The sequence below is a fragment of the Streptomyces sp. NBC_00483 genome (assembly GCF_036013745.1).
In the GTDB taxonomy this organism is placed as follows: domain Bacteria; phylum Actinomycetota; class Actinomycetes; order Streptomycetales; family Streptomycetaceae; genus Streptomyces.
The window spans coordinates 7,231,729-7,347,071 of the sequence record NZ_CP107880.1; the positions used below are offsets into that span (position 1 = coordinate 7,231,729).

97 protein-coding genes and 2 pseudogenes (2 of these 99 only partly in view) are annotated in these 115,343 nt (G+C 71.5%); 42 read left to right on the forward strand and 57 right to left on the reverse strand.

The genetic code is table 11. The annotated features are described in order from the left end of the window. Positions 1-343 carry the 3' portion of a DUF1707 and FHA domain-containing protein gene (locus OHA73_RS32455; RefSeq protein ID WP_267068819.1) on the forward strand. Its footprint begins 209 nt before the window's first position, so the window shows 343 of its 552 coding nt (coding positions 210-552); its start codon lies beyond the left edge, outside the window; it ends in the stop codon at positions 341-343. A gap of 15 nt (positions 344-358) precedes the next feature. Here the strand turns inward: OHA73_RS32455 and OHA73_RS32460 are convergent, their stop codons facing one another. Then, positions 359-1,600 (reverse strand): M14 family zinc carboxypeptidase, encoded by a 1,242-nt coding sequence (locus tag OHA73_RS32460; protein ID WP_266715130.1) that lies wholly within the window; start codon positions 1,598-1,600, stop codon positions 359-361. A 335-nt stretch (positions 1,601-1,935) separates the two neighbouring features. On the opposite strand from OHA73_RS32460, the gene OHA73_RS32465 reads away from it, so the two are divergent. Continuing rightward, positions 1,936-3,039 (forward strand): cytochrome P450, encoded by a 1,104-nt coding sequence (locus OHA73_RS32465; protein WP_327656797.1) that lies wholly within the window; start codon positions 1,936-1,938, stop codon positions 3,037-3,039. Here OHA73_RS32465 and treY read toward each other — a convergent pair. Beyond that, on the reverse strand, positions 2,999-5,455 hold the full coding sequence (treY, locus tag OHA73_RS32470; RefSeq protein ID WP_327656798.1) for a malto-oligosyltrehalose synthase: 2,457 nt from the start codon (positions 5,453-5,455) through the stop codon (positions 2,999-3,001). The genes OHA73_RS32465 and treY overlap by 41 nt on opposite strands. A gap of 81 nt (positions 5,456-5,536) precedes the next feature. Between treY and OHA73_RS32475 the strand changes: the two genes are divergently transcribed. Continuing rightward, positions 5,537-6,799, forward strand: coding sequence for an MFS transporter (locus OHA73_RS32475; protein WP_327656799.1), 1,263 nt, complete (start codon positions 5,537-5,539; stop codon positions 6,797-6,799). Here the strand turns inward: OHA73_RS32475 and glgX are convergent. Then, complete coding sequence (gene glgX, locus OHA73_RS32480) at positions 6,774-8,891, reverse strand: glycogen debranching protein GlgX (RefSeq protein ID WP_327656800.1); 2,118 nt, start codon at positions 8,889-8,891, stop codon at positions 6,774-6,776. The two genes, OHA73_RS32475 and glgX, sit on opposite strands and share 26 nt — an antisense overlap. A gap of 196 nt (positions 8,892-9,087) precedes the next feature. On the opposite strand from glgX, the gene OHA73_RS32485 reads away from it, so the two are divergent. The 4 genes from OHA73_RS32485 to OHA73_RS32500 all read left to right on the forward strand — a co-directional run bounded on the left by OHA73_RS32485 (position 9,088) and on the right by OHA73_RS32500 (position 13,505). Beyond that, positions 9,088-9,873, forward strand: a complete 786-nt coding sequence (locus OHA73_RS32485) for a Tat pathway signal sequence domain protein (RefSeq protein WP_327656801.1) — start codon at positions 9,088-9,090, stop codon at positions 9,871-9,873. Positions 9,874-9,913: 40 nt separating this feature from the next. After that, entirely contained in the window at positions 9,914-11,233 is a 1,320-nt protein-coding gene (locus tag OHA73_RS32490) for a copper amine oxidase (RefSeq protein ID WP_327656802.1), read from the forward strand. A 130-nt stretch (positions 11,234-11,363) separates the two neighbouring features. Beyond that, on the forward strand, positions 11,364-12,632 hold the full coding sequence (locus OHA73_RS32495; RefSeq protein ID WP_327658568.1) for an SAV2148 family HEPN domain-containing protein: 1,269 nt from the start codon (positions 11,364-11,366) through the stop codon (positions 12,630-12,632). A gap of 111 nt (positions 12,633-12,743) precedes the next feature. Continuing rightward, complete coding sequence (locus OHA73_RS32500) at positions 12,744-13,505, forward strand: 3'-5' exonuclease (RefSeq protein ID WP_267068812.1); 762 nt, start codon at positions 12,744-12,746, stop codon at positions 13,503-13,505. A gap of 51 nt (positions 13,506-13,556) precedes the next feature. On the opposite strand, the gene OHA73_RS32505 is transcribed toward OHA73_RS32500, so the two are convergent. After that, positions 13,557-14,438: a phosphotransferase enzyme family protein gene (locus OHA73_RS32505; protein WP_327656803.1), complete on the reverse strand. Its 882-nt coding sequence runs from the start codon at positions 14,436-14,438 to the stop codon at positions 13,557-13,559. 149 nt (positions 14,439-14,587) lie between these two features. Between OHA73_RS32505 and OHA73_RS32510 the strand changes: the two are divergent. From OHA73_RS32510 to OHA73_RS32520, 3 genes and pseudogenes are all read left to right on the forward strand, one after another. Continuing rightward, positions 14,588-14,825: pseudogene (locus OHA73_RS32510) on the forward strand (rRNA adenine N-6-methyltransferase family protein); the annotation flags it as partial. Between the two features lie 79 nt (positions 14,826-14,904). Further along, positions 14,905-16,134, forward strand: coding sequence for a macrolide-inactivating glycosyltransferase (gene mgt / locus OHA73_RS32515; RefSeq protein ID WP_327656804.1), 1,230 nt, complete (start codon positions 14,905-14,907; stop codon positions 16,132-16,134). 247 nt (positions 16,135-16,381) lie between these two features. Next, complete coding sequence (locus tag OHA73_RS32520; RefSeq protein WP_267068809.1) at positions 16,382-17,467, forward strand: CDP-alcohol phosphatidyltransferase family protein; 1,086 nt, start codon at positions 16,382-16,384, stop codon at positions 17,465-17,467. Positions 17,468-17,513: 46 nt separating this feature from the next. Here the strand turns inward: OHA73_RS32520 and OHA73_RS32525 are convergent, their stop codons facing one another. Next, positions 17,514-19,805, reverse strand: coding sequence for an MMPL family transporter (locus tag OHA73_RS32525; RefSeq protein ID WP_327656805.1), 2,292 nt, complete (start codon positions 19,803-19,805; stop codon positions 17,514-17,516). A 382-nt stretch (positions 19,806-20,187) separates the two neighbouring features. Between OHA73_RS32525 and OHA73_RS32530 the strand changes: the two genes are divergently transcribed. From OHA73_RS32530 to OHA73_RS32545, 4 genes are all read left to right on the forward strand, one after another. Next, positions 20,188-21,393 (forward strand): S8 family peptidase, encoded by a 1,206-nt coding sequence (locus tag OHA73_RS32530; RefSeq protein WP_266715142.1) that lies wholly within the window; start codon positions 20,188-20,190, stop codon positions 21,391-21,393. Positions 21,394-21,492: 99 nt separating this feature from the next. After that, the gene (locus tag OHA73_RS32535; protein WP_327656806.1) at positions 21,493-22,065 is read left to right on the forward strand and encodes a DUF1697 domain-containing protein; all 573 of its coding nucleotides are present in this window, start codon (positions 21,493-21,495) and stop codon (positions 22,063-22,065) included. A 24-nt stretch (positions 22,066-22,089) separates the two neighbouring features. Then, a complete protein-coding gene (locus OHA73_RS32540; protein ID WP_266715144.1) occupies positions 22,090-23,103 on the forward strand; it encodes a ketopantoate reductase family protein in 1,014 nt (337 codons plus the stop codon). Positions 23,104-23,158: 55 nt separating this feature from the next. Continuing rightward, positions 23,159-23,743 (forward strand): TIGR03086 family metal-binding protein, encoded by a 585-nt coding sequence (locus OHA73_RS32545; protein ID WP_266715145.1) that lies wholly within the window; start codon positions 23,159-23,161, stop codon positions 23,741-23,743. A 12-nt stretch (positions 23,744-23,755) separates the two neighbouring features. Here the strand turns inward: OHA73_RS32545 and OHA73_RS32550 are convergent, their stop codons facing one another. Continuing rightward, entirely contained in the window at positions 23,756-25,015 is a 1,260-nt protein-coding gene (locus tag OHA73_RS32550) for an MFS transporter (RefSeq protein WP_327656807.1), read from the reverse strand. A 121-nt stretch (positions 25,016-25,136) separates the two neighbouring features. On the opposite strand from OHA73_RS32550, the gene OHA73_RS32555 reads away from it, so the two are divergent. After that, positions 25,137-26,123 carry an ArsR/SmtB family transcription factor gene (locus tag OHA73_RS32555; protein ID WP_267068803.1) on the forward strand — a complete coding sequence of 329 codons (987 nt, stop codon included), beginning with the start codon at positions 25,137-25,139 and terminating at the stop codon, positions 26,121-26,123. Positions 26,124-26,130: 7 nt separating this feature from the next. On the opposite strand, the gene OHA73_RS32560 is transcribed toward OHA73_RS32555, so the two are convergent. From OHA73_RS32560 to OHA73_RS32640, 17 genes and pseudogenes are all read right to left on the reverse strand, one after another. Further along, entirely contained in the window at positions 26,131-26,871 is a 741-nt protein-coding gene (locus OHA73_RS32560; protein WP_327656808.1) for a sirohydrochlorin chelatase, read from the reverse strand. Between the two features lie 7 nt (positions 26,872-26,878). Next, a pseudogene (locus OHA73_RS32565) lies at positions 26,879-27,424 on the reverse strand (ABC transporter permease); the annotation flags it as partial. Between the two features lie 22 nt (positions 27,425-27,446). Further along, complete coding sequence (locus OHA73_RS32570; RefSeq protein ID WP_266715149.1) at positions 27,447-28,796, reverse strand: sulfate adenylyltransferase subunit 1; 1,350 nt, start codon at positions 28,794-28,796, stop codon at positions 27,447-27,449. A gap of 2 nt (positions 28,797-28,798) precedes the next feature. Further along, positions 28,799-29,746 (reverse strand): sulfate adenylyltransferase subunit CysD, encoded by a 948-nt coding sequence (gene cysD, locus OHA73_RS32575; protein ID WP_267068801.1) that lies wholly within the window; start codon positions 29,744-29,746, stop codon positions 28,799-28,801. Continuing rightward, positions 29,743-30,309: an adenylyl-sulfate kinase gene (gene cysC, locus OHA73_RS32580; protein ID WP_266715151.1), complete on the reverse strand. Its 567-nt coding sequence runs from the start codon at positions 30,307-30,309 to the stop codon at positions 29,743-29,745. The genes cysD and cysC overlap by 4 nt, the downstream gene beginning before the upstream one ends. Before the next feature lie 14 nt (positions 30,310-30,323). Beyond that, on the reverse strand, positions 30,324-31,049 hold the full coding sequence (locus tag OHA73_RS32585) for a phosphoadenylyl-sulfate reductase (protein WP_267068800.1): 726 nt from the start codon (positions 31,047-31,049) through the stop codon (positions 30,324-30,326). Next, a complete protein-coding gene (locus OHA73_RS32590) occupies positions 31,046-31,225 on the reverse strand; it encodes a hypothetical protein (RefSeq protein WP_266715153.1) in 180 nt (59 codons plus the stop codon). The genes OHA73_RS32585 and OHA73_RS32590 overlap by 4 nt, the downstream gene beginning before the upstream one ends. After that, positions 31,222-32,919 (reverse strand): nitrite/sulfite reductase, encoded by a 1,698-nt coding sequence (locus OHA73_RS32595; protein ID WP_266715154.1) that lies wholly within the window; start codon positions 32,917-32,919, stop codon positions 31,222-31,224. The genes OHA73_RS32590 and OHA73_RS32595 overlap by 4 nt, the downstream gene beginning before the upstream one ends. A gap of 330 nt (positions 32,920-33,249) precedes the next feature. Further along, on the reverse strand, positions 33,250-33,837 hold the full coding sequence (locus OHA73_RS32600) for a GNAT family N-acetyltransferase (protein ID WP_266715155.1): 588 nt from the start codon (positions 33,835-33,837) through the stop codon (positions 33,250-33,252). Positions 33,838-33,934: 97 nt separating this feature from the next. Then, positions 33,935-36,025 carry an MMPL family transporter gene (locus OHA73_RS32605; protein WP_327656809.1) on the reverse strand — a complete coding sequence of 697 codons (2,091 nt, stop codon included), beginning with the start codon at positions 36,023-36,025 and terminating at the stop codon, positions 33,935-33,937. A 170-nt stretch (positions 36,026-36,195) separates the two neighbouring features. Further along, positions 36,196-36,684: a MarR family winged helix-turn-helix transcriptional regulator gene (locus tag OHA73_RS32610; protein ID WP_266715157.1), complete on the reverse strand. Its 489-nt coding sequence runs from the start codon at positions 36,682-36,684 to the stop codon at positions 36,196-36,198. Between the two features lie 79 nt (positions 36,685-36,763). After that, positions 36,764-37,426, reverse strand: a complete 663-nt coding sequence (locus tag OHA73_RS32615) for a DUF1266 domain-containing protein (protein WP_327656810.1) — start codon at positions 37,424-37,426, stop codon at positions 36,764-36,766. A 61-nt stretch (positions 37,427-37,487) separates the two neighbouring features. After that, complete coding sequence (locus OHA73_RS32620; RefSeq protein WP_327656811.1) at positions 37,488-38,462, reverse strand: 4-hydroxythreonine-4-phosphate dehydrogenase PdxA; 975 nt, start codon at positions 38,460-38,462, stop codon at positions 37,488-37,490. Continuing rightward, entirely contained in the window at positions 38,459-39,988 is a 1,530-nt protein-coding gene (locus OHA73_RS32625) for a tripartite tricarboxylate transporter permease (protein WP_327656812.1), read from the reverse strand. The genes OHA73_RS32620 and OHA73_RS32625 overlap by 4 nt, the downstream gene beginning before the upstream one ends. Then, entirely contained in the window at positions 39,985-40,518 is a 534-nt protein-coding gene (locus tag OHA73_RS32630) for a tripartite tricarboxylate transporter TctB family protein (RefSeq protein WP_327656813.1), read from the reverse strand. Before OHA73_RS32630 ends, OHA73_RS32625 begins: the two co-directional genes overlap by 4 nt. Next, entirely contained in the window at positions 40,515-41,489 is a 975-nt protein-coding gene (locus tag OHA73_RS32635) for a tripartite tricarboxylate transporter substrate binding protein (RefSeq protein WP_267068793.1), read from the reverse strand. Before OHA73_RS32635 ends, OHA73_RS32630 begins: the two co-directional genes overlap by 4 nt. A gap of 147 nt (positions 41,490-41,636) precedes the next feature. Next, entirely contained in the window at positions 41,637-42,368 is a 732-nt protein-coding gene (locus OHA73_RS32640) for a GntR family transcriptional regulator (RefSeq protein ID WP_327656814.1), read from the reverse strand. 112 nt (positions 42,369-42,480) lie between these two features. On the opposite strand from OHA73_RS32640, the gene OHA73_RS32645 reads away from it, so the two are divergent. After that, positions 42,481-43,425, forward strand: a complete 945-nt coding sequence (locus tag OHA73_RS32645) for a sugar phosphate isomerase/epimerase family protein (protein WP_327656815.1) — start codon at positions 42,481-42,483, stop codon at positions 43,423-43,425. A gap of 50 nt (positions 43,426-43,475) precedes the next feature. After that, positions 43,476-44,201 (forward strand): triose-phosphate isomerase, encoded by a 726-nt coding sequence (locus OHA73_RS32650; protein ID WP_327656816.1) that lies wholly within the window; start codon positions 43,476-43,478, stop codon positions 44,199-44,201. A gap of 54 nt (positions 44,202-44,255) precedes the next feature. Here the strand turns inward: OHA73_RS32650 and OHA73_RS32655 are convergent, their stop codons facing one another. From OHA73_RS32655 to OHA73_RS32685, 7 genes are all read right to left on the reverse strand, one after another. Further along, complete coding sequence (locus tag OHA73_RS32655; protein WP_267068789.1) at positions 44,256-45,545, reverse strand: helix-turn-helix domain-containing protein; 1,290 nt, start codon at positions 45,543-45,545, stop codon at positions 44,256-44,258. Between the two features lie 267 nt (positions 45,546-45,812). Then, positions 45,813-47,447: an acyl-CoA dehydrogenase family protein gene (locus OHA73_RS32660; RefSeq protein ID WP_327656817.1), complete on the reverse strand. Its 1,635-nt coding sequence runs from the start codon at positions 47,445-47,447 to the stop codon at positions 45,813-45,815. Positions 47,448-47,483: 36 nt separating this feature from the next. Continuing rightward, a complete protein-coding gene (gene sbnA, locus OHA73_RS32665) occupies positions 47,484-48,464 on the reverse strand; it encodes a 2,3-diaminopropionate biosynthesis protein SbnA (protein WP_266715168.1) in 981 nt (326 codons plus the stop codon). A gap of 57 nt (positions 48,465-48,521) precedes the next feature. Continuing rightward, the gene (sbnB, locus tag OHA73_RS32670) at positions 48,522-49,550 is read right to left on the reverse strand and encodes a 2,3-diaminopropionate biosynthesis protein SbnB (RefSeq protein WP_327656818.1); all 1,029 of its coding nucleotides are present in this window, start codon (positions 49,548-49,550) and stop codon (positions 48,522-48,524) included. Then, positions 49,547-50,545 (reverse strand): TauD/TfdA family dioxygenase, encoded by a 999-nt coding sequence (locus OHA73_RS32675; RefSeq protein ID WP_327656819.1) that lies wholly within the window; start codon positions 50,543-50,545, stop codon positions 49,547-49,549. Before OHA73_RS32675 ends, sbnB begins: the two co-directional genes overlap by 4 nt. A gap of 46 nt (positions 50,546-50,591) precedes the next feature. Continuing rightward, positions 50,592-52,628, reverse strand: a complete 2,037-nt coding sequence (locus OHA73_RS32680; protein ID WP_327656820.1) for a non-ribosomal peptide synthetase — start codon at positions 52,626-52,628, stop codon at positions 50,592-50,594. After that, the gene (locus OHA73_RS32685; protein ID WP_327656821.1) at positions 52,625-55,054 is read right to left on the reverse strand and encodes a Pls/PosA family non-ribosomal peptide synthetase; all 2,430 of its coding nucleotides are present in this window, start codon (positions 55,052-55,054) and stop codon (positions 52,625-52,627) included. Before OHA73_RS32685 ends, OHA73_RS32680 begins: the two co-directional genes overlap by 4 nt. A 455-nt stretch (positions 55,055-55,509) precedes the next feature. Here OHA73_RS32685 and OHA73_RS32690 point away from each other — a divergent pair, with 455 nt between their 5' ends. Then, positions 55,510-56,670 (forward strand): YihY/virulence factor BrkB family protein, encoded by a 1,161-nt coding sequence (locus tag OHA73_RS32690; RefSeq protein ID WP_266715172.1) that lies wholly within the window; start codon positions 55,510-55,512, stop codon positions 56,668-56,670. Between the two features lie 23 nt (positions 56,671-56,693). Here the strand turns inward: OHA73_RS32690 and OHA73_RS32695 are convergent, their stop codons facing one another. Beyond that, positions 56,694-57,539: an NmrA family NAD(P)-binding protein gene (locus OHA73_RS32695; protein ID WP_327656822.1), complete on the reverse strand. Its 846-nt coding sequence runs from the start codon at positions 57,537-57,539 to the stop codon at positions 56,694-56,696. 80 nt (positions 57,540-57,619) lie between these two features. On the opposite strand from OHA73_RS32695, the gene OHA73_RS32700 reads away from it, so the two are divergent. Then, a complete protein-coding gene (locus OHA73_RS32700) occupies positions 57,620-58,552 on the forward strand; it encodes an AraC family transcriptional regulator (RefSeq protein WP_327656823.1) in 933 nt (310 codons plus the stop codon). After that, a complete protein-coding gene (locus OHA73_RS32705) occupies positions 58,549-59,253 on the forward strand; it encodes a helix-turn-helix transcriptional regulator (RefSeq protein WP_327656824.1) in 705 nt (234 codons plus the stop codon). The genes OHA73_RS32700 and OHA73_RS32705 overlap by 4 nt, the downstream gene beginning before the upstream one ends. Here OHA73_RS32705 and OHA73_RS32710 read toward each other — a convergent pair. Continuing rightward, positions 59,237-59,623, reverse strand: a complete 387-nt coding sequence (locus OHA73_RS32710) for a VOC family protein (protein ID WP_267072753.1) — start codon at positions 59,621-59,623, stop codon at positions 59,237-59,239. The genes OHA73_RS32705 and OHA73_RS32710 overlap by 17 nt on opposite strands. Positions 59,624-59,722: 99 nt before the next feature. On the opposite strand from OHA73_RS32710, the gene OHA73_RS32715 reads away from it, so the two are divergent. Together OHA73_RS32715 and OHA73_RS32720 are read left to right on the forward strand one after the other, a co-directional pair. Continuing rightward, on the forward strand, positions 59,723-60,376 hold the full coding sequence (locus OHA73_RS32715) for a DUF4389 domain-containing protein (RefSeq protein WP_267068780.1): 654 nt from the start codon (positions 59,723-59,725) through the stop codon (positions 60,374-60,376). 35 nt (positions 60,377-60,411) lie between these two features. Beyond that, positions 60,412-61,071 (forward strand): ThuA domain-containing protein, encoded by a 660-nt coding sequence (locus tag OHA73_RS32720; RefSeq protein WP_327656825.1) that lies wholly within the window; start codon positions 60,412-60,414, stop codon positions 61,069-61,071. A gap of 44 nt (positions 61,072-61,115) precedes the next feature. On the opposite strand, the gene mmuM is transcribed toward OHA73_RS32720, so the two are convergent. Together mmuM and OHA73_RS32730 are read right to left on the reverse strand one after the other, a co-directional pair. Further along, a complete protein-coding gene (gene mmuM / locus OHA73_RS32725) occupies positions 61,116-62,021 on the reverse strand; it encodes a homocysteine S-methyltransferase (RefSeq protein ID WP_327656826.1) in 906 nt (301 codons plus the stop codon). A gap of 95 nt (positions 62,022-62,116) precedes the next feature. Further along, positions 62,117-63,787 (reverse strand): rhamnogalacturonan lyase B N-terminal domain-containing protein, encoded by a 1,671-nt coding sequence (locus tag OHA73_RS32730; RefSeq protein WP_327656827.1) that lies wholly within the window; start codon positions 63,785-63,787, stop codon positions 62,117-62,119. Between the two features lie 282 nt (positions 63,788-64,069). Here OHA73_RS32730 and OHA73_RS32735 point away from each other — a divergent pair, with 282 nt between their 5' ends. Then, the gene (locus OHA73_RS32735; RefSeq protein ID WP_327656828.1) at positions 64,070-65,080 is read left to right on the forward strand and encodes a rhamnogalacturonan acetylesterase; all 1,011 of its coding nucleotides are present in this window, start codon (positions 64,070-64,072) and stop codon (positions 65,078-65,080) included. A 9-nt stretch (positions 65,081-65,089) separates the two neighbouring features. On the opposite strand, the gene OHA73_RS32740 is transcribed toward OHA73_RS32735, so the two are convergent. Next, positions 65,090-66,247, reverse strand: coding sequence for a serine hydrolase domain-containing protein (locus tag OHA73_RS32740; protein ID WP_327656829.1), 1,158 nt, complete (start codon positions 66,245-66,247; stop codon positions 65,090-65,092). A 250-nt stretch (positions 66,248-66,497) separates the two neighbouring features. Between OHA73_RS32740 and OHA73_RS32745 the strand changes: the two genes are divergently transcribed. Then, positions 66,498-67,688, forward strand: a complete 1,191-nt coding sequence (locus OHA73_RS32745; protein WP_327656830.1) for a Cmx/CmrA family chloramphenicol efflux MFS transporter — start codon at positions 66,498-66,500, stop codon at positions 67,686-67,688. A gap of 9 nt (positions 67,689-67,697) precedes the next feature. Continuing rightward, entirely contained in the window at positions 67,698-68,318 is a 621-nt protein-coding gene (locus tag OHA73_RS32750) for a TetR/AcrR family transcriptional regulator (protein WP_327656831.1), read from the forward strand. Here OHA73_RS32750 and OHA73_RS32755 read toward each other — a convergent pair. After that, positions 68,302-69,261, reverse strand: coding sequence for an NADP-dependent oxidoreductase (locus tag OHA73_RS32755; protein WP_327656832.1), 960 nt, complete (start codon positions 69,259-69,261; stop codon positions 68,302-68,304). The two genes, OHA73_RS32750 and OHA73_RS32755, sit on opposite strands and share 17 nt — an antisense overlap. Before the next feature lie 70 nt (positions 69,262-69,331). Between OHA73_RS32755 and OHA73_RS32760 the strand changes: the two genes are divergently transcribed. After that, on the forward strand, positions 69,332-70,333 hold the full coding sequence (locus OHA73_RS32760) for a GlxA family transcriptional regulator (RefSeq protein WP_266715184.1): 1,002 nt from the start codon (positions 69,332-69,334) through the stop codon (positions 70,331-70,333). A gap of 122 nt (positions 70,334-70,455) precedes the next feature. On the opposite strand, the gene OHA73_RS32765 is transcribed toward OHA73_RS32760, so the two are convergent. Beyond that, entirely contained in the window at positions 70,456-72,501 is a 2,046-nt protein-coding gene (locus tag OHA73_RS32765; RefSeq protein WP_266715185.1) for an NAD(+) synthase, read from the reverse strand. Positions 72,502-72,820: 319 nt separating this feature from the next. Between OHA73_RS32765 and OHA73_RS32770 the strand changes: the two genes are divergently transcribed. Together OHA73_RS32770 and OHA73_RS32775 are read left to right on the forward strand one after the other, a co-directional pair. Continuing rightward, positions 72,821-73,234 (forward strand): effector-associated constant component EACC1, encoded by a 414-nt coding sequence (locus OHA73_RS32770; RefSeq protein ID WP_327656833.1) that lies wholly within the window; start codon positions 72,821-72,823, stop codon positions 73,232-73,234. After that, entirely contained in the window at positions 73,231-75,303 is a 2,073-nt protein-coding gene (locus OHA73_RS32775) for a caspase, EACC1-associated type (RefSeq protein ID WP_327656834.1), read from the forward strand. The genes OHA73_RS32770 and OHA73_RS32775 overlap by 4 nt, the downstream gene beginning before the upstream one ends. A 186-nt stretch (positions 75,304-75,489) precedes the next feature. On the opposite strand, the gene OHA73_RS32780 is transcribed toward OHA73_RS32775, so the two are convergent. The 3 genes from OHA73_RS32780 to OHA73_RS32790 all read right to left on the reverse strand — a co-directional run bounded on the left by OHA73_RS32780 (position 75,490) and on the right by OHA73_RS32790 (position 80,918). Further along, positions 75,490-78,342, reverse strand: coding sequence for a glycoside hydrolase family 2 TIM barrel-domain containing protein (locus tag OHA73_RS32780; protein WP_327656835.1), 2,853 nt, complete (start codon positions 78,340-78,342; stop codon positions 75,490-75,492). 36 nt (positions 78,343-78,378) lie between these two features. Next, on the reverse strand, positions 78,379-79,590 hold the full coding sequence (locus tag OHA73_RS32785; protein ID WP_327656836.1) for an ROK family protein: 1,212 nt from the start codon (positions 79,588-79,590) through the stop codon (positions 78,379-78,381). A gap of 80 nt (positions 79,591-79,670) precedes the next feature. Next, positions 79,671-80,918, reverse strand: coding sequence for an FAD-binding protein (locus OHA73_RS32790; protein ID WP_327656837.1), 1,248 nt, complete (start codon positions 80,916-80,918; stop codon positions 79,671-79,673). Between the two features lie 158 nt (positions 80,919-81,076). Between OHA73_RS32790 and OHA73_RS32795 the strand changes: the two genes are divergently transcribed. Both OHA73_RS32795 and OHA73_RS32800 read left to right on the forward strand, forming a co-directional pair. Further along, entirely contained in the window at positions 81,077-81,757 is a 681-nt protein-coding gene (locus tag OHA73_RS32795) for a pyridoxamine 5'-phosphate oxidase family protein (RefSeq protein WP_266715191.1), read from the forward strand. A gap of 65 nt (positions 81,758-81,822) precedes the next feature. Continuing rightward, positions 81,823-83,145 carry a radical SAM protein gene (locus tag OHA73_RS32800; protein WP_266715192.1) on the forward strand — a complete coding sequence of 441 codons (1,323 nt, stop codon included), beginning with the start codon at positions 81,823-81,825 and terminating at the stop codon, positions 83,143-83,145. Between the two features lie 19 nt (positions 83,146-83,164). Here OHA73_RS32800 and OHA73_RS32805 read toward each other — a convergent pair whose 3' ends face one another. After that, the gene (locus OHA73_RS32805) at positions 83,165-84,193 is read right to left on the reverse strand and encodes an asparaginase (protein WP_266715193.1); all 1,029 of its coding nucleotides are present in this window, start codon (positions 84,191-84,193) and stop codon (positions 83,165-83,167) included. Between the two features lie 155 nt (positions 84,194-84,348). Between OHA73_RS32805 and OHA73_RS32810 the strand changes: the two genes are divergently transcribed. After that, positions 84,349-84,798, forward strand: a complete 450-nt coding sequence (locus OHA73_RS32810) for an Lrp/AsnC family transcriptional regulator (RefSeq protein WP_327656838.1) — start codon at positions 84,349-84,351, stop codon at positions 84,796-84,798. Between the two features lie 54 nt (positions 84,799-84,852). On the opposite strand, the gene OHA73_RS32815 is transcribed toward OHA73_RS32810, so the two are convergent. Further along, entirely contained in the window at positions 84,853-86,019 is a 1,167-nt protein-coding gene (locus OHA73_RS32815; RefSeq protein WP_327656839.1) for an alanine--tRNA ligase-related protein, read from the reverse strand. 321 nt (positions 86,020-86,340) lie between these two features. Between OHA73_RS32815 and OHA73_RS32820 the strand changes: the two genes are divergently transcribed. Next, positions 86,341-87,294 (forward strand): helix-turn-helix domain-containing protein, encoded by a 954-nt coding sequence (locus tag OHA73_RS32820; RefSeq protein WP_327656840.1) that lies wholly within the window; start codon positions 86,341-86,343, stop codon positions 87,292-87,294. A gap of 26 nt (positions 87,295-87,320) precedes the next feature. On the opposite strand, the gene OHA73_RS32825 is transcribed toward OHA73_RS32820, so the two are convergent. The 3 genes from OHA73_RS32825 to OHA73_RS32835 all read right to left on the reverse strand — a co-directional run bounded on the left by OHA73_RS32825 (position 87,321) and on the right by OHA73_RS32835 (position 92,076). Beyond that, entirely contained in the window at positions 87,321-91,004 is a 3,684-nt protein-coding gene (locus OHA73_RS32825; protein ID WP_327656841.1) for a S8 family serine peptidase, read from the reverse strand. 91 nt (positions 91,005-91,095) lie between these two features. Beyond that, positions 91,096-91,623, reverse strand: a complete 528-nt coding sequence (locus tag OHA73_RS32830; protein ID WP_266715197.1) for a DUF6069 family protein — start codon at positions 91,621-91,623, stop codon at positions 91,096-91,098. Between the two features lie 63 nt (positions 91,624-91,686). Continuing rightward, entirely contained in the window at positions 91,687-92,076 is a 390-nt protein-coding gene (locus tag OHA73_RS32835) for an SHOCT domain-containing protein (protein ID WP_266715198.1), read from the reverse strand. Between the two features lie 235 nt (positions 92,077-92,311). Here OHA73_RS32835 and OHA73_RS32840 point away from each other — a divergent pair, with 235 nt between their 5' ends. Together OHA73_RS32840 and OHA73_RS32845 are read left to right on the forward strand one after the other, a co-directional pair. Further along, complete coding sequence (locus tag OHA73_RS32840) at positions 92,312-93,637, forward strand: hypothetical protein (RefSeq protein ID WP_267072751.1); 1,326 nt, start codon at positions 92,312-92,314, stop codon at positions 93,635-93,637. 13 nt (positions 93,638-93,650) lie between these two features. Then, positions 93,651-94,673: a TIGR00341 family protein gene (locus OHA73_RS32845; protein WP_327656842.1), complete on the forward strand. Its 1,023-nt coding sequence runs from the start codon at positions 93,651-93,653 to the stop codon at positions 94,671-94,673. Between the two features lie 164 nt (positions 94,674-94,837). Here OHA73_RS32845 and OHA73_RS32850 read toward each other — a convergent pair whose 3' ends face one another. Together OHA73_RS32850 and OHA73_RS32855 are read right to left on the reverse strand one after the other, a co-directional pair. Continuing rightward, positions 94,838-96,475 carry an acyl-CoA dehydrogenase family protein gene (locus OHA73_RS32850; protein WP_327656843.1) on the reverse strand — a complete coding sequence of 546 codons (1,638 nt, stop codon included), beginning with the start codon at positions 96,473-96,475 and terminating at the stop codon, positions 94,838-94,840. Between the two features lie 38 nt (positions 96,476-96,513). Further along, a complete protein-coding gene (locus OHA73_RS32855) occupies positions 96,514-97,125 on the reverse strand; it encodes a TetR/AcrR family transcriptional regulator (protein WP_327656844.1) in 612 nt (203 codons plus the stop codon). 99 nt (positions 97,126-97,224) lie between these two features. Here OHA73_RS32855 and OHA73_RS32860 point away from each other — a divergent pair, with 99 nt between their 5' ends. From OHA73_RS32860 to OHA73_RS32880, 5 genes are all read left to right on the forward strand, one after another. Next, positions 97,225-98,742 (forward strand): class I adenylate-forming enzyme family protein, encoded by a 1,518-nt coding sequence (locus OHA73_RS32860; protein WP_327656845.1) that lies wholly within the window; start codon positions 97,225-97,227, stop codon positions 98,740-98,742. 24 nt (positions 98,743-98,766) lie between these two features. Further along, a complete protein-coding gene (locus tag OHA73_RS32865; protein WP_266715203.1) occupies positions 98,767-99,366 on the forward strand; it encodes a TetR/AcrR family transcriptional regulator in 600 nt (199 codons plus the stop codon). A gap of 209 nt (positions 99,367-99,575) precedes the next feature. After that, entirely contained in the window at positions 99,576-100,511 is a 936-nt protein-coding gene (locus tag OHA73_RS32870) for a TauD/TfdA dioxygenase family protein (protein ID WP_266715204.1), read from the forward strand. Then, positions 100,508-101,797, forward strand: a complete 1,290-nt coding sequence (locus tag OHA73_RS32875; RefSeq protein ID WP_266715205.1) for an MFS transporter — start codon at positions 100,508-100,510, stop codon at positions 101,795-101,797. The genes OHA73_RS32870 and OHA73_RS32875 overlap by 4 nt, the downstream gene beginning before the upstream one ends. Before the next feature lie 100 nt (positions 101,798-101,897). Further along, positions 101,898-103,613, forward strand: a complete 1,716-nt coding sequence (locus OHA73_RS32880; RefSeq protein ID WP_327656846.1) for an aldehyde dehydrogenase family protein — start codon at positions 101,898-101,900, stop codon at positions 103,611-103,613. Positions 103,614-103,716: 103 nt separating this feature from the next. On the opposite strand, the gene OHA73_RS32885 is transcribed toward OHA73_RS32880, so the two are convergent. From OHA73_RS32885 to OHA73_RS32895, 3 genes are all read right to left on the reverse strand, one after another. After that, complete coding sequence (locus OHA73_RS32885; RefSeq protein WP_266715207.1) at positions 103,717-104,016, reverse strand: SHOCT domain-containing protein; 300 nt, start codon at positions 104,014-104,016, stop codon at positions 103,717-103,719. A gap of 44 nt (positions 104,017-104,060) precedes the next feature. After that, positions 104,061-104,501 (reverse strand): DUF6325 family protein, encoded by a 441-nt coding sequence (locus OHA73_RS32890; RefSeq protein WP_266715208.1) that lies wholly within the window; start codon positions 104,499-104,501, stop codon positions 104,061-104,063. Between the two features lie 175 nt (positions 104,502-104,676). Beyond that, complete coding sequence (locus tag OHA73_RS32895) at positions 104,677-106,593, reverse strand: potassium channel family protein (protein WP_327658569.1); 1,917 nt, start codon at positions 106,591-106,593, stop codon at positions 104,677-104,679. Between the two features lie 368 nt (positions 106,594-106,961). Here OHA73_RS32895 and rsgA point away from each other — a divergent pair, with 368 nt between their 5' ends. From rsgA to OHA73_RS32910, 3 genes are all read left to right on the forward strand, one after another. Further along, the gene (gene rsgA / locus OHA73_RS32900; protein ID WP_443063150.1) at positions 106,962-108,116 is read left to right on the forward strand and encodes a ribosome small subunit-dependent GTPase A; all 1,155 of its coding nucleotides are present in this window, start codon (positions 106,962-106,964) and stop codon (positions 108,114-108,116) included. A 196-nt stretch (positions 108,117-108,312) separates the two neighbouring features. After that, a complete protein-coding gene (locus tag OHA73_RS32905) occupies positions 108,313-109,752 on the forward strand; it encodes a DNA-3-methyladenine glycosylase 2 family protein (protein ID WP_266715209.1) in 1,440 nt (479 codons plus the stop codon). Beyond that, complete coding sequence (locus OHA73_RS32910; protein ID WP_327656847.1) at positions 109,749-110,288, forward strand: methylated-DNA--[protein]-cysteine S-methyltransferase; 540 nt, start codon at positions 109,749-109,751, stop codon at positions 110,286-110,288. The genes OHA73_RS32905 and OHA73_RS32910 overlap by 4 nt, the downstream gene beginning before the upstream one ends. A gap of 22 nt (positions 110,289-110,310) precedes the next feature. Here OHA73_RS32910 and OHA73_RS32915 read toward each other — a convergent pair whose 3' ends face one another. From OHA73_RS32915 to OHA73_RS32945, 7 genes are all read right to left on the reverse strand, one after another. After that, a complete protein-coding gene (locus OHA73_RS32915; RefSeq protein ID WP_327656848.1) occupies positions 110,311-110,688 on the reverse strand; it encodes a PPOX class F420-dependent oxidoreductase in 378 nt (125 codons plus the stop codon). 71 nt (positions 110,689-110,759) lie between these two features. After that, positions 110,760-111,428 (reverse strand): 4'-phosphopantetheinyl transferase family protein, encoded by a 669-nt coding sequence (locus OHA73_RS32920; protein WP_327656849.1) that lies wholly within the window; start codon positions 111,426-111,428, stop codon positions 110,760-110,762. Between the two features lie 3 nt (positions 111,429-111,431). Next, positions 111,432-112,076 carry a response regulator transcription factor gene (locus tag OHA73_RS32925; protein ID WP_327656850.1) on the reverse strand — a complete coding sequence of 215 codons (645 nt, stop codon included), beginning with the start codon at positions 112,074-112,076 and terminating at the stop codon, positions 111,432-111,434. Then, positions 112,067-113,206, reverse strand: a complete 1,140-nt coding sequence (locus tag OHA73_RS32930) for a sensor histidine kinase (protein WP_327656851.1) — start codon at positions 113,204-113,206, stop codon at positions 112,067-112,069. Before OHA73_RS32930 ends, OHA73_RS32925 begins: the two co-directional genes overlap by 10 nt. A gap of 11 nt (positions 113,207-113,217) precedes the next feature. Further along, positions 113,218-113,901: a DedA family protein gene (locus OHA73_RS32935; protein ID WP_327656852.1), complete on the reverse strand. Its 684-nt coding sequence runs from the start codon at positions 113,899-113,901 to the stop codon at positions 113,218-113,220. 187 nt (positions 113,902-114,088) lie between these two features. After that, entirely contained in the window at positions 114,089-114,571 is a 483-nt protein-coding gene (locus OHA73_RS32940) for a DUF456 domain-containing protein (RefSeq protein ID WP_266715216.1), read from the reverse strand. A gap of 85 nt (positions 114,572-114,656) precedes the next feature. Continuing rightward, a protein-coding gene (locus OHA73_RS32945; RefSeq protein WP_267068754.1) for a helix-turn-helix transcriptional regulator crosses the window boundary here: on the reverse strand, positions 114,657-115,343 show its 3' portion. The gene runs 294 nt beyond the window's last position; 687 of the gene's 981 nt are visible here — the last part of the coding sequence; its start codon lies off the right edge, out of view — the gene reads right to left on this strand; it ends in the stop codon at positions 114,657-114,659.

The following is a 115,343-nucleotide window of genomic DNA, read 5'->3' on the forward strand; positions in this document are numbered from 1 at the left end:
GCGGGCGCTGTTCGGCACCGTGGGGGCGGTCTCCGGGTTCACCGTGCGGCTGCGCAGGGCGTGGACCGTGGAGCGGCTGCCGAAGCTGCTCCTGCCGCCGGCCGCGTCCCCGTACCCGCTGCGCATCGGCCGCGACCCGGCCAACGGGCTGCGGCTGAGCCACGACACGGTCTCGCGGGTGCACGCCGAGCTGAGCCGGCAGGCCGGCGTGTGGGTGCTGCGCGACCTCGGCTCGACCAACGGCACGTCGGTGAACGGGCGCAGGGTGATCGGCGCGGCCGTCGTGAAGGACGGCGATCAGGTCGCCTTCGGCCGCATGGCGTTCCGGCTGTCCGCAGACTGACCCGGGGGCGCCTGCTCACCCGCGCGCGTGCCGCACCGCCGCCACCGTCGTCCGCGCCTGATGCTCTATCTGGTGGGCCACCGGCACCCACCGCGCCCCGAACCGCTCGGCGTACGCCTCGCACCACCGGGTGACGAGGGCGTCGAGACGGGGCGCCGCCTGGTCGTCGGCCTCCACCAGGACCCGCAGGAGCATCGCCGCGGCCCGCAACGGAAGCCGCCGGGCGAACGCGTCGATGCTGCCGACGTACGCCATCGTGGCGCCCGGCGGCGGCGGTTGGACCCAGTCGTCCGCGAGCCCCGGCACCAGGCCCAGGGCCCAGCAGGCCGCGCCGAGGAGCGGACCGCCGGTGTCCGGGAGCCGCGGCATGGCCTCCGTGAGGATCTCCTCCACGAGCCGGGTGTCGCGGCTGAGCCGGGCCGACAGGCGCCGCAGCGCCCGCTCGGGCGCGGGATGCGGGGCCGGGTCGTCCACCAGGTCGCTGGCCCACATCGGGACCTCCACGATCGCCGTGGAGCCGCCGTAGCGGTGCGCGTGGTGCCACGTCGACAGACGGGCGTCGTCGGGCAGGCTCGGGAACGCGGCCTGCGCGTCCAGGTCCGGCATCACATGGACGCCGCGCCCCGACGTCGGCCAGCCCGCCGCGTCCGACGCCCCGGTCTCCACCGGTATGTGCAGTTCGGCGGCCGACTTGGCGAAGGGCTCGGCGAGCCCCGGTATGTCCCGGGTCAACTGCACCCAGCTGCCGCCCAGTTCGGTGCCGTGCAGGGACACCTGGAGGTAGGGCCGCACCTCGTCGATCACGCCGACCAGGGTCTTCGTCTCCGGAGGAAGCCGGTCCGGGGGCAGCACCGACGGCGACCACTCCGGCTGCTCCGCGCCAGTGGGCCTGAAGAAGCCCCGGTGGTAGTCGAGCAGCGAGTGCGGCTCCGGAGCGTTGTGCAGGGCCGCGCCGTCCGGGTCCGCGCACAGCAGGAAGTGCCAGGCCCGGTCGGTTCGCAACTCCTGGTCGAAGAGCGCCTTTTCGGCCAGGTGCAGCGCCGTGGAGCCGCCCGTGGGCTCATTGGCGTGCGCCCCGGCCACGATGAGGACGGCGCGCTTGTCGTGCCCTATGGACAGCAGGTGCAGGGGGCGCCCCCCACGCGACGTCCCGACCTGGCGTAGGCGACACAGGTCAGGTCGGTGAGACGTCAGCTCCCGCGCTGACTGGACCAACTCGGCCGAGGTGGGGTACCGCTGCTCCGACAGGTGACTCACCCCCGTTGGTGCTCCCGGCGTCAGCAATCCGCAGTACCCCATGCTCCGCTCCATGTGTCAAGAAGGCCTATACAGCGGCCCCGGGCCGCTCGGCAGGGGAGAGTTCACGCCACCTCGGCCCCGTGCAGGTCAGACCCGTACGTCACCCTGAGTCACCGCTGTCACTCGGACAGTGGAACGGAGGCTGCGTGACGAAGGCCTCGGTGGTGCGCTGGGAAGAGCGGCGCGCAGCGACCGGTGCGCGCCCCGGTACAGAGTGGAGTCCCGCGGTGCTGTGCCCTTCCGGACCGGTCTCGTATCCCGACGCATCGGGGTCCTACCCGCGCGCGGGGTCCGTGACGCAGCCCCCGAGCCTCGCCGCGCCGCGGACCGCCCACGATCCGTTCCCGCTGTACCGCACCCTGCGGACCACGCACCCGCTGCACCTCGACAAGCCCTTCGGCGCGTTGCTCCTCAGCCGCTACGTGGACGTGCGCACGGCGCTCGCCGATCCCCGGCTGGTCGCCCCGCCGCCCGGCCGTACCTTCGCGCACCTGGAAGCGGACACGCACGCCGCCCAGCGCGCGCTCCTCGCCCCGGCCCTCCAGGGGCGCGCGTTGGCCACCCTGAAGGCGAGCGTCGAACGCACCGCCTACGTGCTCGCGCGCCGCCTCACCCGACGCCATGAGGCCGACCTGGTCGAGGGGTTCTGCCACTGGCTGCCCACCGTGGCCGTCGTCCGCGCGCTGGGCCTGCCCTACGAGGGCACCGCCCACGTCGCCGCCCTGTGCCGCGCGGGGCTCACTCACCTGGGCGGCGCCCCGGACGCCCTGGACGCCTTCCTGCGCCCGCAGATCGCCCGCCGCCGCGCCCACCCCACGAGCGACCTCCTGGGCGCCCTGTGCGCCGCACGGGCCGATGGACGGCCGCTGTCCGACGACACGGTCTGCGGGCTCGCCGCGACGTTCCTCGGCGCGGGCGGGGACGCCACCGGCAGGGCCCTGGCCGCGCTCCTCGCCAACCTCCTCGACCACCCCGAGCAGTTGGCGCTGGTGCGGGCCCGCCCCGAACTCGCCGACGCCGCCTGGGCCGAGTCGCTGCGCCGCGATCCCGCCGCGCACGTCGTCCTGCGCCGGGCCCTCGCGCCTGTCCCGGTGAGCGGCGGCACGATACCGGCGGGCGCCACGGTCGCGTGTCTGGTGGGAGCGGCGGGCCGGGACGCGGCCCGGTTCGCCGACCCCGACCGCTACGACCTGTTCCGCGCGGCTCCCGGGCAACTGGCCCACGGCACAGGACGGCACCGCTGCCCGGGCGTCCAACTCGCCCGCCTCACCGCCGATGCGGGCCTGCGCGCCCTGCTGGCGGCGCTGCCGTCGATGGCGTGGGCGCCGGGCTTCAGGCCCGCCTACGAGGGCCTGCTCACCCGCTCTCCCGCAGCTCTCCACGTACGTCTGCGATGAGGGCTCGCAGGACCTCGCCCTCGCTCTCGCCCTCTGCCTCGTCGCTGCTCTGGTCGGCGCGGACGAGGAGCGCCACAGGGAGATGCTCGAAGAGTTCCGCCACGCGCGCGTGCCCGCTGAACCGCCTTCCTGGTGCGAGGAGTTCGACCCACTCGCCCTCGGGAAGCGCGAGTTGTGTCGAGCGCCATCCGCCGGCGTCGGCGAGCCGCAAGGAGAGTCGGGTCGCCGCCACGACCACTTGGCCCGAGCGCGCGTAGGCGACGCAGTGCGCCTCGCCGGGGCCCTCGGCGCGCAGCGGCTCGTAGGTGGCCGCGCCGCCGAACCACTCGGGGTGCGCGCGGCGCAGGCGCAGCGCGCACCCGGTGAGCTCGGCCTTGGCGCTGTGCTCCTTGGGGGCGAGCCGGGCGGGCGCACGGTTGTCCGGGTCCACCAGGGCGCGGTACTCGTGCTCCGTGCCCTGGTAGAGGTCGGGAACGCCCGGCATCGTGAGGTGGACGAGGGCCGCGCCCAGGATGTTCGCGCGCACATGGGGCCCCAGATCGTCCATGAAGCGCAGCACCTCGTTGCCCGGCGGGCCGCACGGGCCTGACGCCACGAAGTCCTCCACCGCGCGTTCGTAGTCCGCGTTCTGCTCCGTCCACGTCGTGAAAAGCCCCGCCTCGCGCGCGTGCTTGAGCATCGCGGTCCGCAGCCGCGCCGGTTCCGCGGGGCCGAGCCCGGCCACGGTCTGCCAGGCGGCCCATGCCAGCTGCGGGTCGGGCGCGCTCGCGCCGCCGCCCCGCGCGGTCCGCCCGGTGACCTCCGCGAGGAGCGCCTCCCACCGTTCGGGGCACTGCGTCAGGACCGAGACGCCGGCCCGCACGTCGGCGCTGCGCTTCGTGTCGTGCGTCGACAGGACCGTCGACGTATAGGGCCAGTCGCGCTGCACGCGCGCGCAGTACGCGTGGAACGCCTCCACGGACACGGCGGGGTCCCCGGGCGAGCCGCCCACCTCCAGGGCCGACAGGAGCGGCGTGAACCGGTAGAACGCCGTGTCTTCCACCGACTTGGCCCGCAGCGCCGAAGCGGTCTGCGCGAACCGTGCGCGGAACGCCGTGTGCGCGGGGCCGGTGCCGCGCCGCCCCAGCGCCAACTCCCGTACGGCGTCGACCGCGCGGGCCTCCTCGGGCACCGTGAACGCGGCCTTCGCCTCGCGCGCCGCGGACGCCGTCAGAACGGTCTCAGGGGGCACGCCACCGGTGGCGTAAGGCCGGTACACCGGAACCCGCACCAGAAGCTCGCACAGCGCCGTACGCAGCGCCCAGGGGGCGTGGTCGCGCAGCCCCGGTTCCTCGGCGCACAGCGCGGCGGCCTCCCGCGTCAGCCGGTCCACCTCGGTGGCCAGTTCGTGCGCGACGACGCGGTGCGCTGCGCGCCGCACGGTCGCGGGCCAGTGCCCGCCCCGGTCCGCCGCGGCCCCCGTGAACCGGCGGAACAGGCCCAGGAGTTCGTCGGACCCGGCCGGGTCGGTGAACAGCCCGTCGATGTGCCGCAGCGCGTCGTACCCGGTGGTGCCGGCCACGGGCCACGCGGCGGGCAGCCGCTCCTCGTCCTCCAGGATCTTCTCGACGACGGTCCACCGGCCACCGGCCGCCTCGCTCAGGCGCTGCAAGTAGGCGCCAGGGTCCGCGAGTCCGTCGGGGTGGTCGATCCGCAGCCCGTCGACGACGCCCTCGCGCAGCAGCGCGAGCAGCGTGCCGTGCGTCGCCTCGAAGACCTCCGGGTCCTCCACCCGCACGGCGATCAGATCCGAAATGGTGAAGAAGCGCCGGTAGTTGAGCTCGGTACGGGCGAGGCGCCACCACGCCAGGCGGTACCACTGGGCGTCGAGCAACTGGAGGAGCGGCAGGGACGCCGTGCCCTCGCGCAGCGGAAACGCGTGCTCGTAGTAGCGCAGTACGTCGCCGTCCACCTTCAAGTGCGGTAACTCATCGCCTATATGGCGGCCCAGGACCGGCAGCAGCACCCGGCCGTCCTGCGCCTCCCAGTCGATGTCGAACCAGCGCGCATACGGAGACGAGGGGCCGTCGCGCAACACGTCGCGCAGTGGCCGGTTGTACGACACGGCCGCCGCCATGTGGTTGGGCACGAGGTCCACGACCAGGCCCAGACCGTGCCCGCGCGCCGTCCGGGCGAGGTCCCGCAGGCCGTCCTCGGCGCCCAACTCGGCGCGCACGCGCGCGTGGTCGACCACGTCGTAGCCGTGCGTCGAACCAGGGACCGCCTCCAGGATCGGTGACAGGTGCAGATGGGAGACCCCCAAGGAGGCCAGATACGGGACCGCTGCCGCCGCGGCGGCGAACCCGAAGTCCGGTTGCAGCTGGAGCCGGTACGTCGCCGTGGGCGTCGCGGGCGGCATCGGTTGCTGAGGCGTCATGCGAAGGTACGTACCCGCACCGCCGTCTTTCGTGTCATCACCGCATGCGTCTACGCACGCGTGCCTCGTTAACGTCGGACGATGCCTGGTACATCCAACAAGGTCGGTGGAACGCTCGACGCCTACCGCAGGGTGCTCGCGGCGACGGGGCGCCCGCTGCCCGTCGTGTCGTTCCTCGCGCGGCTGCCGGTCGCGGTGATCCAGTTCGGCAGCGTCCTCCTGGTGACCCGCACCAGTGGCTCTCTCGCCACCGGAGGCGTGGTCGCCTGCGCCCTCGCGCTCGGCCAGGTGGCCATGGGGCCCTTCGTCGGGAGGCTCGCGGACCGGCGCGGCCAGCGCCCCGTCGTCCTCGTCTTCGCGCTCCTCAACGGACTCGCGATCGCCGCCTACACGCTTGCCGCGCTCGCGGGCCTGCCGACTTCCGCCCTGATTGCGCTCGGCGTCCTCGCGGGCGCCACGGTCCCCGGCATCGGGCCGCTCGCGCGGGCCCGCGGTGTCGCGCTCGTGCGCCGTGAGGGCGACGACGAGCGGGTGGTGAACGCCGTGCTGTCCCTGGAGTCCACCATGGACGAGCTCAGCTTCGTCCTCGGCCCCGCGCTCATCGGGATCGCCTCCGTAGTGGCGCATCCCGCCTACGCGTTCGGCGCGGCCGCGCTCCTCGTCGCGGTCTGCGGCACGGCGTTCGCGCTGCACCCGACCGCCACGGCGGTGCCGGCCGCCCCGGCGGGGACGCGGCCACGCGCGCGTGCGGAGCGGCCACGGCTGCCGCGCCAGGTCCATGTGGTGCGCGTCGGGCTCGTCCTTCTCGGCATCCTGCTCGGCGGCTGCGGCGCCGGAATCACCGCGCTCACCGAGGAGTTGGGGCACGGCGACCAGGCGGGGCTCGTCTACGCCGCCATGGGCGTCATGAGCGCCGTCGTCGGCCTGTCCATGGCGGCGGTGCCCGCCCGGTTCACGCTGCGGGCCCGCTGGCGCGTCGCCACCGCGGCCGCCGCCGTCCTGTCGCTCCCGCTCCTCGTCACGCACTCCATGGCGCTCCTGTACGTCGCGGTGACCGTCTTCGGCGCGCTGTTCGCCCCGAACCTGATCACCGGGTTCGGGCTCACCGAGCAGGCCGTGCCACGCGAACGGCTCGGCGAGGGCATGACGGCCGCCGTGAGCGCGTTCGTCGGCGGACAGGCCGTCACGCTCGCCGTGGCGGGCCGCCTCGCGCAGGCCCACGGGGCCGCTGCCGCCTTCGAGGTGGGCAGCCTGGCCGCCGGGCTCGCCTTCCTCGTCGCACTGCGCGTACGGCCCCTCCAGGCGGTCGGCGAGACGGCTACGCCGGCCGTTGCAACACCGTGAGGCTGCGGCCCTGCAGGGTGACCCGGTCGCCGGCCTGTACCTTCGTGCCCTCGCCCGACGTAAGGCCCTCGGGCAGCGCCGTGTCGACGACGGCCTGCCACTGGCGTCCGTGGTCGACCGGGACCACGAAATCCAGCGGCTGCGGCGAGGCGTTGATCAGCAGCAGGAACGAGTCGTCCTGGATGCGCTCGCCGCGCGCTCCGGGCTCCGAGATCGCGTTGCCGTTGAGGAACACGGACAGGGCGCGGGCCTGCGCCGCGCCCCAGTCCTGCTGCGTCATCTCCTCGCCCTCCGGGGTGAACCACGCGATGTCCGACAGGTCGTCGTGCGTGCCCTCGACGGGGCGGCCGTGGAAGAAGCGCCGCCTGCGGAACACCGGGTGGTCGCTGCGCAGCCGCACCATCGCGCGCGTGAACTCCAGGAACGGGTCCGGTGCGGCGTCGGGGTCGGCCCAGCGCACCCACGCCACTTCGTTGTCCTGGCAGTAGGCGTTGTTGTTGCCGCCCTGGGTGCGCCCGAACTCGTCGCCGTGGCTGAGCATCGGGACGCCCTGCGACAGCATCAACGTAGCGATGAAGTTGCGCATTTGGCGGGCCCGCAGGTCGAGCACCGCCTGGTCGTCGGTCTCGCCCTCGGCGCCGCAGTTCCACGACCGGTTGTGGCTCTCGCCGTCGCGATTGCCCTCCCCGTTGGCGTCGTTGTGCTTGTCGTTGTACGACACCAGGTCGTGCAAGGTGAAACCGTCGTGGCAGGTCACGAAGTTTATGGAGGCGAGCGGGCGGCGTCCGTCGTCCTGGTAGAGGTCCGACGAGCCGGTCAGCCGGCCCGCGAACTCGGCGAGCGTGCGCGGTTCGCCGCGCCACAAGTCCCGTACGGTGTCGCGGTACTTGCCGTTCCACTCGGTCCACAAGGGCGGGAAGTTCCCCACCTGGTAGCCGCCCTCGCCGACGTCCCAGGGCTCCGCGATCAGCTTTACGCGGGAGACCACCGGGTCCTGCTGCACGAGGTCGAAGAACGACGACAGGCGGTCCACTTCGTGGAACTGCCGGGCCAGGGTGGCGGCCAGGTCGAAGCGGAACCCGTCGACGTGCATCTCCTCGACCCAGTAGCGCAGCGAATCCATGATCATCTGGAGCACGTGCGGGGACCGCATCAGGAGCGAGTTTCCCGTCCCCGTGGTGTCCATGTAGTAACGCGGATCGTCGGTCAGCCTGTAGTAGGACGGATTGTCGAGCCCCTTGAAGGACAGCGTCGGACCCAGGTGGTTCCCCTCGGCCGTGTGGTTGTAGACGACGTCCAGAATGACTTCGATTCCGGCCTGATGCAGCGCCCGCACCGCGGACTTGAACTCCAGGACCTGCTCGCCGCGGTCGCCCCACGACGCATACGTGTTGTGCGGAGCGAAGAAGCCGATCGTGTTGTAGCCCCAGTAGTTGTTCAGCCCCATATCGACCAGGCGGTGGTCGTTGACGAACTGGTGCACCGGCATCAACTCCAGTGCGGTGACCCCCAGTTCCGTGAGGTGGTCGATGACCGCCGGATGCGCGAGCGCCGCATACGTACCGCGCAACTCCTCCGGCAGCGCCGGATGTTGCATCGTCAGGCCCTTCACGTGCGCCTCGTAGAGCACCGTCTCGTGGTACTCCGTGCGCGGCAGCCGGTCGTCGCCCCAGTCGAAGTACGGATTGACCACCACGGACGCCATCGTGTGCGGCGCCGAGTCCAGGTCGTTGCGCTCGTCCGGTGCGTCGAACGGATAGCCGTACACCGACTCGTTCCAGTCGATCCGCCCGCTGATGGCGCGCGCGTACGGGTCGAGGAGCAGCTTCGCCGAGTTGCAGCGCAGGCCGCGCGCGGGCTCGTACGGGCCGTGCGCCCGGTACCCGTAGCGCTGCCCCGGCATGACCCCCGGCAGATAGGCGTGCCGCACGAAGGCGTCGGCCTCCCGCAGCTCCACCGCGGTCTCCGAGCCGTCGTCGTGCAACAGGCACAGCTCGATACGGTCGGCGGTCTCCGAGAAGACCGCGAAGTTCGTCCCGGCGCCGTCGTACGCGGCACCCAGTGGATACGCCTGTCCTGGCCAGACCTGCATGCTGACGACTCTTCCTTCCCGAGCTCCCGACTACCTAAGAGCAGGGAATACCCCATTGGCCCGGCGGTCCGGGCGGCATCGGACACTCTCTGCCCCAAAGTGAAGCAACCACACAGGAGTTGGCGCCCTCTTACACGGCGACCATGTCGGTCCGGCATGCCCTCGACCGGGGCTGCCGGGGAAGTTGGGGGAAGATGTGCGCACAGCTGTAAGACGCCATCTGGGGAAGCTGATGGCGGTGGTGGCGCTCGCGGTAGCGGGCGGCGCCGTCGCGGTCGGCGTGACACTGCCTGATGACGACGGGAGCGACCTGGCCAGGGCGGGGACCGCGCAGCAGGACGCGGTGGCCCCCGAGGGCACCGTGGAGCCCGCACCCGCACAGGGAGCGAAGGGGGTGGGGCGCGATCCGCTCACGGACGCCGAGACGGAGCGCGCAGAGAAGCTGGCGACGGCGGGCAACGCCCTGCGGATGGACGCGCGGGACGTGGAGGGCGACCGAGGTCCCCAGCACCTGTCGACGAACCTGACAGAGGTCGACCCCGGCCTCAGTGACGCCGCCGCCGACGAACGCCGTGCCGACGTCGTGTACTACGACTACAAGAGCGACTCCGTCGTCACGAAGACGGTGAACCTCGACACGGGGAAGGTCGAGGACAGCAGGACCGACCAGGGCGTGCAGCCGCCGCCCAGCCAGGGCGAACTGGCAGAGGCGGCCCAGCTGTTGATCGCGGACCCGTCGGGCGCCGACCTGAAGGGCGACTACAAGGACGCCACCGGCAAGCAGCTCACCAAGCCGGACCAACTGCAGCTGAGCGGCATGGTGTTCCGCAAGAAGACCGTCGCCGACGTCCCCGCAGAACTCAAGGAATGCGGCGAGCACCGCTGCCTGCGCGTCATCACCAAGGTCGTCAACGGGCCGTGGATCGACACCCGCGACCTCATCGTCGACCTGAGCGCCCGCAACGTCTCCCGCCTCGGCTGAGGACCTCGCCGACCTCTCCTCCATGAAGGAGCGCTTCCGTATGCACCTCACAAGACTCTTGCGCGCCCGCATCCGGCCCGCAGCAGTTGCCACGGGCCTCGCGGTCACCGCGCTGCTCGCCGGCACCCTCGCCACCGCACCCGCCGCGACGGCCGCACCGCCCCAGGCGCCCGCTGCCGCCGCGCCCGCCTGCTCGGACGCGTACCGCATCGAGCAGACCCTCGACGGCGGCACCACCTGGCGCATGTGCTGGCACTACAACACGCTGGCAGGACTCGTCCTGGACGACGTCAGCTACCAGCCCAAGGGCGAGGCCCAGCCGATCCGCGTCCTCACCAGCGCCCGGCTCGCACAGGTCCATGTCCCGTACGACGACGGGGAGGCCGAGTACGACGACGTTACCGGCACCGACTTCGGGCAGGCCCTGCAGAACCTGAAGCCCGGCGAGTGCCCGGGCGGCACCATCAAGACCGTCAAGGTCCCCGACATGGGCAACGTCAAGGGGCTGTGCACGACCACGCGTGCGCGCGGGCACGCGTACCGGCTCAGCGACGACTACTCGACCGGCGGCAGCGGCAAGGTCTACAGCGCCCAGGGCAAGGACCTGCTCGTCTACACGGTCAACAAGGCGTCCTGGTACGAGTACATCACCGAGTGGCGCTTCGCCTCCGACGGCACCATCACGTCCAATGTGGGCGCCACCGGCAGCCTCTCCCCGTACGACTACGACGGCACCGACGGCAAGGGCTGGCCCATCGGCAAGGGTGCGACCGCCTACGCCGAGAGCCACAGCCACAACGTCTTCTGGCGGCTCAACTTCGGCCTGGACGGCTCGCCCAAGGCCAAGGTCGAGCAGTACGACTCCAAGGTGACCCCGCCGAACGGTGACGGATCGCCCACCACGAAGACGACCCGCACCCCCGTCACCAAGGAACTCGCGGGTGACGTAAAGGACATGCGGTGGTGGCGCGTGGTCTCCACCGCGGGCAAGAACAAGGACAACCACCCCAGGTCGTACGAGTTCGTGCCCGGCCGCTCCAACCGGTTCCCGGGACGCGCCTTCACCAAGCACGACGTCTACTTCACCGAGTACAAGAAGTGCGAGCAGTACGCGAGCGACAATCCCGCCGCGAACTGCGGGGGCACCAGCGTCAACAAGTGGGTGAACGGACAGACGCTCAAGCACCCGATCACCTGGGTCAACATCGGGTTCCACCACATCGCCCGTGACGAGGACCAGCAGCCCATGCCGGTGCACTGGCAGGGCTTTTCGCTGGCCCCCAGGGACGTGACCGCTATGAATCCGCTCACTCCGGCCGACCTCGCGGGGCAGAACGGGGTTCCCCGAAACGGCAGTTGAGAAACCGGCGGCCGCATCCGGCTGCATCGCCACCCGCTCCCGGAGTACCCTTCCTTGATCGTTGCTGGGGGATGGGGTCTACAAGTTCGGGTTCGACAAGCTCGGGGGAGCGGAAGGCGGTGCGGAGCGGGTGAGCTCGGGAGGGCTGGAGCTGCCCCCTGGTGACGACGGTCACGAGGGCCAGGACAGCCAGGAGACAGCCTCCACGGAGATCCCGCCCGGAGCGGTGTCGCTGGCCAGGCCCATGGACGTCGCGTCCCAGATCGGTCCGGAACTGGACTGGGGCGCCGACGCCTGGAGCGAGGTCCGTACGCGCGCGCAACGTGCGGGGCGGGCCTATATCTGGCTGAACCTGGTGGAACAGCGGCTGCGCGCCGTCGTCGCCGCCGTGCTCCGCCCCGTCTACGCGCCCGTGCACGGCGAGGACTGGGTGGTCGCGGCGGCGGGGCCCGCCGGGCAGGAGTGGGTGCAGCGGGCCGTCGCCGTGCGCGAGGTCAGCCGCCGCAAGGGCTATCTCCTCGACCCGGCCGACGACAACGTGTTGTCGTTCCTGACCCTGCCGCAGCTGCGCGAGCTGATGGTGCAGCACTGGCCGTGCTTCGAGCCGTACTTCGACGACCGCCGCGACGTCGAGCTCGCCCTGGACGAGCTGGAGGTCACGCGCAACGTGGTCTCCCGCAACCGCGCCCTCTCGGAGACGGTCCTCGCCCAGGCCGAGCGCGCCTCCTCCCGCCTCCTGGACATACTCGGCGCCGGCTCCGACGTGCCCTCGGCCCGCCGACTGCCCGTCGACGCCGTCGAGGAACTGGTCGGCGACCGGTACGCGGACGTGGTGGGGGTGCACTCGGACCGGGTCAGGCTGCTGCGCCAGTTCCCTGCCGAGGACCTCTTCGGCGGGGCGCGGCGCCTGGACGCCATCGGGATAGGCCTCAACCTGCTCGCGCAGAACTTCTCGGGACGCCGCCTGGTCCGCCTCGCCGAGTCGGGCTGCCGCATACGGCTCCTCTTCCTCAACCCGGCGTCCAGCGCGGTCAAGCGGCGCGAACGGGAACTGGGGATCAAGCGGGGCGAGTTGAGCCGCTCCGTCGAGATGAACATCCTGCACATGCGCCGGGTGCGGGCCCGCCTCAAGGACCCCGACGCCTTCGAGATCCGCGTCTTCGACGAGACACCGCGCTTCAACGCCTACCTCGTCGACGGCGACGGATCGGACGGCATCGCCGTCGTCCAGTCCTATCTGCGCAGGACGCGGGGGATGGAGGCGCCCGTCCTCGTGCTGCGCGGCGGGGGACGCATCGTCAAGGCGAGCGCGTCGTCGGACACCGGGGAGAACGGCCTTTTCGTGACGTACCGCGACGAATTCGAGCAGGCCTGGGCGGACGCGCGGCCGGTGTCGTAGGGCCTGTCGTTCGGATCAGGCCGGGCTCCGACGGGTGCCCGGCCTGATTGTCAGTGGGGCGTGCGATGGTGTTGGTCATCGGGGGAACGCACCACGAAGAAGGGGGCTGCCATGGGCTGGCACCGCGAGCTGATGATCGGCTTCGACCTGGAGACGACCGGGACCGATCCGCGCGAGGCGCGCATCGTCACCGCCGCCGTCATAGAGGTGAAGGACGGCGCGGTCCTCGGGCACCGGCAATGGCTGGCCGACCCCGGAGTGCGGATCCCGGACGAGGCGATCGCGGTACACGGTGTCACCAACGAGCGGGCGGCAGCCGAGGGCGAGCCGGCCGACCGGGTCGCCGACGCCCTCGCCGAGATCCTGGTGGGCTACTGGCGCACGGGCGTCCCCGTGGTCGCGTACAACGCGACGTTCGACCTCACCCTGCTCTCCGCCGAGCTCGCCAGGCACGGGCTGCCGTCCCTGCGCGAGCGCCTCGCGGGGGTGGAGCCGGGGCCGGTCGTGGATCCGTACACGATCGACCGGACCGTCGACCGCTACCGGCGGGGCAAGCGCAACCTCGAAGCGGTCTGCACCGAGTACGGGGTCCCGCTCGATGCCGCACACGACGCCTCGGCGGACGCCCTGGCCGCGGCGCTGCTCGCCCGCGCGATAGGCGAGCGGCACGCGAAGGTCGCGCAGCTCGGGGTGGCCGAGCTGCATCGCAGACAGGTGGAGTGGTTCGCGGAGTCGGCGGCCGACTTCCAGAACTTCCTTCGCAGGAAGGGCAATCCGGACGCGGTGATCGACACGGTGTGGCCGATGCGTCAGATATCCAACGGGACTGGCGCATCGAGCCGGACCGGCCTATCAAGCCCCTCCGGCGATTGAGGAGTGGGGGCCCGGGGGCGAAGCCCCCGAATCTTTAGAGGAACATCCGCCTCAGAACGGATACCACCGCACCGCAGGGTCCCCGTCCCGCAGCGAAGCGACCCGCCGCCGAAACTCCGCCAACGCCTTCGGGTTGGACGGCGCATGCTGCGAAACCCACGCACAGGACGCCGTCTCCCGCGCCCCGCGCAGCACCGCGCATCCCTCCCACTCCCGCACATCCCACCCATACGCGGACACGAACCCGTCGTACGCGTCGGCCGGCAGCCCGTACCGGTCGCGCGACAGGGCCATGACGACGAGATCGTGCTCCCGCAGATCGGAGGAGAACGTCTCGAGATCGACGAGGACGGGTCCCTCGGGCCCGATGTGCACATTGCGCGGCAGGGCGTCACCGTGGATCGGCCCGGGCGGCAGCTGCGGGGTCAGCGCCGCGGCGGCCGCCGCGAACCCGTCCCGACGCTCGCGCAGATAGTCCGCGTCGGCCGGGTCGATCGCGTCGCCCGCGAGCCGCAGCCAGCGCTCGACCCCGCCGAGCAGCTCCCGCCGCGGCAGCTCGAAACCGGTCGGCGTCGGCAACGCGTGCACCAGCTTGAGCAGCTCCGCCAGATCACGCGGCTCGGCCGGGCGGACGGCCGCCGGGATCCGGTGCCACACGGTCACCGGGTGCCCGTCCGCGACGAGCGCCTCGTCCTTCGCGGCGCGCACCGCGGGGACGTCGTGCCCGGCGAGATAGGAGGCGATGGCCAGTTCGCGGCGGGCGCGGTCGAGGAGTTCGGTGCCGCCGTGCTCGATGCTGCGCCCGACCTTGACGACGAGGTCGCCGACGCCGAACACCGCGTTCTCGCCGAGCGCGATCAGCTCCGCGGTGGCGGCGGTGCCGTCCACGACATCCGCCTGCGCCAGCACTTCCCGTGCCCGTGCCTCGTCCATGCCCTGCCTCCTGCGTCCCCGCATCTCACCTGGTACGAGGCCAGTCTCGCACCGGAAATTCGGTGGACGGGCCGGGGGCGCTCCACCTGCATGTGGGGCATGTGCAGCGCAGCCATGATGGCCGTTTCGGCGACCCGCCAGATTCAGGGCTGCGCGCCGACGCGCTGACCCGCGCCGTGCTGCTCACCCAGCCCGAGTACGCACGCAAACGCACGCAAGCGCCCGCAAACGCACGGGTGACTACGGGAGTTGGACCCGCCGCACCGTCCTCACCTGGCCGCACTTCGAGTGGCGGCTGTTCGGCCGGTGCCGCGCATCGCGTTCCGCCCGGCCCCACGGGTCGACGCGGGCGTGCTCCGTATCGAGCGCAGGGCGACGCCGATGCTGACCCCGGACGATTGCCGGCCGACAGGAAACACCCGCAAACCAGTTGTACGAGACGTCTCGTCTCGCTTACAGTCGGATCATGACGAACCCGAGCCACGGCAAACGTGCCCACATCGCCATGTTCTCCATCGCCGCCCACGGGCACGTGAACCCGAGTCTCGAAGTGATCCGGGAGCTCGTCGCCCGTGGGCACCGCGTCACGTACGCGATCCCGCACCTGTTCGAGGAGAAGATCGCCGAGACCGGCGCCGAGCCGGTCCTCTACCGCACCACGCTCCCCGGCCCCGACGACGACCCGGCGGCGTGGGGGACCACGCTGCTCGACAACGTGGAGCCGTTCCTGAACGACGCGATCCAGACGCTGCCCCAGCTCATCGAGGCCTATGAAGGGAACGGTGAGGTCGAGGGCGTAGGCGTCCCCGACCTCGTCATCCACGACATCACCTCCTACCCGGCAGGCGTCCTCGCCCACCGCTGGGGCGTGCCCGCCGTGACGCTCTCGCCGAACCTCGTCGCCTGGGAGGGATACGAGGACGAGGTCGCGAAGCCGATGTGGGAGGAGCCCCGCAAGACTCCGCGCGGCAAGGCCTACTACGAGAAGTTCGACGCGTGGCTCAAGGAGTCCGGCGTACCGAAGACCGCCGACGAATTCTGGGGCCGCTACGACCGCACCCTCGTCCTCATTCCGAAGGCGCTCCAGCCGAATGCCGACCGGGTCGACGAGAAGAAGAACACCTTCGTCGGCGCCTGTCAGGGCGACCGGTCCGCGCAGGGCGAGTGGGAACGCCCCGCCGACGCCGAGCGCGTACTGCTCGTGTCGCTCGGCTCGTCGTTCACCAAGCAGCCCGAGTTCTACCGGGAGTGCGTGAAGGCGTTCGGCGATCTGCTGGGCTGGCATGTCGTGCTCCAGGTCGGCAAGCACGTCACCGCCGAGGACCTCGGGGCGGTCCCCGGCAACGTAGAGGTGCGCCAGTGGGTGCCGCAGCTGGCGATCCTCAAGAAGGCCGACGCCTTCATCACGCACGCCGGCGCGGGTGGCAGCCAGGAAGGCCTGGCCACGGCGACGCCGATGGTCGCCGTGCCGCAGGCCGTCGACCAGTTCGGCAACGCCGACATCCTTCAGGGCCTGGGCGTCGCCCGCCACGTACCCATGGAGGAGGCGAACGCGGAGACGCTCCGCGAGGCAGTCCTCGCGCTGGTCGACGACCCGGAAGTGGCGCGCCGTCTTGCCGTCATTCAGCAGGACATGGCGGGCGAGGGCGGAACGCGGCAGGCGGCCGACCTCATCGAGGCCGAACTGCGCCCCTGATGTCAGCTCCTGATATCAGTCCCTGATGGCAGCCCTTGGCATCGGGGTGGGGTAGACGCGATTTCGCACGGAACGGTTCCACTGTTCCGTGCGAAGCGTGTGCCAAACGGATAACGAAATTGACTCGCTGTGACGTACGACCAATAACCTCAAGAAAAGGTTGCGTACTTACGTTCTTGAACTTGTCGAGAACGGATTCTTACCGTGAGGTGAACCTACTTTTGAACAAAGGAAGCTGGCGCGCCTCATGCCCCGAGACATACCGTCGTTGCCCGAAGTGCGGCGCATCACCCAGAAAAAGCGCGACGCGTGGTGGACCGTGCTGCTCGTCGACCCGATCGCCACACCTCTCGTACGGGTCACGGCGCGCTGGACGCGCATCACCCCGAACCAGATCACTTGGGGCGCTCTGATCCTGGGGCTCGGCGCGGCCGGCTGTTTCGCGATGGGGGACTGGCGCTGGCTGATCGCCGGAGCGCTGATCTACCACCTGAGCTTCGTGCTCGACTGCATGGACGGCAAGGTCGCCCGGCTGACCGGGCAGGGCTCCGTGTTCGGCGCCTGGCTCGACTACATCTTCGACCGCGTCCGCGTGATGGCCTGTGCCGTGGCGCTGATGGGCGGCCAGTTCCAGCGCACCGGCGACCTGATCTACGTATGGCTCGCCGTGGTCGTCGTCTTCCTCGACGGGCTGCGCTACATCAACTCGCTGGAGATCTTCAAGACCCGGCACACGATGCGCAAGCAGATCAAGTCCCGCATGCGTGCGGCCCGTCGCGCGCAGAACGCGGACGACGTCGCCTTCATGGAGGACCTGCTGCGGGCCAACCCGTCCGCGGACATCGAGCAGGACCTGCACGGCGCGGCCAACGCCGAGCACGCCGAGAACGTGGAGCACGACGAGCACGTCGAGGGCGATGCGCAGGCGGAGGCCGTGGAGCCGGCGCCGCGCCCCAAGGTCGTCGACCTGCACCAGGAGTTCCGCAGCCGTTTCCCGGGCTATCTGCGTTTCCGGTCCTTCATGCTGCGCCACCGCATCCGTACGCACCTGATCAGCGGCATCGAGTTCCAGATGGCCGTCTTCATCGTCGGCCCGCTGCTCGACCAGGTGATCGGCGCGACCGTCGTGGCCGGCGCGCTGCTGCTCGTCTTCGAACTCGCCATCGTCTACAAGCTGTTGCTGTCCACGCGCGACTTCGGCCGCACGCTGGCGGCCTTCGAGCAGGATGCCGCCGAGAAGGACGCCGCGCAGATCGACGCCGAGGAAAAGAACGTCGCCGAAAAGGACGCCTTCGACGAAGAGCACGAAAAGGGCCTGTCCACCGTCGCGTGACGCGAGCGGTGAACAGGCCGTGGGTTCGAGGAGCCGGTGCGCGCCGTCAGACGCGCACCTCCTCGCCGCCCTCGTGCGGGACCGGGGCGGGCTCCATGCCCGCCTCGTCGTGCGTCAGGTCCGGCATCCGGTGCAGCCACTTCGGCAGATACCAGTTGCGTTCCCCGAGCAGCGCCATCACGGCCGGGAGCAGCACACCGCGGATGACGGTCGCGTCGATCAGGATCGCGGCCGCGAGGCCCACGCCCATCTGCTTCATCGACTGCATGGACAGCGTCCCGAAGATGCTGAACACGGCGACCATGATGACGGCCGCGCTGGTGACCACGCCCGCGGTGGTGACGACGCCGTGCCGGATCGCGTCGAGGTTCGTACGCCCCTGAAGGCGCGCCTCCTTGATCCGGGACACCACGAACACGTGGTAGTCCATCGACAGGCCGAACAGGATCACGAACAGGAACAGCGGCAGCCACGCGATGATGGCGCCCACTCCCTCCGCGCCGACCAGTGAGGCGCCCCAGCCGTGCTGGAAGATGGCGACGAGGACCCCGTAAGCGGCGCCCACCGACAGCAGGTTGAGCACGATCGATGTGATCGCGACCGTCAGTGAGCGGAACGAGAGCAGCATCAGCAGGAACGCGAACGTGACGACGAACGCGAAGACCGGGACGACGGAACCGACGATCTGGTCGTTGAAGTCCTTCGACCCCGCGACCTGTCCGGTGATCGGCGCCTCTGCGCCGTCGACCTCGCCGAACGTGGCGGGCCGCACCTCGTCGCGCAGCAACGCCAGGCTCTTCTCTGCCTTGTCCTGATCGGACCCGCCCACGAGCGGTACGTCGATGATCGCCACGTTCTGGTCCCGGTGCACGGTGACCTCGACAGGGCCGCGCGAGGCGCCCGAGCTCACGGCCTGCGCGCGGAAGTCGGCGAGTGCGGCGCGCGCATCGGCGGAGTTGATGTCGTCGGCCTTCACGACCACCTCGGCCGGATCCGAGCCGCCGGGGAACGCCGCGTTGACCCGGTCGTACGTCGCCACGATCGGCAGCGAGTCGCCGAACTCCTGGTCCACGGTGAGGTTCTGGGTCTTCATGCCGAGCGCGGGCGCGGCGATCGCGAGCAGCGCGACGACCGCGACGGCGACGGAGACGGCGGGCCGCGCCAGTACGACGGTCAGCACCCGGCTCCAGAAGCGGCTGCCACCCTCCCCGTTGGCTCCATCGGCCCCCTTGCTCCCGTTGCGTCGCTTCGTCGGGTGCAGGAACGGGATCCGCCCCTTCTCCACCCGCTCCCCGAGCAGCGAGAGCAGCGCCGGAAGCACGGTCACGGATCCCACCATCGCGACCGCCACCACCATCAGCGAGGCGAGGCCCATCGCCTGGAACTCGGCGAGCCCGGTGAACAGCATGCCCGCCATCGCCACGCACACCGTGACCCCGGAGACGATGATCGCCCGGCCGCTGGTGGCCGCCGCGACGCGCAGTGCCGTCTGCGGGTCGTGCCCCTTCATCCGTTCCTCGCGCTCGCGCCGCACATAGAACAGGCAGTAGTCGACGCCGACCGCCAGGCCGACGAGCAGCATCACCGAGTTGGCGGTCTCGCTCATCGGCTGCAGATGGCTGACGATGCCCATCAGGCCCATCGTCGCCATGATCGCCGTGACGGCGAGCGCCACCGGGAGCAGCGCCGCGACGAGCGCGCCGAACGCGATCAGCAGGATGCCGAGCGCGACCGGCACGGCCGAGTACTCGGCGCGCTGGAAGTCCTCGCCGAACGCGTCGTCGAAGGTCTTGTTCATGCTCGCGGCGCCGATCTCCTCGATCCGCAGCGCGCCATGGTCGCCGGCGACGCCCGCGACGGCCTTCTGGACCGGCTCGACCCGGTCGGCCGCGGTGTCGGGATCGCCCCGCATGTCGAACTGGACGAGCGCGGTGCGGCCGTCCTTGGAGATCGTCCGGGCGTCGGCGGCGTACGGCGAACGCACGGCGGTCACCTTGCCCGTGCCCTCGACGGCCCGCACCACGTCGGCGACCGCCGCCTTGAACTCGGGTGCGGTCGCCCGCAGTTGACCGTACTTGCTCTGCACGAGCACGGTCTCGCCCGCCGGTTCGTCGACGCCCGCGTCGTCGATGATGCGCGCGGCCTGGCTGGTCTCCCCCTTGAGCTGGTCGTCCTCCGAGACGTCCACGCGTCCCGCGACGGACCCCAGGCCCATCGCCACCACGACGAACAGCACCCAGATCCCCACCGCCGCCCACCGGTGCCGGGCGCTCCAGCCGCCGGCCCGCGCCGCGACCCCGCGCACCCGGCGGTCCCGCTGTTCCCCGTTCCTGGCCATCAGGTCACCTCCGAATTCGAAGGTATGGGCGGGATAAGCCCCGTTCGTCGTGCTGTTCGGTGAGGTCCGGGAGGTGGGGGTCCACGCGGAGGATGACCCGAGTCCCCTACATCTATTGGGGGTTGAGCCGTCGGGGGATGAACCGGCGCACCCTGGACCGGTCTTGGTCCGACCTTGATCCGAATCTCCGCAACCGTCCGATTTGTTATTACGAAACCTTGTTGAGCACGTCACAGGTTCATGTAGGTCTTGATCTGATCGCGTCAATCGGCCAGGGTTTCGTCTCAACCCCCGGACATCTTCCGGAGTTTGACAACCTTCGCGATGGTTCGTCCTGGGGCGCTGGCATTCCCCCCACACACCACTGAGGAGATCCCTCTTCATGGCAACAAACCAGCATGCGCGCACGATGAAGCTCACCGCGGCCATAGCCACGGCGGCGACAGCAGTGGGCGTCACCATGTTCGGCGGCTTCTCCGCCACCGCGGCCCCCGTCGAGGGCAAGGTCTACGGGCAGGACGCCAAGGGCGCCGTGTCCGGCAGCTACATCGTGCTGCTCGACCAGAAGGCGGGCGCCTCCGCCAAGAAGGACCTGGCCAAGGAGTACGGAGGCACGCTGAAGCGCAACTACAGCTCCTCCGTCAACGGCTTCTCGGCGAGCGGCCTCTCGGACACCGAGGCCAAGCGCCTCGCGGCCGACGGCTCCGTGTCGAAGGTCGTCCAGAACAAGAAGTTCCACATCGACGCCACCCAGGACAGCCCGCCGTCGTGGGGCCTGGACCGCATCGACCAGGCCGAGACCGCGGGCGACAGCAAGTACACGTACCCGGACAGCGCAGGCGAGGGCGCGACCGCGTACGTCATCGACACCGGGGTCCGGGTCAGCCACAAGGACTTCGGTGGCCGCGCCTCCTCCGGCTTCGACGCGATCGACAACGACGACAACGCCGACGACGGCAACGGGCACGGCACGCACGTCGCCGGCACCATCGCCGGTGAGGCGCACGGCGTCGCCAAGAAGGCGAAGATCGTCGCCGTCCGCGTCCTCGACGACCAGGGCTCCGGCACCACCGAGCAGGTCGTGGCGGGCATCGACTGGGTGACCGAGAACCACCAGGGCCCCTCCGTCGCCAACATGTCGCTCGGCGGCGGCGTGGACGAGGCGCTCGACGCGGCGGTCAAGAAGTCCATCGACTCCGGTGTCACCTACGCGGTGGCGGCGGGCAACGAGTCGGCGGACGCCGCGCAGTCCAGCCCCGCCCGGGTCCCGGAGGCCATCACGGTCGCCTCCTCCACGAAGGACGACGAGCAGTCGGACTTCTCCAACTACGGCTCCGTCGTCGACATCTACGCGCCTGGATCGGACATCACGTCCGACTGGAACACGGGTGACGACGCCACCAACACCATCTCCGGTACGTCGATGGCGACCCCGCACGTCGTCGGCGCGGCAGCCGTCTACCTGGCCGGACACAAGGACGCGGCCCCGGCCGACGTCGCCAAGGCGCTCACCGACGGGGCCACCCCGGACGCCATCAAGAACGCGTCCGACGGCACCGCGAACAAGCTCCTGAAGGTCGTCGAGTAAACGTTTCAGCTCGATGACCGGCGGCCGCCGTGCCCACCCCCACGGGGAACGGCGGCCGCCTTGCCGTGTGCGCTTATCGTGTGCGCTTATCGTGTGCGCATGACTCAGGGGACGACGAAGGCCGAGGGCTGCGCCGCGCTGCTGCGCGGCATCAATGTGGGCGGCAACAAGAAGGTGCCGATGGCCGGGCTGCGGCCGCTGATCGAGGGCCTCGGCCTCACCGACGTACGCACCTACCTCCAGAGCGGCAACGTCGCCTTCACCGCGCCCGACGGCGGTGACGAGGAGGCGCTCGCGGCCGCGATCGGCACGGCGATCGAGGGCGAGTTCGGCTTCACCGTCGACGTCCTCGTGCGCCGCCACACCTATCTGAAGGCGGTCATGGCGGACTGCCCGTTCCCGGCCGCCGAACTGGAGGCCAAGCAGCTGCACGTCACGTACTTCTCGCAGGCCGTGACCGCCGAGCGGTTCGCCGCCGTGGACCCGGCCGCGTACGCCCCCGAGGACTTCCGCATCGGCGACCGCGCCCTCTACCTCTACGCGCCCCAGGGCCTCGGCGTCTCGAAGCTGGGGGCCCAGCTGTCCCGACCTGCGCTCAACAAGGGTCTGATCGCGACCAGCCGCAACTGGAACACGGTGACGAAGCTCGTGGAGCTCACGGCCCCACGGTGAGCGCGTCCGTGAAAAGGTCGGTGTATGCGCTACATAATCATCGGAGCAGGAGCGGTCGGCGGCGTCATCGGTGGGCGGCTCGCGCAGGCGGGGCACGGTGACGTCGTGCTCGTCGCACGCGGCAGGCAGTACGAGGCGCTGCGCGACAAGGGCCTGCGCGTCGAGACGCCCGACGGGCCGCACACCCATCAACTCCCGGTCGTGGACGGCCCGGAGGCGCTCGGGGCGCTGCGCGCCGACGACGTGCTGATCCTCGCCGTGAAGACGCAGGACAGCGCGGCGGCGCTCGCCGCGTGGGGACCGCGCCCCGTCGAGGGCGGCGGTACGGCGGCCGGGCGGCTGCCCCTCGTCTGCGCGCAGAACGGGGTGGAGAGCGAGCGGCTCGCCCTGCGCACCTTCCAGCGCGTGTACGGGATGTGCGTGTGGCTGCCCGCCACGTTCGTCGAGCCGGGCGTCGTCCGCGCCCCGGGCGCCCCGATCTCCGGCATGCTGCACCTCGGCCGCTACCCGTCGGGAAGCGACGGGACAGTGCGGGCGATCTCCGCCGACCTGGAGAAGGGGCTCCTCGAAGCGCCCGTCGTCGACGACGTCATGCGCTGGAAGTACGCCAAGCTCCTCGCCAACCTCGCCAATGCGATCGAGGCGGTGTCCGGCGTGCTCACCAGCGACGAGGCCCTCGCCCTGTTCCGCCGGGCCCGCGCCGAGGGAGAGGCGGTGCTCGACGCCGCCGGTGTCGCGTACGCGAGCCAGGACGAGGAGAAGGCCGCCCGCGCCGACAAGATCCGCTTCGAGCCCTTCGACGGCGCCCCGCGCGGCGGCGGCTCCTCCTGGCAGTCCCTCCAGCGCGGCGCGGGCAGCATCGAGGCCGACTACCTCAACGGCGAGATCGCCCTGCTCGGCCGCCTGCACGGCGTACCGACACCGGTCAACGACGTCCTCCAGGAACTCGCCAACGAGGCGGCGCGGGAAGGGCGTTCGGCCGGGGAGACGAGCGTGGCGGACCTCGTCGCGGCGGTGGACGCGCACCGCGAGTCCTAGCGTCTGTCGCGTTTGTTCAAGAGGAGCGGGTACCGGTCGCCGTAGCGTCAGCGGCATGAACGAACTCCGCATGGACACCGTGTACCCGTACCTCACCGAGAGCGCCGCCGAAGCCGTGCGCGTCGCGGCCGGCGTCAAGCCCGACCGGCTCGACGCGGCCTCGGGCTGCGGCGACTGGGACGTGCGGACGCTCGTGAACCACTGGACCGTGTACACCTCGCACGGCATGGAACACCGGGCGCTGCGCACCCAGTTGCCCGAGGAGCTGACCTCGCGCGACCTCACGGCCGACGAGGGCTGGGCGGCGACCTACGCCGCCGACCTCGACCGGGCGGTCGCCGCCTGGGCCGAACCGGCCGTCTGGGAGGGCGAGGTCGATCTCGGCTTTGCCAAGCAGCCCGCACCCGAGGTCGCCGCCCTGCTGTGGGCCGAACTCGTCCTGCACGGCTGGGACGTGGCCACCGCCACCGGGCAGGAGTTCCGCGTCTCGGACGGCGCGGCGGCCCTGCTCCTCCAGGTCGTGGAGGCGAACGCCGAGCTGTACCGCCAGTACGAGGGCTTCGCCGCGCCCGTCGACGTGGCGGACGACGCATCGGTGTACGCGAAGGCCCTCGCCCTCAGCGGCCGCGACCCGCGCTGACGGGGGCCGGGCTCACTCGCCGCGCCACTGGGAGTCCCGCCGTGCCCACCGCACGGCGGGCCCCACCCCGAGCCCCGCCACCACGAACAGCACCCCGAGCACGGCCCAGCCCGCCGTCCCGTGCCGGATCGCGGTGACCGTCACGAGGGCGGGCGCGGCCATCGTCGCCGCGGCCTGCCCGGAGTTGAACACGCCCTGGTAGACGCCCTGCGCCCGGGCGTCCGCCAGGCCGTAGCCGACGGTCCAGCCGCCCGCCGCCTGCAACACCTCGGCGAGCACCTGCACCACCGCACCGACCACCAGAATCCCCAGCGCCCACAGCGGCGAGGCCCCCGCCGAGAACGCGAAGAACGCGCAGGACAGCGCGAGCAGCAGCCCCGAGCGCCGCATCGCCTTCACCGCACCGGGCAGGTCCTCCACGCCGCGCGTCGCCCGCACCTGAAGCAGGGCCACCAGCACACAGTTGAGGACCATGACGAGCGCCGCCGTCCACGTCGGCGCCTCGGTGTGCTGCGCGATCCACAGCGGGAGACCCACCTCCAACAGGGTGTACTGCAGGGCCAGTACGGCATTGAGGAAGGTCACCGCCAGGAACGGCAGATCGCGCACCGCCCGCCACCGGCTCTCCGCCGGGGTGTCGGTCAGCGGCCGACGCCCCGCACCGCCCGGCAGCCGGTGCACCATCAGCGCCGACCCGACGAAGGCCGCCGCGTCGACGATGATCAGCGCCGTGTAGCCGGATCGGCTGTCGAGCTGCAACGCGAGCGCGCCGAACGCGCCGCCCACGCCCATGCCCGCATTGGTGACCATCCGCAGATGCGCCCGGCCCTCGACACGCTCCCCGGCGGGCAGCACATCCGCGTACAGCGCGTTGCGCACGCCCATGCTGCCCTGGCTCAGCGTGGCGTAACAGATCGCCGTCACCAGGAACGAGGCGTACGAGTCGATCAGCGTGTACGCCACGAGGCCCACGCCGCACCCGACCCACAGCCCGGTCAGCACCGGCCGCCGCCCCCACCGGTCCGACGCCCGCCCGGCCGGCACCCCCGCCGCGAGCCCGAACACCCCGGCCACCGAGAGCCCCACGCCCACCGAGGTCGCGCTCAGGCCCACGAACCGCGTGAAGTACAGGACGCTGACCGGGAAGAAGAGCCCGCGCCCGAACGCGTTGAGGAGCGTGAGCAGGGACAGCCTGCGCAGCACCGGCACGGTCGGCAGCATTCCGGCGAAACGCGTGGTGGGACCGGTGGGGCGGGGTGGTGAAGTGGTCATGCCCACAGGGAAGCGGGGTTCCGGGCGCCGCGACATTTCTTTAGCGTGGCGCTAAAGGATGGTGGGAGGGCGACGCCGTGATCGAGTTCCGGCTCGTCGTCAAGGTGGGAGGGGGCGCGTCGTGATCGAGTTCCGGTTCGTCGTCGGCGATCTCGCCCGTACGTCCTTCGCGTACTCGCCCCTCCAAGAGGCCGTGTACTCGCTGCGCTGCTGGCGCGACCCCGCCCGCTATCCGCACCAGCGGCCCTGGCTGCGCCGCCTGGCCCCGGCCTTCCGGCGCCTCGACACCGAGCTGCTCGGCGCCCTCGTCGCACCGCACCTGTGGCTACCGGACTACCTCACCCCGCGCCCGGAGCGCCCGCGCCCCGCGTTCGACGGGCAGCTCGCCCGGATCCGTGGCGTGCCGCCCGAGTCCCTGGAGTCCGAATTCACCGCCGCCTACGACACGGTGACGGGCCGTCTGCCGCAGGTACTGCGCGAGGGGCTCGCCGACCCGGCCGCGTTCCGCCACCGCATCGCCGACGCGCTGGAGGCCTACTGGCACGAGTGCCTCGCCCCGGACTGGTGGCCCCGCGTGCAGTCCGTCCTGGAGGCCGACCTCACCTACCGCGGCAAGGTGCTCGCGGACGCGGGCGTGGGCGGCCTGTTCACCAGTCTCGACCGGCGCCTTTCCTGGGACGGCGACGTGCTCACCCTCGTACAGACCGACAGCCTGCACACCTGGCCCGGGGCCGACATTCCCATCGAGGGCCGCGGGCTCGTCCTCGTCCCCACGCTCTTCTGCCACGGCGCCCACACCATGATCGACCCCGGTCTTCCGCCGCTGCTCAGCTACCCGGCCCGCGGCCGCGCCACCATCTCCGAGGCCCCGCCCCCTGCGACCAGCGAGGCCCTGACCCGCCTGCTCGGCGCGGCCCGCGCCCGCATCCTGCGGCTGCTCGCGGAACCCGCGTCGACCACGGAACTCGCCCATCGCCTCGACGTCACTCCGGGCGCGGTCAGCCAGCACCTGTCGATCCTGTACGACGCGGGGCTTCTGCTGCGTACGCGCAGCGGGCGGAGCGTGCGGTATGCGCGCAGCGAGTTGGGGGAGCAGTTGTGCGGGTGAGCCCGGCTCAGGCGCTCACTGCCACCAATTCCCGTACGAGAGACGCCTCGTAACGGTCCATCAGCACCCGTGCCACCTCCGGCGCGGGCCCCAGCACATCGGCCAGGACATCGGCGTCCGCGGCGCCCGCCGCGATCCGGTCCGGGAGGCGGCCCGGCGCGAGGACGTAGGGGGCGACGGCCACCCGCTCGCAGCCCAGGGCCCGAAGTTCGCGCACGGCGTCCTCAGTGCGCGGCAGAGATGCGGAGGCGAACGCAGGCCGCACGGCGCACCAACCGGTGTGCCGCCACTCCCGCGCGATTTCAGCGATCACTGCGATCGCCTCCGGGTCGGAGGAGCCCGCCGAGGCCAGGACGACCCCGGTCGTGGGCTTGTCGGCGGGGGTCAACCCCGCCTCGTACAGGCGTCGTTCGAGGGCCGACACCAGGAGCGGGTCGGGGCCCAGGACCTCCGCCTGGTGGATGCGCATCCCGCGGGGCGCCTCGCGCAGCACCGCGGGGATGTCCGTCTTCGCGTGGAAGGCGCGGGTCAGCAGGAGGGGCAGCGCGACCACATCGCGTACGCCGTCCGCCGCGAGCGACTCCAACACCCCATGCACGGAAGGGACGTTGAACTCCAGGAACGCCGTCTCCACCCGCACGCCGGGATTCTGCGCCCGGACCTCGCCCACGAGGGCGTGCACGGTCGCGGCATGGCGCGGGTCGCGGCTGCCGTGGGCTATGACGAGAAGGGCGGGGGAGTGGCTCATCGTTCGCTCAGTTCTTGACGAGGAGTCCGCGGCCGCGCAGTGCGCGCCGCTCCAACGGGCTGAAGATCAACAGGTCGACGGCGATGCCGACGGTCGGAATGAGGAGGACGGCGAGGAGGACCATCGACGTGGACGAGACGGCGTGCTCGCTCCCCTGGAACCGGTCGAGGCCCGTCCCCGACGCCCAGGCGATGAGTTCGGCCGCCAGCAGCGCGCGCCACGTGAACGCCCAGCCCTGCTTGAGCCCCGCCGGGTAGGCGGGCGGCGACGACCCGACACCGGCCGCGATCGCGGGGGCCGCGCCCAGCAGGATCACCCCGTACATCACCGGGTCGCTCAGGCCGAGCCACAGCACCACGGCCGGCACCCACAGCACCGACGGCAGCGACCGCAGGCCCGAAAGGACCGGGCCGACCGTCGCCCGCACGAACCGCATGCGGGAGACGGCGAGCCCGAGCAGCGTGCCGATCACCAGGGCGAGCAGGAAACCGAGCAGCCCGCGCGAGACGCTCGTCCAGACGAAGCCGGGGAGCGTGCTCGGCAGCCAGGCGCTCGGATTCATGCCGACTCGGGACTCAGAAGTCCCAACCCTCCTCGTCCACCAGTGCCTTGGGGTCCTCGGCCGAGGCGAAGGACTCGCCGGCCATGCCCGCCGCGAGCGTCGTGCCGTCCGACGGATCGACCAGCAGGAACGAGCCCGTCCGGCGCGAGTCCGCGTACGAGTCGATGGCGAGCGCCTCGGCGATCCGCACCTTGACCCGGCCGATGTCGTTGGCGACGAGTTGGCCCGGCTCGGGGTGCTGGGAGAGGTCGTCGAGCGTGAGCCGCGACGGGATCTCCTTGACGATCGCCTTGACCGTACGGGTGGTGTGCTTGAGCAGTACCCGCTGGCCGACGACGAGCGGGGTGTCGGCCACGTGGCACACCGTCGCCTCGATGTCCTGCGAGGTGGCGGGCGCGTCGTGGCTCGGCACGATCAGGTCGCCGCGCGAGATGTCGATGTCGTCCTCCAGGAGGAGGGTGATCGACTGCGGCGTCCATGCGACGTCAACCGCCGTTCCCAGCAGGTCGATTCCGGTGACCTTCGACGTGCGGCCCGAGGGCAGCACGGTGACGGACTCGCCGACGCGGAAGGTGCCGGCCGCGATCTGCCCCGCGTAGCCCCGGTAGTCCGGGTGCTCGGCGGTCTGCGGGCGGATCACGTACTGGACGGGCAGGCGCGCGTGGCAGCTGGTGAGGTCGTGGCTGACCGGCACCGTCTCCAGGTGCTCCAGGACCGTCGGGCCGCCGTACCAGTCCATGTTGGCGGACGGCTCCACCACGTTGTCGCCCGCGAGCGCCGAGATCGGGATGGCGGTGATCTCCGGGACGCCCAACTGCCCGGCGTACGCGGTGAATTCCTCGGCGATCTTCGCGAAGACCTGCTCCTGGTAGTCGACGAGGTCCATCTTGTTCACGGCGAGGACGACGTGCGGGACACGGAGCAGCGCGGCGACGGCGGCGTGCCGGCGGGTCTGCTCGATGACGCCGTTGCGGGCGTCGACGAGAACCACGGCGAGGTCGGCGGTGGAGGCGCCGGTCACCATGTTCCGCGTGTACTGCACGTGGCCCGGCGTGTCCGCGAGGATGAAGCGGCGGCGCGGGGTCGCGAAGTAGCGGTACGCGACATCGATCGTGATGCCCTGCTCGCGCTCGGCGCGCAGGCCGTCCGTGAGGAGGGCCAGGTCGGGCTCGGCGGCGCCGCGCGAACGCGACGCGAGCTCGACGGCCTCCAGCTGGTCGGTCAGGACCGACTTGGAGTCGTGCAGCAGGCGGCCGACGAGCGTGGACTTGCCGTCGTCGACCGAGCCGGCCGTGGCGAACCGCAGCAGGGTCGTCGCCGAAAGCCCGGCCAGCTCTTCGGCGGCGGAGGTGGTGGTGCTCATGTCTAGAAGTACCCTTCGCGCTTGCGGTCTTCCATCGCGGCCTCGGACATCTTGTCGTCGGCGCGGGTGGCGCCCCGCTCGGTGAGCCGGGACACGGCGATCTCGGCGATGACCTTGTCGATGGTCGTGGCGTCGGAGTCGACGGCGCCGGTGCAGGACATGTCGCCGACGGTGCGGTAGCGGACCTGCCGCGTCTCGACCGTCTCGTCGTCCTTCGGGCCGCCCCACTCGCCGGCGGTCAGCCACATGCCGCTGCGCTTGAAGACCGGGCGCTCGTGCGCGTAGTAGATCTGCGGCAGTTCGATGTTCTCGCGGGCGATGTACTGCCACACGTCCAGCTCGGTCCAGTTGGACAGCGGGAACACGCGGACGTGCTCGCCGGGGGCGTGCCGGCCGTTGTAGAGCTGCCACAGCTCGGGGCGCTGGCGGCGCGGGTCCCACTGGGAGAACTCGTCGCGCAGGGAGAACACGCGCTCCTTGGCGCGGGCCTTCTCCTCGTCGCGGCGGCCGCCGCCGAAGACGGCGTCGAACTTCTCCTGCTGGATCTTCTCGGTCAGCGGCACCGTCTGGAGCGGGTTACGGGTCCCGTCCGGACGCTCGCGCAGCTTGCCGGCGTCGATGTACTCCTGCACGGACGCGACGTGCAGCCGCAGCCCGTGCTTCTCGACGGCGCGGTCGCGGTACTCGATGACCTCGGGGAAGTTGTGCCCGGTGTCCACGTGAAGGAGCGAGAAGGGGATCGCGGCCGGGGCGAACGCCTTCAGCGCTAGGTGCAGCATGACGATGGAGTCCTTGCCGCCGGAGAAGAGAATCACCGGCCGCTCGAACTCGCCCGCCACCTCGCGGAAGATGTGCACCGCCTCGGACTCAAGGGCGTCCAAGTGGCTCAGCGCGTAAGGGCTGTCGGTCTCCTCGGAGCCCTCGGAGACGGAAGAAGCTACGGTCGTCATGCGGCGAGACCCCTCTCGGTGAGCAGCGCACGGAGCGCTGCCGCGGACTCCTGCACGGTCTGGTTCTGCGACTCGATGCGCAGGTCGGGCGATTCGGGTGCCTCGTACGGGTCGTCGACGCCGGTAAGGCCTGACAGCTCACCTGCCGCCTGCTTGGCGTACAGGCCCTTCACATCGCGTACGGAGCACACGTCCACGGGCGTGGCCACGTGCACCTCCAGGTACCCGGTGCCGCCGGTCTGGTGGCGCTTGCGGACGGCCTCGCGGCTGTCCGCGTAGGGCGCGATGACCGGGACGAGCGCCAACACGCCGTTACGGGCCAGGAGTTCGGCGAGGTAGCCGATGCGCTGGACGTTCGTGTGCCGGTCCTCCCGGCTGAAGCCGAGGCCCGCCGAGAGGTACTCGCGGATCTCGTCGCCGTCCAGCACCTCGACCTTGCGGCCCTCGGCGCGCAGCGTGTTCGCCAGCTCGTACGCGATGGTGGTCTTGCCGGCGGACGGCAGACCCGTGAGCCAGATGGTGGCTCCGGTCACTTGGTTCTCCAAAGTCCGTGTTTCGTTCATGAGTTCAGGCCCGGTCAGCCGTGCAGTCCGCACTCGGTCTTGGCCTGGCCCGCCCACCGTCCGGCGCGCGCGTCCTCGCCTTCGAGGAGGCGGCGGGTGCACGGGGCGCAGCCCACGGAGCCGTAGCCGTCCATCAGGAGCGGGTTGGTGAGCACGCCGTGCTCGGCGACGTAGGTGTCGACGTCGTCCTGCGTCCAGCGGGCGATCGGCGAGACCTTGACCTTCTGGCGCTTCTCGTCCCAGCCGACGACCGGGGTGTTGGCGCGGGTCGGGGACTCGTCGCGGCGCAGGCCCGTGGCCCACGCGGAGTACCCGGCAAGTCCCTCTTCCAGGGGCTTGACCTTGCGCATCGCGCAGCACAGGTCGGGGTCGCGGTCGTGCAGCTTCGGGCCGAACTCGGCGTCCTGCTCGGCGACCGTCTGCCGCGGGGTGAGGGTGATGACGTTGACGTCCATCACGGCCTCGACGGCGTCCCGCGTGCCGATCGTCTCCTCGAAGTGGTAGCCGGTGTCGAGGAAGACGACGTCCACGCCGGGCATCGCCCGGGAGGCGAGGTGGGCGACGACCGCGTCCTCCATGGACGAGGTCACGCAGAACTTCTTGCCGAAGGTCTTCACCGCCCACTGGAGGATCTCCAGCGGGGTGGCGTCCTCCAGGTCGCGCCCGGCCTGTTCGGCGAGCGCCTTCACGTCTTCGTTGTTCAACTCTTCGGTATCCGAGGCGACCTGAGTCGTCGTCATATCTGTTCCCCTCCACCGTCGTTGCGCTGAACCCCGCGGGCGAGAAGCCCGCGGAACTTCAACGTGAAGGCTCGGTTGCAGGCCGCGCATTCCCAGGCGCCGTGACCTTCTTCGCTCGGACGAAGGTCCTCGTCGCCGCAGTAGGGGCAGAAGAACGGGGCCGCGCGCTCGCTCACGACAGGGCCTCCGCACTCGCACGGGCGGCCCAGGTCGCGAAGCGCTCGCCGTCCTCGCGCTCCGCCTCGAAGTTCCTGACCACGCGCTCGATGTAGTCGGGCAGTTCGGCCGATGTGACCTTCAGGCCGCGCACCTTGCGGCCGAACCCGGCCTCCAGGCCGAGCGCGCCGCCGAGGTGCACCTGGTAGCCCTCGACCTGCTCGCCGTCCTTGTTGAGCATCAGCTGGCCCTTGAGACCGATGTCCGCGACCTGGATGCGGGCGCAGGCGTTCGGGCAGCCGTTGAGGTTGATGGTGAGCGGCTCGTCGAAGTCCGGGAGGCGCTTCTCCAGCTCGTCGATCAGCTGCGAGCCGCGGGCCTTGGTCTCGACGATGGCGAGCTTGCAGAACTCGATGCCGGTGCAGGCCATCGTGCCGCGCCGGAACGGCGAGGGCTTGACCTGGAAGTCAAGGGCCTCGAGCCCGGCGACGAGTGAGTCGATCTGGTCCTCGGTGACATCGAGGATGATCATCTTCTGCTCGACGGTGGTCCGCAGCCGGTCCGAGCCGTGCGCACCGGCCAGTTCGGCGATCTTGGTGAGCGTGGTGCCGTCCACCCGGCCGACGCGCGGCGCGAACCCGACGTAGAAGCGGCCGTCCTGCTGGCGGTGGACGCCGATGTGGTCGCGCCACCGGTGCGAGGGCTCCTCGGGCGCGGGACCGTCGACCAGCTTCCGCTTCAGGTACTCGTCCTCAAGGACCTGGCGGAACTTCTCCGGGCCCCAGTCGGCCATCAGGAACTTCAGGCGGGCGCGGGTGCGCAGGCGGCGGTAGCCGTAGTCACGGAAGATGCCGACGACGCCGGCCCACACGTCGGAGACCTCGTCCAGCGGCACCCACGCGCCGAGGCGCTGCGCGAGCTTGGGGTTGGTGGACAGGCCGCCGCCGACCCACAGGTCGAAGCCGGGCCCGTGCTCGGGGTGGTTCACGCCCACGAAGGCCACGTCATTGATCTCGTGGACCACATCCTGGACAGGAGAGCCGGAGATCGCGGTCTTGAACTTGCGCGGCAGGTTGGAGAATTCCTTGTTGCCGATGTACCGCTCGTGGATCTCGTCCACGGCGGGGGTGCCGTCGATGATCTCGTCGGCGGCGATCCCGGCCACCGGGGAGCCGATGATCACGCGCGGGCAGTCGCCGCAGGCCTCGGTCGTGGACAGGCCCACGGCCTCCAGCTTGTCCCAGATCGCCGGGACGTCCTCGATACGGATCCAGTGCAGCTGGATGTTCTGCCGGTCGGTGATGTCGGCGGTGCCGCGCGCGTACTGCTCGGAGACCTCGCCGATCGCGCGCAGCTGCGGCACGGTCAGCCGGCCGCCGTCCACGCGCACCCGCAGCATGAAGTACTCGTCGTCCAGCTCCTCCGGCTCAAGGACGGCCGTCTTGCCGCCGTCGATGCCGGGCTTGCGCTGGGTGTACAGACCCCACCAGCGCATGCGTCCGCGCAGGTCCTGGGGGTCGATGGAGTCGAAACCGCGCTTGGAGTAGATCGTCTCAATACGTGTCCGTACATTGAGACCGTCGTCGTCCTTCTTGAACTGCTCGTTGCCGTTGAGCGGAGTGAAGTGACCCACGGCCCACTGGCCCTCGCCACGGTGACGGCTCACCTTGCGGCGGGGCGTGACGGGGGTAGGCGTATCCGGGGTGGCAGCCATGGAGATTGTCCTTCAGGCAGGCTTAGGGCGGCTCTGACCAGCACACTTCGCGCTGAGGCGCGGCGGTGCGCAGTGGATCAGGTGTAACGAGGAATCGGCGGTGCTGGAGAGATCAGCGCGCCGGACAGATGGCGCTGGACATGCGGCCGAAGTCGACGTGACGTCGACTCACCAAGGCGGTTCCAGCTGTAGACATGACGAAAGCGTGTCACGGGACTTTGGGCCCGGTCCACCATCGTCCGTAATCTGGACGGGATCGTCTCGAATCGTGGACGACAGTGGCGCCGGTCACAGTGCTGAGGGCTTGCTCGACGGGCAGGCGGGACGCGCTCAGGCGGCGGGAAAGGCCCCCGGCCACGGCCCCGCGGTCGGAAGGTCCGGCTCCTCTTCGGTCGCCGTGTGGAACAGCTTGAACCCGCGCCGCTCGTAGTTCGCCATCGCGTGCTCGCCGTCCTTGCTGCAGGTGTGCAGCCACACCCGCTTCGTGGGCGTCAGCTCGGGCCACCGCTCGGCGAGATCCCACGCGCGCGCGACCGCGTACGACAGGAGGTGGCCGCCGATCCGCCGCCCGCGGAACGCCGGGATCAGGCCGAAGTAGACGACCTCCACCACGCCGTCGTCCTGCGCGTCCAGCTCCACGTACCCGGCGGGCGTCCCCTTCTCGTACGCGACCCATGTCTCGGCACCCGGACGCGACAGCTGCTCCTGCCACTGCGCGTAGGTCCAGCCGAGCCGGTCGAGCCAGCGGATGTCGCTGCCCACGGACGCGTACAGGAACCGGCTGAACTCCGGGGAGGGGACCTCGGCGCGGGCGACGCGCACGTCGTCGCCCTCCGGCGGGGACGCGGGGCGCAGGTCGGAGGGCGCGGTCTGCTCCAGCGACCACGTGGTGACGGTGAGGGTGTTGCTGCTGCTCATGCGGCACATCGGATCACGGCCGACGCGCTATGGCCAGGGCTGCTCAGGATGCGGGAGGATCCGGCAGCGCTGCCGGATCCTCCCGCATCCCGGGCTCTCAGTCGGTGTCGTGGGTGCGGCCGAGGCGGCCGGGCCACCAGGACTTCGGGCCGATGTCCCGGACCAGTGCGGGGACCAGCAGCGACCGTACGACCAGGGTGTCGAGCAGGACGCCGAAGGCCACGATGAACGCGATCTGCACCAGGAAGGCGAGCGGGATCACGCCGAGTGCGGCGAAGGTGGCGGCCAGCACGACGCCGGCCGACGTGATCACGCCGCCCGTCGCGACGAGCGCCCGCAGGATCCCGTCCCGCACCCCGTGCTCCAGGGACTCCTCGCGGGCCCTCGACATCAGGAAGATGTTGTAGTCCACGCCGAGCGCGACCAGGAACACGAACCCGTACAGCGGCACGGACGCGTCGGTGCCGCTGAAGCCGAAGACGTGCTTGAAGACGAGCGCGGAAATGCCCAGCGTCGCCACGAAGTTGAGCGCCACCGTCGCCACCAGGAGCAACGGCATCACCAGGGACCGCAGCAGCCCGATGAGGATCACCAGGATGATGGCGAGGACCACGGGAACGATCAGCGTCCGGTCGCGTTCTGCGGTGTGCTGGGTGTCGTACTGCTGCGCGGTGTAGCCGCCGACGAGGGCGTCGGCGCCGTCGACGGAGTGCAGCGCCGTACGGAGTTCGACGACCGTCTCCTTGGCCGTGTCGCTGTCGGCCGGGTCCTTCAGTGTGACGTCGACGCGCACCTTGCCGTCCACGACGCGGGGGGAACCGCCGCCCGGCCGTCCCTGCTCGGTGAGGACGGCCGCGCTCGCGACGCCGTCGACCTTCTCGGCACGCGAGACGACCGCGTCCCGGTGTCCGGCGTCCGCGATCACCACGGCCGGGTTCCCGGAGCCGCCGGGGAAGTGCTCGGCCAGTGTGGCCTGCGCGGCGACCGAGGGTGCGTCGTTGACGAAGATCTCGTCGAGCGGCACGCCCTTCGAGTCGAGGGCGGGAGCGAAGGCCGCGCACGCCAGCAGGCCGGCGAGGGCGATCGCCCAGATCTTGCGCGGCGCCCGCTCCACCGCCCGCGCGACGCGCCGCCACAGACCGTGCCCCGCGCCCGAGCCGTCGTCGGTGCGCACCTTCGCGGGCCAGTACGCGGCGCCGCCCAGCAGGACAAGCGCGGCCGGCAGGAACGTGAGGGTGCTCAGGACGGCGCAGCCGATGCCGATGGCGCCGACCGGGCCGAGCGCCCGGTTGTTGGTGAGATCGCTCAGCAGCAGGGCGAGCAGGCCGAGGGCCACGGTGGCGGCGCTGGCCACGATCGCCCCGGAGGAGCGGCGCAGCGCGGCCCGCATCGCGGCGAACCGGTCGGTGCCCGAGGCGAGTTCCTCGCGGTAGCGGGCGGTGAGCAGCAGCGCGTAGTCCGTCGCGGCGCCGATGACCAGGATCGACAGGATGCCCTGCACCTGCCCGTCGACGCGTACGACGTCGTGGTCGGCCAGGGCGTAGACGACGGCGCAGGCGGCGCCGAGGGCGAGGACCGCCCCGATGATGATCACGAAGGGGAGCAGAACGCTGCGGTAGACCAGGATCAGGATCACCAGGACCGCCACGAGCGCGACCGACAGGAGCAGCCCATCGATCCCGGCGAAGGCGTCGGACAGGTCGGCCTGGCTCGCCGCGGGGCCCGCGACGGCGACCGTCGTGCCCGGCACCTTCGACGCCGCGGACTCGACCGCGTCGAGCGTCGGCGCGAGTCGGTCCCCCAGATCGGGGCGGAGCTGCACGACCCCTTGCAGGGCCTCGCGGTCGTCCGACGGCAGGGCGGGCGACACCTGTCCCACGACGCCGGGCTCGCCCTTCAGCGTGGCCAACGCGCGGGTGGCGGCGGCCTGTTGGTCGTCGGCTATCCGGCCCCCGCCGTCGGCGGTCCACACGACCACCGCGGGGAGCGTCTCGTCCTCGCTGAAGGCGCGCTGCGCGTCGATCACGCGCGTGGACTCCGCGTTGCGCGGCAGGAAGGCCGCCTGGTCGTTGGTGGCTACCTCGCCGAGTTTCCCGGCGTACGGACCGAGCGTGCCGCCGATGGCGAGCCAGCCGAAGAGCAGGACGATCGGCACGAGCCAGCGGGCGCGTCGGTGGGTGCGGGGCATGGTTCTCCCAAGGAAGGCGGCCGGACAATCTCAATCGGAAAGTATCTCAATGATTGAGTTAACCCGGATGGTGGCATACGCCGTTCCTTCTGCCGAAGTCGGGCCCGTGGATGCGGGGGATACGGTCGAAAAGGATCTGGACCCGAGGGTTGCCCAGGTTCGAGGGCTGCCTAGGTTCGAGGGCTCTCGACCGCGGCGAGCTCCTCGTTGAGCGAGCCCAGGAACCGCACCACCACGTCCAGTTCCGCCGCGCTGAAGTCGCCGCGCACCCGGTCGGCCGCCTCGGCGAGCGGCCCGAAGTACTTGCGCGCCCGCGCCTGCGCCCCCGGCACGTACTGAAGATGAACCACCCGCCGGTCCTGGCTCTCCCGCACCCGCCGCAGATGCCCGGCGCGTTCGAGCCGGTCCACGCAGGCGCTCACCGCGCCGGACGTCAGGCCGAGGCGGCGGCGCAGCACACTCGGGGTGACGGGTTCCGCGGAGTCCAGGACGACGGCGAGCGCCTGCACGTCCGTGGGGTGCAGGCTCTGGCCGGTGGCGAAGCCGTGCACCACCCGCGTGAGTTCTCCGTTGAGGCGGCGCAGCTCCACCGCGAGATGCCGCAGGTCCGCCTGCGCGGACGCGGCCCCTTCGGCGGCTTTCTCGGCCCGTCCACCCACGCCCACCACTGCGTTCCCTTCGCGTGGGACGGTGCCCGTTCGGCGCCGTCCGCTCGATCCTGTACGAGGGTGCGCCAGCTTACTCGGGCCGCCCGGGCGCGCCTGACGTGCGGCTTCGGTCGGCGGGCCGGTCGGGGCGGCGGATGACGTCCAGCGGCGCCCGGTGCCACGGGCTCTTGCGGTTCGCCGGATCGAGCAGGGACTTCATGTGGGCGTCGGCGACGTCCCGCGGGGCGATCAGCGACTCGGAGGGCGTCCCCTGCGCGCCTTCGTGCCAGACCGAGAGGCCGAGGAGGTAGTGGTCGGCGTACTCCTGCCACGTGTTGTACGTGCCCGCCACCTGCGGCACCACGTTCTTGAGCAGGTTCCACGCGTCCGCCTCGGAGAGCAGCCCCGCGGCGAAGCCGCAGCGCGCGATGTCCGCGTACAGGGCGATGTCCCAGGCCAGCGGCGCCACGCCGACCCGGGCGCGGGCCTGCTCCCGGAACCCCGACCGCGCCAGCGCGCCGAGCCACCCCAGCAGCTCGTCCCGCGTGCCGCTCTCCCACTGCCCGGCCAGCCGGCGCCGCGCCTTGTCGTCGTCGATGCGGGTGAACGGATAGAGCGTGGTGCGCGACGCGTCCTTGTCCGGGCGTACGGGTGCGCTCAGGGACACCATCCAGAGCTGGTGCAGGGTGAGCGGTGTGCGGTAGCGCCGCTCCGCCTTGGGTCTGATGCGCGGGATACGTTCGAACATGGACATGCCGCCGGAGCGTACCGAACCAATCTGAGCCCCTCCGGGGAGCCTCTCAATCACCCACGGATCAGCGCCGCGCCAACCGCACCGCCAACTCGAACGCGTTCCGGATCGACCCGGTGTTGGCCGCCCCCCGTCCGACCAGGTCGAACGCAGTGCCATGCGCCGGCGTACAGATCGGAATCGGCAGCCCACCCGCGATGGTCACACCCCCGTCGAACCCCATCAGCTTCATCGCGATCTGCCCCTGGTCGTGGTACATCGTCAGCACCCCGTCGAACTCCCCGGCCCGTGCCTTCAGAAAGATCGTGTCGGAGGGGAACGGCCCGCTCAGGTCGAGCCCACCCTCGCGAAGGTCGCGAATCGCGGGCGCGATGATGTCCAGCTCATGACGGCCGAAGCGCCCGTTCTCACCCGCGTGCGGATTCAGCGCACACACCCCGATACGTGGCGCCCCGACCCCCGCGCCCCGCAGCACCCGGTCCAGGAGCCGCCCCGCCTCCGTCACCCGCTCGTACGTGATCCCCGCGTCGACCTCGGCGATGGAGACGTGCGAGGTGACACGCGCGGTCCACAGCCCGGGCACCACATTCAGCTCGGAGGTGAAGGAGTCGACGCCCAACTCCTCCTCGAACCACCGCAGTTCATCGCTCTGCGTCATCCCGGCCAGATGCAGCGAGGACTTGTTGAGCGGGGCGAAAAGCATCGCGCCGACCTCACCCGCGCGCGCCAGATCGAGCCCGGTCTTCAGACGACCGAGCGCCCAGCGCCCGCCCTCCGCCGTCGCCGCCTTGCGCTGGAAGCCGCCGCCCGGACGCTCGGGCGCGGGCCCCGGGTGCAGCAACTCCCGTGCCCAGCCCAGGTCCACGCCCGCGTCCTCGCCGGCCGAGCGCAGCTCCTCCTCGTCGGCGAGGAGCACGAGGTCGGCGGCTGAGCGGGTCTTCGGATCGTCGAGCAATCGGGCCACCAGATCGGGCCCGATCCCGGCCGGGTCGCCGAACGTTACGGCCACACGCGGGAGTTCAGAAGTCTGCGTAGTCATGAGGTCTTCTCCGGAGTCTTGGGTTCGGGGGCCTCTGCGGCCTCGGGGACGGTACGTGCGCGGCGCAGCCGGCGCGTTACCGGCGGACCGGCCACCAGCACCACGGCGAGCGCCAGGATCGTCACCGCGGCCGGGCTGTGCAGGATGAGCAGGGAGTTCTCGCCCGACAGTGCTGATGTCTGCACCAGCGCCTTCTCGAACAGCGGGCCGATGACCAGGCCAAGGACGAGCGGCGCCACGGGGAAGTTGAGCCGCTTCATCGCGTAGCCGACGAGCCCGAAGAACAGCACGATCCAGATGCTGAACATGCTGTTCTTCACCGAGTACGCGCCGATCAGCGAGGTCACGATGATCAGCGGGTACAGGAACGCGTAGCGCACACGCAGGAGTTGGGCGAAGACCGGCGCGAGCGGCAGGTTGAGGATCAGCAGCAGAAGGTTGCCGATGAAGAAGGAGACCAGCAGGCCCCACACCAGCTCCGGCTGGTTCTCGAAGAGCAGCGGGCCCGGCTGGATCCCGTAGACGAGGAACGCGCCGAGCAGTACCGCCGTCGTCGCGCCACCGGGGACGCCGAGGACGAGGGTCGGCACGAAGTTGGCGTTGGAGGCGGAGTTCGTGGCCGCGTCCGGGGCGACGACGCCCTCGATGGCGCCCGTGCCGAGCTGCTTGCGGTTGCGGGAGAACCGCTTCTCCGCCCCGTACGCCATGAACGAGGCGAGCGTCGTGCCCGCGCCCGGCAGACAGCCGAGGAGGAAGCCGAGGACGGTGCCGCGTGCGGTCGGGGCCGCCGCCCGCTTCAGGTCCTCCTTCGTCAGGAGCAGATCGCGGAACCGGGCCCGGATCGGCTCGGCCATGCCGATGTGCAGCTGGTTGAGCAGCTCGCCGATCGCGAACAGGCCGATCATGACCTCGACGAACGGGATGCCGCCGAACAGATCGATCTGGCCGAACGTGTAGCGGGGCGTGCCGCTGCCGCCGTCCACGCCGACGCAGCCGATGAGCACGCCGGTGAGGCCGAGCGCCATACCGAGCAGCAGATTGCGGCCCGAGAAGACGACGATCGTGCACAGGCCGAGGATCATCACCGCGAGCATCTCGGGTGGCCCGAAGTCGAGCGCGAGATGCGCGAAGAACGGGGCCACCGCCATCAGCGCAACCAGCGACACCATCGCCGAGACGAACGCGCCGAGCGCCGAGATCGCGAGCGCGGGCCCGGCTCTCCCGGCCCGTGCCATGCGATAGCCGTCGAGGGTGCTGACCACCGATGACGCCTCGCCGGGCGTCGCGATGAGGATCGCGGTGATCGTCGCCCCGAACTGGGCGCCGTGGTAGATCCCGGCCAGCATGATCAGCGCGGTGAGCGGCGAGAAGGTGAGCGTGACCGGGATCAGGATGGCGACACCGGTCGCCGAACCGAGCCCCGGCAGAATGCCGATCACGGTGCCGAGGAGCACGCCGACGAAGCACCACAGGACGTTCTCGGGGCTGAGCGCCGCACCGAATCCGGTGACGAGATGGTCGATCACAGCTGGCTCCAGACGGCGGGGTCGAAGAGACCGAACGGCAGCGGGATGCTGAGGATCGTGATGAACAGCAGATAGGACACGGCGAACACGAGCACCGCCACGAGCACGCTGCGTGCGAGCGGCTGACGCTCCACAACTGCCGTGAGGAACAAGGTCATCAGGGTCAGCGCGGGCAGCAGCCCGAGGAACGGCACGAGCAGCGCGGTGACCACCATCGTCACCACGACCACGATCAGCTTCGTGCGGACCCGCTGCGCCTCCTCGGCGCCGACCTCGGCCGCCTCCTCGACGTGCCCGTCGCCCTCCAACACCGAGCCCGTACGCAGTTCCTGACGCACCAGCAGCAGGCCGAGGACGGCGAGCAGCAGGCCGGCCGTGCGAGGCATCACGCCGGCGCCGATGGTGCCGTCCTCCGGCTGGGTCCACGGGTAGGCGAAGGAGCCCGCGAAGAACAGCGTGCCGAGCGCGGTCAGTACGCCGTACGCGATGAGGACCGGGCGGCGCGCCCGCGCGGGGGCAGGGGTCGTCACTTGAGGTCCTCCTTCACCTGGGCGTCGTACGTCTTGAGATACGCGGCGAACTCCGGGCCGCTGCGGTGGGCGGGCGTGAGCATGTCGGCCTTCAGGTACTCGTGGTACGCCTTCGACTTCATGGCCCGCTCCAGCGACCTGATCCAGTACCTGCGCTGTACGTCGTCGATGCCGGCGGGCGCGAACACCCCTCGCCACAAAGTGACTTCGGCGTCGAGCCCCTGTTCCTTGGCGGTAGGGACCTTGCCGAGGACCGGGTCGTCGTAGCGCTTCGCGGTCATGGTGCACAGCGCCTTCATGTCACCGCTCTGCAGATACGGCTTCGCCGACGAGGCGCTGGAGGGCGCGATGTCGATCTGCTTGCCGAGCAGCCCGGTCAGCACCTCGCCGGTCGACCCGTAGGGCACGACGCCGAACTTTCCGCCCTGCTTCTTGAACTTGCCGATCACCAGCGCGTCCGCGCCCGTCTTGCCGCTCGACCCGGTGACGACACGCTTCTCGCGCGCGGCCCGCACCACGTCCGGGCAGGTCTTGTACGGGGAGTCCTTGCGGGCCACGACGATGCGGGAGTCCTCCGCGAACATCATCAACGGCGTGAACGACTTGTACGTGAACGGCACGTCGTACACGAGCGGGAGCGTGTTGAGGGCGCCCTCCGCGACGAGCAGCGCGTTGCCGTTGCCCTCCTCGGCGAGGAAGCCGGCCCAGCCGACGGCGCCCGAACCACCCTCCTTGTTCTCGACGTTGACGTGATAGCCGCCGTCGAGCTCATTGAGCCCCTGAGCCATCACACGCGCCGAGCGGTCGCTGCCGCCACCCGGCGCGAACGCGACGAGCGCGGAGACCGAGCCGCGCGGATGCCAGTCCTTCGGCACCTCGGGGGTGGCGTTGAGCAAGGTGCACGAGGTGAGTGCGGTGACCAATGCCGTGGCTCCGGCGAGACGGCGCGCCGCACGCAGTGGTGACGTCATCGTCGACCTTCCTGCGGATCCGAGATCCTATGGGATATGGCCGTGACCGTAGGTGTGCCGAAGGAGCCATGACAAGAGGCGTGCGTGAATTGCCGCCGTGCAAGCGGAAGTTGACCTTGGAGTGCGTCTCGCCGCTACGCGCCGTTGTTACGCGTCATCGAGCGAGCGCCGCTCGACACCCTCCAGGTGCGTGCGCATCGCGCGGGCCGGCGCCTCGGGGTCGCCGGACTCGAACGCGGCGAGGATCGCGGTGTGCTCGGCGATGGCCTGGTCGATGTCGAACGTGCCGTGGTCTACGGTCTGCCGCATCCGGTGCACGTGCGCGCTCAGCGACTCGGCCATCGCGGCCATGAACCGGTTCTGCGCCGCCTGGATGATCAGCAGGTGGAACGCCCAGTCGGCGGCGAAGTACTCGCGCAGATCGGAGTTGTCGGTGGTGGTGCCGTGCGCTTGGTCGCCGCCGCGCAGCTTGCGCACGCGGTGCGCCGCGAGCACATGGCGGGCGTGCGCGGCCTGCAGCTCCGGCACCAGGTCCTCGGTGTGCGCGAGGGCCCGCTCCACCGCGCCGAGTTCCAACATGATGCGGGCGTCGAAGAGTTCGGTGACCTGCTCGGGGGAGAGTGGCGGCGCCACCTTGTACCCCTTGAGCGCGACCCGGTTGACCAGACCCGTGTGCTCCATTTGAACGAGGGCCTCGCGCACGGGAGTTGGCGACACCCCCAACTCGCGGGCGAGCGAGTCGATGCCGAGCGAGGAGCCGGGCGGCGTCGAGCCGTCGAGCAGCTTCTCCAGGATCGCGTCGTACACCCCGTCGCGCAGCGCGCGGCGTTCCACGAGCGGGGAGTTGGGGCTCTGTGGGTGCGTGCTCTTCGGGGTCATCTCGCCGTCCAGGTTATCCGAGGGGGAGTGCGGACAGTCTGTCGGGGACAGAATAGATCCTATAGGGTCTACGATTCAGTGAGGACCGTTCAGGCCGACGAGGGAGTCGCCCATGCCGCCCACCGTCCACCGCGCTTCGCCCCGCACTTCCCGTGACTGGCCCATCGGCGCCGCCCTCCTCCAATTCCCCGACGCTCACAACGCACCTATCAGCCAGTGGAGTTCGGTACTCGACGAGGTGGCGGGCGAGGGCTTCGACCACGTCGACCTCACCGACAGCTGGGTACGCCCCGGCGACCTCGACGCCGACCGCAGAGCCGAACTCGGCCGCACCATCAAGGAGTCGGGCCTCGGCGTCACCGCGATCTCCGCGATCCGCCGCAGCGTCATCGACCCCGACGAGGACGCGGCCCGCGCCCACCTCGCGTACCTCCTGCGCACCATCGACGCGGCCGCCGACCTCGGCACCGGCGTCGTATCGGTGGGCCTGCACCGAGAGTTGACGCAGGCTCAGCAGGAAGCACTCTGGTTCTGGCACGAACAGGGCGCCACCGACCCGATCGGCGACTTCCGCACCTGGGAACGCGCGGTCACCCGCCTGCGCGAACTCGGCGAACGCGCCGACCAGCACGGCATACGCCTGTCCCTGGAGATGTACGAGGACACCTACCTCGGCACGGCCGACAGCGCGGTCTCCCTCGTCACCGACATCGATCTCCCGAACGTCGGCCTCAACCCCGACATCGGCAACCTCGTCCGCCTGCACCGCCCGGTCGAGGATTGGCAGTCCATGCTGCGGAAGACCCTCCCGCACACCAACTACTGGCACATCAAGAACTATTACCGCGACCACGACCTGGCCACCGGCGCCTACTTCACCCACCCCGCGCCCTGCGAAGGCGGCGTCATCGACTACCGGCGCGCCCTCGCCATGGCCCTGGAGTGCGGCTTCGACGGCCCGATCTGCGTCGAGCACTACGGCGGCGACGGCCTGGGCGTCTCGGCCGCCAACCGCGACTACCTGCGACGTGTGCTGCGCGCCCGCATCGGGGAGTGATCCGGGTGGAAGACCGCCCCCATCACCACGTACGAGCAGGAGGACAGCACGTGAGCCGCTGGATCGGGACCAGTTTCAAGATGACCAAGACCCGTTCCGAGTCCGCGAGTTACGCGGCACGTGTGCGGGCCGCGGTCGGCGACGGCATCGACGGCGTGCAACCCTTCCTGATCCCCTCGGCGACCGCCGTCTCCGCCGTCGCCGACACCCTCGGCCCCGGCTCGCCCGTCCTGACCGGCGTACAGAACGCCCACTGGGACGACGCGGGCGCCTGGACCGGCGAGATCTCGGTGCCGCAGGCCGCCGACGCGGGCGCCCGGCTCGTCGAGATCGGGCACTCGGAGCGGCGCGCCCACTTCGCCGAGACCGATGAGACGGTCCGCCTCAAGACGGCCGCGGCCCTGCGCCACGGCCTCACCCCGCTGGTCTGCGTCGGCGAGGACGCGGCGGCCAGGGACGCGCGGCGCGGCGCCGACGTCGTACGCGCGCAGGCCGAGGCGGCGCTCGAGGGCCAGTCGGACCCGGGAGCGGTGCTGCTCGCCTACGAACCGGTCTGGGCGATCGGCGAACACGGCCGGCCGCCCCGCCCCGAGGAGATCGCCCCCGCCCTCGCGACCCTCGCCGAACTCCCGGCGCGCGCCGTGCTGTACGGGGGATCGGTCGACCTGGCGAACGCGCCGTGGCTGCTTGAGCTGCCGGGGGTGCAGGGGCTGTTCGTGGGGCGTGCTGCCTGGGATGTGGATGCGTTTTTGAAGTTGCTCGCTCTGGGACTGTGACGGCTGACTACGAAGGAGTCGTAGTTCGGCGTCACAGTCCCAAGGCGACCAACTTCAGGACCCGGCCGCCTCCCGCGCCGCCACCACCGCCGGCGCGACCGAGTGCGGAAGCAGGTCCCGCAGGTCCTCCGGCAGCAGCACGTCCACCTCCGCGTCGTCCGCGAAGCGGTACGGCCGGTGCGCGAGGAGGGCGCCGAGGTAGCGGCGGACGCGGGACATCTCGGCGCGCACCGTCACCGTACGGGTCCGGTCGCCGAACAGGTCGTCGGCCAGCGCGGAGGCGCTGCGGCCGGCCGGGTGCAGCGCCAGGACGTACAGCAACTCGGCGTGCCGCGGGCTCAGTTCATGGGTCCAGGTGGCCGCGGCCCCGGACACCTCGAGGGACCAGCGGCGCGGGCGGCTCACGTCGAGCGCGATACGGGTCGCGTCGAGCGGCAGCGGCGTCTCGTCCACCATCAGGAGCCAGCCCCCGGGCAGCGGCGTCACGCTGCAGGCGCCGAGCGAAGGGACCCAGCAGCAGCCCTCCGCGAGGGACTTGGGCAGCGCCACCCGGTCCACCGGCGCCATTCCGGTGACCGCCGCCGTCCAGCCGAACGGGTCGACCGCGAGCGCCCGCCCGCTCATCCGGGCGAGGACCGGCGCGGCGACCGAACGCAGTCGCTCAAGGCCGCCCTGCAACTGTTCGCGCAGCCGGGCCTCGGCGAGCTGCGCCACCGAGTGCACCCACGACAGCGTCGCCGGATGCATCGTGTCCATCGGCCCGCTGATGTCTACGACCCCGAGGACCCGACCGTCGCGCGGGTCCGTGATCGGGGCACCCGTGCATATCCATGGGTGCTGCGACTGCACGAAGTGCTCGGCGGAGAAGACCTGTACGGGACGGCGGGCCACCAGCGGCGTACCTATCCCGTTCGTGCCGACGACGTCCTCCGCCCAGTGCGCGCCCAGCTCGAAGCCGAGTTTGTCGGCCATGCGCAGGACGCCGGGATGTCCCTCGCGCCACATGATCCGGCCGTCGGCGTCGCTGATCACCATGATGTGCTGCGCCGCGTCGGCCACCGTCACCAGTGCCTCGCGCAGCATCGGGATGAGCGGGAGGAGCGGTGAGGCCTGCCGCTTCTCCTCCAGCTCCTCCGCGGTGAGCAGCCCCGCCCGGACGTCGTGGTCCGGGTCGACGCCGTCCCGGAGCATCCGCTGCCAGGAGTCGCGGATCACCGGTCGGGGGCGTACCCGCGGCCGCTGTCCCGAGAGCGTGGCGTCGCGCACGCCCTTGAGCAGGCGGGACGAGTGCGCCACGTCCATGGCGGACAACCGTGCGAGGTCGATCGTCGAATCCTTGTTCATGCGGGGAACCTCGGTTGTGGGGAGTTGCGTCCATCCTGCCCTGAGAACCCGCGCAGGCGTGCGCCTTCCCGAGAACGTTGCAACCCCCTGCAACCCTGGTGAACAACCGTGCGGGGTTTGAAGATGGGGACGACGCCGCTGATGCGGCGTCCGAGCTCCTCTAGGGGCCCTGATGAGTGGGGATGGTGCCGTGTCGGCGCAGCACCATCCCCGCGTCGGTTTCCGGACCTCGTATCAGCGTCCGGACCCTTGCAAGTCTCCAGGCGCTCAGATCTGTGGGCGGGCCCGTTCCGCCAGTGCCGTCAGGTCCAGCGTGTGCGGCAGTGTTCCGAAGCCCGCGCCCCTGTCGCCCCCGAACCGCGCCGCGCAGAACGCGTCCGACACGTCGTCGGGTCCGTACCGCGCGAGCAGCGAACCCTGGAGCACCAGCGCGATCCGCTCCGCGATCCGGCGCGCCCGCGCCTCGATGCCGTCCAGGTCGCCGAGTTCGGTCAGTAGATCCTTCACCGCCGCGTCGAGCCGGTGATCGGCGCCGCGCGCCTTGCCGATCTCGATCAGGAACGCGTTGAGCGCCTGCGGCTCCCGCTGCAACGCCCGCAGGACGTCCAGGGCCTGTACGTTCCCCGCGCCCTCCCAGATCGAGTTCAGCGGTGACTCGCGCAGCAGCCGCGGCATGCCGGACTCCTCCACGTACCCGTTGCCCCCGAGGCATTCGAGGGCCTCCGCCACCAGCGGCGTACAGCGCTTCGTCACCCAGTACTTGGCCGCGGGCACCGCGATCCGCAGGAAGGCACGCTCCTGCTCGCCCCCGTCGTCGTACGCCGCCGCGAGCCGCAGCGCGAGCGTGGTCGCGGCCTCCGACTCCAGGGCCAGATCCGCCAATACGTTGCTCATCAGCGGCTGGTCGGCCAGCTTCGCGCCGAACGCCTCGCGGTACGCGCAGTGGTGGGTCGCCTGCGCCACCGCCTGCCGCATCAGGGCCGCGGAGCCGAGCACGCAGTCGAGCCGGGTCGCCGAGACCATCTCGATGATGGTGCGCACCCCGCGCCCCTCCTCACCGACCCGGCGCGCCCACGTCCCGTCGAACTCGACCTCGGCCGACGCGTTGGACCGGTTGCCCAGCTTGTCCTTCAGGCGCTGGAGGGCGAACGGGTTGCGGGTGCCGTCCTCCAGGACGCGCGGCACGAGGAAACAGGTGAGGCCCGCGCCGGTCTGCGCGAGCACCAGGAAACCGTCCGACATCGGCGCGCTGCAGAACCATTTGTGGCCGGTGAGCGTGTACGTCCCGTCCTCGGACAGGGGCACGGCCCGCGTCGTATTGGCCCGTACGTCGCTGCCGCCCTGCTTCTCCGTCATCGCCATGCCGAAGAGCGCCCCGGCCTTCTGCCCCGCGGGGCGCAGCCCGGAGTCGTAGACCGGGGACGTCAGCAGGGGCTCCCACACGGCGGCGAGGTTCGGCTCGGCGCGCAGCGCGGGCACCGCCGCGTGCGTCATCGACAGCGGGCACAGGTGTCCCGCCTCCACCTGCGACCACACCAGGAACGCGGCGGCGCGCCGCAGATGACCTCCCGGCCGTGTCCACGCCGACGTGAGCCCCGCCGACACGCTCTTGCCCAGGAGCCGGTGCCACGCGGGATGGAACTCCACCTCGTCGATCCGGTGGCCGTAGCGGTCGTGGGTGCGAAGGCGTGGCGGGTTCTCGTTCGCGAGCCGGCCCCACTCCTGGGCCTGCGTCGACCCGGCGGTGCGGCCGAGCAGTTCGAGCTCGGCCCCGACCTCGGCCAGCAGGTCGGGGGCCAGATGCCGCCGCACACCCCCGACGAGGGCCGCGTCGGCGCTGTAGACGTCGTACCCGGTCAGCGGCGGGGGCTGATTGGTGACGGTGTGTGTGCTGCCTGCCATGTACGGGAACTTACCCGCGACAGGGCAGGCACCACGTCACCCGCTGTGCGTCAGTGCGGTCTCACGCTCCCGTTCCGGCCACGCGAGGTCGTCGTGCGGCCAGCCGGGGCGGTAGACGGTGTCGAGGTAGCGCTCGCCGAAGTCAGGGGCGATCGCCACCGAGGTGAGTCCGCGCCGCCCGTGCCGGGCCAGCCACTGCTCGGCGCCGCACACCACGGTGCCGGTCGACCCGCCGAACAGGAAACCCCGGCCGGCGAGCGTGCGGCACGCGTGCAGCGCGTCCGCCTCGTCGACGTGCACCACGTCGTCGATGTACGAGGTGTCGAGCAGCGGCGGCCGCACACTGGCGCCGAGGCCCGGGATGAGCCGGCGCCCGGCGGGCCGGCCGAAGCTCACCGAGCCGACACTGTCGACGGCGACGATGCGCACCGGGCGCCGCCACTGCCAGAACCAGCGGGCACACCCCATCAGGGTGCCCGTCGTCCCCGCCCCGACGAACAGCACGTCCAGGCGCGGGAAGCGGTGGGCGATGGCCGGAGCCGTGGTGCGGAAGTGCGCCCGCCAGTTGTGCTCGTTGCTGTGCTGGTCGAGCCACACGTACCGGTCGTCGGTCGCGCACAGCGCCCGTACGTACGCGAGCCGGGCCGCCAGCAGACCGCCGTGCGCCGCCGGTTCGCGCACCACGTGCACATGACTGCCGAGCGCCTCCATCAGCCGGATCGTCGGCTGGTTGCAGCGGTCGTCGGTCACGCACAGGAACCGATATCCGCGGTGCGCCGCGATGATGCTGAGCGCGAGGCCCAGATTCCCCGACGACGACTCGATGAGGACCCGGCCGGGCCGCAGCCGACCGTCGCGCTCGGCCGCGTCGACCATCTCGGTGGCGGCCTTCAGCTTGATGGATCCGGCGAAGTTGAACCCTTCGCACTTGAGGAAGAGCGGCAGGCCGAGGGCCCCCCGCAGATCGACGTACAGCTCTTCCTCGTTGAACTGTGCGGGATCGTCAATGACTGGCATGACGTGCGCCGCCCCCCTCCTGCATGTGTCCCCCGTGTTCCATGTCCTTCCCGCCCTTCAGCCGTGCCGTCGCAGTTCGTGGAAGAAGCCGTCCACGACGTGCAGGTGGCCGCGCCGGGCCACTTCGTCGTGGACGTACCGCCCGACGGCCAGGTCGAGTACCCCGAGCCCGAACGGCGAGAACACCACCGTCCTGTCGCCCGGGACATCGACACGACCCGTCAGTACGTCGTCGAGCGTGCCGTCGATGAAGTCCCTTCCTCCGGTGAGTTGTTCGGCCAGGTGCGGTGAGGTGTCCGCCTTGAGGCAGTGCTCGATGTCGTCCACGAAGTTCGCGCTCTCGAGCAGGATCTCGGGTGCGAGATCGCGCAGCGACACATGCAGCACCAGTGGATGGTGTGCGAACCAGGCCGGGTCGTGGATGTGCGGTTTCGCCGTGACCGTGGCGAAGACCACCAGGTCGCTGGTGCGGATGAGGGATTCGGCGGTCTCGTGCACCGTGATCCGTCCCTTGGTGCCCGCCCGCTCCAGATAGCCGCGGAACCCGGCCGCGCTCTCCGCCGACACGTCGTGCACACCCGTGTCCTCGAACTCCTGGCCGGTCGCCGCGAGATGGGTGTGGATGTGCCGGGCGATCAGTCCGGTGCCGACGAAGCCGACGCGCCGCGGGCGCGCCCGGCCCCGGCCGAGCCGGTCGGCCGCGAGTGCCGCGGACGACGCCGTGCGTGTCGCGCTGATCACCGAACTCTCCAGGCACGCGTACGGATAGCCGGTGTCCGGGTCGTTGAGGATGAGCACGGCGGAGGCGCGCGGCAGCCCCGAGCGGGTGTTCTCCGGGAAACTGGAGATCCACTTGATGCCGTCCGTGCGCAGCGGCCCGCCGAGCGAGGCGGGCAGCGCGATGATCCGTGCGCTCGGTCGGTCAGGGAACCGCAGGAAGTACGAGGGCGGGTTCACGGTGTCGCCCGTCCCGTGCAGCCGGTACACCGCCTCGATCAGCTCGGCGATCTCCAACTGGTGGCCGGTTACGATCCGTTGGACCTGTTCGCCGGATATCACGGCGAACCGAGGTGCGGCGGCGGTCATCCGGTGACCGCCTCGACGGTCGGCTTGCAGTCCGCGAGCCGGACCGGGTCGGCGAGCGCGACGAGCACCTCGCGCGGCCCGTCGAACGGCTCCCGACTGTGCGCGGTGCGGATGTTGTCGACGAGCAGCAGGTCGCCCCGCTGCCACCGGGTGCGCAGGGTGTGCGCCTCGTACACCTCGTTGAGGGTGCGCACGACGTCCTCGTCGAGCGGATCGCCGTTGCCGTACAGGGTGTTGAAGGGCAGCCCGTCGGCCCCGTACTCGTCGACGAGGTACTCGCGGACCTCCGGCTCCATCGTCCACTGGCTCAGGAACGCGATCTGGTTGAACCAGACCGGGGCGCCGTCGCGCGGATGACGGAGGACGGCGCTGCGCCGCTGCCGGGTCCGCAGCGAGCCGTCGTCCTGCCAGGCGAACTCGATGGCGTGGGCGCGGCAGTAGGCCGCGACGGCATCGCGGTCGTCGGTGCCGAACGCCTCGGCCACCGACGCGCCGAGCTCCTCGTGGTACGTCCGCGTGAGGATCCAGCCCTCCCGCTCGAACCGCTCGGCGAGCGGGGCGGGCAGCGCGTGCAGGACGGCCCGCGCGTCGGCGAGACCGGTCTCGCCACCGCTCGCGGACGCCTCCAGGCAGGCGAACTGCAGCAGCCCGGGGAACTCCAGGCAGTAGCTCAACTCATGGTGCATGCACATCGGTTGGTTGGGCGGCCACTTGGTGGCGGAGTACACGCCGTCCGGGTACGTGCGGCGCGGCGCGAACGGCTCGCGGTCGGCCATCAGGGTGTCCGCCGCCTGTTTGAAGACGGCGGCGGTGACGTCCGGGGTCGTGAGGCCGAGGCCGCGCACCATGGCGCAGCCGTGCTCGGCGACGACGGTGTGCAGCGCCTCGCGGTGCTCGGCGGTCCACCCCTCCGGGTCGCCGGCGCAGTCGGCGTGCACCAGAGGAGGGCCTTCGGTGGACGTGTCGATGTCTGGGAACGGATTCGAGAGCGGCATGCGGGTGCGCTTCCTTTCCGGTGATTCGGATGGCTGTGGTGGTGGTTCAGGGGGACCGGTCGAGCAGCTCGGCCAGGTCCGCGAGAACCGGATGGCGTGTGACGTCCTTGAGGGTGATCGCCCGGTCCAGGGAGATCGCCAGCTTCACGGCGGCCAGTGAGGTACCGCCCAGGTCGAAGAAGTGGTCGTGCCGGCCGATGTGTTCGGCCGGCACGCCGAGCACATCGGCCCAGAGCACGGCGAGCCGACGCTCGACCTGCGTACGGGGAGGCTCGGTTCCGCTCGCCAACTGCTCGGCGAGCGCGGTCAGGGCACGGCGGTCGGTCTTGCCGTTGGCGGTCAGCGGCAGCCGCTCGCGCCAGTGCACGACCGACGGCACCATGTATGCGGGCAGCGCGGCCGCCACCGGCTTCTTCACGTCCACGGGCCGGGGCCCGGTGCAGAACGCCGCCAACTGCGTGCCCCGCACCACGACCACCGCCGCCTCGCGGACGCCGTCCACCCGCGTCAACGCGTTCTCGACCTCACCGATCTCGACGCGGAAGCCGCGGATCTTGACCTGGCCGTCGCGGCGCCCGAGGAACTCCAGCTTTCCGTCGGGCCGCCAGCGCCCGTGGTCGCCGCTGCGGTACAGGCGCTCGCCGGGCCGGTACGGGTCCTCGGCGAACGCCGCCTTCGTGCGCTCCGGATCGTTGACATAACCACGCCCGACGCACACCCCCGAGAAGACGATCTCGCCGGGCGCGCCCAGCGGAACCGGCAGCAGGTCCTCGTCGACGACGTAGACGCGCACGTTCCTGACCGGCGGCCCGAGTGGTACCCGGTCGCCGTCCGGCGGGCGGTCCATCACCTCGTGGTTGGTGTCGTCGGACGTCTCCGTGAGGCCGTACGCGTTGACGAGCCTCACCCCGGGCCGCGCTGCGAACCAGCGGCGCACCAGCTCCGCCTTCACGGCCTCCCCGGTGACCGACACACAGTGCAGGGCGGGGAGGGGACGGGGCCGCAGCGCCAGCTCCGCGAGCACCGCCTCCAGATAGGACGGGACCACCTGCAGCACGTTCACCCGACCCCGCTCGACCGTGTCCACGAACCGGGCGACGTCGAGGATCGTGTCCTGCCCGACGACGAGGGCGCGACCGCCGACGACCAGCGCGGACACCAGCTGCCACAGCGAGATGTCGAAGCACTGCGGAGCCGTCTGCGCCACCACGTCGTGCGGGCCGATGCCCAGATCCTCGACCTTGGCGAGGACATGGTTGAGGAACCCGGCGTGCTCGCACAGCGCCCCCTTGGGCTCGCCGGTGGACCCCGAGGTGAAGTACAGATAGGCGAGTTGGTCCGCGTGGACCGGTACGCCCGGGTCGGTGTCGGGGTGGCCCTCGGCGTACGCGTCCGCCACGGACAGGGTGCCGTCCCGGTCGGCGACAACGAGCCGGCAGTCGGCGCGGGCGAGCATCGTCGCGACGCGCTCGGCCGGGAAGTGCGGCTCGACCGGCAGATACACCCCGCCGGCCTTGAGGACGCCGAGGACGGCGGCCGCCCAGTCGAGGCCGCGCTCCATGACGACGGCGACGACCCCCTCGGGCCGCAGGCCGCGCGCGAGCAGGGCCCGACCCACCTGGTTCGCACGGGAGTTGAGCTCGGCGTATGTCCACTGCCGGTACTCGTCCGCGATGGCCGGCGCGTCCGGGTGGGCGGTCACCCGCTCCTCGAACAACTCGTGCACCCGCCGGTCCGGCAGGGCGCGCGGTGGTCCCGCCAAGTCCTCCAACTGGTACCGGAGTTCGGCCTCGGACAGCAGGTTCCGGAGTGGCGGTCCGGTCAGCGCGGCCAGGTGGTAGCCCGCGACACGGGCGGCGGCCTCGGCGTCGAGGGCGTCGGTGCGGTAGCTCAGCCGCAGGCTGCCCTCTTCCGTGACATCTACCCCGAACACCGGGTCATCGGGGTGCAGGGACAGGGCGGCGCGTACCCGCGCGTGGGCCGCGTCGAGCACCTCATCGGTCACCGACAGGCCGACGGGGAGCGGTACGTCGTGTGTCGCGATACCCGGAGCGGGGTTGCGGGCCCACTGATAGTCCGTCATGACTGCCTCTCCACTGCCGGGTTGCCGCCCCAGTCGGCGCCCGCCGGCATCTGCTCGCCCTTCATCAGGAAGGAGTCGGGCGCGAGCACGGCGCCGTCGCTCATCTCGACGCCGTAGTGCACCAGCGCGCCCGTGCCGACCGTGCAGCCCGAACCGATCACGATCCGGTCCGACTTGAAGGTGCCGTCCTCCTGCGAGTGGGCCTGCACCTTGCTGTGCGCGCCGAGCGTGGAGTCGTCGCCGATCGCCGTCAGCGTGCGCTCGGTGATGGAGGCCCCGTCGTCGAAGACCCGGCGCCCGACCCGCACGCCGAGCAGCCGCCACACCACGTTCTTGAACGGTGTCCCGTTGAACGCCACGAGATGGTTGGACGGCACCTTCCACAGCCGCTCGTGCCACCGGAAGTACGGGTCGTAGATCGAGCACAACTGGGGTGCGAGCGGCCGGAAGCGGCAGATCAGCCGCTCCACGAGGACGTAGAAGCAGGTGCTGAACACGAGCGCGAAGACCATCGCCGCACCGATCACCAGGCCGCCTGCGACACCCGCGCCGCCGTACAGGTCGATCGCGCCGAACGCGACGACCGACAGCGCGAACCAGTGCAGCCACCGCACGCACAGGAACAGGCCCATCGTGCGCAGGTTGTAGCGGTTCTTCGCGGCCAGCCTGCGCCGGAACTCGGCGCCCTGCTTGAAGTGGTCGAAGCGGCTGTCGCGCTCCACCGTGCGCGGGATCTCGAACGGCGGTGAGCCGAGCAGGCCGACATTCGAACGGACCTCGCCGTCGAGCGGCACCATCACCTTCGTGGCGAGCAGCACGTTCTCGCCGGTGCGGCCGCCCGCCGGGTAGGCGATGTGGTTGCCGAGGAAGCTGTGCGCCCCGATCGTCGCGCGGCTGACCCGGAACGAGGTCGCCGAGAACTCCGCGTTCATGATCGAGAGCCCGTCGGCGACCATCGTGCCGCTGCCGACCGTCGCCAGGTACGGCGTCTCGTGCTGCACCTCCGTACCGAAGTTCGAGCCTGTCTGCTCCACGTGCGAGAGGTCGTACCCGAGGGACTGCAGATAGCCGACGATGTGCGAGCTGTCACCGCACAGCCACTTGAAGAACTTGATGTTGGTCAGCCGTGCGACGGTGCGCTGCACGCCGTACCGGAAGCCGTACAGCGGATACGTGCGGTCCGGCCGCACCAGTGGCGCCAGTGCGCGCGGCAGCCACGCCACGGTCGCGAAGCCGAACCCGATGAACGCCAGGTACCCGATGAGGGACACGCCGAGCGCCTCGCCGTAGAAGGCCGGCGAGCCCAGATCCTGCGAGCCGGGATCCAACAGCACATCGAGCGTGGGCAGCTCCGTCAGCGCGAGATAGCTGCCTCCGACCGCGAGCGGCGTGTACACGAGGAGCACGTGCGCGAGGCCCGCGAGCGCGAAGCCGGCGCGCCGCGGCGCGGACGGGCGGGCCGGTGGTACGCGGACGTAGTCGACGTCGGTCGGCTGCGCGGGAGAGCCGTGCCAGTGCTCGCCCGCCGGTACCGCCGCGCCGTCGTACAGGGCGGAGGCATGGCCGAGTTGGGCGCCGTCGCCCAGCGCCGTGCCGATGTCGAGGACGGTCTTCTCGCCGACGAAGACGTCACGGCCGAGGGTCACGGGGCCGGTGCGGATGCGTCCCGCGATCGCCCGATACCCCAGGAAATGGGCCTCTTTGCGGACGACGGTGTCCGCGCCGATCGTCAACAGGTCGGTACAGACCGGCACGACACGGGACAGGATCGTCACGTTCGGGCCGATGCGCGCGCCCAGGAGTCGCAGGTACTGCACGTACAGCGGGCTGCCGACGAACAGGATCATGGGGTTGGCGTGCAGCAGCGCCTTCACCGTCCAGAAGCGGAGGTAGGCGAGGCTCCACACCGGGAACTCGGTCTCCCGCCAACGGCCCACGAGCAGCCACTTCGCCGCGATGGGCAGCAGGCAAGCGCCCGCGAACAGGGCGCCGCCGAAGAGCGCGGAGCGCGTGTACACCTCGACGACACCACTGCCCGTCGAGACCCACTCGTAGCCATGGCCGGCGGCCACCCCCGCGAGTGCGCAGTACGCGACGAACACCAGGAACTGCAGTGCCCCGCAGAGCAGATAGCGGGGTGTGCTGCCGGGCTCGGGCGGCGGCGGTGGTGGCTTCGGTGGTGACTTCGTGGCCAGCGGGGCGGCGTCGATCGCCGCGGCCAGCGAACGGATCGTCGGATACCCGTAGACGTCCCGCATGGACACCGACGGCAGGTCCTCCCGTTTCCGTACCCGCGCACAGAAGTGAGCCATCACGAGGGAGTTGGCGCATAAATCGTCGAAGAAATGGCTTTCTGGTGGGACATGATCCACCCGGACGACACCCGCCAGGACTTCGGCGAGAACGTGCTCCGTGCCTTGTGCCACAACAGCTCCTCATGAATGGTTGATGTTGTTTCCGTTGCATGGGAAAGGCGCGTCACAATGGCTGTGATCCGCGTGGAACGCACACGGATCACGGGCAGCACGCAGTGAACGGGCACGGCCCGTGGCCCCCCGTATCCCCCTTGTCGCAGGCGCTCTGCAGACCCCCCGAGGAGCGCACCGCTTTCAATCCCGATTCTTTCGGGAATTTCATGAACGGTTCAAGCGGGCGTCAGGGATTGGCGATTTTCCATAATCTGTTCCTGACGCGCGCATGTCGGTCTCCCGATCATTTCGTGCGGCTCGCCGGGCGACTCATCAAAGAGACGGTTCAATTACTTCCCGTGGTTCCACGGTGAAGACAGAACCGATCGATTGTCGAGGACGAGGAGCCCCGACCGGGGGCCGCGCCGGTACCGGGGATGGGTGCCGCGGCCTGCGACGGATACCTTTGAGACGTGCAGCCAGCAAGTGAATCCCCCCAGGAAGTGACGTCCGGACGCCTCCATCGGGCTCGCGTCCTCTATCAGAACGTCTCCAAGCGCAGGACTGCCTGGCTGCTCCTGAAGGACACCGTCAACTCGTGCATGGAGTACCGCATCCTGGGCCTCGCGGCCGAGGCGGCGTTCTTCACGCTCCTGTCGGTGCCGCCGCTGCTGCTGTCCCTGGTGGGTCTGCTGGCGTACGTCGACACCTGGACCGGCGCCGACACCATCGCGGGCGTCCGCGACAACATCCTGGAGGCCTCCCGCACGGTCCTCACCGACCAGGGCGTGAAGGAGATCGCAGAACCGATTTTGGACGACGTCATCAAGGGCGGCAGGCCCGACGTCATCTCCATCGGCTTCCTGCTCTCGCTCTGGTCGGGCTCGCGCGCGGTGTCGACGTTCGTGGACACGGTGACCGTGATGTACGGACTCGACGGCGTCCGCGGCATCGTGAAGACGCGGCTGCTCGCCTTTCTGCTCTTCCTGGTGGGGCTCGTCGTCGGCGCGATAGCGCTGCCGCTGATGATCGCGGGTCCGGACGCGGTGATCGGGCTCGTGCCCTGGTCCCAGTCCCTCGTCCAGATCTTCTACTGGCCCGTGGTCCTGGTGCTGTCCATCGCGTTCCTGACGACTCTGTACCACGTGTCGGTGCCGGTGCGTTCGCCGTGGATCGAGGACGTGCCGGGGGCCCTCGTGGCGCTGGCGATGTGGATTCCCGGCAGCTTCCTGCTGCGGCTCTACCTCACCAACACCATCGAGGGCCCGACCATCTACGGCTCCCTCGCCGCACCCGTCGCCGTGCTGCTGTGGATCGGTGTCTCGGCGTTCGCGGTGCTCGTCGGCGCCGCGGTGAACGCCGCGATCGACCGCGTGTGGCCGTCGGTCGCGACGGCGGCGGCGCGCGCCGCGAACGAGCGGGTGCGCAGGGCGGCCGCCACCGAGCAGTTGGCCCGGGCGGCCGCGCTGGGCTTCCCCGACGACGACGAGGAGCTGGACGACGGCGACGACCCGGGCATGCCGTCCGAGTTCCCGGAGCGCTGGTCGAAGTTCCTGCCTCCGGAGGACGTCACGTCCCGCCTGCGCACGCACGTCCGGAAGAACGGTGACGGGTCGGAGGACGAGGAGGACTGACGCCGCCGGGCGGCACCGGCCGGCTACTTCCAGGCGCCGGCCGCCGCCTCCCGCTCCGCGAACTCCCCGAACGTGCGCGGCCCGCGCCCGAGCACCCGCTCCACGTCACCGGTGACCGCGGCGTTCCGCCCGTCGAGCAGCGCCCCGAACAGCTCCATCAGGAACGCCACTTCCTCCTCCGGCACCCCGAACCCGCCCAGCGCCGCCCCGTACTCCCGCACCGGAACCGGGACATAGCGCTTCTCGGTCCCGGTGGCCGCCGCGACGGCCGCGAGCGCCTCGCCCCACGTCAGCAGCGCGGGCCCGGTGAGCTCCAGGACCTCGCCCGCGTACCGCCCCGACGGTTCGCGCAGCACGGCGACCGCGACCTCCGCGATGTCCGTCGCGTCGATGAACGGCTCGCGCAGCGCCTCCGGTGCCGCGAACGCCAGTTCCCCACCGCGCACCTGGTCCGCGAGGTGGCCCTCGCTGAAGTTCTGCTGGAACCAGGCGCACCGCAGCACGGTCCACTGCGCCCCCGACTCCCGCAGCGCCTGCTCCGCCGGCAGCGCCTGGTCCTCGCCGCGCGCCGACAGCAGCACGAGCCGCGTCACCCCGAGCTCCACCGCCCGCCGCGCCAGCGCGCCCACCAGGCCGGCGGCGTCCGGCGCCCCGATGTCCGTGGGGAAGGCGAGATACGCCCCGTCGGCGCCGCGCAGCGCCTCGTCCCAGGTCCCGGGCTCCTCCCAGTCGAACCGCACCGCGCCCGACCGGGAGGCCGCCCGGACGTCAAGACCGGCGGCGCGCGCCGCGTCGGCGACCCTGCGCCCCGTACGACCGGTCACCCCGGTCACCAGCACCGTCTGTGTGTTCCGCTCCGTCTGCGTCATGCCTCCACTCAACTGCCGGGCGCCATCCGCCGACATCGCCGAGCCGCTCGCTGCCATGCGCGGCCGTCTACTCTGCATTCATGGACGTACTCGCAGGGCTCCTGGAAGGGCCGAGGGCGCGCGGGGCCTTCATGATGCGGGCCTGCTTCGAGCCGCCGTGGGCCGTGCGGATCGCCGACGAGGCGCCGCTCTCCGTGATGATCATGGTGGAGGGCGAGGCGTGGATCCTGCCGGAGGGCGACGAGGACAAGCCCCGGCACATCCGCCCCGGCGACATCGCCATCGCCCGCGGCCCCGACCCGTACGTCTGCTGCGACGACCCGGCCACCGCACCGCGCGCCGAGATCGGACCCGGCCAGGAGTGCCGACCGCTGGGCCCCGCGCACGTCGGCCGCTACAAGGAGTTCGGCGTGCGGGAGTGGGGCGAGTCCCCGGACGCCCCGGCCAAGATGCTCATCGGCACGTACCAGCTGCGCGGCGAGCTGACCGCGCGGCTGCTCGACGCGCTGCCCGCGCTGCTCGTGCTGCCCACCGAGGTGTGGCGCTGCCCGCTCACCCCGCTGGTCGCCGAGGAGATCGTGAAGGACGAGCCCGGCCAGGACGTCGTCCTCGACCGCCTCCTCGACCTCCTGCTCATCGCCTCGCTGCGCGCCTGGTTCTCCCGGCCGGAGGCCGACGCGCCCGCCTGGTACCGGGCGATGGGCGACCCGGTCGTGGGCCGCGCGCTGCGCCTCATCCAGGACGACCCCGCCCACCCCTGGACGGTCGTCGAACTCGCCGAGCGGTCCGGCGTCTCACGCGCCGCGCTCGCCCGCCGTTTTACGGAGCTGGTGGGCGAACCCCCGATGGCGTACCTGACCGGCTGGCGCCTCGCGCTCGCCGCGGACCTGCTGCGTGAGGGCGGGGCGACGGTCGCGGCGATCGCCCGGCGCGTCGGGTACGGCAGCGCGTTCGCCCTGTCCACCGCGTTCAAGCGGGAGTACGGGGTGAGCCCGCAGGAGTACCGGTCATGAGCGGCGGCTACGCGGAGAGGACCGCGCGGGTGCCGGGCGCGGTGGTGTGGACCCGGACCGTCGCGGACGACGAGAGCGCCGCGGCCCCGGTGCTGCCCGACGGCTGCATGGACCTGATCTGGAGCGAGGGCCGGCTCTTCGTCGCGGGACCCGACACACGCGCCCACTCCACGGACCCCGGCGAAGGCTGCCGCTACGCGGGCATCCGCTTCGCACCCGGCACGGCGCCCGGCTACCTCGGCGTACCGGCACACGAACTGCGGGACACCCGTGTCGAGTTGGAGCGTCTGTGGCAGGGGAGCGAGGCCCGGCGGCTGACCGAGCGCCTGGACGCCGCCGCCGACCCGGCCGCCGAACTGGAGGACCTGGCGGCCCGCCTCGCCCACGTCGCCGGGCCGCCCGACCCGCTGCTCACGCATGTGGCGCGGGCGCTCGACGCGGGCCGCACCGTCACGTCCGTCGCCGACGAGACGGGCCTGGGCGCCCGCACCCTGCACCGCCGCTCGCTGGCCGCGTTCGGCTACGGCCCCAAGACCCTGGCCCGCGTCCTGCGCCTGCAACGGGCCCTGGCGCTCGTCCGCGCCGACGTCCCGTTCGCCGAGGCGGCGGCCCGCGCGGGCTATACGGACCAGGCCCATCTGGCGCGCGACGTAAGGGACTTGACGGGCCGTACGCTGAGCGAGCTCAGGCGGCGGGCGTGAGCGGCGCGAAGAGGTCCACCTGGTTGCCGTCGGGGTCCCGCATCACGCAGTACCGCTGCCCCCACTCGGCGTCCCACGGTTTCATCACGCACTGGTGACCCGCGGCGGTCAGCTTCTCGTACGTGGCGTCGACCCCCGCGGCGTCGCCGCAGAGGAACGCGAGCGAGACACGACCGGAGCCCCGGTCGTCCCCGCTGGGGTCGGGATCGAACATCAAGCGGATACCGCCGGCCAACTCGGCCTCCACGTGCGGAAGTTCCTCGGCGCCCGCGGGGAACGTGAGGCCGAGGAGCCGGTAGAAGGCGAGTGAGGCGGTCAGGTCGGAGCTGCTGACGCCGATGGCGTCCATACGCGGAGTGACATCGTTCATGGCCTCACCGTAGGCACCGGACAGGCCCGCGGTCTTGTACGAAACGGACACCTTCCGTCCCTCCTTGCGCGCGGGCCGAAACCGCCGTACACGAGGCATATGGCAGAAAACGAGTTCCTCGTCACCAAGGTGGTCCCCGCGAACCCGGTCACCCTGGAAGCCGATTACGATCCGGCCGTGTCCCGATGGCTGTGGCTGGTGAAGTGGCTGCTCGCCCTGCCGCACTACCTGATTCTCGTCTTCCTCTTCATCGCCTCGGGTCTCACCACGCTCGTCGCCCTGTTCGCGATCCTGTTCACGACCCGCTACCCGCGTCTCCTCTTCGACTTCAACGTCGGGGTGATGCGCTGGACCTGGCGCGTCGGCTACTACACGTACGGAACCCTCGGCACCGACCGCTACCCTCCGTTCACGCTCGCGCCCGTCCCCGACTATCCGGCCCGCCTCGACGTCGCCTACCCCGAGCACCTGTCGCGCGGCCTGGTCCTGGTCAAGTGGTGGCTGCTCGTGCTGCCCCAGCTGCTGATGGTGTCGCTGCTCGTCGGCGGCTCCAGCACGGCGGGCGGCGTCGCGGGACTGCTCACGTTCTTCGCCGCCGTCGCCCTGCTCTTCACCGGCGTCTACCCGCGCGGCATGTACGACTTCAACATCGGCCTGCACCGCTGGGCGGCGCGGGTGGCGGCGTACGCGGGGCTGATGACGGACATCTATCCGCCGTTCCGCCTCGACCAGGGGGAGCGCGAGCCCCACTAGGGCCTGTCGTTTGGATCAGGCCCTAACATCCGGGCATGCCCGCAGCCACACTCCTCGTGTACACCCGCACCACCGACTACCGCCACGACTCCATCCCGGGCGCCGTCGAGTCCCTGCGCACACTCGGCTTCGCCGTGCGGCACACCGAGGACCCGGCCGACTTCGAGACGGGGCTCGACGCGGGGCCCGACGCCGTCGTCTTCCTCTCCACGAGTGGTGACGTGCTCACGGGCGGGGGCCGCGAACGGCTCGCTGGGTACGTCGACGGGGGCGGCGGCTTCGTCGGGGTGCACGCCGCGGCGTGCACGGAGTACGGGTGGCCGTACTACGGGGACCTGCTCGCGGCGCGCTTCGACCGGCACCCCGCGTACCAGCCGGGCCGCATCCGGATCGCCGACCACGACCACCCGGCAACCCAACACCTGCCGCCCCAATGGGAGTTCACCGACGAGTGGTACGACTTCCGCTCCGACCCGCGCGAGGACCCGACCGTACGAGTCCTCGCGTACGCCGACGAGTCCTCGTACGAGGGGGCGGCCATGGGCGGCGACCATCCGCTGGTGTGGTGCCGGGACCCGGAGGCATCGGGCCGCATGTTCTACACGGCCCTCGGCCACGCCGCCGAGGCGTACGACGACCCGGCCTTCCGGGCGCATCTGGCGGGGGCGATCCACTGGGCGGCACGCCGGGCCTAGCGTCCCCGTGGCTCAGTGGCCCAGCGGCCCAGCGCGCCCGTGGCTCAGCGGCCGAGCGCCGCCGCGATCCCCGCCACCGCGCTCGGCCCGACCCGACAGCAGCCGCCGATCAACCGGGCCCCGGCGTCCCGCCACGCGGTCACCTGTTCCGGGGCGGACGTGGCGCTGCCCGTCCAGGCGCGCGCCTCGGCGTCCCACTCCTCGCCGCTGTTGGGGTAGACGACGACCGGCTTGCCGGTGACGCGGGACGCGAGGCGCACGGCCGGCTCGACGTCGCGCGGGGCGCAGCAGTTGACGCCGACCGCGACGACCTCCTCCGAGTCCGCGGCGACCGCGAACGCCTCCTCCAGCGACTGCCCGGCGCGGGTGCGCGCGCCGTCGACGCTGTACGACAGCCAGGCCGGCACGCCGAGCCCGCGCACGGCCCGCACCAGGGCCCGCGCCTCGTCCGCGTCGGGCACGGTCTCCAGGGCGAACACGTCGGGCGCGGCCCCCGCGAGCACCTCAAGCCGGGGCCGGTGGAAGGCGTACAGCTCCTCCTCGCTCAGCCCGTACCGCCCCCGGTACTCCGACCCGTCGGCGAGCATCGCCCCGTACGGACCCGCGGACGCGGCCACCCACAGGGGCCGGACGGTGTCGGTGTCGGTGGCCGCCGCACGCGCCAACTCGACGCTGGAGACCATGAGTTCGGCGGCCCGATCGTGCCCGATGCCGCGCCGTGCGAACCCGTCGAACGTGGCCTGATAGCTGGCCGTGATGGCGACGTTCGCGCCCGCCTCGTAGTACGTGCGGTGCGCCGCGACGATCGCCTCCGGCTCCTCGGCGAGCAGCCGCGCCGACCAGAGCTCGTCGCTCAGATCGTGCCCGGCGGCCTCCAGCTGGTTGGACAGGCCGCCGTCGAGAACGAGCGTGCCTCCGGCGAGGGCGCGGGTGAAGGAGTTGCTGGTCATGACGTCGACGCTAACCGACCGAGCGGCGGGCCGGGTCAGGCCCTAAGGGCTCCAAGGCCTCTGAGGCCCCTGAGGCCCCTGAGGCCCCTGAGGCCCTACGCCAGCAGATCGATCGCGTCGATCGCCGTCCCGGCGCTCAGGTACGAGGTCGTCCCTGAGCCGCTCACCACCTGGATCTTCAGCGTGTTGTACGCGCTGGTGTCCGTCTGCCAGGCGGAGGCGGGGACCGAGTACGTGAACGTGTGGTTGTTGCCGCGGTACGAGCCGTTCGTGAGGGAGCGGGTGGCCGGCTGGGTCGGCGGCGTGGGGATCGCGGACGTCCATGTGTCGTTGACGACGACCTGCGGGCGGCCGTTGGCGTACGCCGTCGTCACGCCGATGCGGAGGGTGTGCGCGGCGGCGGCCTGCGCGGCGGTCAGCTTGAAGTAGACGATGACCCCGCTGTTGACGTCCTTCCAGAGGTAGCAGGGAAAGGCCGAGGTCTCGGTGCCGCTGCCGACGACGACGTTGCCGGTCCAGGAGGCGGCGCGCACGTCGGACGGGTGCGCGTACGTCATCAGGTCCGCGTTCTTGAACCCGCTCGGCGTCCCGTTCCAGTCGTTGATCCGCCAGATCGCGGTGGCGTTGGAGGGGTCGTTCGTCGAGGGGATCGCGATCGTGTTCACCGTCGTCGTCGCGCCCGCCGTGACCGTCACCGACCCTGTGTGGACGGCGAGTTCGCCCTTGAAGACGGTGAGCGTGTAGGTGCCGGGCAGAACCTTCGCGATCGAGAAGTAGCCGTCCGACGCGCGCGCCGAACCCCAGTACTGGGCCGTGGAGTTGGCGATTTCGACGGTGTAGGCGTGGGACGTGTCCCGACCGCTGATGCCGACGCCCGCCACCCGCCCGCGCCCGCTCGCGGCGACGTACCCGGACATGCCGAGCGCGTCCGCCCACGACGTGTCGATGTTCCCGGGGTACAGCGACGACGAGGGCGCGCCGCCGTCCGTGAGCGCGATGACGTACGGGCCCTGGAGGCCGAACCGCTCGCTCTCCGTCTGGTTCTGGCCGTAGTACAGGATCTCGTAGAGCCCGCCGCCGTCCGCGCTCTGGTGCCTGAGCAGCGAGCGGTAGAAGGGCCCGCCGGACGCCTTCTCGTGGTTCGAGCGGACCACCCACAACCCGACGCCGCCCGCGCTCCAGCCGACGTGGTCGTAGTCGATGACGCGCAGCTTCGAGTAGTGCTTCGACCTGGTCTGACCGTCCGCCTTCGCGAACACGTCGGACGCCTCGATCGTCGTCGGCGCGTACGTGTAGGAGTCCGGCTGGTCGTTGAGGAAGAGGCCGGCCTTGACGCGCAGGATGAAGCGGGTGGCGCTGACGGAGGTGTCCGCCTTGTTGGTCCACACGTAGACGTTGTTCTCGCCGCTCCGGGCCGCGTAGTAGTGCAGAAGCGTCCCGTACGCCACGGAGATCAGGATCGTCGAACCGGACTGTTTGACGCCGACCGAGGACGCGCCGAGCCCCGACTCGATGTGCGAGTTCTTGCCGCCGTAGCCCTGGTACTCAACTCCCTTGTAGGACAGGGACGTCAGGTCGCCGTTCGCCTTGCTGACCTTGAACACGAGGCTGGCGCCGGTGTCGACGACGTAGTTCGAGCCGTCGTCGCTGTAGCCGAAAGTCGCGGCGGACGCGGTGGGGGAGAGGGGTCCTGCCACCGCCGCGGTGGCGGCCGTCGCGGCGGCCGCCGTCAGCAGGGCGCGGCGTCCGATGGGGGTTTCGGGCATGGGGGTGCCCTCCTGAGTGAGGTGGGAGGTGCGGATGGTGCGGATGACTCGGCAGCGTGACAGTCGAACGACGTTCGCGAAAGCCCTTTCGGTGAACGGGACTTGAAGGCGTCGACCGGTTTCTCGCCGAAAACTTTGAATCGTTGCAGGGGGTCTAGAAAGCGCTTGCCCACTGGGCTATGGTCCGTCCGCCGTACGCCCTGCCGAAGGAGTCCACCCGTGAGACGTGCCCGGAGCCGCTTCCGTAGACCTGCACTCGTCGCCGCCTGCCTCGCCGCGGCCGTGTCCGCCGGTGGGCTCGCGCCCGCCCACGCCGCTTCCGGGGCCTCCCCGGCTTCCGGCCTCGACCACTGCACCGGAACCGCGCCCGTGAACTGCCACTTCGATGTGGCTCCCGGACAGTACGACGTGCGCGTCACGCTGGGCGGTGCCGAAGCGGGCAGTACGTCGATATCCGGCGAGGCCCGCCGCGCCCTGCTCGCCGAGACACCGACGGCCGCAGGCCGGACGGCCCACCGCTCCTTCACGGTCGACGTCCGCACCCCGGAAGGCGAGCCCACGGGCCCCACCGGCACGGAAGGCCTCGACCTCACCTTCGCCGGATCGTCCCCGCTCCTTGCATCGATTCAGATCAAGAAGGCACGCGCCACCACCCCACGCGTCTTCCTCCTCGGCGACTCGACGGTGTGCGACCAGGCGGCGGACCCGTACACGGGCTGGGGCCAGGAGCTGCCGCAGTTCCTCAAGCGGGGCGTGAGTGTCGCCAACTACGCGGACAGCGGCGAGAGTTCAGTGACATACCTCCAGAACCCCGCCCTCTTCCCGGCCGTCGAACCGCAGCTCCGCCGCGGCGGCCTGGCCCTGATCCAGCTCGCCCACAACGACAAGACCACCGACGCGGCGACGTACCGGGCCAACCTCAAGACCCTCGTCGACCGTGTCCGGGCGCGGGGCGCCCGCCCGGTCCTCGTGACGCCGATCGTGCGCCGCTGGTTCAACGCGGACGGAACCCTGAACAACGACATGGCCCTCCTCGTGAACGGCCTCGGCGTCAACCACCCTGCTGTCGTGCGGGAGTTGGCGGCGACGGAGCGGGTCCCCCTGATCGACCTGACGGCGCTGACGAAGGCGCGCGTGGAGGAGCTGGGCCCGGAGGCCTCGAAGGCGCTCTACCTCTACGACGAGAAGCGCGACAACACGCACACGTCGGTGCGCGGCGCCACGGAGTTCGCGCAGTTCGTCCGGAACGAACTGCGCGAACAGGGCCTTGTGCGGGATGAGTTGGTCCGCTGAGGGCTGGGCTCAGCGCATGCTCTCCTCGGCCGCCCGCGCCACCGCCGCGACGAGTCGCTGGTTCTCCGGTGCCGGGCAGCCCGGGAAGGCGAAGCGGCGGCGGGTGTAGCCGTAGGCCAGGCCGGTGCGCGGGTCCGCGAGCGCCTCGGAGCCCGCGGCCCCGGCGTGGCCGAACGCGGTGGCCCCCAAGGCCGGGTAGCGCACCCCCTCCGTCTCGAAACCGAGCGTGAAGTGGTCCGGATCGCCCGTCACCGCGTCGGGGCCCGTCCAGCGGCGCTCCGTGAACTCCGCGATCGTCTCCGGCTTCAGCAGCGCCGGCGCCCCGTCGACCCCGCTGAGCGCCGCCGCGTACAGCCGGGCGAGGCCCCGCGCGGTGCCCACGCCGCCACCGGAGGCCGGCCCGAGGGCGCGCACCGTACGGGAGTTGGCGTAGTCGATGATGGCGAAGGACGGGTCGGCGGCCCGGTTGAACGCGACGGGGAGGAGGCCCTCGGGCGAGGGCCGGTTCGCGTCCAGGAGTGCCTGTTGCTCGGGCGTCGGCGCCATCGGCCGCGTCGGCTGGAGCCGCGCCTCCTCGGCCTCCGGGAGCCCCAGCCACAGGTCGAGGCCGTGCGGCGCCCGGATCCGCTCCTCGTAGACCTCCTGGAGCGTGCGGCCCGTCGCCCTGCGCACCACCTCACCCGTCAGGGCCCCGATGGTCAGCGCGTGATAGCCGTACGCCGTCCCCGGCTCCCAGAACGGCCGCTGCCCGGCGAGACGGGCGGCGACGACACGGTCGTCCGCCAGCTCCTCCAGCGTGAACCCGCCGTCCACACCGATCAGGCCCGAACGGTGCGCGATCAGCTCGCGCAGCGTCAGCCGCTCCTTGCCCCCGCCCACGAACTCGGGCCAGTAGGACACCACTTGGCGATCCAGATCGAGCACGCCCTCCTGCACGAGCAGCGCGACCACCAGATGTGCGGCGCCCTTGCTGTTGGAGTAGACGGGCAGCAGCGTCGACCCGTCGATGTCGTCACCGGCCCACAGGTCGACGACGGGCCGCCCCTGGACGTACGCCGCCAGCTGCGCGCCCGGCTCGGCCGTCTCCTCGGCGACCGCCGCGGCGAACTCCTCACGGACCTCCTCGAAGCCGTCCGCGACGCTTCCGTACACCTCGATGCCGCTCATCCTGCCGACCCCCTGTGCGAGTTGACCGCCCGTATACGTACGAGGTGATCGAACCGGGGGTCCGCCACGGGTATTCCCGCACGGCTGCCTGTCTGGTTTTGGAGCGAGTGCTACATAACGTGCTAGCGTCCTGCGGTGAGGGCGCGGCGGACTGTCGCCGCGCTAGTTATGAAGCGCACGCTCCAAAACCATTGGAGCGAGAAGTGGACGGGGCGCGCGCTCGAGAACGACAGGGAAAGGAAGAGAACCCATGCCACTCGCCGTCTACGTCCTGGGGCTCGGCATCTTCACGCAGGGCACGTCCGAGTTCATGCTCTCCGGGCTGCTCCCGGACATGGCCGCCGACCTGGGGGTGTCGATCCCCGACGCGGGGCTGCTCATCTCGGCCTTCGCGCTCGGCATGGTCGTCGGTGCGCCGCTGCTCGCCGTGGCGACGCTGCGCCTGCCGCGCCGCGCCACGCTCGTCGGGCTCCAGGTGGTGTTCGTGGCGGCGCACGTCGTCGGCGCGCTCGCCCCCGGGTACGGGCTGCTGTTCGCGACCCGGGTGATCGGTGCCCTCGCATACGCCGGGTTCTGGGCCGTCGCCGTGGCCACCGCCGTCAGCCTCGTGCCCGCGAGCGCCAAGAGCCGTGCGGTCGCCGTGGTCGCGGGCGGCCTCACTCTCGCCACGATCGTGGGCGTCCCCGCCGGAACCATCCTGAGCCAGCACGCCAGTTGGCGCGCCGCGTTCTGGGCGGTGGCCGCGGCGACCGTGGTCAGTGCGGTCAGTACCGTCCTCGCGCTACCGGCCGACCGGGCCGCGAAGGGCGGCGCGGAGGGGGCTCGCTCGGTCCGTGCGGAGCTGCGCGGCATGGCCCGCCCCGCCCTCTGGCTCTCCTACGCCATCACCGCCTTCACCTTCGGCGCGGTCATCGTGACCTTCAGCTATCTGGCGTCGCTGCTCACCGACGTCACCGGGATCCGCGACGCCTGGGTGCCCGTACTGCTCGCGCTCTTCGGCGCGGGCGGACTGCTCGGCCTCGTCATCGGCGGCCGCACCGCGCAGGTCGCCCCGCTGGCCACGCTCGGCTGGGGGCTCGGGGCCCTCGCCGTGATCTCGGGGCTGCTCGCGGTGGCCGCGCACACGGCGGTCGTGGTCGTCGCCCTCGTCTTCGCGCTCGGCGTGGCCGGATACGTCACCAACCCTGCTCTCCAGTCCCGCGTGTTCACGCTCGTGCCCGCCGCGCCCACCCTCGTCGGCGCCACCAACACGGCCGCGTTCAACGTCGGCAACACCCTCGCCCCGCTCCTCGGCGGGCTCGCGATCGACGCGGGCCTCGGGTACGCGTCCGTGGCGTGGGTGGGAGCGGCGCTCGCGGCGGTGGGTCTGGTGGGCGTGCTGTGGGCAGTCCGCCTGGAGCGTCGAGCCGAGAGTTTTGTACCAGTGCTCCAAAACTCGTAGTCTTGCGGTATGGCGAGGCCACGGCAGTTCGACGAGGAGCGGGTCATCGGCGCGGCGATGGACACGTTCTGGCGGCACGGGTACGAGGGGACGTCCACGCGCGACCTGTGCGACAGCACCGGGCTCGGCCCCTCCAGCCTCTACAACACCTTCGGCGGCAAGCGGCAGTTGTACCTGCGCGCCCTGGAGCGCTACCACGACACCGCCACCGCCGAGCAGATGGAGATCCTCGCCGGGCCCGGTTCGGCGGGCCGGCGGCTGCGCGCCCTGATGGTGCACGCCGTCGACACCGACCTCGCCGCCGCGGAGGCGGACCCGCACGGCTGCTTCGCGATCAACGCCGCGATCGAGGCGGCGGCGCACGACCCCGACGTCAAGCAGGTGGTGCGCCGCACCTTCGACCGGGTCGAGGGCGCGATCCGGACGGTCGTCGCGGCGGGGCAGGGCGCGGGCGAGTTCCGCACGGACATCGACACGCGCACCCTGGCCCGCCAGGTGCAGAGCGCGTACTACGGCCTACGGGTACTGAGCCGGGCCCAGGACCGCCGCACCCTCCTGTCGACGATCCGGGCCACGCTGACCACGCTGAGCGCGCCCCCGGAGAGGGCCGGGGCTACGGCCGCACCGTGAGCACGAGCTTCCCGGTCACCCGCCCCGTGTCACCCTCCGCGTGCGCCTTGGCGGCCTCGGCCAGCGGGTACGTGTCCGCCACGTGCACCTTGAGCTTGCCCGACTCGACGAGTTCGGTGACGGCCCGCATCCCCGCCTGATCGTGCTCGACGAGCATGTCCGTCGCTCGCACCCCGAGCTCGGCGGCGCGCGCCGCGACGTCCCCGAACTGCCCCGGCAGCAGTGAGACGAGAATGCCGCCCGGCTTCAGCACGTCCAGGGAGCGCAGCCGGTCCTCGCCGCCCAGGGTGTCGAGCACGATGTCGATGTCACGGACCTCGGCCGCGACGTCCGTGGTGCGGTAGTCGACGACCTCGTCCGCGCCAAGGCCCCGTACGAACTCGTGCTTGGCGGCCGACGCCGTCCCGATGACGTACGCGCCGCGTTCCTTGGCGATCTGCACCGCCACATGCCCCACGCCGCCGGCCGCGGCCTGCACCAACACCCGCTGTCCCGGCGCCACTTGGGCGATGTCGACCAGGGCCTGCCAGGCGGTGAGCCCGACGAGCGGCAGCGCACCCGCCTCGACATGGCTCAGCCCCGCGGGCTTCGGCACGAAGGCGCGGGCGGGCCCGGCCACGTACTCGGCGTGCGAGCCGGCCCCGTACGGATACGGCAGCATGCCGAGCACCTCGTCGCCCGGCTTGAACAGGGCGACGCCGAGACCCACGGCCTCGACGACCCCGGACACGTCCCAGCCGAGCACGAACGGCGGCTCGCCCAGGAAGAGCCCGGAGCTGCGGTGCTTGTAGTCGGTGGGGTTGAGGCCCGCCGCGTGCACGGCGACCACGATCTGCCCGATGCCCGGCTTCGGGCGCGGAACCTCGACTTCCTGGAGCACCTCGGGCGCCCCGAGGGTGTCCTGGCTGATGGCCTTCATGGTGGTGGTGTTCTCGTCGCTCATGAATCCAGCCTGCGCCACGGAAGCGGAACCGGACAATGGCAAGATGGTCATCCAGCGATAGAATCGTGCCATGACTGGATTGGGTGCCGAATCTCCCCTCGCCCGGCACGAGGGCCCGCCCCACCGCGTGGTCGTGCTCGCGCTCGACGGGGTCTACCCCTTCGAGCTCGGCATCCCGAAGCGGGTCTTCGGCTCGGCGGGCGACGCCTACGAGGTCGTGACCTGCGCCGCGACATCGACCCGCACCGTACGCACGGACGCCGACTTCACGATCACCGTCGCGCACGGCCCGGAGGCCCTGGAGACCGCGGACACCGTGATCGTCCCGCCGTACGACATGTCCCGCATCGCCGAGCCGCTGCCCGCCGCCGAACGGGCCGCGCTCGCCCGCATCAGGCCCGGCGCCCGTACCGTCTCCATCTGCACGGGAGCGTTCGCGCTGGCCGAGGCCGGCATGCTCGACGGCCGGCGCGCCACCACGCACTGGTCGCTCGCGGACCGCTTCCGCCGGATGTTCCCGTACGTCGCCCTGGACCCGGACGTGCTGTTCGTCGAGGACGGCGACGTACTGACGTCCGCGGGCGCGGCCTCCGGCCTCGACGTCTGCCTGCACCTGGTGCGCTCCGACCACGGCAGCGCCCTCGCCAACTTCGTGGCCAAGTGCTGCGTCGTCCCGCCGTGGCGCGAGGGCGGCCAGGCCCAGTACATCGAGCAGCCCGTCCCCGACGAGGGCGAGACCGGCACCGCGCCCGCCCGCGCCTGGGCCCTGGAGCGGCTCGACCGGCCACTCGCCCTGCGGGAGCTGGCCGCGCACGCCCGGATGAGCCCGCGCACGTTCGCCCGCCGCTTCCAGGAGGAGACCGGCACGAGCCCCGGCCGCTGGCTGATCCTGCAGCGCGTGCACCGCGCCCGCCATCTCCTGGAATCCACGGACCTCCCGGTGGACCGCATCGCGGCGGAGGTCGGCTTCGCCACCGGCACGTCCCTGCGCCAGCACCTGCACGCCACCATCGGGGTCACCCCGCAGGCGTACCGCCGCACGTTCAGGGCGGGGCCGGTGGGGGCGACGTGAGGGGCGCGATGCAAGGGGCGCGACGCAAGGGGCGCGATGTGAGCGGGGACTGTGACGTCTGACCACGGAAATATCGTGGTCAGACGTCACAGTCCCCAGAGATCACGGGAACACCCTCCGGATCACGCCCCCTCCGGCCACTCCCACCGCTCCAGATCCCTCAGCCACACCCGCGCGTTGCTGTCCGACGGGGCGCGCCAGTCGCCGCGCGGCGAGAGCGAGCCGCCGGCCGAGACCTTCGGGCCGTTCGGCATCGCGGACCGCTTGAACTGCGCGAACTGGAAGAAGCGGCGGCAGAAGTACTCCAGCCAGTGCTTGATCTCCGCGAGGTCGTACGCGCCGCGGTCCTCCTCCGGGAAGCCGGGCGGCCAGGCGCCGGCCTCCACGTCCCGCCAGGCGTGCCACGCCAGGAACGCGATCTTGGAGGGGCGGAAGCCGTACCGCAGCACGTAGTAGAGCGTGAAGTCGTGCAGCGCGTACGGGCCGATCTTCGACTCGGTGGACTGCAGTTCCTCGCCGGGGACCAGCTCCGGGCTGATCTCCGTGTCGAGGATCGCGGTGAGGATCCTCCCGGCCTCGTCGCCGAACTGGTCGCTGCTCACGACCCAGCGGATGAGGTGCTGGATGAGCGTCTTGGGTACGCCGCCGTTGACGTTGTAGTGGCTCATCTGGTCGCCGACGCCGTACGTGCACCAGCCGAGCGCCAGCTCGGACAGGTCGCCGGTGCCGAGGACGATGCCGCCGCGCTGGTTGGCGAGGCGGAACAGGTAGTCGGTGCGCAGGCCCGCCTGGACGTTCTCGAAGGTGACGTCGTACGCCGGCTCGCCCTGCGAGAACGGGTGGTCCATCTCCTTGAGCATCAGGCGGGCCGTGTCGGTGATGTCCAGTTCGGCGGCCGTGACGCCGAGCGACTTCATGAGCGCGTGCGCGTTGGACTTGGTGTACTCGCCCGTCGCGAAGCCCGGCATCGTAAAGGCGAGGATGTCGGTGCGCGGGCGGCCCGCCCGGTCCATCGCGCGGGCCGCGACGATCAGGGCGTGCGTGGAGTCGAGGCCGCCGGAGACGCCGATGACGATCTTCGGGCCGCCGATCGCGCCGAGCCGCTGGACCAGGCCGGAGACCTGGATGTTGTACGCCTCGTAGCAGTCCTGGGCGAGGCGCTCGGCGTCCGCCGGGACGAACGGGAAGCGCTCGACGCGGCGCTTGAGGCCCAGGTCGGTGCTCGTGGGCGGGTCCAGGTGGAAGTCCACCCGGCGGAAGTCGCCGGTGCGCGCGGCGTGTGTGCGACGGTTGTCGTCGAACGTGCCCATCCGCTGGCGCTCCTGGCGCAGCAGGTCGAGGTCGATGTCGGCGACGGCGTACTGGTCGCCGAGCGGGAAGCGGTCGGTCTCTGCGAGCAGGACACCGTTCTCGTAGATCATGGTCTGGCCGTCCCACGAGAGGTCCGTGGTGGACTCTCCCGCTCCGGCCGCCGCGTACACGTAGGCGCTCAGGCAGCGGGCCGACGCCGAGCGGCACAGCAGCTTGCGGTCCTCGGCGCGGCCGACTGTGATCGGGCTGCCGGAGAGGTTGAGCAGGACGGTCGCGCCGGCGAGGGCGGCCTCCGCGCTGGGCGGGACAGGGACCCACATGTCCTCGCAGATCTCCGCGTGCAGGACCAGGCCGGGGACGTCCTCGGCCGCGAAGAGGAGGTCCGTGCCGAAGGGGACCTCGGTGCCGCGGATCCGGATCGTGCCGCCGCGCTCGTCGTCGCCCGCCGCGATCTGGCGCTTCTCGTAGAACTCCCGGTAGGTGGGGAGGTACGACTTGGGGGCCACGCCGAGGATCCGGCCGCGGTGCACGACGACCGCGCAGTTGTAGATGCGGTTGCGGTGGCGCAGCGGGGCGCCGACCACGAGGACCGGCAGGAGGTCGGCGGAGCCGGTGACGATGTCGGCGAGTGCCTCCTCCACCTCGTCCAGGACCGGGTCCTGGAGCACCAGGTCCTCGATGGAGTAGCCGCACAGGCCCATCTCGGGGAAGAGGGCGACGGCGACGCCGTCCTCTGCGCAGCGGCGGCCCTGCCGCAGGACGGCCTCCGCGTTGGTGCGCGGGTCGGCGATGGCGGCGTGGCCGGTGCACGAGGCGACCCGCGCGAAACCGTGACTGTAGATCGACCGGAAGTTCACCCGTCCATGATGTCAACCGGGCCGGGGCCGTGCGCGGCGGGGCCCCGGACGGCGGGGCTCCGGGGCGCGGGCGTCCGAGTTCGGAAGCGCGGGCGCCCGAATGCGGAGGCGCGGGCGCCCGGGTTCGGGATTTCGGACGTTTCGTGAACTGTTCTGTCGGGAGTCGGCCGGGAAGCGACGGTTCCCTGATCGTGGCGTGACCGTAGTGGTTCGGCAGGCTCCTCGTGCGGGGAGACTTCTCCGCGATTCCCTTACGCAGTAGGGGAATTGTGGAAGCGTCTTCGTGGCGCGGGCGGAGGGCACGCGAACAGGGGGAAGCGTGGAGATCAGGTTCTCGGTACCGCAGGGCGTGGGGGACACAGGGGGAGAGGGCGGAGAGGGCGCCAAGGAACTCGCGTCGCTCCGGGACTGGCTGGAGGACGACGACGAGCTGCGCTCCGCGGGAGCGCGCGTCGAGAGCGCGTACGCGGACCGGCCCGGCGCGATGGGCGACGTACTCGAATGGGTCGGCGTCGCCTGCGGTGCGGCGTCCCTGGCGATCGACGTGACGCACAGCGTGCGCGCCTGGTGGCGCAGCCGCGGCCACGACGGGGAGATCACGTTCGTCGTGCGGGGCGAGGACGTCGACCGGATCCGCGGGCTGCTGCACGATGCCGGCCTGAGAGATGGCGACCGTGACGGCGACAGCGACCGCGATGGCGAGAGTGACCGTGACGGCGGAGCCTCCCGATGACGCAGGCCGAGGGCCCCGCGAGAAACGGGGCGCGCCGCGCGGACCCGGGGAGCGCAGAGCCGCAGCGCATCGGCCCGCAACGCGGGGACCCGCAGCGCGTCGGTGCGCGGCGCATCGACCCGGAGAAGTCGGCCTGCCTGCTGATCGGGGTCAACGACTACCGGCACGACACGATGGAGCGCCTCGACAGCGTCGAGCACAACCTGCGGCGACTGCGGGACGTGCTGACCGACCCGGACATCGGCGGCTTCCCCGACGAGCGCGTCCAGGTCCTGCCCAATCCCGTCGCGGCCCGCGACGTGACCGTGGCGATCGAGGTCGCGGGCCGGCTCGCCGCCGAGGACACGCTCATCGTCTACTACGCGGGCCACGGCGTGCGCGAGGGCGAGGACAACCGGCTGTTCCTGACGCTGCCCGGCACGGAGCGGGGCCAGCCGGAGACCTGCGTCGACACCATGTACGTACGCAAGGCCATCAACCGGTCGCCCGCTCCCCGGACCGTGCTCATCCTGGACTGCTGCTACAGCGCCCAGTGGGCCAGGGACAGCCGGATGTCCGGGGGAGAGAGCGGCGCCGACCTCGCTGCGCGCTCCGTCCGCGACCTCAAGGGCCTCTACCTGATGGCCTCTTCGCCGCACAACCGCGCCTCGCACGCGCCCGACCCGGACCGCTGCTCGGTCTTCACCGGCGCCCTCGTCGACGTGCTCGAACAGGGCGACCCGGACCCCGGCGCGGGCGAGACGGTCACCCTGAAGGACATCTACCAGCGGGTGCGGACGCGCGTCGAGGAGTGGGTGGCCGAGCAGGACCGCAGCGACGCGGCGGCCCCGCTGTGCACGGACGAGAACGGGCTGGGGGAGTACGCCTTCGTCCGCAACGCCGCCCGCCGCCCCGTCCAGGCCCCGCCCCCGGCGCCGGTGCCGCCGCCGAAGCGGGGCCGCCTCGCCATCGGCATCGCGATCGGCCTGGTGCTCGGTCTCACCGCAGGATTCGGCATCCCCTACCTCCAGGACCGGCTGGACGAACCGCCTCCCAAGCCCCACAAAGAGGCGCGCGGCCCCTGCTCCGCGCGTGCGGCCCTGCTCGACCACTCCGACGCGCTCGACAAGACGGAGGTCGACAACGAGCCGGTGGCGGGGCTGTCCGGACTCGCGTACGCGCCGGACGAGTCGAGGCTGGCGTACGCGGTGGCCGACAACGACGCCGTGCGGATCTTCCCGATCAGGTTCGGCTCGCCCGACGCGCTGGCACCGGTGGCCCAGCGGGCGCGCACCCTGCGCGCGGCCGGGGGCGGCCCGCTGAGCGGCTGGTTCGACGCCGAGGCCGTCGCCGTGGAGAAGGACGGCGGCACGGCGCTCGTGGCGGGCGAGACCGAACCCACCATCCGCCGGTTCGACCTGCGCACGGGCCGCCAGAAGGGGGAACCGCTGCCGATCCCCGAGGTCTTCGAGATCTACCCGAAGGGCGCCGCGACGGCGGGCCGCACCATCGAGGCCATGGCGCTGTCGCCGAGCGACAAGTACCTGTTCGTGGCGGTGGAGGCCCCGCTCGCCGGGGACGGCGACGAACGCGGCCGCAACCTCATGCGCATCCAGCGCTACGAGCGGCGCACCGACGGCACCTTCGAACCCGACGCCCAGTTCGCCTACCGCGGCGACGAGGGCCTCGGCCTCGCCGACCTCGTGGCGGTCTCCGACACCCGGCTGCTCGCCCTGGAACGGCAGTACGTGGCCGGGCTCGGGAACTCGGTGCACGTCAAGGACCTCTCGCTGGCCGAGGCCCAGGACGTGACCGACAAGAAGCAGCTCTACAGGGCGCCCGCCGACGTCTTCATCGCGGGCCGCGCCCTCTTCGACCTGGCCCGTTGCCCCGAAGGCAGCCCCGGCGAGGTGAGCGGCGCCGGGAACCCCCAGTCGAACGAGCTCCTGGACAACGTGGAGGGCATGACCCTCGGCGACTCCATCAAGAACGGACCGTACAAGGGCCGCAGACACCTGCTCCTCGTCTCGGACGACAACCGCAACAAGGCGCAGACGACGCGGCTCTACTCCTTCGCGGTGAGACTCTGACGCGGTGAAACCCTGATCCTTCGCGGTGAGACTCTGAGCAGAGCGCGGGAATCTGGCGGCAACCTTCCCGCCCCCGGCGGCGACTTCCGTACACGACGGCCGCTACGCCCCTGCCCCTAGGGCGGTCGTCAGGTCGGCCGGGGCAGCGATGGGACCGCCGCCCCGGCCGACACGGGCGTGAGGGGGCTACGTCAACGTGCTGAAGACGAAGCCGAATTCCGCCGGCCTCGGCGTCAGCCGGTACTGCGGGAGCACGCCGGGTCCGCACGACTGCGTGCCGATGCCCTGCTGCGCGTGGTCGAGATGCACCCACAGCGTGTCGCCGGGCGTCAGGTCCGTGCGGTGCGTGGCCGCGTCGAGCTGCTGCGTCGTCCAGCGGCGGGCCGTGAGGGCGTAGGCGGGCTCGCCCTCGATGCGCAGGCCGCCGAGCTCGGCCCAACGGACGTCGATCCGCGCCCCGTTCTCCTGCGGTCGTACGTACGGGGTGTGCAGGGCGTCGACGTCCGACTCCCAGCGGCCGAGCCGCGCCGCCTCGCGCGTGTCCGGGTACGCCTCGCCGGGCCCGCCGCCGAACCAGCGCACGCCCAAGTCCCCTACGGGGAGCCCGAGTCGGACGCCGAGCCGGGGCAGCGGGATCCGCCAGTCGCCCTCCGGGATGACGGACACGGTCAGCCGCAGCCGCCGCTCGTCGGCCGTCCAGCGGTAGCTCGCGCGCAGCCCGATGTCACGGCTGGCCGGCCCGACCCGCGTGTGCACGGTCAACGCGCTCCCGTCCAACTCCACGCCGTCCACGCGGTGTTGCACGCGGTGCAGGCCGAACTGTCGCCACAACAGGCCGAGCCGCTCGTCGTTCTGCCAGCTCGCGCCGTCGTCGTTGTCCGTGGGGGCACGCCACACGTCGAGGCGGGGAGCGGAGGCGAGCGCCACGTCGCCGATGGTGCGCAGGTCGCCTGTGCGGGCGTCGAAGGTGGCCGGGCCGAGCGTGAGCACGTCCCCGGCGGTGCTCGGACGCTCGCCAACTACCGTACTGACAACGGACTTTGGCGTCGTCGGGGCGCTCTGTCCCCACGCCACTTCCTCGCAGTCGGCGCCCATGGCCCGGATCGTCCAGTACCCGGACGCGTCACCCGCCGCGGGCGCCGACAGCTTCACGTCCGTGGACTCGCCGGGGGTGAGCGGCGGCACGGTGAGCGTGCCGCGCTCCACGGCCTCGCCCTCCACCTCGTACGTCCAGTCGAAGGCGAGGTGGGACAGGTCGCGGAAGTCGTAGCGGTTGGTGACGCGTACGGCTCCGGCGTCCCCGTCGACGGTGATCCGTACGGGCTCGATCACCTTCTTGAACTCGATGAGCCCCGGCGACGGCGTCCGGTCCGGGAACAGCAGCCCGTCGCACACGAAGTTGCCGTCGTGCAGCTCCTCGCCGAAGTCGCCGCCGTACGCGTACCCGTGGCGCTCGTCGGCGACCCCGTGGTCGATCCACTCCCAGACGAACGCGCCCTGAAGCCGGTCGTACTTCTCGAACAGCCGTTGGTAGTCGGCGAGTCCGCCGGGACCGTTGCCCATGGCGTGCGCGTACTCGCACTGGATGAAGGGGAGGGCGCGCCGCCTCTCCGGGCCGCCGTCGATCCCCTGGCCGATCCGCTCGACCTCTGCGTGATCGGCGTACATGCGCGAATAGACGTCGGTGTCACGGCAGTTGATGTCGCCCTCGTAGTGCACGAGGCGCTCGGGGTCGCGCGCGTGGATCCACTCGGCCATGGCGGTGAGCCCGCGCCCGGTGCCCGCCTCGTTGCCGAGGGACCACAGAACGATGGACGGATGGTTCTTGTCGCGCTCGACCATGCGGGCCGCCCGGTCGAGCAGTGCGGGGGTCCAGCGCTCGTCGTCGACCGGGTTGTCGCGCCAGCCCTGTTCGCAGAAGCCGTGGGTCTCCAGGTCGCACTCGTCGATGACCCACAGCCCGTACTCGTCGCAGAGGGAGAGGAAGGCGGGGTGCGGCGGATAGTGGGAGGTGCGGACGGCGTTGATGTTGTGGGACTTCAGCAACTCGACGTCGCGGCGCATGGTTTCGAGGTCGAGCGCGCGGCCGTGCTCCGGGTGCCACTCGTGCCGGTTGACGCCCTTGAAGAGGATCGGCGTGCCGTTGACCTTGATGAGGCCGTCCGACAGCTCCACGGTACGGAAGCCGATGCGCAGCGGCACCCGCTCACCGGCCGTCGCGAGCTCGCCGTCGTACAGGCGCGGCGTCTCGGCCGTCCACGGCTCGACGGCGACGGTCACCGACTCCCCGGTGGCCGCGTCAACACCCAGCTCAGGCACGGTGATCCGCCCCTCCACGTCACTGTCGACGCGGAGCGTGCCGAGGCCGGTGGTGTGGTCGTACGAGGCGTGCGTGAAGAAGTCCCGGGCGCCGCCGACGGGGCGGTGCAGGAGCGTCACGTCGCGGAAGATGCCGGGCAGCCACCACTGGTCCTGGTCCTCCAGGTAGGAGCCCGCGGACCACTGGTGCACGCGGACCGCGAGCACGTTGCCGGTGGGGGCGAGGAGGTGGCCGACCTCGAACTCGTGCGGCAGCCGGCTCCCCTTGAACTCGCCGAGCTCCGTGCCGTTCAGCCACACCTTCGCGCAGGACTCCACCCCGTCGAAGCGGACCACGGCCGAGCCGTCACCGGGCCAGTCGCCGGGCAGGTCGAAGACGCGCAGGTGATCCCCGGTCGGGTTCTCGTCGGGAACGCGCGGCGGGTCGACGGGGAACGGATAGAGGACGTTCGTATAGGCCGGCGCCCCGAACGCCCCGTCCCCCTGCATCACCCAGTGCCCGGGCACGGAGACGCCACTCCAGCTGCCGGCGTCGTACCCAGGGGAGGCGAAGGAGTCGTCGTGAGCGTCGGCCCGCGCCGCCAGCCGGAAACTCCAAGTCCCGTTGAGCGAGAGTGAGTTGGCTGACGACTCGGCGTACCAGGCGCGAGGCGGCAAGGCGCCGTGGCCGGGGGAGGGGTCGGTTACGTAGGCGATTGAGGTGGACGTGGACGTGGGCATGGAGCTCCTTACGTCGAGATCAAATTCGGCAATCAATCAAGCCGTATGTGGGTGAGGAACGGGTGCGGTGCCGCTCAACACGCCCTCCAACGCAAACGTCGCCGCACCCAGACTCACCGGATCCGTAGGGACGGGCGAAAGGACAATCTCCGCCGCGGCGAACGGCCCCGCCAACGAATGCCGCTCCACCGCCCCCCGAACCTCGCTCACCAGGGGACCGCCCAACGCACTGGCGACCCAGCTGCTGAGCACGACGACCTCGGGATTGAGCAGGTTGACGAGATCGGCGACCGCCGCGCCGAGATACCGCGCGGTCTCCCGCACCACATCGAGCGCCTGCACCGACCCCTCCGCCGCGGCCCGCCCGATCGCCTCGATCGTGGCGGTCTGGTCGTCGGGGTGCAGAAGTGCCGAACTGGGGTACAGCTCCCGCAAGTTGCGCATGATGCCCGGCGCCCCCGCATACGCCTCCACACACCCCCGGTCACCGCAGTGGCACGGCCGCCCGTCGAGCACGAGCGTGGTGTGCCCCCACTCGCCGGCACTGTTGGTGACACCCCGATGCAGCGCCCCGCCGAGCGCGAGCCCCGCACCGACACCCGTGCCGAGATTGACGACGACCGCGTCGTCCCGCCCGCGCGCCGCGCCGAACCACAACTCGGCGACGGTGGACGCACGCAGCGGATTGTCCAAGTACAGGGGTACGTCGAGGTGTTGGGCGAGGAGTTCACGCAGCGGCACCGCTTCCCGCCACCCCCAGTTGGGGGCGTACACGCTGATGCCGCCCTGCCGGTCGACGAGCCCCGGCATGCAGACGCCCGCGCCGAGCACGGGCCCGCCGGTGTTGGCGTCGAGCACCGCCCGGACCGCGTCCGCGATCACGGCGACCACGTGCCCGGGTTCGTGCGCACCGGGCCGCAGTTGGCGGTCGGCGCGGGCGACGACTCGCAGGTTCAGGTCGAACAGCTCGGCGTGCACATACGTCTCCGCGACGTCCACGCCGACGAGCGAACCGTGGCCCGCGTCGACGGAGACGAGGCCGCGCGGCCGCCCGCCCGCCGAGTCCACGAAGCCGCCCGTGACCAGGATCCCCAGGTCGAGCAGCTCCCCGACGAGCGTGGCGACGGTCGCCGAGCTGAGGCCCGTCTCTGCGGCCAACTCCTGCCGGGAGACGGCGGACCGGTCGAGGCAGCGGCGCAGCACCTCGTACCGGTTCGCCGTCCGTATGTCGCGGGACGTGCGCTTCATACCGTCAGGCTAGGAGCGCCCGACGGACTTCGACAAGGGGTTGGAGAAAGGGCTTTCAAAAGTCCTCTAGAAGCCCCTCCTCAAACACTCTGAAGCACGGTCCGCACGAACGCATTGCTGAACTTCCCCTGCGGATCCAGCCGTTCGGCCAGCGCCACGAAGTCCGCCGCATGCGGATACCGGGCGGCGACGCGCGCCGGATCGGCCGTGAACACCTTCCCCCAGTGCGGACGCGGCGCGAACTCCCGCAGCCGGTCCTCCACCAGCGAGACGACCGGAAGAACCCGCTCCGTGTCCGCCACCCACGTGAAGTGGAACGCGACCGTGTCCCGGCCGTACGCAGGGCTCAGCCACTGCGTGTCGGCGGCGACCGTGCGCACTTCGCAGACCTGGACCACGGGGGCGATCCGGTCGCGCACCGCGTCGAGGGCGGCGAGCGCGGCGACGGCGTGCTCGCGCGGCAGCAGATACTCCGACTGCAGCTCGTCTCCGTTGCTGGGCGTGAACTCGGCCCGGAAGTGCGGCAGTCGCTCGTGCCAGGGCCCCGGCACCCCGAACTGCTCGGTGCAGTGCACGGCGGACATCCCCGGCACCGGGTGCTGCGCCAGGGCGGCGGCCTCGGCCCACGGGAAGTCCAGCGCGTCCGGCATCCGCCGCTTCACCCACACCTGGTCGAAGCGCGGACCGCGCCAGTCGGTGAACAGACTCACGCTGTATGCGGCGGCCGACACGGCCTCGAAGTCCAGCCCCTGGAAGGGGAGTTCGCGGAACACGTGCTGCGCGACATCGAAGGACGGCTCCACGTCCAGCGTCAACGACAGCACCACACCAAGTGCGCCCAGCGAGACGACCGCCCCCTCGAAACCGGCGTCACCGCGCGCGAGCGTGACCAGCTCCCCGTCCCCGGTCAGGATCTCCACGGCCCGTACGGCCTCGGCCAGCGACCGGTTTCCGTTGCCCGATCCGTGCGTGCCGGTGGCCACCGAACCGGCGACGGAGATGTGCGGCAGCGAGGCCATATTGGGCAGCGCCAGCCCGTGCGCGTGCAGTTCGGCGGCCAGTTCGGCGTAGCGCACACCGCCGCCGACCCGGACGGTGCGCTCCGCGGTGTCGACGTCGATGCGGCTCGGCAGCGCGCCGAGCGACACGAGCGCGCCGTCGCGCTCCGCGTCCACGTCGGCGATCCGGTTGAACGAATGGCCGCTGCCGAGCACCCGTATGTGCCCGCTCTTGGTGACGGCGGCACGCAACTCGTCGACGGTGGCCGGACGGTGCAGCCGGTCGGCGGCGAAGGTGATGTTGCGGGCCCAGTTGGTGATTGCAGGCACGGGATGCCTTTCTCGAGTGCGGATTGCCGAGAATTGGACCACGGCATTCAAGCCCCTGCGGCGATTGAGCAGGCGGGGTCCGGGGCGGAGCCCCGCGTCCGCAACCCGACGGGTACCGATGAACGACCGCCGCCCCCACGGGAGTAGCGTTCCTGCGCATGACGTACACCGACGACTCCCGCACCCTGCCGCAGACCGAGCGGACCACGCACCGGCGGCTGCGGGAACAGGGCAGTACCGACCGCGCCGATCTGGAGGCGATCCTCGACGCGGGCTTCGTCTGCCATCTCGGTGTCATGGTCGACGGCGCCCCCGTCGTCGTACCGACCGTCTACGGGCGTGACGAGCGGTGGCTGTACGTGCACGGGTCGGTGGCCAGCCGCAGCCTCGCGGCCGACCCGGACGCGGCGGTGTGCGTGACGGTGACCCACGTCGACGGTCTCGTCCTCGCCCGCTCCGTCTTCGAGCACGGTGTGAACTACCGCAGCGCCATGGTGCACGGCGTGCCGCGCACGATCACCGACGAGGCAGAGAAGCTGGAGGGCCTGCGGCGCCTCACCGAGCACGCGACCCCCGGCCAGTGGACGTACGCGCGGCAGCCGAACCGCAAGGAGCTGGCCGCCACCACGCTCCTCGCGCTCTCCCTCGAAGAGGCGTCCGTGAAGATCCGGTCCGGCGCGCCCGACGACGGCGAATCGGCCGACGCGGAGCTCGGTCTCTGGGCCGGAACCCTGCCGCTGAACGCCCGCTGGGGCGCTCCCACGGCCGATCCGCTGCTGCCCATCGGCATCACCGCGCCCGCCCATGTGGTGGCCCGAGCGGGGACCCGGCAGGGCTGACCGGCGGCCGGGGCGTACCGTGAAGGGTCGAACCGTAGAACAGCAGAGGGTCGAGGAGTAACGGGATGCAGAGCCGAACGGCGCTGGTAGAGGACCTGATGGAGCGCTTCCCGCACGTTCCGAAGGAAGCGGTCTTCAAGGAGGACCTGCTGCGCGGCGGCGTCGCCTTCGACGCGTCGGCGCTGAGTGACAACGAGGACGGCGAGGTCAAGCCGAAGTCGTACTTCATCTTCTCCTTCGACCACGGCACGCTGCCCGAGCTGGGCGAGGCCGCGCTGCGCCGCCCGCCGGAGGAGATCGTCCTCACGGGCGGCCCCTACGACCTGCGCCGCACGGTCGTCTCGGTCCGCGTGAACCCGAAGTCCCCGTACCGCGTCGCCGCGAACGAGGACGGCATGCTCGGCCTCTACCTCGACGGCAAGCGCATCTCCGACGTGGGCGTGCCGCCGATGCCGGAGTACTACCGGCACAAGCTCTCCAACGGGAAGTCGGTCATGGAGGTGGCGCCCACGATCCAGTGGGGCTACCTGATCTACCTGACCGCGTTCCGGGTCTGCCAGTACTTCGGCGCCAAGGAGGAGTGCCAGTACTGCGACATCAACCACAACTGGCGCCAGCACAAGGCGGCCGGCCGCCCGTACACGGGCGTGAAGGACGTGGACGAGGTCCTCGAGGCCCTCGAGATCATCGACAAGTACGACACCGCGAAGGCGTCGACCGCGTACACGCTCACCGGCGGCGCGATCACGTCGAAGGTCCAGGGCCTGGACGAGGCGGACTTCTACGGGCGGTACGCCAAGGCCATCGAGGAGTACTTCCCGGGCCGCTGGATCGGCAAGGTCGTCGCCCAGGCGCTGCCCAAGGACGATGTGCAGCGCTTCAAGGACTACGGCGTGCAGATCTACCACCCCAACTTCGAGGTGTGGGACGAGTACCTGTTCAAGATGTACTGCCCCGGCAAGGAGCGCTACGTCGGCCGCGACGAGTGGCACAAGCGGATCCTCGACTCGCGCGAGGTCTTCGGCGCGCGCAACGTGATCCCGAACTTCGTGGCGGGCGTCGAGATGGCCGAGCCGTTCGGCTTCAAGACCGTCGACGAGGCCATCGCCTCCACCACCGAGGGCCTGCGCTTCTTCATGTCGAACGGCATCACGCCGCGCTTCACCACGTGGTGCCCCGAGCCGACGACGCCGCTCGGCAAGGAGAACCCGGACGGCGCGCCGCTGGAGTACCACATCCGGCTGCTCGACGCCTACCGCTCGACCATGGACGAGTACGGCCTGTCGTCGCCTCCCGGCTACGGTCCGGCGGGCGCGGGCCGGGCCGTGTTCTCGGTCAGCTCGTTCATGGACAGCCTCGCGCCCAACGAAGAGGCCGTGGAGTTCTGAGTCCCGCTCTCTGATCCTGTTACGCGGCCGCCTGCTCGCCGGACGCCTCGGTGCCGGCGGGCAGTGCGCCCGGCGCGTCGATCAGGCGGCCGAGCAGGTCGGGCCGGGCGGCGGGGGAGACGTCCGCGAGGAGCGCGGCCAGGACGGCGATTCGGGTCTGGCCCGCGCGCAGCGTGCCGCTGAGCACGGCGCCCGCGGCGACCAGGTCGACGGCGCCGCCGCCCGTGTAGATCTCGGCGAGCGGGCCCGCGGATACGCGCGTAGACACGGCGACGAGGACTCCGCGGCGTACAGCTGAGGACACCGCGTCGACCAGCTCCGGCGTCGCGTTCCCCGCGCCCGTGGCCACCAGCACGATGCCGCGCGCGCCCGCGGCGACGGCCGCCTCGAAGAGCGTGGCGTCGGCGTCGCTGTGGTGCATGACGATGTCGACGCGCGGTATCTCCGTTCCGGCCCCCGGCTGCGGCAGCGGGGCCGGGCGGCTCGGCTTGTGGCGCAGGTCTACGCGGCCGAAACCGAGCCGGCCGAGCGGGCCTGCCGACGGGTCGGCGAAGGCGTCGGCCGCGAGGGTCTGCGTCTTCACGGTGCCGCGAGCGGCGTGCACCTTTCCGTCGAAGGCGACGAGTACGCCCAGGTCACGCACGTTCGCGGCGAGCTGGAGCGCGTCGTACATGTTCCCGGGCCCGTCGCCCTCGGCCTGGCCGAGCGGCTTCTGGGCGCCGGTGAAGACGACCGGGCGCGGGTCGTCGTGGTGCAGGTCGAGCAGGAACGCGGACTCCTCCAGGGTGTCCGTGCCGTGCGTGACCACGATGCCGTCGACGGACGGGTCGGCGAGCACCTCGCGCACCGTGCGCAGCAGCGTCAGCTGGAGCTCCGTCGTCATCCGCGAGCTGTTCACGTTGAACAGGTCGACGACGTCCACCTCGACCCCCTCCGGCAGCGCGGCCGACGCGAGCACCGTGTCCCCGCCGGCGTCGGCGGCGTAGCCGGTGCCCTGCCAGCGGCTCGCGATGGTGCCGCCGGTGCTGATGAGGGTGATGCGTGCCATGTGACCTGCCTCGCGAATAGTCGGCGCTCGCGTAGTGGGCGCTCGCGCGCGTGGGGAGCGTATGTTCGATCTACAGCAAGGATAAATCGTGATCTGCGCAATCGGATTGCGAATCCTGGCCGATGATCGCGCAAAGCGTGGTGCATGATTGCGCCATGGACCGGATCGACCTGCATATCTTGCGCGAGCTCCAGGAGGACGGCCGCCTGAGCAATCAGGACCTGGCCGCCCGCGTCGGCCTCAGCCCGTCCCCGTGCATGCGCCGCGTGCGGCAGCTGGAGAAGGACGGCGTCATCCAGGGCTACCGCGCGATCGTCGACCCGGACGCCGTCGGCCGCGGCTTCGAGGTCCTCGTCTCCATCGAGGTGCGTCGCGACCGGGCCTCCGTCGAGGCCTTCGAGCACGCGCTCCAGGACATCCCCGACGTCATCGAGGCCTACCGCCTCTTCGGCAGCCCCGGCTGCCTGCTGCGCATCGCGGTCGCCGACCTCGCCGCGTACGAACGCCTGTGGATCGAGGAGCTCACCGCGCTCGACGGGGTCACCGAGGTGAACTCGCAGATCATCATGAAGCGCATCAAGGAGCCGAAGGGGCTGCCGGTCTAGAGGCAGCTGCCGGTCTGGAAGGGGCTGCCGGTCTGGCCGACAGCCCCTGGGGCGCTACCGCTCCCGCAGGTTCAGCACCAGCTCGCGCGGCAGCCCGTGGGTGTCGTGCAGATAGTGCAGGTCCTCCTCGCTCAGCGGGCCCGAGAATCGCGGCCGTGACAGCACCTTCCTGCCGCGCTCCAGGAGCCGGTCGAAGCGCAGCTCCTCGTCGAGCAGTACCTGGCGGACGTACGACGGGTCGACGTCCTGGCGGAAGTGGTCCAGGGTGTGCCGGATCAGCTCGACCGGCAGGTCCCCGAGCGTGCGGGTCGGATCCTCGCGGCGCAGCACGGTCAGCACCCTGCGGATCAGCCGGCGCAGCACGTATCCGCGCCCGGTGTTCGACGGCCGCACCCCGTCGCCGACGACCACGACGGACGAGCGCAGATGGTCGCCGACCACCCGGAACGACGGCTCGTCCAGCGGCCACAGGCCCGGCAGCAACCGCCGCCACGGATCGAAGACATCGCACTCGAAGACGGACGTCCTGCCCTGCAACAGCGTGGAAAGCCGCTCCAGGCCGAGGCCCGTGTCGACGTTGCGCTGGGGGAGCGGCACCAACGAGCCGTCGTCCAGGCGCCGGTAACGCATCGTCACGTGGTTCCACACCTCCACCCAGCGCTCGTCCTTGGTCGGCGTCGACTCCGGCGGGGTGTCCCCGGTCCACAGGAAGATCTCCGAGTCGGGACCGCACGGCCCGGTCGGCCCGTTGTCCCACCAGTTGTCCTCGACGGTCTCCTCGATCGGCAACCCGCGCCGCTCCCACACCTCCCGCGAACCGGTGTCGGGCCCTGTCTGCTCGTCGCCGCCGAACACGGTCACGTACAGCATCCGCGGATCGATGCCGAAGCCCTCGGTGAGCAACTCGTATCCCCACTCCAGGCTCTGCGGCCCCTCGTAGTCGCCGAGCGACCACGTGCCGAGCATCTCGAAGACCGTCAGATGCGTGGGGTCGCCGACCTCCTCCAGGTCCGTGGTCCGCAGACACCGCTGTACGTTGACGAGCCGTCGGCCCAGCGGATGGGGGCGGCCCTCCAGGTACGGGGTGAGCGGGTGCATCCCGGAGGTGGTGAACAGGACCGGGTCGCCGGGCGGCGGCAGCAGGGTCGAGCCGGTGATCCGGCGGTGGCCGCGGTCCTCGTAGAACTCGGTGAACGTGCGGATGACGTCGTCGGTGCGCATGGGGTGACTCCTTCGCGTGATGCGGGCGGGAGGCACCGGAAGCGGCCGGACGGAGCGCGGTGGGGCAAAAAAGTACCGGCGGCCGTTTCCGGTCGCCGGTGGGAAGAGGTGGGTACGTCAGGCGGCGGCAACCGGCGAGCTGGTCGCTCGCGCGGTCGCGGTGGTGGTGCTGCGGTCCATGACGTCCATGCCCTCGAAGGTAACGCGGTCCGCCCCGCCGCGGCCAGGCATTTTCTGTGGGTCCGCCCACGGTGGAGTTCGCGCCCGCCTGCGAGACTTCCCGTCAGGCAGTCGGCGGACCAAAGGGGCGGGAGAGCGGCGGTGGGGCTGGAGGAGCTCGGACTCACGGCGGACGAGGAAGCCGTGTACCAGGCGCTGATCGCGCTGCCCACGGCCCCGTACGAGCGGATCGTGGCGGCGGCGGGGCTGCCCGACGCGCGGGTGCGTGCGGCCTTGGATCCGCTGGTGGGGCGCGGGCTCGTGGTGCGCGCGGGCGACGGAGCCCGCTACGCGGCGGCGCCGCCGGCCGTCGCCCTCGGCGCCGAACTCGCCCTCCAGCGCGAGCGGTTGCAGCGTGCGGAGCTGGCGGTCGCGCGGCTGGCGGAGACGTACCGCACGGCGACCGCGGACCGCGCGCAGCGCGAACTCGTCGAGATCGTCGAGGGCGCCGAGGCGATCCGCACCCGCTATCTCCAGCTCCAGCTCTCCGCCCGCGACACCATCGACATCCTCTCGGCGGGCGAACCCGCCGCCGTCACCCCCGCCGACAGCGAGGAGGTGACCGCCATCGGCCGCAACGTGCGGGTGCGGGCCGTCATCGACCAGGGCTTCCTCAAGGAGCCGGACGCCGCCCAGCACGTCGCGCAGTCCCTCGCCGACGGCGTGCAGGTGCGCACCGTCGCCGAGGTCCCGTACAAGCTGATCCTGTGCGACGGCGCCGTGGCGATGCTGCCGCTGCACGGGCGGGGCGCGCCCGTGGACCCGGCGGTCGTGCTGCGCGGCGGACTCGCCCATGTGGCAAGGGAGTTGTTCGAGCAGGTGTGGCAGCGCGGCCGGCCCTACCAGGAGCCGGACGTCGGCGGTGACGCGCTCGACCCCCTGGACGCGCACATTCTCCGGCTGCTGCTCGCCGGGTTCACGGACACTGCGGTCGCAGGTCAACTCGGCATGTCCGTAAGGACGTTGCAGCGCCGCCTCCAGGCGCTGATGGTGCGCGCGGAGGCGACGACACGGCTGCAACTGGGCTGGTACGCGCACCAGCACAACTGGGTCTGAAATCAGGCTGGTTGAAGGTGATCGGGCTAGTTGAGAGTGACCGCCCGTGTCACCTCCTGCTCGACCGTCAGCCCGCCGGGCGCCTTCGCCGTGGCCCGCAGCGACACCGAACCGGCGTCGCGCGGCGTGCTCAGGACGGTCGTCCAGTGCCCGTCACCGGACCGCTTCAGCGACGCGTCCCGCCAGCTCGCCCCGCCGTCGTACGACACCTGGAGCGTCGCCGAGGAGGCGCTGACGCCACCGGTGTACGCGGCCGAGCGCAGCCCCAGTCCGAGGCGCTTGCCCGCCCTGGCGCCGCCCCGCAGATCGGTGTCGACCTCGTAGGAGAGGTTCAGCAGCGGCAGGTCGGCGCGGCCCGTGCCCGACGGCAGCGGCTTGTAGTCGAAGCCCCACGTGGTCGCCGTCTTCGTGGACGTCGTCCAGGCGGCGGTGTCCCGCTGTCCGGTCGCCACCAGCTTGTACGAGCCCGCCGTCATGTTCGCCGCCCGGCCCGACTGGGCGTTGAACCCGGCCACTTGGGTGTCGCCGCGGTAGAGCGTGGTCTGCTTGGCGCCGCCACCGGCACCGGTGTGGCCGTCCTCGGAGCCCGACCAGATCGCGGTGTTCCACTGGAAGAGATCGCTGCTGTTCTGGTACGCGGTGTACGTGCCGCCGAAGCGGGGCGCCTGCACCGGCTTGAACCAGCCGGTGTCGTAGCGCTTCCCCGCGGTGTAGGACGACGTCTGCCCTCTCTCGAAGTAGCCCGCGGCCGCGCCGAGTCCGGTGTGCTGCTCGAACCAGGACCCGGTGGCACCCGTGCCCCCGGAGACGTACTCGGTGGTGGTGCGGCCGAACTTGTCGTACGTGTCGCCGCCGAGCGCCGGGCTCCACGACGGGACGAAGTAGCGCCCGCCGGTGCCGAGCGTGCCTGGCTGCGCGTAGATGCTGTTGTCGACGCGGGCCAGGTCGCGGTTCTTCGGTGCATAGGCCAGTGATGTGTCCGGGATGCCGCCGTCGAAGGTCTTCGCCAGGTCGTACGTGTAGTCCGGGTACTCCTTCGCCCGCACCTTCAGCGTGCCGCGGCCGGGCTTCGCCTCGGCGATGAGGCGGGCGCCGTCACCCTGCTCCACGGACGCGACGGAGAGGCCGGCGGCGCCCGAGTAGGACTGGAAGAGGCGGCCGGGGGCGTCGTTGACGACGATCAGCATGGCGGCGCCGGCGTCCGCGGCCGCCTGGGCCCGCGCGCTCGCGGTGACGGCGTCGTCGCGGTCGACGAGCACGGCCTTGCCCTTGGCGTCCAGGTCCACGTAGTCGGCCGCCGCGCCCCGACCGGCGTACACGGTCTTCAGGGCGCGCACCCCGTCGCGGAACGCGGTCTTCGGCTGGGCGGTCAGCGTGATGTCGCGGCCGGTGCCGGTCTCGGCGTCGAAGGCCTTCTCCCGCATCCGCCAGTGGGCGAACGCCTTCAGCGTCCCGTCGGCCACCTTCTTCGTCGGCGTGAGGTACAGCGAGTCGTACTTGCCGGCCAGCAGCACGGAGGAGGACCAGCCGTGCTCCGACGAACTACCGTACGTGCGTTGGACGTTGAAGACCGTCTGGACCGTCTCGCTCTCCCGCTCCGGTACCGCGTACGCCTTGCGTGCCTTCCTCGCGTCGAGTGCGGCCGTCCCCTTCGGGTGGGCGGCGCCGAGTGTCACCTCGTCGGAGATCAGCAGCGCCTCGCCGAGCGAACCGTCGCTGCCGCCGGGCACGTCCACGTACGAGGAGGCGGTGTAGCGACCCGGAGGGAGCCGCAGCGTCGCCTCGCCGTCGGCGTCCACGTTGATGTACTCGGGGTCCTTCTCGGCGGTGGAGTACAGCGCGACGGTGTCCGCGAGCGGCTTGCCGTCGCGGCCCGTCACCTTGACCGTGTAGTCGTACATCTCCGCCTCCTTGAAGAGGGCGAAGGCGGTCCGGGCGACCACGGTGTCCGAGGCGGAGGGGGTGGCCAGGACATGACCGGAGAACGTGGTGCCCGCCGGGACCTTCGACGGGTCGAGGCTCAGCGTCACCTCGGCGGTGCCGTGTGCGGGGACGGACAGCTTCGACGCCGACAGGGCGTACGCGTCGTCGTCCGTGTCCAGGGAGAGGGCGAGCGACACGTCCGCGTCACCGTCGTTGCGGTAGGTGACCGTGCGCGTGGTCGCCTTCGCGTCGGCGTTCGGCCAGTCGTAGGTGGCCGCCGCGACGGAGCCGGTCGCCCCGATCGTGGCGTCCACGGCGGCGGCCGCGTCGACGCGCCCGGAGCCGACCTCGTACGGAGACTCGCCGGTCTTGTCCGACGTCGACATCAGCGCGTCCTTGACGCGCTCGCCGCTCCAGTCGGGGTGACGCTGCTTCAGGATCGCGGCGGCGCCCGCCACCAGCGGCGTCGCCATCGACGTGCCGCTCATCGTCCGGTACGGGCCACTGGTCCAGCCCGGCACCGACTGCGAGGCGGCGGCGGTGACGTCCACGCCGGGCGCGGAGACGTCGGGCTTGAGGGAGTGCGTGCCGGTCAGCGGGCCCTGGCTGGAGAAGGAGGCGCGCTCGTCGCCCCCGTCGACCGCGCCGACGGTCAGCGCGGACGCGGCGGCGCCGGGGGTGCCGATGGTGCCGGGGTCGTAGGCGTTGCCCGCGGCGATCACGTACAGCGGACCGCCGTCCGCGGACAGCGCGTTCACCGCCTGCGACATCGGATCCTCGCCGTCCGAGCCGTCGGGGGAGCCGAGGCTCATCGAGACGACGTCGGCGCCCTGCGCCTTCGCCCACTCCATGCCGGCGATCGAGTCGGAGTCCTGTCCTGTGCCCGCGTTGCTCAGCACCTTGCCGACGAGGAGACGGGCGCCGGGGGCCGCGCCCTTCTCCTTACCGTCGGACGCGGCGCCCGTTCCGGCGATGGTGGAGGCGGTGTGCGTGCCGTGGCCGTTGCCGTCGTCGACGTCCTGGCCGGCGACGAAGCTCTTGGACTCCTCGACCTGGCCCACCAGGTCCGGGTGGTCGAGGTCGGCGCCCGTGTCGAGCACCGCGACCTTCACGTCCTTGCCGTCGAAGCCCTTCCGCCAGGCGTCGGTCGCCTTGATCTGCGCGGTCTCGTCGGCGAGCGAGGCCTCCACCCTGCCGTCGAGCCACAGCTTGCCGATGCCGCCGTCGAGGGACTTCGGCGCCTTCCCCGGGGCGATGTCCTTCCAAAACATGCGGGCCTCGTCCTTGTCCGCGCGCAGCGCCGTCGCGTCGATCGACGCGAGCGTGCGGACGGGCTCGGCGCCCTTGGGGGCGGCCGGGGGACGGGCGGAGCGGGACGTCGCGGGCGCCGACGCGATCAGCGGTACGCCGCCGGTGCGGGCGTCGTCGTAGCCCATCGCGACCAGTTGCGTGACGTCGAAGAGGCGCGGGTCCAGCTTCCCGGCGGCCAGCAGTGGCATCGCCTCGACCGGCACGACGTACGTGTCGTCGCCCTGGGTACGGACCTGCACCCCGCGGCCGTTCTCGTCGGCAGGGTCGACGGTCACGACGTCCTGACGGCCCGGCAGATCGGTGTAGTGCACGACGTCGCCGGTGACCAGCGTGATGTCGTGGGCCCGGCCGCGGGGTGCGGCGGTGGCCGCGTCCGAGGCGTCGGATGCCGGAGCGGCCACCGCCATCCACCCGATGAGCGCCATGGTGAGCGCGGTGGCCGTCGGCAGTGAACGGCGTCTGGATATGGATCTCATGCAGAGGGTCTAGCGGGCGCCGCCCGCCGCGCACAGCACCGTCCGGTGGCGGCCTTCCGACATGGCGGAAACCGGACGGGTGCAAACCGGGTCAGACGCGGCGGATCGCGCCTCGGCCCACCGCCGAGAGCAGTGACCCGATGGCGATTCCGATGACCAGGTACACGCCCGCTGTGCCGAACTTCGCCTCCCAGGTCAGGCTCGTGGTGAACGGCAGCAGCACCATGACCGCGGTCGCGAGGCCGATGATCCAGGAGAAGAAGCTGCCGGGGCGCGGGGTCGCCACGATCAGCAGGTTGAGCAGCGCGGTCGCGAGCAGCGCGGTCACGGCCGCGCCCATCGCCAGGGTGCCCGTGGTGGCGATGTTCATCAGGCCGTCGCCCGCCGGGGCGAACACCGGGATGTCGAGGACACCGCGTACGAGGAGCAGGGCGACCACCGCGGTGAGGGCGGCGATCACCGCGGTCATCACTCCGCCCGCCCACAGCTTTCCCGCGTCGAGCCGGGGCTGCGGTTCGGGTGCGTACGCCGGTTCGGGCTGTCCATAGGGCTGCCCGTACTGCTGATACTGCTCGTACTGTCCGTAGGGCTGTCCGTAGGGCGATTTCTGTGGTTCCACGATGAGGCTTTCCGGTTGGCTTTCCGGTCGGGTTTCCGGTGGGTTTTCCGATGACGGTGGGGTTCAGGCGAGAAGTTTTGCCTTCGCCTTCTCGAATTCCTCGTCGGTGAGTGCGCCGGACTTGTGGAGCTCGGCGAGCCGGGCCAATTCCTCGGTTCCGCCGCCGGATTCCGTCGCCGTCCTGCGGATGTAGTCCTGGAACCTGGATTCGGCCTGCTTGGCCCGATCGGCGTCGCGTCGGCCCATTCCGTTGCCGCGCGCGATCACGTAGATCAGCACGCCGATATACGGCAGCACAATGCAGAGAAGGAGCCAGCCGGCCTTGCTCCAGCCGGTCAGCGAGTCGTCGCGGAAGACGTCCATGACGATCCTGAACAGCAGGAACAGCCACATGACCCAGAGAAACAGGAACAGCATGGTGAGGAAGAGGTCGAGCAGGGGATAGTCGTCCATGATTCCCTCTCTCCGGCGCGGCGGATGTTCGGTGCAGTATCACCCGCCTTTCCGGCGCCCGCATTTCGGCCGGACACGGGGCGTGGACACGCCGCGAATTCATCGGCATCGGCCCGTCACTCGTCCGGCCCCGTCCGTCTCGCCCGTCGGCGGCGCAGCGGTTCCCCTGGCATTCACATCAGCGCGTCGGGGGCGCGCCGAAAAGGAGGCAACGGTGGCGGAGGAGACGGCGCCCATGGGGCCTGCCGAGCAGGCCGAACTCGCGCGGCTGCGGGGCCGGGTGGCCGAGTTGGAGGCCGAGCGCGGGAGTGTGCGAGGCAGTGGCCGGCGCCACCGGGGGCGGTCGTTCCTCGCCGTCGTGCTCATCGTGATCGGCTGCATCCTCGCGCCGCTCGGCATCGTCGCGTCCTGGGCGGCCGATCAAGTGGGCGACACCGACCGCTACGTCGACACCGTCGGCCCGCTCGCCTCGGATCCCGACATCCAGAAGGCCGTCGCGAACCGCGCCACGAACGCGATCATGCAGCGGATCGACCTGAAGTCCCTGCTCTCCGAGGTACCCACCGACGACCGGCCGCTGGTCGAGAAGTCGCTGGGCAAGCTGGGTGACTCACTCGAAGACGCGGTCCGCAGCTTCGTCCAGGACAAGGCGCAGGGGGTCGTCGCCTCCGACGCCTTCGAGAACATCTGGAAGCAGACCAACCGCAAGGCCCACAGCGCCCTCGACAAGGCGCTGACCGGCAGCGGCGGCGGGGCGGTCAAGCTGGAGGGCGGCGACACCGTCACCCTCGACCTCGGCCCGGTCGTCGAGCAGGTCAAGCAGCGCCTCGTCGACTCCGGCCTCACCGTCGCCGGGAAGATCCCCGAGGTCCACACCGACTACACGCTCGTCACGAACGACAACATCGGCAAGGTCAAGACGTACCTGCGGCTGCTCCAGGTGATGGGCAACTGGCTGCCGGTCCTCGCCCTCGTCCTCGTCGCCGGTGGCGTGCTGCTCTCCGTACGCCGCCGCAGGGCGACCGTCGCCACCGCGCTCGCGGTCGCGGTGAGTTGCGGTCTGCTCGGCATCGGGCTGCGCGTCTTCCGCGTGATCTACCTCGACCGGCTGCCCGCGAGTGTGTCGCAGGACGCGGCGGCCGCGGTCTACGACACCATGACGCACTTCCTCTTCACCATGGTCCGGATGGTCGTCGCACTCGGCGTCGTCGTCGCGCTCGCCGCGTGGCTCACCGGGCGCGGCAAACGGGCCCGCCTGGTGCGCGGGCTGTGGATCTCCGGCATCGACGGCGCGCGGCTCACCGCGGACCGGGCCGGGTTCCGCACGGGGCCGGTCGGCCCGTTTGTGCGTCACCACCGGACCTGGATCGGGTGGATCCTGGTCGTGGGCGCGCTCCTCGTCTACCTGCTGTGGTCGTACCCGACCGGCTGGGTGGTCGTCGGGATCGCGCTGTGCCTGCTGTTCCTGCTGGCCGTCGTGGAGTTCCTTGCGGCGGAGGGCGACGGAGACGGGGGCGGGCCGGACGCGGCGGGGAATCCGCCCGCGCCATCCGCGGTCTGAGGGAGTGCCGGTCATGAAGGTGATGGGGCGGGTCGACGCGGCCACTGTCCGGCGCATGACGGACACCCTGTTCATCGAGCGATCCCTGAAAAGCCCCAGCTCCACGCGATTCTGGGGGCTGCTGGTCCTCGCCTCGGTGATCGCGGCCGCCGGTGTGGTGGGCGACTCGACGGCCACGGTCATCGGCGCGATGATCGTCGCCCCGCTGATGACGCCGATCCTCGGCAGCGCGCTCGCTCTGGTCCTCGCGGACCGTTCGCAGGTCGTGCGGTGCGTGCTGCTCGTACTCGGCGGGGCGCTCGCGGTGGTGGCGATCGGGATGCTGCTGGGGTGGATCGCGGCGCCGCCCGACGACTTCGCGTCGAACTCGCAGGTGTCGTCGAGGATCAGCCCCCGCCTCATCGACCTGCTGGCCGCGCTCGCCACGGGCACGGTGGGCGCGTTCGCGCTGGTCCGCGCGGACATCTCCGACACGCTGCCGGGCGTCGCGATCGCCATCTCGCTGGTGCCGCCGCTGGCCGTGACGGGGCTGCTGATCACGGTGGGCCGGTTCCACGACGCGTTCGAGTCGGGGCTGCTGTTCGCCACGAACGTCGCCGCGATCGTGGCGACCGGGACCGTGGTCTTCCTCGTGTACGGGATCCGGGGCGCGGCCCGGGAGTCCGAGCGGTACGTGGGGGAGTTCCACGGTCGTACGTTGGTGGCGGTGGTCGGGGTCCTGCTGCTGATCGCGGTGCCGCTCACCACGGGGACGGCGTCGGTGTGGCGGGACCGGAACCTCGCGGCGGACGCGCGGCCGGTCGCGGAGGAGTGGGCGGCCGGCCGGAACTGGGACATCTCCTCCGTGGAGGTGCGGCAGGGCGTGGTGGTGGTCGGCGTCCTCGGGCTCCCGCCGCAGCCGGCCCCCACGGCCCTGCGCGCCGCGCTCGACCGCCACGGCATGTCCGACGCGGACCTGGAACTCCACCTCGTGGGCGGGCGCACGCATTGGTGTGCGGCGGGGGGCGTGACGTGTGAGGTGAAGGGGGCGGGGTGAGGGGGCTGGGCGGGGCCCAGGCCAGGCCCGAGAGCGGAACTGTGACGTCAGGCCACGACCTCGTCGTAGGTCCACGTCACAGTCCACCCCTCAAGCCGGCAGCCGCCCCAGCAACGCCTCCGTGCCCGGCACCCGGCACCCGCCGAAACCGCCCCCGTATACCCCTACGCTGGCAACCGCCCCAGAATCCCCCCGAAGTCCGCCGCAGGCGGCAGCGTGCCGAAGGCCAGGCCGCGGTCGCCGGCCAGGCGGGTCGCGCAGAAGGTGTCGGCGACCGCGGCCGGCGCATGCCGGACCAGGAGGGACGCCTGGAGGACGAGCGCCGCCCGCTCGATGAGGCGGCGGGCGCGGAGCTGCGCGTCCTCGGGCGAGGCCAGTTCCGCCTGGAGTTCACGCCACGCGGTGTCCAGGCGGGCATCCGCGCCGGACGCCGCCTCGACCTCCGCCCGGAACGCCTCCAGGGACTCCGGCTCGCGGGTCAACGCCCGCAGCATGTCGAGTGCGTTGACGTTGCCGGAGCCCTCCCAGATCCCGTTGAGCGGGGCCTCGCGGTAGAGGCGCGGCATGCCTGACGCCTCGTCATAACCGTTGCCACCCAGGCATTCCAGGGCCTCCGCGACCGCCACCGGCTGCCGCTTGCACACCCAGTACTTGCCCACCGCCGTGGCCAGACGAAGGAACGCCCGCTCACCCGAGTCCCCGCGCTGGGCGCGGTCCGCGGCGCCCGCGAGCCGCAGCCCGAGCGTCGTCGCCGCCTCCGACTCCAGGGCCAGGTCCGCGAGGACGTTCCGCATCAACGGCTGGTCGATCAACTTCGCGCCGAACACCGAACGGTGGCGGCTGTGGTGCGCCGCCTGCGCCAGCGACTCGCGCACGTGCGCCGCGGAGCCGAGGACGCAGTCGAGCCGCGTCATCGTCACCATGTCGATGATGGTGCGCACGCCCTTGCCCTCGTCCCCGACGAGCCAGGCCACCGTGTCGTCGAACTCCGGCTCGCTGGACGCGTTCGACCGGTTGCCGAGCTTGTCCTTCAGGCGCTGGATGCGGAACGTATTGCGGCTGCCGTCGGGCAGGACGCGGGGGACCAGGAAGCAGGACAGACCACCGGGGGCTTGTGCAAGGACCAGGAACACGTCGTTCATCGGCGCCGACGTGAACCACTTGTGGCCGCGCAGGCGCCACGTGCCGTCCGCCTGCTCGACCGCGGCCGTCGTGTTCGCGCGCACATCCGTGCCGCCCTGCTTCTCCGTCATGCCCATCCCGGCGAGCAGGCCGCGCTTTTCGGAGGGGGCCCGGAGCCCGGGCTCGTACACGGTGCTCGTGAGCAACGGCTCGTAGACCTTGGCGAGTTCGGGCGCGCGGCGCAGCGCGGGCACCACCGCGTACGTCATGGAGACCGGGCACATGTGGCCCTGCTCCAGCATCGTGGCGAGCATGAAGGTGCCCGCGCGGGCCACGTGCGCGCCCGGTCGTTCGTCCGCCCACGCGGAGCCCGCCGCGCCCGCGGCCACCGTCGCGCGCATCAGTGAGTGGTACGAGGGGTGGAAGTCGACCTCGTCGACACGGTTGCCGTAGCGGTCGTGCGTGCGCAGCTCGGGCTCGTGCCGGTTGGCCTGGTCGGCCCAGAGGCGGGCCTCCTCGCTGCCCACGTAGCGGCCGAAGCGGTGCAGCTCGTCGATGTGCCACTCGGCGCCCTCGCGACGTACGCCCTCCAGGAGGACCGCGTCGTCGGCGGCGTCGTGTCCGGTCAACGGCGGGGCCTGGTTGGTCACTTCGTGCGTCTGCGAGGGGTTCGACTGCATGAGGGGCTCCTTCGACGTGAGCGGGGTGGGGGAGCGGGTCAGGCGGCGGTCGGTGCGCCCGCGCAGCGCAGCGCCATCGCGGTGAGTTCGGCGATCAACTCGCCGCCTGCGGCCTCGTCGTGGGCGGCGAGCGGGTCGGCGAGCACCTCGCCGATCGCGCCGGTGAGCGCGGCCGCGGTGATCCCGCCGTTCTGCTTCGGCAGCAGGCCCGCCGCCATGCCCTCGTGCACGACTTCGGCGAACAGGGTGTGGTAGCGGCGCCGGTAGTCGATGCGCTCGGCGCCGACCTTGGGGTCGGCGGGGGCGACGAGCAGGGCGTGGGCGAGGCCGCGGTTCTCCAGCGCGCGCCGGGCGAACACCTCCACCCCGCGCCGCAGCCGCAGCACCGGGTCGCCGTCCCCCTGGAGCACCTCGCCGACCACGGTCACCTCCCGCGCCGCGGCCCGACGGAACACTTCGACCGCGAGCGCCGCCTTCGACGGAAAGTGCTGGTAGACCGAGCCCGCCGCGATCCCGGCGGCGTCGGCGACCGCCGTCACGGAGGCCTGCGCCCAGCCCACTTCGGCGACGACGGAGGTGGCGCACGCGACGAGGTGTTCGCGCGCTGCTTCGAGCCGGCGGATTTCGGCGGGGGTCTTGCGGTAGGCCATGCAAGCAGTGAACCATCATTCAGAGTTTCCCGCCATGGCCGGTCGGTTCCGCCGGTGGGGCAACACGACACAGGCCTCAAGGCCCGTCAGGAGAACGTGATGCACCTCAGTGCCCTGCTGGACAGCGCTGTTCGCTCGGGCAGTACGAAGGAAGCCGTCGTCTACCGCGAACAGCGGTGGAGCTACCGGGAGTTCGGTGCCGCCGCGCGGCGTGCCGCCGCCGTGCTGCGCGGCGCGGGCCTCGGCCCCGGCGACCGCCTTGCCGTGATGACGTACAACACCCCGGCCTTCCTTTTCGCCGCCTTCGGCGCCTGGTCGCTCGGCGCGACCCTCGTGCCCGTCAACCACAAGCTGCAGACGGCCGAGGTGGCGCGCCAGCTGAAGCACTGCGGGGCGCGCGTCGCCCTCGTCGACGCGGAGATCGGCGAGCGCGCGACCGCCGCGGACCCGGGCGTGCGCTGGCTGCTCAGCCACCCGGACACCCCGGCGGACCAGCTCCCGGCGGACGCCTTCGAGGCGCTCGTCGCCGCCGCCGAACCCTGGACCGGCGAGGAGCGCCCGGACAGCGACGTGGCGGAGATCCTCTACACCTCCGGCACCTCGGGCACCCCCAAGGGCTGCGTCCACTCGCACCGCACCGCCGCCCTGACCGCCGCGTACTCCGCCGCGACGATGTCGATGCGCGGCGACGAGCGCTTCCTGATCTGCATGCCGATCTGGCACGCGGCGCCGCTCAACAACATGACCCTCGGCACCCTGTTCGCGGGCGGCACCGTCGTGCTCCAGCGCGAGTACGAGCCCCGCGGCATGCTCGAAGTCATCCAGCGCGAGCGGATCACCGCCCTGTTCGGCGCGCCCATCGCGCTCATCGCCCCGACGCAGGCGGTCCCCGACTACGCCGACTACGACGTGTCGTCCGTCCGCGCCTGGCTCTACGGCGCGGGCCCACTCGACGCGGACACCGTGCGCCGCCTGATGAAGGCGTACGGCACCGAGAACTTCCAGCAGGTGTACGGGATGAGCGAGACCGGGCCCGCGGGCGCCTCGCTCCTCCCGGCCGAGCACGCCGACAAGGCGGGCGCGATCGGACGCGGCGGCATGCCGGGCGTGGACCTGCGCGTCGTACGCCCCGACGGGAGCGACGCGGAGGCCGGCGGGAGCGGCGAGATCTGGCTGCGCACCGACACCCGCATGCTCGGCTACCTGGACGACGAGGCGGCCACCGCCGAGGTGTTCGCCGGTGACTGGTACCGCAGCGGTGACCTGGGCCGGATCGACGAGGACGGCTATGTCACGCTCGTCGACCGGATGAAGGACGTGATCATCACCGGCGGCGAGAACGTCGCGTCGCAGGAGGTCGAGGGCGCGCTGCGGGGCCACCCGGACGTGCTCGACGTCGCCGTCGTCGGCCGGCCGCACCCGCAGTGGGGCGAGACCGTGGTGGCCTTCGTCGTGCCGCGCGAGGGCGCGGGGCTCGAACAGGCCGGGATGCGCGACTGGCTGGAGGCGCGGATCGCCCGCTACAAGGTGCCGCGCGAGCTGATCCTGCGCGACGCCCTTCCGCGTACGCCATCGGGGAAGATCACCAAGCATGTGCTGCGGGCCGAACTGGCCTGAGCTGCGCGGCTGTAGGGTCTCGGCATGGCCGATGAGCAGGTACAGCAAGCGCGCAGGGGGCCGGGGCGGCCGCGTCAGGAGCACGTCACCAAGGCCGTGCTCGAGGCCGTCGTCGAGCTGGTGGCGGAGCAGGGCATGGGCGCGCTGACCATGGACGCCGTCGCGACCCGCGCGGGGGTGAGCAAGCCGGCCATGTACCGGCGCTGGCCCACGAAGCAGGACCTGATCATCGCCGCCGCCGAGTCCCGCGTCGGGACGCTGACGGTGCCCGACATGGGGGACTTCAGGGCCGAACTGCGCGCGGTCCTCATGGAGCGTGTGCGCGCCTACCGGCAGCCCGGAGTCGACCGCCTGCTCGCCGGTGTGATCAGCGCGGCGGCGGAGGCGGGTTCGGGGCGCGAGGCGTTCCGGGCGTACGTGACGCGGGTGACCAGCGAGACGCGGCATCTGCTGGAGCGGGGCATCGCGCGCGGCGACGTACGGGCCGACGTCCCGATCACCGACGTGACGACCCTCATCGCCTCGTCCCTCGTCTTCCGGCTCGTCGCCGAGCAGCGGACGCCGGAGAAGGAGCTGGTCGATTCCGTGGTGGACCTGATCGGCAGGGCGGTCGACGTCCGGTAACGAGGGCGTAGCCGCCAGCTGACCCACAGCCATATCCCGTACGTGCCGGGCGAGTTATCGCCGGGTGCGGCTTTTGTGCTGCCCGCAGGGCGTCGCACACGCCCCGCGGGACATTCCTGAAATCCATGGGCCCAGACCCCTTGCCCTGCCGGAATCCAATATCGATACTGCCAGTTACGTAATAGCGTTCGCTGTTGGGAGGACCCCCCATGCACGACGTCGCGACGGCCCCCGTCGAGAACCCCAAGCCCGTACTGGACAAGCCCCTCATGCGTTACGGGAGCCGTGTCCTGGACCGGCTCGCGCCGGGCGCGGAGCAGGTGGCCTACAAGCTGTTCGAGGTCAACCCGCTCACCCCGCACTTCGGGGCCGTGCTCAGCGGTGTCGACCTGACGAAGCCGATCACCGACGAGCTCGCCGACGAGCTGCGCGCGGCGCTCCTCGAGTGGAAGGTGATCTTCTTCCGGGGGCAGACCGGCTTCAACTCCGAGAACCACATGGCCCTTTCGAACCTCTGGGGCCCGCCGGAGCCCAACCCGTTCTTCGGGAAGACCGACACCGTCGGCATCTCCCGGCTCGCCAAGGACGCCAAGGCGGCCGGCAACAAGAACATCTGGCACAGCGACCACTCGTTCATGGTCAACCCCTCGCTCGGCGCCGTGCTGCGCGCCGTCGAGGTGCCCGCCGCGGGCGGCGACACCATGTGGTGCGACATGGGCGCCGCGTACGACAACCTCCCCGACGACCTCAAGGAGCGGATCGAGAACCTCGTCGCGGTCCACGACTGGGAGGCCAGCTGGGGCGCGCTCATGAACGACGAGCAGAAGGCGGAGTTCCGCAAGAGCTGGCCGCAGGTCGAGCACCCCGTCGTGGTGCGCCACCCGCGCAGCGGCCGCAGGACCCTGTACGTGAACGAGCCGTTCACCCGGTACATCAAGGGCCTGTCCGAGGAGGAGAACCGCGAGCTCCTCGACATCCTCGTGCTCCAGGCGCGCATCCCCGAGTTCCAGATCCGCTTCCACTGGGAGCCGGACTCGATCGCGATCTGGGACAACATCGCCGTCCAGCACTACGCGGTCAACGACTACTTCCCGGCCAAGCGCGTGATGGAGCGCATCGCGATCGCCGGAGTGCCGCTCTCGTGACCACCGCATCCGCCGTGCCGGGCACGGCAGTTGAGACGGCTGTGCCGGGCGGGCGGCGGGCCTGGACCGTGACCGCGCTCCTCGTGGTCTTCATGATGGTCAACTTCGCGGACAAGTCCGTGCTCGGCCTTGCCGCCGACGAGATCCGCGCCGATCTGCACCTGAGCGCCACCCAGTTCGGGCTCGCCAACAGCGCGTTCTTCCTGCTCTTCTCCGTCGCCGCGATCGTGGTGGGGATGGCGGCGGACCGGGTGTCGCCGAAGCTGCTGCTCCTGGTGATGGCCGTGCTCTGGTCCGTGGCGCAGGTGCCCGCGGCCATCGGCGGGGGACTGGCCGTGCTGATCGGCTCGCGGGTGTTCCTGGGCGCCGCGGAGGGACCGGCGTTCCCCGTCGCCCAGCAGGCCACGCTGTCCTGGTTCCCCAACGACAAGCGGAACCTGCCCGGCGCGCTGATCACCATCGGCATCACGCTCGGCGTGATCGTCTCCTCGCCGAGCCTGTCCTGGATGATCCAGCACCACGGCTGGCGCTCGGCCCTGTGGGTGCTCGCCGGGATCGGCGCGCTGTGGGCCGTGCTGTGGGCGCTGTTCGGCGCGGACAGCCCGCGGGCCCGCGCCACGGCGACCACGAAGGCCGCCGGCGACGCCGCGCCCCAGGTCGCGTACCGGAAGATCTTCGCCAGCCGTACGTGGATCGGCACCACCCTCGCGTACTTCATGAGCTACTGGTCCGTGGCGCTGATGCTGGTGTGGATGCCGTCGTATCTGCGCAACGCGCTGGACTACTCGGCGTCCACCGCGGGCAAGCTGGTCGTCCTGCCCTGGGCCGTCGGCGCCGTCGTCCTGCTCGGGCAGGCCGCGCTCACCGGCCGGCTCATGCGGCGCGGCGTCGTCAGCAGGAAGGCCCGCGGCTGGGTCGGCGGATTCATGCTCGCGATCGGCGCCGTCTGCTGCCTCCTGACGCCGTTCGTCGACTCGGTGCCCGCGCAGACCGTGCTCGTCGCCCTCGGCTTCGGCTTCAGCGGCTCGTACGCCACCGTGGCCGCGACCACCGTCGCCGAACTCGCCCCGGCCGCCCGCAGCGGCGGCGCCCTCGGCCTGATGAACGCCCTCGTCACGGTGTCCGGGCTGCTCGCGCCCGCCGTCGTCGGCGCCCTCGTCGACGCGCAGGGCGACGCCGGTTACCAGCACGCCGTGTTCGTGACCGGGGTGCTCGTCGCGGTCGGCGCCGTGCTCGCCTTCGCCCTGATCGACCCGGAGCGCGACCGCGCCCGGTTGACCGGCTGACCTTCCGTCACGCAGCCTGCCCTTACCGGGGGTTACCCCCGGATGACATGATCGACGGAACGACCCCCCATTCCCCCCGCGCGTTTCCTAGGAGTTGCCCGTGAGCGCCGCAGCAGCACTCGACACCTCACCGCTGGACCAGGCCGTCAGCGACCTGCGCGAGCACGCACCGTCCTGGACCGCGACGCCGCTCGACGAGCGCATCGCGCTCCTGGAGCGGACGCTCCCGCGGATCGCCGACGGGGCCGCCGCGATGGTCGCCGACGCGGCCACCGCCAAGGGCTACGCCGAGACCTCGGAGTGGGCCGCCGAGGACTGGATCACCGCGCCGTGGGCCCTCGCCCAGACGATCACCGCCTACCTGCACGTCCTGCGCCGCCTCGCCGCCGGCAAGGAGCCGATCGACCCCAAGTCGGTGCGCAGCCACGAGGGCCGCACCGTCGTCGACGTCTTCCCGACCCTCACCTCCGACCGGCTGCTGCTCAACGGCTTCACGGCGCAGGTGTGGACGCTGCCCGGCACCACCCCCGAGCAGGTCCTGACCCGCGCGGCGGGGGAGTACCGCGGACGCCCCGGCGAGTCGGCCGTCTCCCTCGTCCTCGGCGCGGGGAACGTCGCCTCGATCACTCCGCTCGACATCCTCCAGAAGCTGTACGCGGAGGGCGAGGTCGTCATCGCCAAGATGAACCCCGTCAACGCGTATCTGCGCCCGCACTTCGAGAAGGTCTTCGCCGAGTACGTGGACCGCGGCTGGGTCCGCTTCGTCGACGGCGGCGCCGCCGAGGGCGCGTACCTCACCGGGCACGAGGACATCGACACCATCCACGTCACCGGCAGCGAGCGCACCCACGACGCCATCGTGTGGGGCACCGACGAGCAGGCCGAACAGCGCCGCGCCGAGGACGCCCCGCTCATCGGCAAGCCGTTCACCAGCGAGCTCGGCGGCGTCAGCCCCTGCATCGTGACGCCGGGCCCGTGGAGCGACGCCGACTTCCGCTTCCAGGCCGAGAACATCGTCACCAGCAAGCTCAACAACTCGGGCCACAACTGCATCGCCACGCAGGTCCTCGTCGTGCCCCGCGAGTGGGACGGCACGGAGAAGCTGCTCGCCGAGGTCCGCAAGGTCCTTGCCGAACTGTCGCCGCGGCCCGACTACTACCCGGGCGCCGCCGACCGCGTCGCCAAGGTCACGGACGCCCACCCGGGCGCCGAGAAGCTCGGCATCGACGACTCCTGTCGCGTCCTCGTCCCGGAGATCGAGGGCATGGACGACGTCATGATCACGGACGAGGTGTTCGCCAGCGTCCTCGGCGTGGTCCGCCTCCCGGGCGCCGACGCGCCCCACTTCCTCGCGGCGGCAACGGAGTTCGCCAACGACAAGCTCCCCGGCACCCTCGGTGCCACGCTGCTCGTGCACCCGAAGACGGAGCGCACTCACTCCGGCGCGGTCGCCGACGCGATCGCCGCGCTGCGCTACGGCACGCTGGGCGTCAACGTCTGGTCGGCCTTCGGCTTCCTGCTCGGCTACACGCCGTGGGGCGCCTTCCCCGGCAACACCCGCAAGGACATCGGCAGCGGCATCGGCTTCGTGCACAACGCGTTCATGCTGGAGGACATCGAGAAGACGGTGGTGCGCGCCCCGTTCGCCCCGTCCCCCCGCGGCCTCTTCACCGGCTCCCCGTCCCTGTCCCCGCGCCCCCCGTTCTACGTAACGAACCGCACGGGCCTGACCACAATGAAGCGCCTCACGGCGTACACGACGGCCCCGTCCGCAGCCAAGCTGCCGGGAATCTTCGCGTCGGCGCTGCGGGGCTGAGCACTTCGAGCCCCTGCGGCGGCTGGGCATGGCGTAGGCACGGACCGCCGCAACAAAACTCCGGCCGGTCCACCGTGTGGGGCGGTGGGCCGGCCGGTGTCACTCAACCGTTGAGAACGCGCGCCTTCTCCGCCGCGAACTCCTGCTCCGTGAGCAACCCTTGCGCCTTCAGCTCGGCAAGCGCCTGAAGCTGCGAAACCCGATCCGTGCCACCGGCCACAGGCGCCGCCTGCTGCATCGGAGGGGGCGGCGCCATCTGCGCCTGCGCGTCCATCTCGTGACGCATGTCACGATCGGCCATCCTGCGGTTCACCCGGCCGGAGACCGCGGAGGCGGTACCGGAGATGACCGCGGTGCGCGCGATCGTGCCAAGGAGTCCGGGCCGTCCGAATCGTTGCGGCATGCTGACCGTCCTCTTCGTTCTCTTACGTGTACGTAGCTGTGTCGTCAGGCCGTGGCGAGCGCTTCGATGGCCTCGTCGACGGATTCGCGCGGGATGCGCTCGAGCATCAGCACCTGGCCGTTCGAGTCCCGCACGGCGGCGCCGAGACGCGCGGCCCAGGTGTTCTCCCAGGCCAGGACGAGCGCGGAGGACGCGGCCGGAAGGTTGTCGGAGACGGTCTTCAGGTCCTCGTCGCTGAGCAGGTCGAACCGTACGTCGGCCACCTGCTGGAACAGCTCGGTGACCTCGGGGTCGCCGAGCTCGACGACATCGACGGACCCGTCGGCCGCCTTACGGATGAAGCACAGGTCGAGGATCCGTACGGTCCCGTCCTTCTGCAGGTCACGCAGCGCGGGCGCGACATCGCCGCTGAAGTGGTTGCCGTCGAAGGCGATCACGGCGACATCCACCGGACCGACGGTGTCGGCGTTGAGGCCACTGGCCACGGGCGAGCACCTTCCCTAGATTGCCGTATCGGGTAAACCGATCAAATCGGATGAAACGGATACTAGGGCGAGGGTACAGCGGGAGCGAGCCCGGCGGGACCCGCAATACCGGCCATCCGGCCGGGGCGCGGCCGGCCCGTCGCGGCAACGGTCGGCCGCGACGGGCCGGGGTCGGCTATTGATGCGACGCGTACGCGGAGTACGACGACTGCGAGTCCAGGAGTTCGGCGAGGCCCCTGCGGGTGGCGGCGAGGACGACGCGGTCGGTGGGCCGCAGCACATAGCCGGGGTCCATCTCCCATACGGGCCCGGGCCCCGGGGCCGACTCGTCCTCCTCCGGGGCCGTCCCGCGGCCGGTCCGCCGTTGGCCGGGTGCGGTGGAGTCGACGGCGAGCACGCGCCAGGCACCGGCCCGGAACGACGCGGCGACCGTACGCCCCTCCAGGTGCGGATGGCCCGCCACGTCCAGCGCGGCGAACAGCAGCACCCGGCGCTCGACCGGAATCGCGCCGAGGACCTCCCGTCCCATCATCGCCCCCGCGAAGGCGGGCGCCGCGAGGGTCGTGACGCTGCGGCTGCGGGTGAGGGCGCGCGGGTGGGCGGCGCGCAGCGTGCGGTAGACGGCGGTGGCGAACGCGTCGTCGTACAGGCGCAGGCTCACCTGCAGGTTCGGCTTGACCGAGCGGGCGTAGAGCGCGGCCTCGAGGTTGGTGGTGTCGAGGCTGGTGAGGGCGAGGAGGGCGTGCGACCTGGACACCTTGGCGGCCTCCAGGACGCCCTCGTCGCGTACGTCGCCGATGACCGTCGGCACGCGCAGCCGGCGGGCGAGCGGGATGCCGCGGGCCTCCGGGTTCTCCTCCACGCACACGACGGGGACGCCGAGTTCGTGCAGCCGGGCCAGGACGCGGGTGCCGATCTTGCCGAGGCCGAGCAGCACGACGTGCCCGGACAGACCGCGCGGCGGGCGGCGCAGCGCGGAGGCGGTGCGGAAGGTGCCCATCGCCTCCAGGACCGCGGCCATCAGCACCGGCAGCAGCAGCAACCCGGCGAATCCGGTGAGGAGTTGGATGATCTGCCGGGCCGCGGGCTCACCGATCGCCGGTTCATCGATGGCGAACAGGTCGAGCATGGTGAGATAGCCGGCCCGCCACGGGTTCGACTCGGTCGTCGCCCAGGTGGCGAGCGCGAGACCGAGCACGCACACCACGAGCACGGCCAGGGACCAGCGCACCCGGCGCGAGAACAGCGAGCCGAGCGGCAGCGCCCGCGCGGCGAGGCGCCGCGGCGGCAGTGCGGGTTCCGTCGGGGTGACGGTGTCGAGGACGACGCTGCCGCGCCCGACCGCCGCCGCGATCTCCTGGTCGTCCGGCAGCAGCAGCGGCTCCTCCTGGCCCGAGGTGTCCGAACCCTCCGTGTCCGACGGGTCGTTGTTCGAAGAGGAGAGGATCGCGAGCGTGCACAGGCCGGGGGCGGCGGCCCGGCCCCGGCCGCGCGGGGCGCGCTCGACCGCGCGCAGCAGCAGCCCGTCGGCCTGCACGACCTTGCCGGTGCCCGCCACGGCGGTCGCGGCGAGCGCGGGCGCCGCCGTGTCCGCGTCGGACAGGATGGTGGTGGACGTGTCGAGGCTCTCCGCGGCGAGGTCGGGCTGCGCGAGCGCGGCCGCCTGGTCGAGGAGCTGGGCCAGGTGCTGGCCGAGCTTGCGGTCGAAGAGCCGGATGACGAGGCGCAGCCGGGGGTTGAGGCGGCGGGCCGCCAGCGCGGCGCGGATATTGGTCTCGTCGTCGTCGTGCACCAGGGCCAGCGCGTCCGCCCGCGCCACGCCCGCCTCCGTCAACACGTCCTCGCTGAGCACCGCGGCCTCCATGACGCGCGGCGCCTGACCGGCGAGCGAGTCGTCGTCGGACGGCGCGAACCGGCCCATCGCGGCCTGCACCCGGCTCAGCAGCGCGGCGGCCCGCATCCGGCCACCGCCCTGCGCGGGTTCGCCCGCGGCGCGCGTCGACGGTACGACGATGGTGACCTGGGCGCGGTACAGCTCGCGCAGTTCGGTGCCGAGCCGTTCGGCCAACGCGTCGTCGCCGCACACGACCATGTGCCGGGGCAGAGGCGTCTGTTGGGACTGCTCGGGTTCTTCGGGCTGCTGGGGCTGGTGGGGAAGTGACACCGTGTCATGGTGCGTGTTCGATGTGTGTGGCGTCCACCTGCGCCGGGGTCGACCACGTGAAAAACCGGTGGCGGGTGGATGGGGGCCGTGGTTATCGTCGTCGGCGTAGGGGTGGCCGCGGCCACCGTGGAGTGCGCGCCGAGTGCGTGATCGAGGAGGTGTCGACCGATGGCTGTCGTTGCGACGGGCGCTGCCCGCATCCGGAAGCTCATCAAGTCCACCTCTGTGGCCACCGGCTGACCTCACCCTTTTCTCTGCATTACCTGCGCCGGGGCCACCCTCTGAAGGGTCACCCCTTGTCTTCCATCTCTTCTGGGTCCACGTCCTCTGGGCCCACTTCTTCTGGTTCCACTTCTTCTGGTCCCGTCACCACCACCGCCGTTCTCGACGCGTACGGCTGGGACGCCGACTGGGCGGACACGTTCGCCTCCTACGCCGAGCGCGGCCTCGTGCCCGGCCGGGTGCTGCGCGTCGACCGCGGGCGGTGCGACCTCGTCACACCGGAAGGGGTCGTGCACGCCGACACCGAGTACGTCGTGCCCCGCGACCCCATGAAGGTCATCTGCACCGGCGACTGGGCGGCCGTCGACCCGGCCGGCGCCGACCCCCGCTACGTACAGGCGTATCTGCCGCGCCGGACCGCCTTCGTGCGCTCCACGTCGTCCAAGCGGTCCGAGGGGCAGATCCTCGCCGCGAACGTGGACCACGCGATCATCGCGGTCTCCCTCGCGGCCGAGCTCGACCTCGGGAGGATCGAACGGTTCCTCGCCCTGGCCTGGGAATCGGGGGCGCAGCCCCTGGTCGTCCTCACCAAGGCCGACCTCGTGCCGGACCCGGTCGGCCTGTCCTACCTCGTCTCCGACGTCGAGACGGCCGCACCCGGCGTGCAGGTGCTGCCCGTCAGCGCGCACGACGGGGACGGTACGGAGGTGCTGCGGGCGGTCGTCGCCGACGGTACGTCCGTGCTGCTCGGCCAGTCCGGGGCCGGGAAGTCGACGCTGGCCAACGCGCTGATGGGCGAGGACGTGATGGACGTCCGGGCCGTCCGTGACATGGACGGCAAGGGCCGTCACACCACGACCACCCGCAACCTGTTCGCCCTGCCGGGCGGCGGCGTGCTCATCGATACACCGGGGCTGCGCGGGGTCGGCCTGTACGACGCGGAAGGTGGCGTCGGGCAGGTCTTCGCGGAGATCGCGGCGCTGGCGGAGGACTGCCGGTTCCACGACTGCGCGCACACGGTCGAGCCGGGGTGTGCGGTGCTGGCCGCGTTGGAGGACGGGGCGTTGCACCAGCGCCGCCTCGACAGTTACCGCAAGCTTCTGCGGGAGAACGAGCGGCTTGCGGCGCGGACGGATGCGAGGTTGCGGGCGGATATGCGGAAGGTGTGGAAGCAGAGGGGGGCCGAGGGCCGTGCGGCGATGGAGGCGAAACGGGGTCGTGTCCGTTAGCTCGTTCGGCCTGCACCGGGGGCGCGGTCTTGGGGCTCCGCCCCGGACCCCGCGAGTCTCGTCCCAGAGCGGGGCTTGATTTGGGCACCCGCCGCCGGGTGCTTGATTTGCTCGCCGGCCGCGGAGGCTTGATGGGTAGCTTCGTGTCCGATTCCCGCCAGCCGGGTGGTGTGGCTCGCGGGACACTGGATGCGTGATGACCGACGAAGACACGCGCTACGAAGCCGTCCGCAGCCGCGACGCGCGGTTCGACGGGGAGTTCTTCTTCGCTGTCGAGACCACCGGGATCTACTGCCGGCCGAGCTGCCCCGCGGTCACCCCGAAGCGGCACAACGTCCGGTACTACGCCACGGCCGCCGCGGCCCAGGGCTCGGGCTTCCGGGCCTGCCGCCGCTGCCGCCCCGACGCGGTGCCGGGCTCGGCCGACTGGAACGTGCGGGCCGACGTCGTGGGCCGCGCGATGCGGCTCATCGGCGACGGCATCGTCGACCGGGAGGGCGTCGGAGGGCTCGCCACCCGGCTCGGCTACAGCGCCCGCCAGGTGCAGCGCCAGCTCACCGCCGAGCTGGGCGCAGGCCCGGTCGCACTCGCCCGCGCCCAGCGCGCCCACACCGCGCGCGTCCTGCTGCAGACGACCCCGCTGCCGGTCACCGAGATCGCGTTCGCGGCCGGGTTCGCGAGCGTCAGGCAGTTCAACGACACGATCCGCGAGGTGTACGCCCGCACCCCCACGCAGCTGCGCGCCGAGGCGCCGGACAAGCGCCCGCCCGTCTCCCGCCACCGCCCTTCCAAGGAAGCGCTTCGCGCGCCCCCCTCATTCGCCGTGGCCCCCGCCGCCGGAATCCCGCTGCGCCTCGCCCATCGCGGCGCCTATCAGGCCGGTCCCGTCTTCGACCTGCTGGGTTCCGAACTCCTCGACGGAGTCGAGGAGTTGAACGGGCTGCCCGGCGCGCGCACCTTCCGGCGCGCGCTCCGGCTCCCGTACGGCACCGGTGTCGTACGCGTCGACGAGACCACGCACGATCAGCCCGGCGCGCAGGCCGAGAACCGTGGCGGCTGGCTGGACGCACGCCTCCAGCTGACCGATCTGCGCGATCTGACCACCGTCGTCGGCCGGCTGCGCCGCCTCTTCGACCTCGACGCCGATCCGTACGCGATCGACGAGCGGCTCGCCCTCGACCCGAGGCTCGCCCCGCTGGTCGCCGCCCGGCCGGGACTGCGCTCGCCGGGCGCCGCCGACCCCGACGAACTGGCGCTGCGCCTGGTCGCAGGGCCGGCGGAGGCCGTGCGGCTCGTCGAGCGGTACGGCAAGCGGCTCGACGCGCCCAGTGGCAGCGTCGACCGGCTGTTCCCCGCGCCGGGGGAGCTGGCCGACGAGCCGGGCACGCTCGGCGCGCTCGCCCGCGCCCTGCACATCGGTGCGCTCCGGCTCGACCCGGGCGCCGACCGTGACGACGCCGAAGCGGCGCTGCGCGCGCTGCCCGGCATGTCCCCGCGCACCGCCGCCCTGATCCGCCTGCGTGCCCTGGGCGACCCGGACGTGGGAGTGCCCGAGGACGACTCCATGACCGATGACGCGTGGCGCCCCTGGCGCTCGTACGCGCGCCAACACCTCATCGTAGAAGGACAGTTGTGAGCAACAACGCCAACGCCAACGCCAACGTCAACGCCGAAACCGACACCGAACTCCGTACGGTCTACTACACGACCCTGGCCAGTCCGCTCGGCGAGCTTCTGCTCACCGCCGACTCCTCCGGTGCCCTCACCTCCCTCTCCGTGCCCGGGCAGAAGGGCGGCCGGGTCGTCGGCGAGGGGTGGGTGCGCGACCCCGCGCGGTTCGCGGAGGCCGAGCGGCAGCTCGCCGCGTACTTCTCCGGTGAACTGGAGGAATTCGAGCTGGAGTTGAAGCCCGAGGGCACCGAGTTCCGGCGGCGCGTCTGGGACGCGCTCGACGACGTGCCGTACGGGGCCACCACCACGTACGGCGACGTGGCCGCCCGCATCGGCGCCTCGCGCGCCGCCGTCCGGGCCGTCGGTGGCGCGGTCGGCGCCAACCCGCTGCTGATCGTGCGGCCCTGCCACCGGGTGATCGGCGCGGACGGTTCGCTGACCGGGTACGCGGGCGGCCTGGAGCGCAAGGTCGAGCTGCTTACGCTGGAGGGCTCCCTCTGAGAGGTGGAGGTGGGGTGGCGACTCAGCCCGCGTCCTCCTCCAAGCCCCAGCTGTGCACCTTCCGCGGGTGGATCCGGATGACCTCCTCGCTCATGTGGGCCCCCAACTGGTGGGGTCCCACGAGGAGTTCGGCCTCGCCGCGGATGTCCACGCCGCGCACCCGCCACGGGGTGACGCTCGCGATGTCGTCGACCACGAGCGAGACGTTCGGGTTGGCCTCCAGGTTGCGCCACTTCTTGGTCGCGCCCATCGAGTAACCGCCGATCAGGACCGTCCCGTCGTCCTGCGGGAAGTAGCCGACGGGGTTGGCCTGCGGCCGCCCCTGCGGGTCGACGGTGGCTATCCGGCCCAGGCGCTGCGACTTCAGGTAGGCGCGTTCGGCATCGCTGAATTCGGTCATGCGGACAGCCAAGCACTCCGGCGGCCCGCGCACATCGGGACGTGGACCCGGACCGCTCCGGGACCGGAGACCTACGCCTCCGGACCGAGCGCGACCGCCGCCGTGTACCCCTCGGGCATCGGTACGTCGCGCAGCGACCAGCCGTTCGGGGCGCCGGGGGAGCCGGCCCGTACGCCCACGTAGTCGCGGTCGGTGCCGCGGGACAGGCCCGTGCCGAGCCCCTTCAGGTAGGCCTCCTTGCGGACCCAGGCGCGGGCCACGGCGAGCCGGCGCTCCTCCGGTCCCGCGAGCGCCGCAAGCTCCGTGCGCTCGCGCGGGTGCAGCACCGCCGTGAGGTCCTCGGCGACCTTGGCCGAAGGCAGCTCCTCCACATCGGCGCCGACCGGCGCGGGGGCCAGCGCCACCAGGGCGAGGTCGCCGCTGTGGGAGAGGGAGAAGTGCGGGCCGGGGGCGTCCGCGAGGGCCGGCCGGCCGTGCGGGCCACCGCAGCCGGGGCAGGCCAGACGCGTGAACCGTACGTCGCCGGGGTCGCGGCCGAGCCATTCGCCCAGGATGCCGCGGAGCGCGAGATGCGCGGCGACGTAGCGCACCCGGTGCCGGTCGAAGTGGAAGGCGGCGGCGCGGCGCGACTCCTCGGCGTCGAGAACACCGGCGCCGTCCCCCGGTGGACCGCTCCCCGCCGTCGTGACGAGCCACAGCCGGACCGGCCCGGCAGCGGGCAACTCCCGTACGTCGTCCACGCGTCAGGCCTCCAGGTAGCGCAGGACCGCGAGGATCCGCCGGTTGTAGCCGGTGGCGCGCGGCAGGTCCAGCTTGTCGAAGACCGCGTTCAGATGCTTCTCCACCGCGCTCAGGGACAGGTGCAGTCGCTCGCCGATGCCCGTGTTGGTGTGGCCCTGCGCCAGCACCTCCAGGACGTCGCGCTCACGCGGCGTGAGCCCGGACAGGGAGTCGGTGCGCGTACTGCGCCCCACCAACTGCCGTACGACTTCCGGGTCGATGACCGCGCTGCCCGCCCGGATCCGGTCCAGTGCGTCCAGGAACTCGTCGACCCGCGCGACGCGGTCCTTGAGCAGATAGCCGATGCCCTCGGCGCCGCCCGCGAGCAACTGCGCCGCATAGGTGCGCTCCACGTGCTGGGAGAGGACCAGCACGCCCGTCGACGGGCGCCGCTCGCGGATCTCCAGGGCCGCCCTCAGCCCCTCGTCGGTGTGCGTCGGGGGCATCCGGATGTCGACGACCACGACGTCGGGGGCGAGTTCGTCGACGGTGTCGGGCAGCGCGGTGGCGTCCCCGAGCGCGGCGACGACCTCGTGCCCCTCCTCCGCGAGCAGCCGCACCAGGCCTTCGCGCAACAGGGTCGAGTCCTCGGCGATGATCAGGCGCACGGCAGCTCCGCGGTCACGGTGGTGGGTCCCCCCAAGGGGCTGTCGACGCGCAGCCGGCCGTCGAGCGCCTCGACGCGTCCGCGTAGTCCGCTGAGCCCGGCGCCGGCCGGATCGGCGCCGCCGGTCCCGTCGTCCCGCACTCTGACGGTCAACACGCCTGCCTTGAGGGCGAGTCGGGCCTCGACGTCGGTGGCGCAGGCGTGCTTGGCCGCGTTCGTCACCGCCTCGGAGACGACGAAGTAGGCGGCGGTCTCCACGAGTTGGGGCAGCGGCCCGGGTACGTCGTAGGCGAGCCGCAGCGGCACCGGGCTGCGCTCCGCGACGCCGCCCAGCGCCTCGCGCAGGCCCGGCCCGTCGAGCGCCGACGGATACACCCGCCAGGCCACCTCGCGCAGTTCCGCCAGCACGTCCTGGGACTCCTCGTGGGCCTGCCGCAGCAGTGCCTCGGCCTGCTCCGGGGTACGCCCAGGGCGGCGGGCCCGGCCGAGCAGCATCGCGAGCGCGACAAGGCGCTGCTGGAGGCCGTCGTGCAGATCGCGCTCGATGCGGCGGCGCTCCGCGTCGACGGCGTGCACGACGGCGGCGCGGCTGGTGGCGAGTTCGTCGATGCGGCGGCGCAGGAGTTCGCGCTCGGAGGGGCCGAAGGTGTCGCGGGCCAGCCGGGCGTCCAGCGCGTACAGGGAACGCAGGCCCTGTACGCCCAGGAAGAGCAGGGCGCCGCCGAGCAGGACCTGCCAGAGCAGTTCGGCGGGCCCGACCCGGCCGCCGACCAGGGCGGCGGCGAACACGGCGGCGATGACGACGCCGAACCCGATCAGGGCGAGCGTCACAGCGGTGACCGTTCCGGCGTAGGCGCGGGTGGCGACGTAGCGCAGGACCTCGCTGTCGCCGGGCTCGTAGTGCAGCGGGAAGCGGTCGCCGAAGCAGCCGGTGCGGCGGCGCCGGTCGAGGGCGGCGATCCGGCGGGCGCCCGCCGCCAGCGCGGCCCGTGCCCGGGGGCGGCTGGGCGGCCGGAGAAGGGAGGGGCCGAGGGCGGCGCCTGCGACGGCGAGGTACAGCAGGCCGGTGATCGCGGTGCCGCACCCGAGGAGCACACCCGTCCCCCTGCGCCCCGCCTGCGTCCACCCCACGGGAGCCGAGCCTACCGGGGGACGTTCGGCCGACGCTCCCGGTCCCGGTCCCGGTGGCGGCCCCGGCCGCGCAGCCGCACGACCAGGTACGCCACCAGCGCGACGAGCGCCGCGCCGAGCACCACCTTGGAGATCACGCCCACGTACGTCTCCACCAGGTCCCACTGGTCGCCCAGCCAGTAGCCGGCGAGGACCAGCACCGAGTTCCAGACCAGCGAGCCGACCGCCGTCAGCGACAGGAACACCGGCAGCGGCATGCGTTCGACGCCCGCCGGGATCGAGATCAGGCTGCGGAAGATCGGCACCATCCGGCCCAGCAGCACCGCCTTCGTGCCGTGCCGCTGGAACCACGCCTCCGTCTTCTCCAGGTCGGACACCTTCACCAGCGGCAGCCGGCCCCACAGCGCGTACATCCGGTCACGGCCGATGACCCGGCCGATCCAGTAGAGGACCGCCGCCCCGACAACCGAGCCGAGCGTCGTCCAGAACAGGGCCGAGGCGAGGGATATCGCGCCCTGGCCCGCGGCGAAGCCGGTCAGCGGCAGGATGACCTCGCTCGGCAGCGGCGGGAAGAGGTTCTCCAGGGCGATCGCGAGCCCCGCTCCCGGGCCGCCCAGCACATCGACGAGATGGGCCGCCCAGCCCGCGATGCCGGTGGTCGGCTCCGCGGCGGCGGCCGAGGTCACGAGGTGCATACGAGGTCTCCTGGCAGGGGCGTCCCGGCACCGGCGTCGCGGCACCGGAGGTCCGGTACGCCGAGGCTGCTGCCTCGACTCCTGTCCAGGCTAGGAACCGCAGCTCATGGCCACTACGAGGGTAACCGTTTGGCAAAGTGCGGTGATCCGCACCCATGCCCCCGCGGTTTTCCGCAGGGTGCGGGGCTCACCCCCAGATGACCGCGCCCAGCCACGCCCCCACGATCAGCAGGCACGCGAACAGCTCCGCCAGCACGCTGGAGCCGCCCGCCCGCATGGCCGTGCGCGTCGACGCGAGCGCGTCGCCGTGGCCCCCGAGCCGCAGCCGCTCCGATACGTAGATCCCGCCCATGAACCCCGGCACCGCCCCGACCACCGGCACCACGCAGAACCCGATCACCGCGCCCGCGCCCGCCCAGAACTCCAGGCGGCGGGTCGCGCCCGCCTGCCTGAGGCGGCGCGGTGGCAGCTGCCAGCGCAACACCTGGGAGGCCAGCAGGACGACGGTGGCGCCGACGAGGACACCCCAGGCCAGCCCGTTCGGATCCCGCAGCGCCCACACGGCGAGTGCGGCCCACACGAGCCACGATCCGGGTACGCCCGGCACCAGTACCCCGCACAGGCCCAGCACCATCACGGCGCCGACCAGGAGGAGTTCCCACGCTCCCATGTGCACAGGGTCCCCCACGTGCGGCGAAAGCGCAGGTCAACAGAGTCTCAATGAGGTCTCATCGGGCTCGGCGGGCTCATCGGGCTCACCGCGCCACCCAGCCCCGTTCGTACGCATGCCACCCGAGCTGCAGTCGCGTGGTCACGCCCGCCAGCTCCATCAGCCGTTTCACCCGTCGCTGCACCGTCCTGAGCCCCAGATCCAGCTGCTTGGCCACGCTCGCGTCGGTCAGGCCGGCGAGCAGCAGGGAGAGGATCTCCAGGTCGAGGCCGTCGGGACCCTCCGTGCCGACCTCCGCCACCTCGCCCGCCGCCCCAAGGCGTAGCGGCAGCGCCTGCCGCCAGACCGCCTCGAAGAGTCCGCTCAGCGTTTCGAGCAGCCCGCTCGCGTGCACCACGAGCGCGGCGGGCTCGCCATGGTGCCGGGTCAGCGGCACCATGGCGAGCGTCCCGTCGGCGATCACCAGCTTCGTCGGCACCCGGTCCACGACCCGCACCTGCTCGTCCCTGCCGATCGCCGCCGACAGCTCGGTCAGGCCCGTCGGCATGGCGAGCACCTCGCGTTCGAGGACGACGCGGTAGCCGACGCCCCGGCTGACGGCCTGCGCCTCCGCGTCGTTCTCCGTGGCGGGCACCGCGATCGGGTTGCCGGTGACCAGCGCGCACACCTCCTCGGTCGCGCCGAGCTGGATCTGCAGGAACCGCTGGGCCGCGGCCGCCGCCCCGGTCACCACCTCGACCAGGTCGTGCGCGGCGGGCTCGGTGGCCTGCGC

Coding starts and splice junctions, on each gene's coding strand:
- OHA73_RS32710 (WP_267072753.1), bottom strand. CDS start 59,623: ATGAACGATGTCACTCCGCGTATGGACGCCATCGGCGTCAGCAGCTCC.
- sbnB (WP_327656818.1), bottom strand. CDS start 49,550: ATGACCGCCGCCGCACCTCGGTTCGCCGTGATATCCGGCGAACAGGTC.
- treY (WP_327656798.1), bottom strand. CDS start 5,455: ATGACGCCTCAGCAACCGATGCCGCCCGCGACGCCCACGGCGACGTAC.
- OHA73_RS32475 (WP_327656799.1), top strand. CDS start 5,537: ATGCCTGGTACATCCAACAAGGTCGGTGGAACGCTCGACGCCTACCGC.
- OHA73_RS32805 (WP_266715193.1), bottom strand. CDS start 84,193: ATGGCACGCATCACCCTCATCAGCACCGGCGGCACCATCGCGAGCCGC.
- OHA73_RS32885 (WP_266715207.1), bottom strand. CDS start 104,016: ATGCCGCAACGATTCGGACGGCCCGGACTCCTTGGCACGATCGCGCGC.
- OHA73_RS32800 (WP_266715192.1), top strand. CDS start 81,823: ATGCAGAGCCGAACGGCGCTGGTAGAGGACCTGATGGAGCGCTTCCCG.
- glgX (WP_327656800.1), bottom strand. CDS start 8,891: ATGCAGGTCTGGCCAGGACAGGCGTATCCACTGGGTGCCGCGTACGAC.
- sbnA (WP_266715168.1), bottom strand. CDS start 48,464: ATGCCAGTCATTGACGATCCCGCACAGTTCAACGAGGAAGAGCTGTAC.
- OHA73_RS32895 (WP_327658569.1), bottom strand. CDS start 106,593: ATGGTCGTGTGCGGCGACGACGCGTTGGCCGAACGGCTCGGCACCGAA.
- OHA73_RS32520 (WP_267068809.1), top strand. CDS start 16,382: ATGCCCCGAGACATACCGTCGTTGCCCGAAGTGCGGCGCATCACCCAG.
- OHA73_RS32605 (WP_327656809.1), bottom strand. CDS start 36,025: ATGCCCCGCACCCACCGACGCGCCCGCTGGCTCGTGCCGATCGTCCTG.
- OHA73_RS32835 (WP_266715198.1), bottom strand. CDS start 92,076: ATGGACGACTATCCCCTGCTCGACCTCTTCCTCACCATGCTGTTCCTG.
- OHA73_RS32615 (WP_327656810.1), bottom strand. CDS start 37,426: ATGTCCATGTTCGAACGTATCCCGCGCATCAGACCCAAGGCGGAGCGG.
- OHA73_RS32905 (WP_266715209.1), top strand. CDS start 108,313: ATGACCGACGAAGACACGCGCTACGAAGCCGTCCGCAGCCGCGACGCG.
- OHA73_RS32640 (WP_327656814.1), bottom strand. CDS start 42,368: ATGACCCCGAAGAGCACGCACCCACAGAGCCCCAACTCCCCGCTCGTG.
- OHA73_RS32935 (WP_327656852.1), bottom strand. CDS start 113,901: ATGCACCTCGTGACCTCGGCCGCCGCCGCGGAGCCGACCACCGGCATC.
- OHA73_RS32530 (WP_266715142.1), top strand. CDS start 20,188: ATGGCAACAAACCAGCATGCGCGCACGATGAAGCTCACCGCGGCCATA.
- cysD (WP_267068801.1), bottom strand. CDS start 29,746: ATGACGACCGTAGCTTCTTCCGTCTCCGAGGGCTCCGAGGAGACCGAC.
- OHA73_RS32845 (WP_327656842.1), top strand. CDS start 93,651: ATGAAGGTGATGGGGCGGGTCGACGCGGCCACTGTCCGGCGCATGACG.
- OHA73_RS32715 (WP_267068780.1), top strand. CDS start 59,723: ATGGCAGAAAACGAGTTCCTCGTCACCAAGGTGGTCCCCGCGAACCCG.
- OHA73_RS32705 (WP_327656824.1), top strand. CDS start 58,549: ATGAGCGGCGGCTACGCGGAGAGGACCGCGCGGGTGCCGGGCGCGGTG.
- OHA73_RS32695 (WP_327656822.1), bottom strand. CDS start 57,539: ATGACGCAGACGGAGCGGAACACACAGACGGTGCTGGTGACCGGGGTG.
- OHA73_RS32825 (WP_327656841.1), bottom strand. CDS start 91,004: ATGAGATCCATATCCAGACGCCGTTCACTGCCGACGGCCACCGCGCTC.
- OHA73_RS32815 (WP_327656839.1), bottom strand. CDS start 86,019: ATGCGCACCGACGACGTCATCCGCACGTTCACCGAGTTCTACGAGGAC.
- OHA73_RS32560 (WP_327656808.1), bottom strand. CDS start 26,871: ATGAGCCACTCCCCCGCCCTTCTCGTCATAGCCCACGGCAGCCGCGAC.
- OHA73_RS32865 (WP_266715203.1), top strand. CDS start 98,767: ATGGCCGATGAGCAGGTACAGCAAGCGCGCAGGGGGCCGGGGCGGCCG.
- OHA73_RS32740 (WP_327656829.1), bottom strand. CDS start 66,247: ATGAGCGGCATCGAGGTGTACGGAAGCGTCGCGGACGGCTTCGAGGAG.
- OHA73_RS32780 (WP_327656835.1), bottom strand. CDS start 78,342: ATGCCCACGTCCACGTCCACCTCAATCGCCTACGTAACCGACCCCTCC.
- OHA73_RS32795 (WP_266715191.1), top strand. CDS start 81,077: ATGACGTACACCGACGACTCCCGCACCCTGCCGCAGACCGAGCGGACC.
- OHA73_RS32550 (WP_327656807.1), bottom strand. CDS start 25,015: ATGACCACTTCACCACCCCGCCCCACCGGTCCCACCACGCGTTTCGCC.
- OHA73_RS32500 (WP_267068812.1), top strand. CDS start 12,744: ATGGGCTGGCACCGCGAGCTGATGATCGGCTTCGACCTGGAGACGACC.
- OHA73_RS32810 (WP_327656838.1), top strand. CDS start 84,349: ATGGACCGGATCGACCTGCATATCTTGCGCGAGCTCCAGGAGGACGGC.
- OHA73_RS32840 (WP_267072751.1), top strand. CDS start 92,312: ATGGGGCCTGCCGAGCAGGCCGAACTCGCGCGGCTGCGGGGCCGGGTG.
- OHA73_RS32750 (WP_327656831.1), top strand. CDS start 67,698: ATGGCGAGGCCACGGCAGTTCGACGAGGAGCGGGTCATCGGCGCGGCG.
- OHA73_RS32585 (WP_267068800.1), bottom strand. CDS start 31,049: ATGACGACGACTCAGGTCGCCTCGGATACCGAAGAGTTGAACAACGAA.
- OHA73_RS32745 (WP_327656830.1), top strand. CDS start 66,498: ATGCCACTCGCCGTCTACGTCCTGGGGCTCGGCATCTTCACGCAGGGC.
- mgt (WP_327656804.1), top strand. CDS start 14,905: ATGACGAACCCGAGCCACGGCAAACGTGCCCACATCGCCATGTTCTCC.
- OHA73_RS32545 (WP_266715145.1), top strand. CDS start 23,159: ATGAACGAACTCCGCATGGACACCGTGTACCCGTACCTCACCGAGAGC.
- OHA73_RS32785 (WP_327656836.1), bottom strand. CDS start 79,590: ATGAAGCGCACGTCCCGCGACATACGGACGGCGAACCGGTACGAGGTG.
- OHA73_RS32660 (WP_327656817.1), bottom strand. CDS start 47,447: ATGGCAGGCAGCACACACACCGTCACCAATCAGCCCCCGCCGCTGACC.
- OHA73_RS32915 (WP_327656848.1), bottom strand. CDS start 110,688: ATGACCGAATTCAGCGATGCCGAACGCGCCTACCTGAAGTCGCAGCGC.
- OHA73_RS32860 (WP_327656845.1), top strand. CDS start 97,225: ATGCACCTCAGTGCCCTGCTGGACAGCGCTGTTCGCTCGGGCAGTACG.
- OHA73_RS32620 (WP_327656811.1), bottom strand. CDS start 38,462: ATGACTACGCAGACTTCTGAACTCCCGCGTGTGGCCGTAACGTTCGGC.
- OHA73_RS32490 (WP_327656802.1), top strand. CDS start 9,914: ATGCACCTCACAAGACTCTTGCGCGCCCGCATCCGGCCCGCAGCAGTT.
- OHA73_RS32730 (WP_327656827.1), bottom strand. CDS start 63,787: ATGCCCGAAACCCCCATCGGACGCCGCGCCCTGCTGACGGCGGCCGCC.
- OHA73_RS32755 (WP_327656832.1), bottom strand. CDS start 69,261: ATGAGCGACGAGAACACCACCACCATGAAGGCCATCAGCCAGGACACC.
- OHA73_RS32680 (WP_327656820.1), bottom strand. CDS start 52,628: ATGACGGACTATCAGTGGGCCCGCAACCCCGCTCCGGGTATCGCGACA.
- OHA73_RS32595 (WP_266715154.1), bottom strand. CDS start 32,919: ATGGCTGCCACCCCGGATACGCCTACCCCCGTCACGCCCCGCCGCAAG.
- OHA73_RS32675 (WP_327656819.1), bottom strand. CDS start 50,545: ATGCCGCTCTCGAATCCGTTCCCAGACATCGACACGTCCACCGAAGGC.
- OHA73_RS32700 (WP_327656823.1), top strand. CDS start 57,620: ATGGACGTACTCGCAGGGCTCCTGGAAGGGCCGAGGGCGCGCGGGGCC.
- OHA73_RS32855 (WP_327656844.1), bottom strand. CDS start 97,125: ATGGCCTACCGCAAGACCCCCGCCGAAATCCGCCGGCTCGAAGCAGCG.
- OHA73_RS32870 (WP_266715204.1), top strand. CDS start 99,576: ATGCACGACGTCGCGACGGCCCCCGTCGAGAACCCCAAGCCCGTACTG.
- mmuM (WP_327656826.1), bottom strand. CDS start 62,021: ATGACCAGCAACTCCTTCACCCGCGCCCTCGCCGGAGGCACGCTCGTT.
- OHA73_RS32850 (WP_327656843.1), bottom strand. CDS start 96,475: ATGCAGTCGAACCCCTCGCAGACGCACGAAGTGACCAACCAGGCCCCG.
- OHA73_RS32600 (WP_266715155.1), bottom strand. CDS start 33,837: ATGAGCAGCAGCAACACCCTCACCGTCACCACGTGGTCGCTGGAGCAG.
- OHA73_RS32635 (WP_267068793.1), bottom strand. CDS start 41,489: ATGACGTCACCACTGCGTGCGGCGCGCCGTCTCGCCGGAGCCACGGCA.
- OHA73_RS32720 (WP_327656825.1), top strand. CDS start 60,412: ATGCCCGCAGCCACACTCCTCGTGTACACCCGCACCACCGACTACCGC.
- OHA73_RS32655 (WP_267068789.1), bottom strand. CDS start 45,545: ATGAACAAGGATTCGACGATCGACCTCGCACGGTTGTCCGCCATGGAC.
- OHA73_RS32645 (WP_327656815.1), top strand. CDS start 42,481: ATGCCGCCCACCGTCCACCGCGCTTCGCCCCGCACTTCCCGTGACTGG.
- OHA73_RS32940 (WP_266715216.1), bottom strand. CDS start 114,571: ATGGGAGCGTGGGAACTCCTCCTGGTCGGCGCCGTGATGGTGCTGGGC.
- OHA73_RS32505 (WP_327656803.1), bottom strand. CDS start 14,438: ATGGACGAGGCACGGGCACGGGAAGTGCTGGCGCAGGCGGATGTCGTG.
- OHA73_RS32775 (WP_327656834.1), top strand. CDS start 73,231: ATGACGCAGGCCGAGGGCCCCGCGAGAAACGGGGCGCGCCGCGCGGAC.
- OHA73_RS32760 (WP_266715184.1), top strand. CDS start 69,332: ATGACTGGATTGGGTGCCGAATCTCCCCTCGCCCGGCACGAGGGCCCG.
- OHA73_RS32525 (WP_327656805.1), bottom strand. CDS start 19,805: ATGGCCAGGAACGGGGAACAGCGGGACCGCCGGGTGCGCGGGGTCGCG.
- OHA73_RS32535 (WP_327656806.1), top strand. CDS start 21,493: ATGACTCAGGGGACGACGAAGGCCGAGGGCTGCGCCGCGCTGCTGCGC.
- OHA73_RS32570 (WP_266715149.1), bottom strand. CDS start 28,796: ATGAGCACCACCACCTCCGCCGCCGAAGAGCTGGCCGGGCTTTCGGCG.
- cysC (WP_266715151.1), bottom strand. CDS start 30,309: ATGAACGAAACACGGACTTTGGAGAACCAAGTGACCGGAGCCACCATC.
- OHA73_RS32540 (WP_266715144.1), top strand. CDS start 22,090: ATGCGCTACATAATCATCGGAGCAGGAGCGGTCGGCGGCGTCATCGGT.